115 protein-coding genes (1 of these 115 cut by a window edge) are annotated in these 115343 nt (G+C 35.7%); 92 read left to right on the plus strand and 23 right to left on the minus strand.

Annotation, left to right across the window (positions count from 1 at the left end; all coding sequences use genetic code 11):
* The 3 genes from putP to Q9B79_RS00640 all read left to right on the plus strand — a co-directional run.
* Positions 1-152: the final stretch of a sodium/proline symporter PutP gene (gene putP, locus Q9B79_RS00630; protein ID WP_306182215.1), read on the plus strand. The gene continues 1327 nt to the left of window position 1, outside the view; the window shows 152 of its 1479 coding nt (coding positions 1328-1479); the start codon falls outside the window, past its left edge; it ends in the stop codon at positions 150-152.
* A gap of 455 nt (positions 153-607) precedes the next feature.
* A complete protein-coding gene (locus Q9B79_RS00635; RefSeq protein WP_306182217.1) occupies positions 608-1546 on the plus strand; it encodes a ring-cleaving dioxygenase in 939 nt (312 codons plus the stop codon).
* Positions 1547-1570: 24 nt separating this feature from the next.
* Positions 1571-2179: an alpha/beta hydrolase gene (locus tag Q9B79_RS00640; RefSeq protein WP_306182218.1), complete on the plus strand. Its 609-nt coding sequence runs from the start codon at positions 1571-1573 to the stop codon at positions 2177-2179.
* 44 nt (positions 2180-2223) lie between these two features.
* Here Q9B79_RS00640 and Q9B79_RS00645 read toward each other — a convergent pair whose 3' ends face one another.
* Positions 2224-3756, minus strand: a complete 1533-nt coding sequence (locus tag Q9B79_RS00645) for a BA3702 family sensor histidine kinase (RefSeq protein WP_306182219.1) — start codon at positions 3754-3756, stop codon at positions 2224-2226.
* A 236-nt stretch (positions 3757-3992) separates the two neighbouring features.
* Here Q9B79_RS00645 and Q9B79_RS00650 point away from each other — a divergent pair, with 236 nt between their 5' ends.
* Entirely contained in the window at positions 3993-4364 is a 372-nt protein-coding gene (locus tag Q9B79_RS00650) for a VOC family protein (RefSeq protein WP_270707408.1), read from the plus strand.
* A 21-nt stretch (positions 4365-4385) separates the two neighbouring features.
* On the opposite strand, the gene Q9B79_RS00655 is transcribed toward Q9B79_RS00650, so the two are convergent.
* Positions 4386-5225 carry a YitT family protein gene (locus Q9B79_RS00655; RefSeq protein ID WP_270707409.1) on the minus strand — a complete coding sequence of 280 codons (840 nt, stop codon included), beginning with the start codon at positions 5223-5225 and terminating at the stop codon, positions 4386-4388.
* 96 nt (positions 5226-5321) lie between these two features.
* Here Q9B79_RS00655 and Q9B79_RS00660 point away from each other — a divergent pair, with 96 nt between their 5' ends.
* From Q9B79_RS00660 to Q9B79_RS00715, 12 genes are all read left to right on the plus strand, one after another.
* Positions 5322-6143 (plus strand): protein phosphatase 2C domain-containing protein, encoded by an 822-nt coding sequence (locus Q9B79_RS00660; protein WP_306182220.1) that lies wholly within the window; start codon positions 5322-5324, stop codon positions 6141-6143.
* A 13-nt stretch (positions 6144-6156) separates the two neighbouring features.
* On the plus strand, positions 6157-6615 hold the full coding sequence (locus Q9B79_RS00665; RefSeq protein ID WP_306182221.1) for a peptidoglycan recognition protein family protein: 459 nt from the start codon (positions 6157-6159) through the stop codon (positions 6613-6615).
* Between the two features lie 14 nt (positions 6616-6629).
* Positions 6630-6878, plus strand: coding sequence for a DUF2164 domain-containing protein (locus tag Q9B79_RS00670; protein ID WP_000981070.1), 249 nt, complete (start codon positions 6630-6632; stop codon positions 6876-6878).
* Positions 6879-7015: 137 nt separating this feature from the next.
* On the plus strand, positions 7016-7318 hold the full coding sequence (locus Q9B79_RS00675) for an urease subunit gamma (protein WP_001241328.1): 303 nt from the start codon (positions 7016-7018) through the stop codon (positions 7316-7318).
* Positions 7319-7332: 14 nt separating this feature from the next.
* A complete protein-coding gene (locus Q9B79_RS00680) occupies positions 7333-7662 on the plus strand; it encodes an urease subunit beta (RefSeq protein WP_263704444.1) in 330 nt (109 codons plus the stop codon).
* Position 7663: 1 nt separating this feature from the next.
* A complete protein-coding gene (gene ureC, locus Q9B79_RS00685) occupies positions 7664-9376 on the plus strand; it encodes an urease subunit alpha (RefSeq protein ID WP_306182224.1) in 1713 nt (570 codons plus the stop codon).
* Between the two features lie 18 nt (positions 9377-9394).
* On the plus strand, positions 9395-9850 hold the full coding sequence (locus tag Q9B79_RS00690) for an urease accessory protein UreE (RefSeq protein WP_306182225.1): 456 nt from the start codon (positions 9395-9397) through the stop codon (positions 9848-9850).
* Complete coding sequence (locus Q9B79_RS00695) at positions 9828-10526, plus strand: urease accessory protein UreF (protein WP_306182227.1); 699 nt, start codon at positions 9828-9830, stop codon at positions 10524-10526. The genes Q9B79_RS00690 and Q9B79_RS00695 overlap by 23 nt, the downstream gene beginning before the upstream one ends.
* Before the next feature lie 14 nt (positions 10527-10540).
* Entirely contained in the window at positions 10541-11158 is a 618-nt protein-coding gene (gene ureG / locus Q9B79_RS00700; RefSeq protein ID WP_000594925.1) for an urease accessory protein UreG, read from the plus strand.
* The gene (locus Q9B79_RS00705) at positions 11155-11976 is read left to right on the plus strand and encodes an urease accessory protein UreD (RefSeq protein WP_306182229.1); all 822 of its coding nucleotides are present in this window, start codon (positions 11155-11157) and stop codon (positions 11974-11976) included. The genes ureG and Q9B79_RS00705 overlap by 4 nt, the downstream gene beginning before the upstream one ends.
* Before the next feature lie 18 nt (positions 11977-11994).
* Positions 11995-12627: an AmiS/UreI family transporter gene (locus tag Q9B79_RS00710; RefSeq protein WP_306182230.1), complete on the plus strand. Its 633-nt coding sequence runs from the start codon at positions 11995-11997 to the stop codon at positions 12625-12627.
* Complete coding sequence (locus Q9B79_RS00715; RefSeq protein ID WP_306182231.1) at positions 12614-13600, plus strand: HoxN/HupN/NixA family nickel/cobalt transporter; 987 nt, start codon at positions 12614-12616, stop codon at positions 13598-13600. The genes Q9B79_RS00710 and Q9B79_RS00715 overlap by 14 nt, the downstream gene beginning before the upstream one ends.
* An 87-nt stretch (positions 13601-13687) precedes the next feature.
* Here Q9B79_RS00715 and Q9B79_RS00720 read toward each other — a convergent pair whose 3' ends face one another.
* Positions 13688-13891, minus strand: coding sequence for a CsbD family protein (locus Q9B79_RS00720; RefSeq protein ID WP_306182232.1), 204 nt, complete (start codon positions 13889-13891; stop codon positions 13688-13690).
* Between the two features lie 171 nt (positions 13892-14062).
* A complete protein-coding gene (locus Q9B79_RS00725) occupies positions 14063-14875 on the minus strand; it encodes a GNAT family N-acetyltransferase (RefSeq protein WP_306182233.1) in 813 nt (270 codons plus the stop codon).
* 151 nt (positions 14876-15026) lie between these two features.
* On the opposite strand from Q9B79_RS00725, the gene Q9B79_RS00730 reads away from it, so the two are divergent.
* The 6 genes from Q9B79_RS00730 (at position 15027) to Q9B79_RS00755 (ending at position 21010) form a co-directional block, all read left to right on the plus strand.
* Complete coding sequence (locus Q9B79_RS00730; RefSeq protein ID WP_000810212.1) at positions 15027-15230, plus strand: hypothetical protein; 204 nt, start codon at positions 15027-15029, stop codon at positions 15228-15230.
* Between the two features lie 177 nt (positions 15231-15407).
* The gene (locus Q9B79_RS00735; protein ID WP_306182235.1) at positions 15408-15947 is read left to right on the plus strand and encodes an ABC-2 transporter permease; all 540 of its coding nucleotides are present in this window, start codon (positions 15408-15410) and stop codon (positions 15945-15947) included.
* 136 nt (positions 15948-16083) lie between these two features.
* Positions 16084-17697 carry a long-chain fatty acid--CoA ligase gene (locus tag Q9B79_RS00740; protein WP_306182236.1) on the plus strand — a complete coding sequence of 538 codons (1614 nt, stop codon included), beginning with the start codon at positions 16084-16086 and terminating at the stop codon, positions 17695-17697.
* A gap of 123 nt (positions 17698-17820) precedes the next feature.
* Positions 17821-18396: a biotin transporter BioY gene (locus Q9B79_RS00745; RefSeq protein ID WP_306182238.1), complete on the plus strand. Its 576-nt coding sequence runs from the start codon at positions 17821-17823 to the stop codon at positions 18394-18396.
* A gap of 66 nt (positions 18397-18462) precedes the next feature.
* The gene (locus Q9B79_RS00750; protein ID WP_306182239.1) at positions 18463-19926 is read left to right on the plus strand and encodes an acyl-CoA synthetase; all 1464 of its coding nucleotides are present in this window, start codon (positions 18463-18465) and stop codon (positions 19924-19926) included.
* Positions 19919-21010: an acetyl-CoA C-acyltransferase gene (locus Q9B79_RS00755; RefSeq protein WP_306182240.1), complete on the plus strand. Its 1092-nt coding sequence runs from the start codon at positions 19919-19921 to the stop codon at positions 21008-21010. The genes Q9B79_RS00750 and Q9B79_RS00755 overlap by 8 nt, the downstream gene beginning before the upstream one ends.
* Before the next feature lie 7 nt (positions 21011-21017).
* On the opposite strand, the gene Q9B79_RS00760 is transcribed toward Q9B79_RS00755, so the two are convergent.
* Complete coding sequence (locus Q9B79_RS00760) at positions 21018-21599, minus strand: DUF6434 domain-containing protein (RefSeq protein WP_306182241.1); 582 nt, start codon at positions 21597-21599, stop codon at positions 21018-21020.
* A 104-nt stretch (positions 21600-21703) separates the two neighbouring features.
* On the opposite strand from Q9B79_RS00760, the gene Q9B79_RS00765 reads away from it, so the two are divergent.
* Positions 21704-22147 (plus strand): NUDIX hydrolase, encoded by a 444-nt coding sequence (locus Q9B79_RS00765; RefSeq protein WP_306182242.1) that lies wholly within the window; start codon positions 21704-21706, stop codon positions 22145-22147.
* Positions 22148-22190: 43 nt separating this feature from the next.
* Here the strand turns inward: Q9B79_RS00765 and Q9B79_RS00770 are convergent, their stop codons facing one another.
* On the minus strand, positions 22191-23393 hold the full coding sequence (locus Q9B79_RS00770) for an alanyl-tRNA editing protein (protein ID WP_306182243.1): 1203 nt from the start codon (positions 23391-23393) through the stop codon (positions 22191-22193).
* A gap of 137 nt (positions 23394-23530) precedes the next feature.
* Here Q9B79_RS00770 and Q9B79_RS00775 point away from each other — a divergent pair, with 137 nt between their 5' ends.
* Together Q9B79_RS00775 and Q9B79_RS00780 are read left to right on the plus strand one after the other, a co-directional pair.
* Positions 23531-23938, plus strand: a complete 408-nt coding sequence (locus tag Q9B79_RS00775; RefSeq protein ID WP_306182244.1) for a hypothetical protein — start codon at positions 23531-23533, stop codon at positions 23936-23938.
* 68 nt (positions 23939-24006) lie between these two features.
* Complete coding sequence (locus tag Q9B79_RS00780; protein WP_306182245.1) at positions 24007-25245, plus strand: MDR family MFS transporter; 1239 nt, start codon at positions 24007-24009, stop codon at positions 25243-25245.
* 260 nt (positions 25246-25505) lie between these two features.
* Here the strand turns inward: Q9B79_RS00780 and Q9B79_RS00785 are convergent, their stop codons facing one another.
* Complete coding sequence (locus tag Q9B79_RS00785; protein WP_048527563.1) at positions 25506-25892, minus strand: Hsp20/alpha crystallin family protein; 387 nt, start codon at positions 25890-25892, stop codon at positions 25506-25508.
* Positions 25893-26016: 124 nt separating this feature from the next.
* Complete coding sequence (locus tag Q9B79_RS00790) at positions 26017-26139, minus strand: small acid-soluble spore protein P (protein ID WP_000042141.1); 123 nt, start codon at positions 26137-26139, stop codon at positions 26017-26019.
* Between the two features lie 121 nt (positions 26140-26260).
* Here Q9B79_RS00790 and Q9B79_RS00795 point away from each other — a divergent pair, with 121 nt between their 5' ends.
* Together Q9B79_RS00795 and pdaB are read left to right on the plus strand one after the other, a co-directional pair.
* Positions 26261-26524 carry a hypothetical protein gene (locus Q9B79_RS00795; protein WP_001146293.1) on the plus strand — a complete coding sequence of 88 codons (264 nt, stop codon included), beginning with the start codon at positions 26261-26263 and terminating at the stop codon, positions 26522-26524.
* 45 nt (positions 26525-26569) lie between these two features.
* The gene (pdaB, locus tag Q9B79_RS00800) at positions 26570-27295 is read left to right on the plus strand and encodes a polysaccharide deacetylase family sporulation protein PdaB (protein ID WP_306183300.1); all 726 of its coding nucleotides are present in this window, start codon (positions 26570-26572) and stop codon (positions 27293-27295) included.
* A 41-nt stretch (positions 27296-27336) separates the two neighbouring features.
* Here the strand turns inward: pdaB and sspO are convergent, their stop codons facing one another.
* A complete protein-coding gene (sspO, locus tag Q9B79_RS00805) occupies positions 27337-27486 on the minus strand; it encodes an acid-soluble spore protein SspO (protein WP_000518051.1) in 150 nt (49 codons plus the stop codon).
* A 291-nt stretch (positions 27487-27777) separates the two neighbouring features.
* On the opposite strand from sspO, the gene acnA reads away from it, so the two are divergent.
* Entirely contained in the window at positions 27778-30501 is a 2724-nt protein-coding gene (gene acnA, locus Q9B79_RS00810; protein ID WP_306182246.1) for an aconitate hydratase AcnA, read from the plus strand.
* A 268-nt stretch (positions 30502-30769) separates the two neighbouring features.
* On the plus strand, positions 30770-32419 hold the full coding sequence (locus tag Q9B79_RS00815) for an ABC transporter ATP-binding protein (RefSeq protein WP_306182247.1): 1650 nt from the start codon (positions 30770-30772) through the stop codon (positions 32417-32419).
* 23 nt (positions 32420-32442) lie between these two features.
* Here Q9B79_RS00815 and Q9B79_RS00820 read toward each other — a convergent pair whose 3' ends face one another.
* Entirely contained in the window at positions 32443-32700 is a 258-nt protein-coding gene (locus tag Q9B79_RS00820) for a hypothetical protein (RefSeq protein WP_098095294.1), read from the minus strand.
* A 252-nt stretch (positions 32701-32952) separates the two neighbouring features.
* On the opposite strand from Q9B79_RS00820, the gene Q9B79_RS00825 reads away from it, so the two are divergent.
* The 5 genes from Q9B79_RS00825 to tlp all read left to right on the plus strand — a co-directional run bounded on the left by Q9B79_RS00825 (position 32953) and on the right by tlp (position 35351).
* Complete coding sequence (locus Q9B79_RS00825) at positions 32953-33528, plus strand: TlpA family protein disulfide reductase (protein ID WP_306182249.1); 576 nt, start codon at positions 32953-32955, stop codon at positions 33526-33528.
* 115 nt (positions 33529-33643) lie between these two features.
* On the plus strand, positions 33644-34591 hold the full coding sequence (locus Q9B79_RS00830) for a 3'-5' exonuclease (protein ID WP_306182250.1): 948 nt from the start codon (positions 33644-33646) through the stop codon (positions 34589-34591).
* Positions 34592-34732: 141 nt separating this feature from the next.
* A complete protein-coding gene (locus tag Q9B79_RS00835; protein WP_098760071.1) occupies positions 34733-34876 on the plus strand; it encodes an FbpB family small basic protein in 144 nt (47 codons plus the stop codon).
* Positions 34877-34919: 43 nt separating this feature from the next.
* A complete protein-coding gene (sspN, locus tag Q9B79_RS00840) occupies positions 34920-35054 on the plus strand; it encodes an acid-soluble spore protein SspN (protein WP_000527987.1) in 135 nt (44 codons plus the stop codon).
* 99 nt (positions 35055-35153) lie between these two features.
* The gene (gene tlp, locus Q9B79_RS00845; protein WP_001133511.1) at positions 35154-35351 is read left to right on the plus strand and encodes a small acid-soluble spore protein Tlp; all 198 of its coding nucleotides are present in this window, start codon (positions 35154-35156) and stop codon (positions 35349-35351) included.
* A gap of 28 nt (positions 35352-35379) precedes the next feature.
* Here the strand turns inward: tlp and Q9B79_RS00850 are convergent, their stop codons facing one another.
* Complete coding sequence (locus Q9B79_RS00850) at positions 35380-36672, minus strand: glycoside hydrolase family 18 protein (protein ID WP_306182252.1); 1293 nt, start codon at positions 36670-36672, stop codon at positions 35380-35382.
* A gap of 109 nt (positions 36673-36781) precedes the next feature.
* Between Q9B79_RS00850 and Q9B79_RS00855 the strand changes: the two genes are divergently transcribed.
* Positions 36782-37201 (plus strand): acyl-CoA thioesterase, encoded by a 420-nt coding sequence (locus tag Q9B79_RS00855; protein ID WP_306182253.1) that lies wholly within the window; start codon positions 36782-36784, stop codon positions 37199-37201.
* Positions 37202-37227: 26 nt separating this feature from the next.
* Here the strand turns inward: Q9B79_RS00855 and Q9B79_RS00860 are convergent, their stop codons facing one another.
* Both Q9B79_RS00860 and plsY read right to left on the minus strand, forming a co-directional pair.
* Positions 37228-37518, minus strand: coding sequence for a HesB/YadR/YfhF family protein (locus Q9B79_RS00860; RefSeq protein WP_001054449.1), 291 nt, complete (start codon positions 37516-37518; stop codon positions 37228-37230).
* A 108-nt stretch (positions 37519-37626) separates the two neighbouring features.
* Positions 37627-38223, minus strand: coding sequence for a glycerol-3-phosphate 1-O-acyltransferase PlsY (plsY, locus tag Q9B79_RS00865; RefSeq protein ID WP_306182254.1), 597 nt, complete (start codon positions 38221-38223; stop codon positions 37627-37629).
* Between the two features lie 225 nt (positions 38224-38448).
* Here plsY and Q9B79_RS00870 point away from each other — a divergent pair, with 225 nt between their 5' ends.
* The 8 genes from Q9B79_RS00870 to Q9B79_RS00905 all read left to right on the plus strand — a co-directional run bounded on the left by Q9B79_RS00870 (position 38449) and on the right by Q9B79_RS00905 (position 49456).
* Positions 38449-40305 (plus strand): anaerobic ribonucleoside triphosphate reductase, encoded by a 1857-nt coding sequence (locus tag Q9B79_RS00870; RefSeq protein ID WP_306182255.1) that lies wholly within the window; start codon positions 38449-38451, stop codon positions 40303-40305.
* A complete protein-coding gene (nrdG, locus tag Q9B79_RS00875) occupies positions 40302-40754 on the plus strand; it encodes an anaerobic ribonucleoside-triphosphate reductase activating protein (protein WP_306182256.1) in 453 nt (150 codons plus the stop codon). The genes Q9B79_RS00870 and nrdG overlap by 4 nt, the downstream gene beginning before the upstream one ends.
* 18 nt (positions 40755-40772) lie before the next feature.
* Entirely contained in the window at positions 40773-41450 is a 678-nt protein-coding gene (locus tag Q9B79_RS00880; protein WP_001044683.1) for a response regulator transcription factor, read from the plus strand.
* A 201-nt stretch (positions 41451-41651) separates the two neighbouring features.
* Positions 41652-42893, plus strand: coding sequence for a S1C family serine protease (locus Q9B79_RS00885; RefSeq protein ID WP_098671291.1), 1242 nt, complete (start codon positions 41652-41654; stop codon positions 42891-42893).
* A gap of 79 nt (positions 42894-42972) precedes the next feature.
* Complete coding sequence (locus tag Q9B79_RS00890; RefSeq protein ID WP_098671290.1) at positions 42973-43386, plus strand: CoA-binding protein; 414 nt, start codon at positions 42973-42975, stop codon at positions 43384-43386.
* A gap of 376 nt (positions 43387-43762) precedes the next feature.
* On the plus strand, positions 43763-45727 hold the full coding sequence (parE, locus tag Q9B79_RS00895) for a DNA topoisomerase IV subunit B (protein ID WP_048527581.1): 1965 nt from the start codon (positions 43763-43765) through the stop codon (positions 45725-45727).
* A 1-nt stretch (position 45728) separates the two neighbouring features.
* Complete coding sequence (gene parC, locus Q9B79_RS00900; RefSeq protein ID WP_306182257.1) at positions 45729-48152, plus strand: DNA topoisomerase IV subunit A; 2424 nt, start codon at positions 45729-45731, stop codon at positions 48150-48152.
* Between the two features lie 272 nt (positions 48153-48424).
* Positions 48425-49456 carry an oxidoreductase gene (locus Q9B79_RS00905; protein ID WP_306182258.1) on the plus strand — a complete coding sequence of 344 codons (1032 nt, stop codon included), beginning with the start codon at positions 48425-48427 and terminating at the stop codon, positions 49454-49456.
* 56 nt (positions 49457-49512) lie between these two features.
* Here the strand turns inward: Q9B79_RS00905 and Q9B79_RS00910 are convergent, their stop codons facing one another.
* Positions 49513-49956, minus strand: coding sequence for a VOC family protein (locus tag Q9B79_RS00910; RefSeq protein ID WP_306182259.1), 444 nt, complete (start codon positions 49954-49956; stop codon positions 49513-49515).
* A gap of 82 nt (positions 49957-50038) precedes the next feature.
* Between Q9B79_RS00910 and Q9B79_RS00915 the strand changes: the two genes are divergently transcribed.
* Positions 50039-50983: a helix-turn-helix transcriptional regulator gene (locus Q9B79_RS00915; RefSeq protein ID WP_306182260.1), complete on the plus strand. Its 945-nt coding sequence runs from the start codon at positions 50039-50041 to the stop codon at positions 50981-50983.
* A 93-nt stretch (positions 50984-51076) separates the two neighbouring features.
* Here the strand turns inward: Q9B79_RS00915 and Q9B79_RS00920 are convergent, their stop codons facing one another.
* Positions 51077-51697: a TetR/AcrR family transcriptional regulator gene (locus Q9B79_RS00920; RefSeq protein WP_154214287.1), complete on the minus strand. Its 621-nt coding sequence runs from the start codon at positions 51695-51697 to the stop codon at positions 51077-51079.
* A 138-nt stretch (positions 51698-51835) separates the two neighbouring features.
* Here Q9B79_RS00920 and Q9B79_RS00925 point away from each other — a divergent pair, with 138 nt between their 5' ends.
* From Q9B79_RS00925 to Q9B79_RS00970, 10 genes are all read left to right on the plus strand, one after another.
* Positions 51836-52729 carry an ABC transporter ATP-binding protein gene (locus Q9B79_RS00925; protein WP_242296470.1) on the plus strand — a complete coding sequence of 298 codons (894 nt, stop codon included), beginning with the start codon at positions 51836-51838 and terminating at the stop codon, positions 52727-52729.
* Complete coding sequence (locus Q9B79_RS00930) at positions 52722-53528, plus strand: ABC transporter permease subunit (RefSeq protein WP_306182262.1); 807 nt, start codon at positions 52722-52724, stop codon at positions 53526-53528. The genes Q9B79_RS00925 and Q9B79_RS00930 overlap by 8 nt, the downstream gene beginning before the upstream one ends.
* A 226-nt stretch (positions 53529-53754) precedes the next feature.
* Entirely contained in the window at positions 53755-54288 is a 534-nt protein-coding gene (locus Q9B79_RS00935; RefSeq protein WP_306182263.1) for an RNA polymerase sigma factor, read from the plus strand.
* Positions 54289-54300: 12 nt separating this feature from the next.
* Entirely contained in the window at positions 54301-55308 is a 1008-nt protein-coding gene (locus tag Q9B79_RS00940; RefSeq protein WP_306182265.1) for an anti-sigma factor, read from the plus strand.
* Between the two features lie 17 nt (positions 55309-55325).
* Complete coding sequence (locus tag Q9B79_RS00945; protein ID WP_306182267.1) at positions 55326-56363, plus strand: LCP family protein; 1038 nt, start codon at positions 55326-55328, stop codon at positions 56361-56363.
* A 198-nt stretch (positions 56364-56561) separates the two neighbouring features.
* Entirely contained in the window at positions 56562-57824 is a 1263-nt protein-coding gene (locus Q9B79_RS00950) for a dicarboxylate/amino acid:cation symporter (protein ID WP_306182269.1), read from the plus strand.
* 349 nt (positions 57825-58173) lie between these two features.
* Entirely contained in the window at positions 58174-59877 is a 1704-nt protein-coding gene (locus Q9B79_RS00955) for a peptide ABC transporter substrate-binding protein (RefSeq protein WP_306182271.1), read from the plus strand.
* Between the two features lie 306 nt (positions 59878-60183).
* Positions 60184-61890, plus strand: coding sequence for a peptide ABC transporter substrate-binding protein (locus Q9B79_RS00960; RefSeq protein ID WP_306182273.1), 1707 nt, complete (start codon positions 60184-60186; stop codon positions 61888-61890).
* Positions 61891-62195: 305 nt separating this feature from the next.
* Complete coding sequence (locus Q9B79_RS00965; RefSeq protein WP_306182274.1) at positions 62196-63902, plus strand: peptide ABC transporter substrate-binding protein; 1707 nt, start codon at positions 62196-62198, stop codon at positions 63900-63902.
* Between the two features lie 112 nt (positions 63903-64014).
* On the plus strand, positions 64015-64734 hold the full coding sequence (locus Q9B79_RS00970) for a class I SAM-dependent methyltransferase (RefSeq protein ID WP_306182275.1): 720 nt from the start codon (positions 64015-64017) through the stop codon (positions 64732-64734).
* A gap of 40 nt (positions 64735-64774) precedes the next feature.
* Here the strand turns inward: Q9B79_RS00970 and Q9B79_RS00975 are convergent, their stop codons facing one another.
* On the minus strand, positions 64775-65167 hold the full coding sequence (locus Q9B79_RS00975; protein WP_306182276.1) for a hypothetical protein: 393 nt from the start codon (positions 65165-65167) through the stop codon (positions 64775-64777).
* A gap of 133 nt (positions 65168-65300) precedes the next feature.
* On the opposite strand from Q9B79_RS00975, the gene Q9B79_RS00980 reads away from it, so the two are divergent.
* The 5 genes from Q9B79_RS00980 (at position 65301) to Q9B79_RS01000 (ending at position 72037) form a co-directional block, all read left to right on the plus strand.
* The gene (locus Q9B79_RS00980) at positions 65301-65636 is read left to right on the plus strand and encodes a hypothetical protein (RefSeq protein ID WP_306182277.1); all 336 of its coding nucleotides are present in this window, start codon (positions 65301-65303) and stop codon (positions 65634-65636) included.
* Between the two features lie 72 nt (positions 65637-65708).
* Positions 65709-66047: a VOC family protein gene (locus tag Q9B79_RS00985; protein WP_306182278.1), complete on the plus strand. Its 339-nt coding sequence runs from the start codon at positions 65709-65711 to the stop codon at positions 66045-66047.
* A 257-nt stretch (positions 66048-66304) separates the two neighbouring features.
* On the plus strand, positions 66305-68404 hold the full coding sequence (locus Q9B79_RS00990; RefSeq protein ID WP_306182279.1) for a vWA domain-containing protein: 2100 nt from the start codon (positions 66305-66307) through the stop codon (positions 68402-68404).
* A 78-nt stretch (positions 68405-68482) separates the two neighbouring features.
* Positions 68483-71845 carry a tubulin-like doman-containing protein gene (locus Q9B79_RS00995; RefSeq protein ID WP_306182280.1) on the plus strand — a complete coding sequence of 1121 codons (3363 nt, stop codon included), beginning with the start codon at positions 68483-68485 and terminating at the stop codon, positions 71843-71845.
* Positions 71846-71902: 57 nt separating this feature from the next.
* A complete protein-coding gene (locus Q9B79_RS01000) occupies positions 71903-72037 on the plus strand; it encodes a hypothetical protein (RefSeq protein WP_001116177.1) in 135 nt (44 codons plus the stop codon).
* A gap of 80 nt (positions 72038-72117) precedes the next feature.
* Here Q9B79_RS01000 and Q9B79_RS01005 read toward each other — a convergent pair whose 3' ends face one another.
* The 3 genes from Q9B79_RS01005 to Q9B79_RS01015 are packed head-to-tail and all read right to left on the minus strand — an operon-like array spanning position 72118 to position 75887.
* On the minus strand, positions 72118-73254 hold the full coding sequence (locus Q9B79_RS01005; RefSeq protein WP_306182281.1) for a Ger(x)C family spore germination protein: 1137 nt from the start codon (positions 73252-73254) through the stop codon (positions 72118-72120).
* A complete protein-coding gene (locus Q9B79_RS01010) occupies positions 73255-74352 on the minus strand; it encodes an endospore germination permease (RefSeq protein ID WP_306182282.1) in 1098 nt (365 codons plus the stop codon).
* Entirely contained in the window at positions 74349-75887 is a 1539-nt protein-coding gene (locus tag Q9B79_RS01015) for a spore germination protein (RefSeq protein ID WP_306182283.1), read from the minus strand. Before Q9B79_RS01015 ends, Q9B79_RS01010 begins: the two co-directional genes overlap by 4 nt.
* Positions 75888-76336: 449 nt before the next feature.
* Between Q9B79_RS01015 and fdhF the strand changes: the two genes are divergently transcribed.
* The 17 genes from fdhF to Q9B79_RS01100 all read left to right on the plus strand — a co-directional run bounded on the left by fdhF (position 76337) and on the right by Q9B79_RS01100 (position 91796).
* Complete coding sequence (gene fdhF, locus Q9B79_RS01020) at positions 76337-79276, plus strand: formate dehydrogenase subunit alpha (protein WP_306182284.1); 2940 nt, start codon at positions 76337-76339, stop codon at positions 79274-79276.
* Positions 79277-79288: 12 nt separating this feature from the next.
* Positions 79289-79771, plus strand: a complete 483-nt coding sequence (locus tag Q9B79_RS01025) for a helical membrane plugin domain-containing protein (protein ID WP_306182285.1) — start codon at positions 79289-79291, stop codon at positions 79769-79771.
* 116 nt (positions 79772-79887) lie between these two features.
* Positions 79888-80232 (plus strand): Na-translocating system protein MpsC family protein, encoded by a 345-nt coding sequence (locus tag Q9B79_RS01030; protein ID WP_306182286.1) that lies wholly within the window; start codon positions 79888-79890, stop codon positions 80230-80232.
* A 16-nt stretch (positions 80233-80248) separates the two neighbouring features.
* Positions 80249-81046: a formate dehydrogenase accessory sulfurtransferase FdhD gene (gene fdhD, locus Q9B79_RS01035; RefSeq protein ID WP_306182287.1), complete on the plus strand. Its 798-nt coding sequence runs from the start codon at positions 80249-80251 to the stop codon at positions 81044-81046.
* A gap of 20 nt (positions 81047-81066) precedes the next feature.
* The gene (gene moaA, locus Q9B79_RS01040; RefSeq protein ID WP_306182288.1) at positions 81067-82083 is read left to right on the plus strand and encodes a GTP 3',8-cyclase MoaA; all 1017 of its coding nucleotides are present in this window, start codon (positions 81067-81069) and stop codon (positions 82081-82083) included.
* Between the two features lie 202 nt (positions 82084-82285).
* Positions 82286-83065, plus strand: a complete 780-nt coding sequence (locus tag Q9B79_RS01045; RefSeq protein WP_048562610.1) for a formate channel — start codon at positions 82286-82288, stop codon at positions 83063-83065.
* A gap of 24 nt (positions 83066-83089) precedes the next feature.
* Positions 83090-84106 (plus strand): molybdopterin-synthase adenylyltransferase MoeB, encoded by a 1017-nt coding sequence (locus tag Q9B79_RS01050; protein WP_306182289.1) that lies wholly within the window; start codon positions 83090-83092, stop codon positions 84104-84106.
* Positions 84107-84124: 18 nt separating this feature from the next.
* Positions 84125-85432: a molybdopterin molybdotransferase MoeA gene (moeA, locus tag Q9B79_RS01055; protein ID WP_306182290.1), complete on the plus strand. Its 1308-nt coding sequence runs from the start codon at positions 84125-84127 to the stop codon at positions 85430-85432.
* The gene (gene moaE, locus Q9B79_RS01060) at positions 85413-85877 is read left to right on the plus strand and encodes a molybdopterin synthase catalytic subunit MoaE (RefSeq protein WP_306182291.1); all 465 of its coding nucleotides are present in this window, start codon (positions 85413-85415) and stop codon (positions 85875-85877) included. Before moeA ends, moaE begins: the two co-directional genes overlap by 20 nt.
* A gap of 4 nt (positions 85878-85881) precedes the next feature.
* Positions 85882-86118, plus strand: coding sequence for a molybdopterin converting factor subunit 1 (moaD, locus tag Q9B79_RS01065; protein ID WP_306182292.1), 237 nt, complete (start codon positions 85882-85884; stop codon positions 86116-86118).
* A 72-nt stretch (positions 86119-86190) separates the two neighbouring features.
* Complete coding sequence (locus tag Q9B79_RS01070) at positions 86191-87240, plus strand: P-loop NTPase (RefSeq protein ID WP_306182293.1); 1050 nt, start codon at positions 86191-86193, stop codon at positions 87238-87240.
* Positions 87241-87254: 14 nt separating this feature from the next.
* On the plus strand, positions 87255-87479 hold the full coding sequence (locus Q9B79_RS01075; RefSeq protein WP_000752372.1) for a hypothetical protein: 225 nt from the start codon (positions 87255-87257) through the stop codon (positions 87477-87479).
* 42 nt (positions 87480-87521) lie between these two features.
* Positions 87522-87920 carry a hypothetical protein gene (locus Q9B79_RS01080; RefSeq protein WP_000367286.1) on the plus strand — a complete coding sequence of 133 codons (399 nt, stop codon included), beginning with the start codon at positions 87522-87524 and terminating at the stop codon, positions 87918-87920.
* Between the two features lie 137 nt (positions 87921-88057).
* A complete protein-coding gene (locus tag Q9B79_RS01085) occupies positions 88058-88306 on the plus strand; it encodes a DUF1294 domain-containing protein (protein WP_000871349.1) in 249 nt (82 codons plus the stop codon).
* Between the two features lie 92 nt (positions 88307-88398).
* Positions 88399-89340, plus strand: a complete 942-nt coding sequence (gene rarD, locus Q9B79_RS01090; protein ID WP_000528116.1) for an EamA family transporter RarD — start codon at positions 88399-88401, stop codon at positions 89338-89340.
* Positions 89341-89417: 77 nt separating this feature from the next.
* On the plus strand, positions 89418-89843 hold the full coding sequence (locus tag Q9B79_RS01095; protein ID WP_306182294.1) for a divergent PAP2 family protein: 426 nt from the start codon (positions 89418-89420) through the stop codon (positions 89841-89843).
* Between the two features lie 99 nt (positions 89844-89942).
* A complete protein-coding gene (locus Q9B79_RS01100; RefSeq protein WP_306182295.1) occupies positions 89943-91796 on the plus strand; it encodes a terpene cyclase/mutase family protein in 1854 nt (617 codons plus the stop codon).
* Between the two features lie 72 nt (positions 91797-91868).
* On the opposite strand, the gene Q9B79_RS01105 is transcribed toward Q9B79_RS01100, so the two are convergent.
* Positions 91869-92018 (minus strand): YfhD family protein, encoded by a 150-nt coding sequence (locus Q9B79_RS01105; RefSeq protein ID WP_001035807.1) that lies wholly within the window; start codon positions 92016-92018, stop codon positions 91869-91871.
* Positions 92019-92151: 133 nt separating this feature from the next.
* Between Q9B79_RS01105 and fabG the strand changes: the two genes are divergently transcribed.
* Positions 92152-92892 carry a 3-oxoacyl-ACP reductase FabG gene (gene fabG, locus Q9B79_RS01110; protein WP_098669864.1) on the plus strand — a complete coding sequence of 247 codons (741 nt, stop codon included), beginning with the start codon at positions 92152-92154 and terminating at the stop codon, positions 92890-92892.
* A 51-nt stretch (positions 92893-92943) separates the two neighbouring features.
* On the opposite strand, the gene dhaS is transcribed toward fabG, so the two are convergent.
* On the minus strand, positions 92944-94428 hold the full coding sequence (gene dhaS / locus Q9B79_RS01115) for an aldehyde dehydrogenase DhaS (protein WP_306182296.1): 1485 nt from the start codon (positions 94426-94428) through the stop codon (positions 92944-92946).
* A 272-nt stretch (positions 94429-94700) separates the two neighbouring features.
* On the opposite strand from dhaS, the gene Q9B79_RS01120 reads away from it, so the two are divergent.
* The 6 genes from Q9B79_RS01120 to Q9B79_RS01145 all read left to right on the plus strand — a co-directional run bounded on the left by Q9B79_RS01120 (position 94701) and on the right by Q9B79_RS01145 (position 101207).
* Positions 94701-94979 (plus strand): YhdT family protein, encoded by a 279-nt coding sequence (locus Q9B79_RS01120; RefSeq protein ID WP_000800722.1) that lies wholly within the window; start codon positions 94701-94703, stop codon positions 94977-94979.
* 3 nt (positions 94980-94982) lie between these two features.
* Positions 94983-96416 carry a sodium/pantothenate symporter gene (panF, locus tag Q9B79_RS01125; protein WP_306182297.1) on the plus strand — a complete coding sequence of 478 codons (1434 nt, stop codon included), beginning with the start codon at positions 94983-94985 and terminating at the stop codon, positions 96414-96416.
* A gap of 114 nt (positions 96417-96530) precedes the next feature.
* Entirely contained in the window at positions 96531-97472 is a 942-nt protein-coding gene (locus Q9B79_RS01130) for a nucleoside hydrolase (RefSeq protein ID WP_306182298.1), read from the plus strand.
* Positions 97473-97589: 117 nt separating this feature from the next.
* Positions 97590-98699, plus strand: coding sequence for a serine hydrolase (locus tag Q9B79_RS01135; RefSeq protein WP_306182299.1), 1110 nt, complete (start codon positions 97590-97592; stop codon positions 98697-98699).
* Between the two features lie 98 nt (positions 98700-98797).
* Positions 98798-100306, plus strand: a complete 1509-nt coding sequence (gene argH / locus Q9B79_RS01140) for an argininosuccinate lyase (RefSeq protein ID WP_306182300.1) — start codon at positions 98798-98800, stop codon at positions 100304-100306.
* A 67-nt stretch (positions 100307-100373) separates the two neighbouring features.
* Complete coding sequence (locus tag Q9B79_RS01145) at positions 100374-101207, plus strand: GNAT family N-acetyltransferase (RefSeq protein ID WP_306182301.1); 834 nt, start codon at positions 100374-100376, stop codon at positions 101205-101207.
* A 35-nt stretch (positions 101208-101242) separates the two neighbouring features.
* Here the strand turns inward: Q9B79_RS01145 and Q9B79_RS01150 are convergent, their stop codons facing one another.
* The gene (locus Q9B79_RS01150) at positions 101243-101992 is read right to left on the minus strand and encodes a (S)-benzoin forming benzil reductase (RefSeq protein ID WP_306182302.1); all 750 of its coding nucleotides are present in this window, start codon (positions 101990-101992) and stop codon (positions 101243-101245) included.
* 116 nt (positions 101993-102108) lie between these two features.
* On the opposite strand from Q9B79_RS01150, the gene Q9B79_RS01155 reads away from it, so the two are divergent.
* A complete protein-coding gene (locus Q9B79_RS01155; RefSeq protein WP_306182303.1) occupies positions 102109-109581 on the plus strand; it encodes a DUF11 domain-containing protein in 7473 nt (2490 codons plus the stop codon).
* Between the two features lie 46 nt (positions 109582-109627).
* Here Q9B79_RS01155 and Q9B79_RS01160 read toward each other — a convergent pair whose 3' ends face one another.
* Positions 109628-110185 carry a CatB-related O-acetyltransferase gene (locus Q9B79_RS01160; RefSeq protein WP_306182304.1) on the minus strand — a complete coding sequence of 186 codons (558 nt, stop codon included), beginning with the start codon at positions 110183-110185 and terminating at the stop codon, positions 109628-109630.
* Positions 110186-110295: 110 nt separating this feature from the next.
* Between Q9B79_RS01160 and Q9B79_RS01165 the strand changes: the two genes are divergently transcribed.
* From Q9B79_RS01165 to Q9B79_RS01200, 8 genes are all read left to right on the plus strand, one after another.
* On the plus strand, positions 110296-110637 hold the full coding sequence (locus Q9B79_RS01165) for an ASCH domain-containing protein (RefSeq protein WP_306182305.1): 342 nt from the start codon (positions 110296-110298) through the stop codon (positions 110635-110637).
* Positions 110634-111023, plus strand: a complete 390-nt coding sequence (locus Q9B79_RS01170) for an NUDIX hydrolase (protein WP_306182306.1) — start codon at positions 110634-110636, stop codon at positions 111021-111023. The genes Q9B79_RS01165 and Q9B79_RS01170 overlap by 4 nt, the downstream gene beginning before the upstream one ends.
* A 79-nt stretch (positions 111024-111102) precedes the next feature.
* Positions 111103-111723 (plus strand): acetate uptake transporter, encoded by a 621-nt coding sequence (locus Q9B79_RS01175; RefSeq protein WP_306182307.1) that lies wholly within the window; start codon positions 111103-111105, stop codon positions 111721-111723.
* 140 nt (positions 111724-111863) lie between these two features.
* Positions 111864-112307, plus strand: coding sequence for a flavodoxin (locus tag Q9B79_RS01180; RefSeq protein WP_001062755.1), 444 nt, complete (start codon positions 111864-111866; stop codon positions 112305-112307).
* 16 nt (positions 112308-112323) lie between these two features.
* A complete protein-coding gene (locus Q9B79_RS01185) occupies positions 112324-113223 on the plus strand; it encodes a WD40/YVTN/BNR-like repeat-containing protein (protein WP_306182308.1) in 900 nt (299 codons plus the stop codon).
* A gap of 216 nt (positions 113224-113439) precedes the next feature.
* Positions 113440-113640, plus strand: a complete 201-nt coding sequence (gene cspB / locus Q9B79_RS01190) for a cold shock-like protein CspB (RefSeq protein WP_001179150.1) — start codon at positions 113440-113442, stop codon at positions 113638-113640.
* A 190-nt stretch (positions 113641-113830) separates the two neighbouring features.
* A complete protein-coding gene (locus Q9B79_RS01195) occupies positions 113831-114676 on the plus strand; it encodes an exonuclease (protein WP_306182309.1) in 846 nt (281 codons plus the stop codon).
* A gap of 183 nt (positions 114677-114859) precedes the next feature.
* Entirely contained in the window at positions 114860-115207 is a 348-nt protein-coding gene (locus Q9B79_RS01200; protein ID WP_033692438.1) for a hypothetical protein, read from the plus strand.
* The last annotated feature ends 136 nt before the right edge of the window (positions 115208-115343 follow it).

Here is a 115343-nt window from a genome sequence, read left to right on the forward strand (position 1 = left end):
GTTTAAAAGCGACTATGTATGAAATGGTACCTGGATTCTTCTGTAGCTTATTAGCTGTTATTGTTGTAAGTTTAGTAACGAAAGAACCTGTGAAAGCAATTCATCGTGAATTTACTGAGATGGAAGCAGTGCTGGAAGAGGAAACGAAATAATTAGCGAAGAGAGTAAACGCCAGTTTACTCTCTTTTTATCCCTCTTTAATGGGCAGTAAGATCCCCACCTCAAAATTCAGCGAAAGTAAAGAACTTAGGTGGGGATAGGGCTGCCCATTAAAGTCCGATTGGTGAGGACTGATTAAAGTTTCACTTTATTTAAAATGAAAATAAGGAACTTGTTGACAACTAAAAGTAAGTAACTTATAATAAATTTAAGTTCAAGATAATTTGTACTTTGAATAAAGATTTCAAATGGAGTAAATATTTTTTAAGTATTATCTCGAATTTGAGATAATTTTGATAAACTAGATATTTATGTGTGATTTTATAACCAATATCTCGAATTCGAGATAAAATTATCATGACGGATTTTACTTTGCAGTATGGACAAAATGAATAATGAATTTTAATGTATAAAAATTTTTATAAGGAACTAAAAAGGAGTGAACGAAATGGAAAAGAAAACAATGGGGATCCATCATATTACAGCAATCGTAGGACACCCACAAGAAAATGTAGATTTTTATGCTGGTGTATTAGGGTTACGTTTAGTGAAACAAACTGTGAATTTTGATGATCCGGGCACGTACCATCTTTATTTTGGGAATGAAGGAGGAAAACCTGGAACAATTATTACGTTTTTCCCATGGGCTGGTGCTCGTCAAGGCGTTATTGGAGATGGGCAAGTAGGCATTACGTCTTATGTCGTACCAAAAGGTGCAATGGAGTTTTGGGAACATAGATTAGAAAAATTTGATGTTGCATATACAAAAATGACTCGATTTGGAGAGCAGTATTTAGAATTTGATGATCCACATGGTTTGCATATAGAATTAGTAGAAAGAGAAGAGGGCGAATTAAATAATTGGACTTTTGGAGAAGTTACGCCAGAAGTAGCAATTAAAGGATTTGGCGGTGCTGTTCTTTTATCGGCACAACCTCAAAAAACTGCTGAATTGTTAGAGCATGTTATGGGTCTGGAGAAAATTGGAGAAGAAGGTGAATTCGTTCGATTCCGTTCTTCTGCTGATATTGGAAATATTATCGACTTGAGGTTGTCAACAATTGGGCGTGGCCAAATGGGCGTTGGTACAGTCCATCATATTGCTTGGAGAGCGAGTGATGATGATGATCAACTAGACTGGAAAGAGCATGTGTCTCGTTTTGGATATCACGTAACGCCTGTACAAGATCGAAATTATTTTAACGCAATTTATTTTAGAGAACACGGGGAAATCTTATTTGAAATTGCAACAGACCCTCCTGGTTTCGCTCATGACGAATCTTTGGAGACGATGGGCAAGGAATTAAAGTTACCGGAGCAATATGAATCACATAGAAAACAAATTGAACAAACACTTCTACCATTTGAAGTGAGAAATTTAGATTAAAGTGATTGAAAGGGGAAAAGGATTATGATGAAACATGTTTTTCAAAAAGGAAAAGATACGTCAAAACCACTGTTGTTATTACTTCATGGTACAGGAGGTAATGAATTAGATTTATTACCACTTGCAGAAATAGTTGACCCAGAAGCATCTGTATTAAGTGTTAGGGGAAATGTATTAGAAAATGGCATGCCGCGTTTCTTCCGTAGATTGGCAGAAGGCATTTTTGATGAAGAGGATTTAATTTTCCGTACGAAGGAATTAAATGAGTTTTTAGATGAAGCTGCAAAAACATATGAATTTGATAGAAATAACATTGTAGCTATCGGTTATTCAAATGGAGCAAACATTGCTGCAAGCTTATTATTCCAATACGATAATGCATTAAAAGGTGCTGTGCTTCATCACCCAATGGTGCCTAGAAGAGGAACACAATTGCCTAATTTAGTAGGGAAATCCGTGTTTATTGCTGCTGGGACAAATGATCCGATTTGTTCATCAGCAGAATCAGAGGAATTACAGGTACTATTAGAAAATGCAAACGCTAATGTAACAATGCATTGGGAAAATAGAGGGCATCAATTAACAATGAGTGAAGTAGAAAAAGCAAAAGAATGGTATGACAAAGCATTTTAAAAAAGAAGCATCTGCTAACAATTAGCAGATGCTTCTTTTATTATTTACGACTGAATTGCAAGATGAGACGAAGAAAGCGGTAATTGAATGTCAACAATTGTACCTTTATTTAATTCGCTTGCAATGTGTAATTTACCATGATGTTCCTCAATTATTTTGTAACACATCATTAATCCTAGTCCCGTTCCTTTTTCTTTTAAACTGTAAAATGGTTCGCCTAGACGAGAGACACGATCTTCTGGGATACCGCAACCTTCATCGATAATCCGTATTAAAATAAAGGTATCATCTAATGGTTTTGTTTGGATGTAAATATTTCCGCCATTTGGCATCGCTTCTATCGCGTTTTTTAATATATTTATAAAAACTTGTTTTAGTTGGTTACCATCACATTGAATATCATGTTTGTAATCAAAATGATCCATAATAATATGAACACTATGCATAATAGCAGTTGGTAAAATAAATGTAACAACCTCTTCAATTAAAGCTTGTATGTTACAAGTTTGGATAGATAATACTTGTGGTTTAGACATCGCCATGAATTGACTAGTGATAGATTCCATCTGTGAAATCTCACTTAACATAACATCGATATACCATTTTTGCTCCTCATTTATTTCAGGGAGTAGCAATGTTAGAAAACCTTTTAGAGAAGTGAGTGGATTTCGAATTTCATGGGCGATTCCAGCTGTCAGTTGTCCGACTACTGCGAGCTTTTCTGATTTTCGTAATAACTTTTCCGTTTCTTTTAGCTCGGTAACGTCTCTTCCCATTACGATAAGACCTTTTCGCGAGCCGTCAGGATGATAAAGTGGAACTTTCGATATACTTAAGATTAGGTCGGAATCATCTCTATGAATAATGAATTCCTCACCATGAAGAATTTGTCTTTGTTGCCATGCTAGTTCGTCGACTTCTTCACAATGTAAAAAAGCTTCTCGGTAGGCTTCGTTATATTGAATGAGTTCACTATCTTTTTTTCCGTGATAAGGTACATGGTGGAAATTGAAACAAGAAAGTGCATAGTCATTTGCTTCAAGCCAGCGTCCTTCATGATCCTTAAATATAACAAACGCAGGCATGGAGTCCACTAATGTACGTAATCTCTTCTCACTTTCTTTTAGCATATTCTCAATTCTTTCTGATTTTTCAAGAGGTTTCATAATGGCATATACGCCAGTTAGACGACTTTGGACAAAAATAGGAACTAGTTTTGTTACGACGTCTAATAAGAATCCATTTTTATGATAAATAGATAAAATATACTCTTGTTGATTATCCGCTTCCGTATTCTTTATATTTTGTAATACTTGTTCAGAAATATGGGCTTCTAAAATAGAGGTAATATTTTTCTGTTCTAATTCTAAGGAACTGTAACCTAATGTTTTTTCGGCAGAAGGATTTATATGTAAAATAATGCCCTCCAAATTTAATGAAATAATACTATCAGGATTATGCTTGAACAGAGATGCGTACATTTCTGTTAATGAACGATCTTGTATATGGTTTCGCAAACGTCTAGAAATGTTCGGATGACGTTTTCTTTGAGTTGATGAATATTTTTTACGACTCATAATAGTTCCTCCGTACAAATAGCATCTAAAAAGATTTGTCTATTCATAACTATAATATAGATGTAATGTGTATTTCTATAAAAAATAGAAGTTATATAATAAATTTTGTTTTCTTTATTTTTTGCAAAGTGAGTGCCAGGTGGTAATAAGGGGAGCTTATGTTGTTTTATAAACCTTTTGTAAGTTACAAAAGTGGGTTTTCTGTATAACATTAGGGTAGAGGAGGGGGAGAGAAAATGAGAAATTATATTCAAGGTATCGATCATGTACAAGTAGCTGCGCCTGTAGGGTGTGAAGAAGAAGCACGAGCGTTTTATGGTGAAACAATAGGTATGGAGGAAATCCCGAAGCCAGAGGAATTAAAGAAGCGTGGTGGATGTTGGTTTAAGTGTGGAAATCAAGAGATTCATATTGGAGTTGAGCAAAACTTCAATCCAGCTAAAAAGGCGCATCCAGCTTTTTATGTTTTAAAAATAGATGAATTTAGACAAGAGTTAATAAAGAAAGGTATTGAAGTAATAGATGATCATGCACGACCAGATGTAATTAGATTTTATGTGTCAGACCCGTTCGGAAATCGAATTGAATTTATGGAAAATAAAAACTAGGTGGAAATCCACCTAGTTTTTTTAAGCTTTTCTAAATAATCCTAATACTTCAACCGTTTCTGTAATGTTAACGAATGCATGAGGATCAATTTCAGAAATTGTTAATTTCATACTTGCTAATTCTTCACGAGAAACAACTGTCATAAGTACACGTTTCTTTTCGCTAGAATAAGCACCTTCGCCATCAAGTAATGTAATTCCACGTACAACAGTTGAAAGAAGTTGTTTTTTCATTTTTTCTGCTTCATTTGTTACAATCATAAGTGTAACCTTCCGATGTTTCGTATGAATAGCATCAATAACTTTACCAGTTACATAAATCGAAAGTAAGCTTGTAAGAGCGACATCCCAAGTGAAGAAGAATCCTGCAATGATTACAACGACTGCATTTAAAACAATAAGGAATCCGCCAAGTTTAATGTCTCGTTTGCGAGATAACAACATACCGATAATATCAAATCCACCAGTTGATCCATTACAGTTAAAAACAAGACCGATACCAGCTCCGGCAATGACACCACCAAAGATAGATGATAAAAGCGGATCTGTTGCGACGACTTTCACTGGAACATAGTATAATGCAACAGATAATACAATAACAGAGATAATCGTGTTAAAAATTACTTTTTTTCCAAGACCTATGTATCCTAAAATAAGGATAGGTAAGTTTAATACAAAGTTAATAATACCTGTGTTTACAGGAGTTACAATCCCTAAAATAATAGCAATTCCGCCAATTCCACTACTTAAAATTTTATGGGGGATAAGGAAAAGATTAAAGGCAATCGCAATAATAATAGAACCAATAATAACACCAAGAAATCTGACCATCTCTTTCCCGTCCTTCACTAGAAAATTCATATTATTTCAAGATTATATATGATATTGAAAGTTTTGGGTAAAAACAGTTTATTTCGGGAAATTAGATTAATCAAAAGAATTTGAGTATTTTATTATTTGAAAGGGGATACAGTTGTGGAGATAAAAACATATCAACAGAAAAGCCCATTGAAGCAAGAATGTGAGGATTCTTATTTTTGTAATGAAGAAAAAAAGATGTATGGTGTATGTGACGGTGCAACACCGCTTGTCCCGTTTTGTGATGAAAAGGGACATAATGGAGCATACATCGCTTCACATTTATTTGCAAGTTATTTTGCTTCATTACGTGAAAATCATAGTTTACCAGTTACAGTTGCAAAAGCAAATGAAGCATTGCAAAGAAAAATGTTAGAATATGAAGTAGACACGAGAAAAAAAGAGCATTTGTGGTGCACATGTATCGCGGCAGTCCAAATAGTTGGTGAGAAAATTGAATATGCACAATTAGGGGACTGTATGATTGTTGCAATACTTCAAAATGGAACGATACAAGTATTAACGAAAGACACGGTTGAAGGAATTAGTCAACGGGCAAAAAAGAAAAGAGAAGAAGATCGTAAAAAGGGATTATCTGTACCGGAAGAACATGTTTTTCAAGATGTGCGAGAACAGTTAAAATATAATCGTTATCTTGCAAATGTGCAGGATGGGTATTCCGTTGCGAATGGAATGAAAGAAGCGATTCATTATTTGCAGCATGGGGAATTACATATAGATGAAGTGAGTGGGATTTTTATTTGTTCAGACGGATTATTCCACCCAGATTGGCCACTCGAACAAACTGTTGCATATATAAGAAAGAATAGTATAAATGAATATGTAGCAATTATTGAAGATCTAGAAGGGGAAAAGAGAATACGACCAGATGATAAAACAATTATGATGATTGATTTTTAAGGGGGATGTTCAAATGGAAATTAAATGTGTTAATTTAACATTTCAAGATGAATTAGTTCCTTTAGAAAAAGTAAATAAACTGATTATCCACCATACATCCGAAGATGGATGGGATGTGTATAAAACACATGAATTTCATCAAAAAGTAAGAGGGTGGAGCGGTATCGGTTATAATTATTTTATTGAAGAAGATGGAACTGTAGTCGAAGGACGTGGTTTACATATTGGAGCACATGCGAAAGATAATAATAGAGATACAATTGGAATATGTATGACGGGTAATTTTGATAAATATGATCCAACGACCGCACAAATGAATACATTATATTCTTTATGTAAAATGTTTATGAAGCAGTTTGCTATAAAGAAAGAAAATATACTCGGTCATAGGGAGCTAGAAGGCGTTACAAAAAGTTGTCCTGGAAAGCGTTTTTCTATGGTAGAGTTAAGAAACGTACTATCTTACATATAGAGGAGTAATAAATAATGATGAATATAAAAATACCAAATGATAAAAAAGAAGAGCTAGTAGCACAAATTCAGCAATTTTTCGTTGAAGAAGATTTAGATGAAATTGGGCGCTTCCAAGCAGAGCGTTTAATAGAAGAAATGATTAAATTAGTAGGACCATTTGCATACAATCAAGCAATTGGAGATGCTAGAAAGCTTGTAACAGAGAAATTATCTAATATTGAAGAAGATTTATATGTGTTAGAGAAGAATGAAGGGAAGTAAAAAAAGAGCCGATGGGCTCTTTTTTTATTTGATTGATAACAAAAAAACATGGAGAAAACACGGAAAGGACATTGAAAATACATCTTTTATTTTTAGAATATTCTTAGTTTTAAAATACTTCAGAAAGGAAGAGTGTAATGAGATTAACGCCAAGAGAAATTGATAAACTGCTAGTAGTTGTTGCGGCTGATTTAGCTTATCGACGAAAGGAGAGAGGACTTAAGTTAAACTATCCAGAAAGTATCGCTATTATTACGTATGAAATTTTGGAAGGAGCGAGAGATGGTAAAAATGTAGCAGAATTAATGGAGCTTGGAAAAACCATTTTAAGTGCTGAAGATGTTATGGATGGTATTGCAGACATGATATCAGATATTCAAGTTGAGGCAACTTTTCCTGATGGAACAAAATTAGTAACTATTCATCAACCAATTCATTAAAGGAAGTGAATGTTGTGATTCCAGGGCAATATATCCTTGCGAAAGAAGACATAGTATGTAATGGAAATAAAAAAGCAATGAAAGTCAAAGTGATAAATCAGGGAGATAGACCCATTCAAATTGGATCTCATTACCACTTTTATGAAGTGAATGAGGCGTTAAAATTCAATCGCAGTGTAGCAATTGGACAACATTTAGATATTCCAGCAGGTACAGCGGTAAGATTTGAGCCTGGAGATGAAAAAACGATTGAATTAGTTCCATATTCAGGAGAACAAGAAGTATATGGATTTAAAAATAAAGTGGATGGCGATATTCAATCTTACACAAAAAGAGGGAGATAGCATGAGTTTTAAGATGTCACGTAAACAATATGCTGATTTATATGGTCCAACTACAGGAGATTCTATTCGTTTAGCGGATACACAATTATTCGCACATGTTGATCGAAATGCCACTGTATATGGTGATGAAGCTGTCTTTGGTGGAGGAAAATCAATTAGGGATGGTATGGGACAAAATTCACAACTTACAAGAGAACAAGGGGTTGTGGATGTTGTTATTACGAATGCAATTATTATTGATTATACGGGAGTATATAAAGCGGATATTGGTATAAAAGATGGGAAGATTTCAGCAATTGGTAAGAGTGGTAATCCTTCAGTTATGGATAATATTGATATCATCATTGGAACATCAACGGAAGTAATTTCTGGTGAGCGGAAAATCGTTACAGCTGGAGGTATTGATACACATGTGCATTTCATATCCCCACAACAAATTGATACAGCATTGGCTTCAGGTATAACAACTTTAATTGGTGGGGGAACAGGACCGGCAGAGGGGACTAAAGCAACTACAATAACACCTGGATCTTGGAATTTAAGAAAAATGCTAGAAGCAGCAGAAGCTTTTCCTATAAATCTTGGATTTTTAGGAAAAGGAAATAGTTCAAGTTTACCTGCCCTGGAAGAACAAATATTTGCAGGGGCTATCGGATTGAAAATCCATGAAGATTGGGGAGCAACTTCGTCAGCAATTAATCACTCGTTACAGATTGCTGATAAATATGATATTCAAGTCGCTATTCATACGGATACGTTAAACGAATGTGGTTTTGTGGAAGAAACGATAAAAGCTATTGATAATCGTGTTATTCATACGTACCACACTGAAGGAGCTGGAGGTGGGCATGCACCAGATATTATAAAGATTGCTGCGCTGAATAATATTTTACCATCATCAACGAACCCGACCTTGCCATATACAGTGAATACGCTGGATGAACATTTAGATATGCTCATGGTATGTCATCATTTAAAAGCGAATATTCCAGAAGATGTAATGTTTGCAGATTCAAGGATTCGAAAAGAAACAATCGCGGCAGAGGATATTTTGCAAGATTTAGGGGTTTTCAGCATGATTAGCTCTGACTCACAGGCGATGGGAAGGGTTGGAGAGGTTATTATTCGCAATTGGCAAACCGCCGATAAAATGAAAAAGCAGATTGGTAGTTTAGAGGGAGATAAAGAATATAACGATAATAATAGAATTCAACGTTATATAGCTAAGTATACAATTAATCCAGCTATTACACATGGAATTTCAGAATACGTGGGCTCTATTGAAGTAGGAAAGTATGCAGATCTTGTAATATGGGATCCACAATTTTTCGGTGTTAAGCCAGATATGGTTTTAAAAAACGGGATGGTAGTGATGGCATTAATGGGAGACGAGAATGCTTCAATTCCTACCCCACAACCATATTATGAAAAAAAGATGTTTGGTGCATATGGAAAAGCAGTACAGTCAAGTTCAATTACATTTGTATCGAAAGTAGCTTATGAGAATAATATTAAAGAAAAATTAGGTTTAAATAAAGTTGTATTACCTGTTAAAAATACGAGAGAGATTTCGAAGCAAGATATGAAGCTAAATAATGCAACACCAGAAATTGAAGTAGATGCGCAGACATATGAGGTTAAAGTTGATGGACAACTAATCACGTGTGAAGCCGTAGATGTACTACCTATGGCTCAAAGATATTTTTTATTTTGATATAACGGGGGAGATAAAATGATTATTGAAAAAATTAATAACAACGTATGCAATATGAATGATTTCTCAAACACAAAAAAGTATCTTGATAAGATATTAATTTCTAGTGAGCTTTTACTGAAGAGAGTTCAGAAATTATATTCAGAATCTGGTTTTGAAATTGGAGTGTCTTTAGATAATGGAGAAACATTAAAGAACGGTGATATTTTATATGAAGATGAAAATCGAATTGTATATATTGAAGTATTACCAGAAGAGGTAATTGTAATTACTCCAACATCAATAAAAGAAATGGGAATTATTGCTCATAACTTAGGGAATAGACATTTACCAGCACAATTCGATGAAGGGTGCATGATTTTGGCGAACGACTATTTAGTAGAAGATTTACTTAAAAAGGAAGGTGTTCCTTATCAAAAAGAAAATAGAGTATTACCAAAACCATTCAAGCATGCTTCGCACAAACATATTTAACCTACTTAACCTACTCCAAATTAGTGATTCGAACTTCCCAACAGGAAGTTTTAGTCACTCTTTTGGATTAGAAACGTTTATTCAAGAGGGACAAGTTACAAATAAAGCTGGATTTTTCAAATGGGTTAATCGATATGTAAAAGTCCAATTAACATACACAGACGGATTAATTTGCAAATACACTTACGAAGCCATTAAGAATAATGAGGGAGAACAAATTACGTTTTTAGATGATTTAATAACAGCCCAAACATTGCCTTTTGAATGTAGAAAAGCAAATAGAATGATTAGTAAAAGTACTTCTAAATTATTGTGTGAATTGTTCTCATTTGTAAATTTAAATATATATAAAGAAAATATTATGGGTAATAAATTACAAGGTCATCCGAGTATCGTATACGGAATATTAGGGGCGGAATTGAAAATGACAATAGAAGAAACGCTCTTAGTTTTCTTATACTCAAGTGTTGGAAGTATAATTCAAAACGGTGTGAGAGCCATTCCTCTTGGACAAACAGATGGTCAAAAACTATTACAAGAATGCCATGAATTGATCTGCGAATCTATTGATAGAATTCAAATACTTTCATTAGAGGATTTTGGATTGAATGATCCTGAATTCGAAATAAATCAAATGCAACATGAAGATGTAAATGTAAGGGTCTTCATGTCATAGGGAGGAACAATAAAATGATAAAGCCTATTAAAATTGGTATCGGTGGTCCGGTAGGTGCCGGGAAAACCATGTTAGTTGAAAAGTTAACAAAACATCTAAATACAGATTATGAAATTGCAGCAATTACAAACGATATTTATACGAAAGAAGATGCAAAGATTTTATTGAAAACAGGTGTTTTACCAGAAGATAGAATTATTGGTGTAGAGACGGGGGGGTGCCCGCATACAGCAATTCGAGAGGACGCTTCTATGAATTTTGAAGCAATTGAAGAACTCATGATTAGACATAATAATTTAGATATTATTTTTATTGAAAGTGGGGGTGATAATTTAGCTGCCACATTTAGTCCGGAGCTAGTGGATTTTTCAATTTATATTATTGATGTGGCACAGGGAGAAAAGATTCCGCGTAAAGGTGGACAAGGAATGATCAAATCTGATGTATTTGTAATTAATAAAACGGATTTGGCACCTTATGTAGGAGCTGATCTTGGAGTTATGGAGCAGGATACGAAAAATTACCGACATAATAAACCATACTTTTTTACAAATTTGAAGGATGAGGAAGGCTTACAAGAATTAATAAATTGGATGAGACAAAACATTATGTTAGAAGGACTGAAAAAATGAAATCCCCTACAGGTGTCTTAAACATTGATATGATGGAAAAGAGACATAAAACCGTACCTATTAAGGTTTATCATAAAGATGCCTTAAAAGTAACGCAGCCAATATATTTGGATGAGTATGGTAGAGCATATTACTATATTATGAATTCTGGTGGAGGCTATTTAAAAGGAGATTTCTATTCTATAAATATAAATGTTGGTAAAGATGCGAAAACATATATAACAAGCCAATCAGCAACGAAAGTTTACAAGACTCCAAATAGTTATGCTTTGCAAGAATTGAATTTTTATATTGGTGAGAATGCTGTTATGGAGTATTTACCAGACCCGTTAATTATGTACAAGGATGCAGCATATAAGCAAAAAACAAATATATATCTGCAAAATAATTCTACATTGATTTTATGCGATTCAGTTACGCCTGGTTGGTCACCAAATATGGAGAAGTTCACATACCAATATTTTGATTCGTTAACAAAAATATATATGGAAAATAAAATTGTAGTATACGATCATCTATTGCTAAACCCTTTCAAAGAGTCGTTAGATCAAATGGGAATATTAAATCAATATTCCCATTATGGTACTTTCATAGTTATTAATGAAAACATTACAAATGACTTAATTGCAGCATTGAAAACATCACTTTCTAACACTAACAATATAAAAATTGGAGTATCTTCTACACCATGTAAAGGCTTTGTCATACGCATACTTAGTCATAATACTGAGGACATGGAGTCTATATTTTTTCAGTGTCATCGTTTTGTTAGAGAGAATTGTCTACAGGAAGAATTAACATCCTATCGAAAATATTAAGTAGGAGAAGGGGATACTATGACTAATGTGGGATTATTGTTTGTCGGTGCAGTTCTATTTATGAATTCACTAGCAGCTTTTAAACTCATTGATAGCAAAAGTGTAGGATACTTTAATTTATTTGTAGGGGCATTACAAACTTTGACACCATTATATTTATTATTTACAGGAAGTCAATCCGACGAGTGGACTATCCTATCTAATGGAACTATTTTTTTATTTGGTTTTACTTATTTATATGTTGGTCTTACGAATATATTAAAACTTGATTCTTCAGGTGTAGGTTACTATTCTCTTTGGGTTGCTATCATTGCAACGGTTATGGGAATTGTGAATCAATTACATGGGAGTGGTAGCCTACAAAGTACAATAATTTGGTTCTTTTGGGCATTCCTTTGGTTTTTATTTTTTCTACAAGATGGGTTGAAAAAGAAGATTCATATTTATGTAGGTATTGTTTGCTTCGTTGAATCTTGGATTACTGCAACAGTACCAGCTCTGTTAATACTTACAAATCATACTGAAGTGTTAAATGATTTTGTAATTATTTTAGTGACTATTATAACGATTGTAGTTTTTATTATGGCACTTTTCTTTTTCAAGATTATTCAATTTAAAGTAGAAAGGGTTAGTAACTATGTGGAAAAGTGAACTGAAAAAGGCAACTAACTTTTTTATTATTATTATATTTCTTCATGTGCTTGGAATTCTCTTATTATTACCGGCACTGTATAAAGGTAATAGCATAATCGGAATGGCTATTATTGCATATTCTTTAGGATTGCGTCATGCGTTTGATAGTGATCATATAGTCGCAATTGATAATACTGTTCGGAAATTAATTGAAAAAGGTAAAAACTCACAGGGGGTGGGGTTTTACTTCTCATTAGGACACTCTACGGTAGTATTTGTGATGATTGTATTAATTGCTTTAATTGGAAAAACGGCAAAACATGGAATGGAGAGCTTTTCAACTATAGGCGGTATTATCGGTACAATCGTTTCTAGTACATTCCTTATCATTATCGGTCTTACCAATCTGTTGTACCTTATTAAAGTGTTGCGAAGCCAAGAGGACAAACAGCCAGAAAATTTAGGGTTTATATACCGTTTCACACAGCGTTTATTTACGTTTATTGATAGTCAGAAGCAATTGTATATGATTGGTTTTTTATTTGGACTTGGTTTTGATACAGCGAGTGAAATTGGATTAATTGCTCTTTCTACAGTAACTGCAACAAGCCAATCTATTCCACTTGTAAGTATATTTGCTTTTCCCATTTTGTTTGCTGCAGGAATGTCATTGATGGATACATTAGATAGTACATTCATGAATACGAATTATAAGTGGGCACTGGAAAATAGTCGAATAAGAAATTCATATAATGTATTAATTACCTCAATATCTGTTATAACAGCTTTTTTAATAGGGGGGTATCAACTATTATCTATGCTTATTGAAAGCTATAATTTACAGGGACCGTTTTGGAATCTCATACAGGTAGTTAATTTTGATTATTTGGGTATCTGTCTTGTTATATTCTTTATTATTTCTCTTATTGTTTTTGCTGTGTGGAATAGAAATGTTTTTAAGGAACCACTTACAAAGAGTATAGAGAAATAGAAATATATCGTATATTATTTGGTAGTTTATGTATATAAAGTAAAATAAAAAACACGTTAGATGCAAATGCATCTAACGTGTTTTTTATTATTTATGTTCCTTATATTCATGTACTCTTTCTTTCACATTACCAACTGTATCTTTAGCGGTGCCTTTCACCTTATCCCATTTTCCTTCAGCTTGTAATTTCTTATTGTCAGTTACTTTCCCAACAACTTCTTTTACTTCGCCTTTTACTTTATCGATAGCACCTTCTACTTTTTCTTTTAAACCATGATCATGTTTAGTCATACATTTCTCCTCCTTGTAGTTTGATTAGAAATCTCTTTTCATATTGCAAGTTGAATGATGTATCTAGTAATAGCGTAACAAATTTAGTTTGAATATTCAAATGATTAATGGTATAGAAAAAGAATTGTCATAGAATGTATAAGATTGTAATGCAAGGAGAAGGAATGTTAATTATATGTCTTTTGCAGTCCATATGGATTTTGTATAAGCAATTTTCATATGGGCACGTTCCATATTATTTTGACTGCCGCTACCGAATCTTGCTTGTCCAACTATTAAATTACAATTGGATTCAATAGCTGTCTCAATTCGTTTTTGAATTAATGCAGTATGACAGCCTTTACGCTGAAATTCTGGCAAAGTAGCAGAAGCAGCTAATGAAGCAATCCCATTATTTATGTACAGGACACCAATGCCTGCAGGAGTATTTTGAACTTCGGCTATGAAAAAATGCCATCCTGGTTTATCGTAAAGAATTTCGTTATTTTGGCGCACGCCATCTTTTGTAAAGGATGGCATGTTAAATCCGCGTACATATATGTCTGCAAAAATATGAAATTCATTTTCTTTTAGTTGGCGTACTGAAATGTTAGAAGGAAGAAGGGATGGATCTTTTCTCGGTATACTATATAAAGCGGTATGGAAGCCCGATTGGTAAAAACCTTTTTGAGATAAGTATTGAAATAATTCAGCTGTACCTTGAGCGGGTGTAATTTCAAAACGACAAGGGATTTGTAGCGATTGATAATAAGAGATGATTTCATCTATCTCATCTGTATTTGTAAATGTAATACCTTTTACGGTATTAAAAGCAGGACCAGCAATTATTTTTGATGAAAAGGCAGTGGCGTTCCCGAATTTTTTCAGTTGTATTTGCATTGGATTTTTAGCTAACGCTTGTAATGCTTTTAGTCTAGAAGAGAGCATATGTATTTCTGCGTTTTCAACTTCTTGAGCTGTATGGACTTTCATAATTGTACCCATAGGTTCCTCCGTCAATAAATATATTTTATAGTACATATACGATGTTTGTTCTAAGATTCCTGTTGAAATGTAACAGAATAAGAGGTTTTTTGGAAGGGAAATGGAAGTGAACTGTCGAAGGGAGTAGAAACAGATTAAAGGTGGTGCTTTCATGAAACAGAAAGACGTGCAGACATGCTCTAATTGTGGTTCTCAAAATATAGGAGAAGGTGAGTTTGTCGGTTATGCACAAATACGGAAAAAGGAGACGATGTTCACATCTTCACCAGTAGATGCTTATATTTGTACAGATTGCGGAAATGTCCTTTTATTAAAAGTACGACATTATGAAAAGTTTAAGCAGAAGCCGTTATGATTATTGAAAAGTGGTTTTATTAGAGAAGTTAATAGGAGTAATATTTTACATATATATGAATACGCCTTATATAAAGAGATGACAACATATACTGTGTGGGATGCTTATTAATCGTTGCGCAACATACAAAAATGTATAGAAGAAATTGTGAATTAATATGAGAAAGAAAATTAGCCCTTGTGCCGTTTAATCGCTACGTTCATTATCTTATTTGCTGCGATTCCTGCACTTGAAGTTATTAAATATGAGAGTAAGTCAGGGTATGAAAAATATGTACTTACTTTACCGCTTACTAGAACTAACATTGTACAAAGTCACTATCTTTTCTATTTTTTAGTTGTAATTATTGGTACTTTACTATCGTACGGCATATTTTATATACATGGTTTCGTTTCAGATACATCAATTGATGATGGTATATTTAAGAGTGTTTCTTTAGGGACGTTCATCATTCTTAATGCCGGAGCAATAGCCTATCCACTCCTCTATGTTTTTGGAGCAGAAAAATCTGATGCTATTACAATTGGAGGCGCATGCGGAGGACTTGTTATTTGTTTTGGATTACAAAGTGTTATTGGCTATCTAATAGAACAATTTCCAATATCAAATTTAAATTCATCTGTATACGTTTCAATTCTATATACAATATTTGGTGTTATCATATATATCTTTTCTTTTGTTATTTCGGTATTTATATATCATAAGAAGGAATTTTAGTATATTTTCTCTTAGTATTTTCTGAATTATTTCCAAAGGAATAATTCGGAAAATACAGAAAAATGTCGTAATCATTTGTAGAAGTCTGTTATAATAAACAAAAAATGAAAACGCTTTAAAGGGGGATATAACCAATATGATGATGAATGTACCGTTAACAATTAGTTCTATGATGGAAAGAGCAGAAAAACTGTTTTCAAAGAAAGAAATTGTTTCACGGACACATGATACAATTACGACGTTAACGTATAAGCAGTTAGGTGAAAGGACGAGAAGGCTTTCCAGTGCGTTAAAAAAATTAGGAATTAAAGAAGGCGAGCGTATAGGAACGTTAGCGTGGAATCATCATCGACATGTGGAAGCATATTTTGCTATTCCTGGCATTGCTTCCGTTTTACACACAATTAATATTCGTTTATCTCCTCAACATATTTCATACATTATTCAACATGCAGAAGATCGAATTCTACTTATTGATGAAGATCTCGTACCACTCGTTGAAAATATTCAATCACAATTATCAACAGTACAAGCCTACATTATTATGACTGATAAAGATGTACTTCCAAATACTACGCTAGAACCCGTATATCATTATGAAAAGCTATTAGAAGAAGGCGATCCAAATTTCCAATTTGTAAAAGATATTGATGAAAATACACCTGCTGGTATGTGTTATACGTCAGCGACTACAGGAAATCCAAAAGGTGTTGTATATACGCATCGTAGTACTGTACTGCATTGCATGGCACTCGGTTTAGCGGATACAGCTGCTTTATCGGAAAGTGATGCGGCAATGGCAATTGTACCGATGTTCCATGTGAATGCTTGGGGACTTCCTTTCGCTGCTACTTGGTTTGGATCAAAACAAGTTCTTCCAGGACCGATGTTTACGCCAAAAATTTTATTAGAAATGATCCAATCTGAAAAAGTGACGTTAGCTGCCGGTGTGCCGACAATTTGGCTTGGTGTATTACAAGAGTTAGAAAATAATAGTTACGATTTATCTAGTATGACGAGAATACTATGCGGTGGTGCAGCTGCACCGAAAAGTGTTATTAAAGCATTTGAACAGAAACACAATGTTCCGTTCATCCATGCATATGGTATGACGGAAACAAGCCCACTTGTAACACTTGCACGTTTAAAAAGTTATGAAACAGAAATATCATATGAAGAGCAATTAGAAATTAGATCAAAACAAGGGTATCTTGTCCCTGGTGTAGAGATGAAAGTAGTTGGTACAAATGGTGAAGTGAAGTGGGATGGTACGGAAATGGGGGAACTATGTTTACGAGCGCCGTGGATCGCTGAAAGCTATTATAACGATGAACGTACTGTTGAAGGGTTTCGCGATGGATGGTTATATACTGGTGATGTTGTCACAGTGGACGAGGAAGGCTGCGTGAAAATTGTTGACCGTACGAAAGATGTCATTAAAAGCGGAGGCGAGTGGATTTCTTCAGTTGACCTTGAAAATGCTTTAATGGCACATGATGCTATATTTGAAGCAGCTGTCGTTGCCGTTCCTCATCCGCAATGGCAAGAGCGACCAGTTGCATGCGTCGTTCAAAAGAAAAATAGTACAGTAACAAAAGAAGAAATATATGAATTTTTAAAACCACAGTTTGCGAAGTGGTGGTTACCAGACGATATTGTATTTATGGAAGAAATACCGAAAACATCTGTTGGGAAGTTTTTAAAACAAGCACTTCGGAAAGAACTTGAGCATTTGCATAAAGAGAAATAATGGAATTTATATTTGTAAACTTATAATTAAAACAAGTTGACAAATACTAGATAGAAAGATAATATAACTCCTATGATATGTTATCTAAAAGTCATTTTAAGTTTACAAATAGGAGAAGCAAATATGAATACAAAAAACTTAGTTTTCGTCGCTTTATTTAGTTCTATTATGGGAGTGTTAGGATTAATACCTCCGATTGCTCTTGCTATTACACCAGTTCCAATTACATTACAATCACTCGGTGTTATGCTTGCTGGTGGATTGTTAGGGTCACGTCTCGGTGCGTTAAGTCAGCTTATTTTCTTACTTGTTGTAGGAGTCGGAGCACCATTGCTTGCTGGTGGGCGCGGTGGTCCAGGTGTATTTGTTGGACCAAGTGCAGGATATTTACTTGGTTATATCGTTGGAGCGTTTGTCATTGGTTATTTAATTGAGCGCTTACGTGAAGTTTCTATAATAAAGGTATTATGTATTAATATAATTGGTGGTATTGTTGTAGTTTATGTATTTGGCATTACTGTACAAGCGTTCTTGATGGGTGTTTCCGTATGGGAAACGTTGAAAGTGAGTGCTGTGTTTTTACCAGGTGATTGCATAAAAGCGATTATAGCAGCGACTCTCGTAACGAAATTACATCGTTCATTGAAACATATAATTACGCCTGCTCTAAAGAGCGGGAAATATACAAATGCGGGATAAGAAAGAAAAGAAACACGTTCATTGCGTGTTTCTTTTTATTATTTTGTAGAGAAAGGGACAAATCATATGGGAATTACAAAAGAATATAAAAAACATGCCTTTTTACAACCGAATAAAATAGCGATAAAGGAAAATAATCGAGTTTTAACATATAAAGAGTGGTTTGAGTCAGTGTGTAAAGTAGCAAATTGGTTGAATGGAAAAGGATCGAAGAATAAAACGATAGCAATTGTATTAGAAAATCATATAGAGTTTTTACAACTATTTGCTGGTGCTGCTATGGCCGGATGGGTTTGTGTGCCATTAGATATAAAGTGGAAACAGGATGAGCTCAAAGAAAGAATTGCAATCAGTAATCCGGATGTGATTGTGACAGAGCGATATAAGGTAAATGATCTACCTGGTGAAGAAGGAAGAGTAATAGAAATTGATGAGTGGAAAAGAATGATAGAGCACTATCTTCCTACATATCAGCCTGTAGAAAATGTACAACATGCCCCGTTTTATATGGGATTTACATCAGGATCGACTGGGAAGGCGAAAGCATTTTTACGTGCACAACAATCGTGGGTTCATAGTTTCGATTGCAATATACATGACTTTCATATGAAAAAAGAAGATTCTATTTTAATAGCTGGGATGCTCGTTCATTCTCTTTTTTTATACGGTGTAATAAGTGCATTACATATAGGACAAACGGTGCATATTATGAGAAAGTTTATTTCAGATCAAGTGCTGGATAGGTTAGAAATAGAACATATTTCGGTCATGTATGTAGTTCCGACAATGCTTGAATCTTTATATAAAGAAAATAGAGCAATAGGGAATGGAATAAAAATTATTTCGTCAGGAGCGAAATGGGAAGCTGAAGCGAAAGAGAAAATAAAAAGTATATTTCCTTATGCGCAAAAATATGAATTTTACGGTGCATCGGAACTAAGTTTTGTAACAGCACTAGTTGATGAAGAGAGCGATAAAAGGCCCAATTCTGTAGGGAAGCCTTGTCATAATGTGCAAGTTCGAATATGTAATGAAGCAGGAGAAGAAGTACAGAAAGGTGAGATAGGAACTGTTTATGTGAAAAGTGATCAGTTTTTTATGGGATACATATTAAATGGGATTTTAGTTCCAGAGATGAGTACGGATGGCTGGATGACGGTACGGGATGTAGGGTATGAAGATGAAGAAGGGTTTATTTATATTGTTGGTAGAGAGAAGAATATGATTTTATTTGGAGGAATTAATATTTTCCCAGAAGAAGTAGAAAGTGTGTTACATGAACATCCAGCTGTAGATGAAATAGTTGTAGTTGGTGTGAAAGATAGTTATTGGGGTGAAAAACCTGTCGCCATTGTAAAAGGAAGTGCTACGAAACAACAATTAAAAAGTTTTTGCTTACAACGATTATCCTCATTTAAAATACCGAAAGAATGGCATTTTGTAGATGAAATACCGTATACAGACAGCGGGAAAATCGCTCGTATTGCAGCAAAAAATATGATTGAAAACAGGGAGAAGATATATGAATAGAGCGGTTATTGTAGAAGCGAAAAGGACACCTATTGGTAAGAAAAATGGGATGTTGAAAGATTATGAAGTTCAGCAATTAGTAACGCCGCTTCTTACATTTTTAAGTAAAGGAATTGAGAGAGAAATAGACGATGTCATATTAGGGAATGTTGTTGGACCAGGAGGGAATGTTGCGAGATTATCTGCTTTAGAGGCAGGACTTGGCTATCATATTCCTGGTGTAACGATTGATCGGCAATGTGGTGCGGGTTTGGAAGCGATTCGCACCGCATGTCATTTCATTCAAGGCGGGGCGGGTAATTGTTATATTGCAGGAGGAGTAGAGAGTACAAGTACATCACCATTTCAAAATAGAGCGCGATTTTCACCAGAAACAATTGGAGATCCTAATATGGGAGTAGCGGCTGAATATGTTGCAAAGCGCTATAATATAACACGAGAAATGCAAGACGAATACGCTTGTCTTAGTTATAAAAGGACATTGCAAGCATTAGAAAATGGTTATTTACAAAATGAAATACTTTCGTTTAATGGCTCTTTTGACGAAGCTATAAAACGAGAAATGAATTATGAAAGAATGATTAAAAGAACAAAGCCTGCATTTTTACAAAACGGTACAGTAACGGCAGGTAATTCGTGCGGTGTAAATGATGGAGCATGTGCCGTTCTTGTAATAGAAGAGGGGCAAGCCCGAAAATTAGGATACAAGCCTGTACTTCGTTTCGTTCGTAGTGCTGTAGTCGGAGTGAATCCAAATCTTCCGGGGACTGGTCCGATATTTGCAGTGAACAAATTATTAAATGAAATGAATATGAAAGTAGAGAACATCGATTATTTTGAAATAAATGAAGCATTTGCTTCAAAGGTTGTTGCTTGTGCAAAGGAGTTACAAATTCCGTATGAAAAATTAAATATAAATGGTGGGGCAATTGCGCTCGGGCATCCGTACGGTGCATCTGGGGCTATGCTTGTAACACGTTTGTTTTATCAGGCACAAAGAGGGCATATGAAATATGGAATTGCGACGTTAGGAATTGGTGGTGGAATAGGGCTTGCTTTATTATTTGAGAAAGTAGAAGACTAGAAAGGAACTAGTTTTCTACTTTTTGAGGAACGTAAGCATTGCTACCAGGTTTTGCTTTTATTTCATTCCAAGCAGCGATAGCATCAGCTTTTGATTTCCCTTTGTTATTTGGATCTTCGAAAAAGTCGCGAGTAAAACGATTGTATTCAAACTGCGCGCTGATAGTTGTTTTGTATGTAGGATCTTTTTTTCGTTCGTTTTCTTCATACCAAAACGTTATCGCGTCTTCATATGTTTTTCCAACATTCTCTTTAAAAAACTTTTGAAGAGCTACTGTAAAGCGGAAGTTTGTTCCGATTTTTTCTTTGAAAAAAGCACGAACATCTTCGCTACAGCGGTGATTGTTAGTAATAATCGTTTGAAGAGAAAGGTCTTTATAAGAGAGGGAAGTTTTACTCGCTTTTGGACCAGAACTGTTTTTCAATATTTTTCCAGTAGTTAAATAATGTGAGATACGCTCGGTTATTTCGGTTTTAGAGCCACTGGCTGGTAAACCATGCTCACGACAAAATGTTTGCAGTTCTGCTTTTAACCAATAATAATTTTGGAAATCTGCAAGTAATATAGATTTTGTTAAAGGTGGACGCATGAATGTAACAACTTCTTTCTTCCATAATTTTCTTTAATTATAAAACGTACGTTCTTTTTATGGAAGGATTAATTTGTAAATATGATGGGAAGAGGAGATTGCATATGGAAAATGTAATGCAAGTTCGTGTTACAGGAATTTTAATTGAAGATGAAAAGGTATTGCTAGTAAAGCAAAAAGTGGCTAATCGAAATTGGTCTTTACCTGGAGGAAGAGCAGAGAATGGCGAAACGTTAGAAGCAGCAATGATTCGAGAAATGAGAGAAGAGACAGGGTTAGAAGTTAACATTCAGAAGCTACTCTATGTTTGTGATAAACCAGATGCTCGCCCGTCTTTATTACATATAACGTTTTTGCTTAAAAGGATTGAAGGTGAAATTATGCTACCTTCTAACGAGTTTGATCATAATCCGATTCACGATGTGCAAATGGTACCAATTAAAGATTTAAGTCATTATGGTTTTTCGGAAACTTTTATCAATCTTATAAGTGAAGGTTTTGTAAATGCAGGGAGTTATCAAGGTTTGAAACAAAATATAGGTCTATAAATATAGTGGAAGGATAGCTGTTCGCTATCCTTCATAACATGTTTTACACTGCTGACTGTAAAGAAGAAACAAGTTGATTTAAAAACTCATCCCCAGTCATAATCGCTTTCCCGCCGCCACGAGCACTTTTTTTATTTCCGCCACCTTTTCCTTCAATTGCAGGAAGTGCATCTTTTAAAAGAGCATTCATATCGAGAGTGACTGATTTTCCGCAAGCGAGGATGCATTGTAGTTTGTCCTCATTTTGAATAACGAAATATGTAATGGCATGTTCTTGTTGTTCTGTAATAATAGCAGAAAGTTTTGCGATTTCTTGCATAGAACGATTTGTAAATACTTGAGAAATAAGTATGCTAGCATGTATTTCGGCAGACTGTTGCAGTAGTTCATTTGCCTCTACATATAATAGTTTTTCATTCATTGTTTGTATTGCTTTTTCGTTTTCTTTTTGAGAAGTAAGCAGTTGTGCTACTTTTGATGGAATATCACTCTCGCTACTATTTAATTGTTTAGAAACATCTTTCATAATTTGTTGTTGTTGCTCCATTAATTTAAGTGTGCGCCAGCCAGCGATAAACGTTAATCGTATGCCGCCTTTATTACGCTCCCATCCTAGTACTTGAATAGGACCTACTTCACCTGTACGTTTCGGGTGTGTTCCGCCACAGCCGTTGTAGTCATAATTTTCGATCATAACAACGCGTATATTTTCTGTCATATTCAGTTCTTTACGAAGAGGTAATGTTTTCGCTTCTTCTAAGTTCATCCACTCTATACGGATTGGATGATTTTCAAAAACTATATTGTTTGCAATTTGTACTGCTTTTTCAACTGTTTCGGCATGCAGATTTTCTGTTTCTAAATCTATTGTTACCGTTTCTTTTCCAAGGTGGAATCCAATCGTAGGCATGTTAAAATGGTCCCAAAAAGCAGCGGATAAAATGTGCTGAGCTGCATGTTGCTGCATATGATCAAAACGGCGCTCCCAATTGATTTTACCTTCTACTTTTTCTGTATGTAATTGTTCGGTAATGAAGTGGCGGATTTCGTCATTGACTTCTTCAACATCGAGTACAGCAATGCCATTTAAAGTTCCAGTATCATGGGGCTGCCCGCCACCTGTCGGATAAAATGCGGTTTCATTTAAAACAACGTATAAGTTACCGTTTGTATCATAATCTTGCTTTATGACTTTCGTAGTAAAGTCTTTTTTATAAGCGTCAGTGTAATATAATTTTTGCTCCAATTTTCTTTCTCCTTTCGTGTTTACTAGTTTTATTGTAAAGCAATCGAAATTAGTTTCCTAATATTTCAGAAGAAAGAAGTTTTTTTTAGAATTTTCTTGCTATAATAAGAAAAAGAAAATGCGGGGGTGGAATGAATATGTTATATGAAAACGGCGTAGATAAACTGCTTAGTTTAAGCAAAAATATTTCTGAATTGTATCGAGAATTAAATGAAATGACCCGGATTTTAACGGACTGTAATCGAGAAAGTGTGAAGTTTGATCGGTTATATGTAAAAGAGGTACTGTGGAAGAAAGAAGATGTAATAGAGAAATATGACCAGTTGCTTGTACAACTTTGTATAAATGAATGCTTTGATCTAAAAAGTGTCATTACAGGGGAATATAAGTATACATATGAAGAAGTAGAAAACATCGTTTTACAATTTAATGAGAGGTATAATGTCACAATTTTAATTAAAGATGTTTGTAAAGAACTACAGTTTACATATGGCATAGATATGGATATAACGAGAACAGCGCGGGTATCAACAGCGCAAGTATAAAAAGGGAAAAGAAAGCAGATCCTTTGCTTTCTTTTTTCATGTAAGAACAGGGAGAGTAGGTTTTTTAGATGAAGGGGAAGTTACAAAATATTCATCCGTTAGGAATGACAATTATAATAGGGACTTTATTTGCGAGGTTTGCCACGTCAATGAGTATTCCTTTTTTAGCAATTTATTTAACGACTGTGAAAGGCGTATCAGCTGGAATGACGGGTGCTATTATCGGAACGAGTGCACTTGTTGGAGTGTTTTCTAGTTTTATCGGAGGGAATTTATCGGATCGATTCGGGCGAAATATAATTATAATATGGTCCATGATCGTTTGGGTCTTTGTATTCATAGGTTTTTCACTTGCAGATCATGTTTTAAGTTTCTTTTTATTAAATGCTTTGAATGGATTATGTAGGTCCTTTTTTGAACCGACGTCAAGAGCATTATTGTCAGATTTAACAAAACCAGAGTATCGTTTACTCGTATATAATTTGCGTTACGGTGCAATCAATGTTGGAGTGGCGATTGGCCCACTTGTCGGGTTACAGATTGGAAGCGCGAAATCTACAATTCCTTTTTTAGTAGCAGCTGGAGTATACATTCTATATACAGCTATATTAGCGTTCCAATTTAAGAAGTATCCGATTGAAAAAAAGAAAGTAACTACAGAAAAGCCTGTCACGATGTTAAATGCAATTCGCATTTTGCAAAAGGATGTCGTTTTTTTAGTTGCGTTGGTTGGTATTATTTTGAGTAATTGTGGTTTTTCTCATTTAACGACGACAGTATCTCAATATTTTGCAAATGCACATATATTTCAGGATGGAGTGAAATTATTTTCATATATGCTAGCTTTAAATGCGATTGTTGTAGTCGTAATTCAATACCCTGTTATTCAAATTTGTAAAAAGTATACACCGTTAGTATCCATTATGGTTGGAACTTTATTTGTGAGCGGAGGATTGTTTGGATTTGGAATAGTAGAATCTATGCTAGGTGCTGCTATGTGCACAATTATTTTTACAATTGGAGAAGTTCTCATGTTTTCAATGACGGACGTATTTATAGATGATATAGCTGTTTCGCATTTAAAAGGCACATATTTTGGAGCGATGGGATTTTCAGGAATTGGAGCAGTAATTGGTCCATGGTTTGGGGGAGTACTTCTCGATTACTACGGGTACCAAAATGGATTTATTGTCTTTTTAGCGCTAGCTATATTTTCAACTGTAGCATTTCCTGTGCTTTTAGTTACAAAAGGTTTATTGAAAAAAAGGGATGATAGAAATTGTAATTTAGAACTACATGCGAAATAAAGTGAAACTTTAATCAGTGGGGGTTTTGTTCATCACCCACTGATTATCATCCCTCACCAATCGGACGTTAACGGACAGTCCGACTCCCACTTAACTTCTTTGCTCCAACTGAATTTTGAGGTGGGAGTTTTACTGTCCGTTAACGCGGGGTAAAATAAGCCCCAGCAGACGGCTGGGGCTTATTTTTGTATTTATGAAAAGACCTAGCGTTCTAACTCAAGCCCCCACTGAAACGCTTCATCTCAGTGGGGAAGTTGACTTTAATTCTCAATTTGAAAAAGAACTTTTTCTTCATGTTTATTAGCAACTTCATTTTTGGAGATATGAATGGCTAAATATCCATTCTCTAAGCAGGCTAGCATCTTCTTATAAATAATAGTAGCAGGTAAAGGAATGATCCGCTGTAAAGAACTATTATTATGAAGTATGCAAATATTTAGGCCTGTCTTCATCTTTTCAATGACTACATTTTGTTCGGATACATTTGGTACATCTGTTTCCAAAATGTATTCCTGTTCAGTTTCGCAAAGGTCAATATGAATTTGATTTGGGAAACTAAAGTTACTACAAGAATCAGAACAAAATTGATCCATCCATTCTTCGAAACCATCAACATGAAAAAGACAATCCTTCTTTTTCTTGCCCATGTAAGACACCCTCCGTAAAATCTCAATTCATACTATGTTATGCATGAATGAAGTAGGGGTGAAGAATAAATGGAAAAATATAAACAGTGTATGTGGTAAAGGCAGCTAGTGTGAACCTTTTGTTTTACATATCATGATGTGCATGATGTTTTTGGCGTGAATGGTTACGGTTTTTTACTTTATGAGATCCGCTTAATGGTTCAGGTTGTCCCTTTTTTTCTTTTGCTTCACGATTGTTTTTGCTCATTGTATGTGACACCTCCTCTTTCTCTTTAGAATGAGAGAAGTTTGCAAATTTATACGAGAATGTTTTTAGAAAAAAAGGTAAAGATAATTGGGACTAACTATTATGGAAAGGGGATTATATAATGCCATATCATAAAGATAAACAGCAAGCTTTTCAAGCAGCGCAGCAAGGCGTTACACAAGCAGAACATGCATATAACAACATTGTGAAAAATGATCCAAACTACGGTCATGATTTAAAAGAGTTACGCCAAGAGGTTCAGGAGGCGTATGAACAGATTCAAAATGCGTTAGAAGTAGCTTCGGAAACACAACGCCCGCAACTTGAGCAATATGAAAATAATCTCCAAAATATTATGCAACATGTAGATCAATTAGAAAAGTAAATGAGGTTGTTGTGTATGCGACAATCTCTTACTTTAATGAACATTATGCAAAAACACAAAATTTTTCTATTCGTTTTTTCTTTATTATGCGCAGTACATATATTTCAAGTTGAAAAAGTGGAAGCGAAAATGTTGCTCAGAAAAGAGCTAGAACCAACTGGCTATGTAACGTGGGAAGTACCTAATAATGAAAAGATTATTGCCATTACATTTGATGATGGCCCAGATCCAACTTATACACCGCAAGTTTTACATTTGTTACGTCAATATAAAGCAGAAGCGACATTTTTTATGATTGGATTTCGAGTTCAGCGTAATCCATATTTAGTGAAACAAGTGTTAAAAGAGGGGCATGAAATTGGAAATCATACGATGAATCATTTATATGCGAATAGTTCATCAGATGAAAAATTAAAAAAAGATATTTTAGATGGAAAGAAATTTTTCGAAAAATGGGTGAAAGAGCCTTTGCTATTCCGTCCTCCTGGCGGTTATATTAACGATGCTGTATTTAAAACAGCGAAAGAAGCAGGTTATCAAACTGTTCTATGGTCGTGGCATCAAGACCCACGTGATTGGGCAAATCCAGGGGTAGAATCTATCGTAAATCATGTAGTGAAACATGCTAAAAGTGGCGATATCGTATTGTTACATGATGGAGGAAATGATCGTAGTCAAACAGTAGCAGCACTAGCAAAAATTTTACCTGAACTGAAAAAGCAGGGCTATCGATTTGTAACGGTTTCGGAATTGTTACGTTATAAACATTAGAAAAAATCCCAAAAGGTGAATATTCCTTTTGGGATTTTTCATTACTGGTTCTTCTTACGTTTCTTATTATTTTGTCGTTCTGCAGCAGTTAAGTTTTCATTTGCAAACTCTTCGTTATAACCAGCACCTTGTCCTTGGGCAGATGCCGCATTCATTCCTGAAATAGTATGATTTGCTTTTCTTTTACCCATTTTATTTCACCTCTATAACTTTTTTTGTAAGTTGCATGATGAGCAGTTCATAGTATGTATGAACTGTAAAGAAAGCGCTAATAGAGCACTTTACTTTATGGTAATAGTATTCATAAGGAACATGAACACTATTCAAATTTAGAAACATAAAGAAAACTTATGATAATCTATAAGTTTCTTATTATTTACTTATTTAGAAAGTTGTAATAAGATATTATCGTAAGGTATTGAAAAGTTTGTCTACATTTTATATTCAGACAACTCAGTCACGTTTAACAGGGGGGAAACATAATGGTCAAACATAATCCATTTCAATCACGCGCAACTTTTGAAGTAGATGGAAAAACGTATCATTATTATGATTTGAAAGCGCTTGAAAATGCAGGGGTTGGCAACGTATCTCAATTACCATATTCCGTGAAAGTTTTACTTGAATCAGTACTTCGTCAAGTAGACGGACGTGTAATCACAGAAGAGCATGTTACAAATTTAGCGAAATGGGGAACGAAAGATGTGCAAGATATCGATGTTCCATTTAAACCATCTCGTGTAATTTTACAAGATTTCACTGGTGTTCCAGCTGTTGTTGATTTGGCTTCGCTTCGTAAAGCAATGGCAGACATGGGTGGGGATCCTGATAAAATTAATCCGGAAATTACTGTAGACCTTGTAATTGATCACTCTGTACAGGTTGATAGAGCGGGTACGGCAGACGCGCTTGCATTCAACATGGACTTAGAGTTTAAACGTAATGAAGAACGTTATAAATTTTTAAGCTGGGCACAAAAATCATTTGATAACTATCGTGCAGTTCCACCAGCTACAGGTATTGTACACCAAGTAAACCTTGAATATTTAGCACCAGTTGTTCATGCTGTGAAAAATGCTGAAGGTGAATTAGTTGCATACCCAGATTCATTAGTTGGAACAGACTCACATACAACAATGATTAATGGTATCGGTGTTCTTGGATGGGGCGTTGGCGGTATTGAAGCAGAAGCAGGAATGCTTGGACAGCCTTCATACTTCCCAGTACCTGAAGTAATCGGTGTGAAATTAACTGGTACACTTCCAAGTGGTACTACAGCAACTGACGTTGCATTAAAAGTAACGCAAGTATTACGTCAAAAGGGTGTAGTTGGTAAATTCGTTGAGTTCTTCGGTAATGGACTAAAGAGCATGCCTTTAGCTGACCGTGCAACAATTTCAAACATGGCACCAGAATACGGCGCAACTTGTGGATTCTTCCCAATCGATGATATTTCATTAGAATACTTACGTTTAACAGGTAGAGATGAAGAGCAAATTCGCGTTGTTGAAGAATACTGTAAAGCAAACGGTTTATTCTATACAGCAGACAGCAAAGATCCAATTTACACTGATCTTGTTGAAATTGATTTAAATACAATTGAATCTAACCTTTCTGGACCGAAACGCCCACAAGATTTAATTCCACTTTCAGATATGAAAGATGCGTTCCACAAAGCTGTTGTAGCACCAGTTGGAACACAAGGACTTGGATTTAATGAGCAAGAGTTCGATAAAGAAGTGAAGGTTACATTAGAAGATAAAGAAGTAACGATGAAAACAGGTGCAATTGCAATTGCTGCAATTACAAGCTGTACAAATACATCAAACCCATACGTATTAATTGGGGCAGGTTTAGTTGCGAAGAAAGCAATTGAAAAAGGACTTAAAGTACCTGAATACGTAAAAACATCATTAGCACCAGGATCTAAAGTTGTTACTGAGTACTTAGATAAATCAGGTTTAACAACATATTTAGATCAATTAGGTTTCCAAACAGTTGGTTACGGCTGTACGACTTGTATCGGTAACTCTGGCCCATTAGCGCCAGAATTAGAAGAAGCAATCGCAGCAAACGACTTACTAGTAACATCTGTTTTATCTGGTAACCGTAACTTTGAAGGTCGTATTCATCCGCTTGTAAAGGCAAACTACTTAGCATCACCACCACTTGTTGTGGCATATGCACTTGCAGGTACTGTTGATATTGACCTGAAAAATGATGAAATCGGTAAAGATGCAAATGGCAATGCCGTTTACTTCAACGATATTTGGCCATCAGCTAAAGAAATTGAAGATGTAGTTCAAAGCGTTGTTACATCTGAACTGTTCAAGAAAGAATATGCACAAGTATTTAATAGCAATGAGCGTTGGAATGAAATTCAAACTTCAAATGAAGCTTTATATACTTGGGATAATGATTCAACATACATTCAAAACCCACCATTCTTTGAAGGATTATCTAAAGAACCAGGTGAAGTTGAAACGTTATCGGGCTTACGTGTAGTTGGTAAATTTGGTGACTCTGTAACAACAGACCACATTTCACCAGCAGGTTCAATCGGTAAGCACACACCAGCTGGACGCTACTTATTAGAAAACGGCGTACAACCAGTTGACTTCAACTCTTACGGTTCTCGTCGTGGTAACCATGAAGTTATGATGCGTGGTACATTCGCGAACATCCGTATTAAAAACCAAATCGCACCAGGAACAGAAGGCGGATATACAACATATTGGCCAACTGGTGAAGTAACGTCTATCTATGATGCTGCTATGAAATATAAAGAAGATGGCACAGGCCTTCTAGTTGTTGCTGGTAAAGATTACGGTATGGGAAGTTCTCGTGACTGGGCTGCGAAAGGTACAAACTTATTAGGTATTAAAGCAGTAATTGCAGAAAGTTTCGAGCGTATTCACCGTAGTAACTTAGTGTTAATGGGTGTGTTACCACTTCAATTTAAAGATGGCGAAAGTGCTGAAACGTTAGGTCTTGTTGGTAACGAGTCATTTGAAATTCAAATTGACAAAACAGTTAGACCACGCGATCTTGTAAAAGTAGTTGCAACTGATGCAGATGGCAACGAAAAGCAATTTGAAGTAGTAGCTCGTTTCGATAGTGAAGTTGAAATTGACTACTACCGTCACGGTGGTATCTTACAAATGGTTCTTCGTGAGAAAATTGAAGAATCTAAGGTGTCGAACTAAATAATTGAAATGAACGAGAAGGAAGCTAACAACTGTTAGCTTCCTTATTTTATCCGACTTTAATGGGCAGTAAGACCCCCACCTCAAAATGCAGCGAAAGCAAAGAAGTTAGGTGGGGGATCAACTGCCCATAAAAGTCCGATTGGTTCAACTAATAATCAGTGGGGGATGAAGAAAACCCCCACTGATTAAAGTTTCACTTTATGGAAAGGGATGAAACCATTTGGTTTCATCCCTTTCTTTTTACTATAAAAATGGAGGGAACATCATGAAAGAATATAAAAGAATATTGTTACCGTTACAGAAAGAAAAATTATTAGTAATAGCAGCTATATGCAGCGGGATCTTTGCAGCTATTTTAAATTTATCACGTCCACTATTCATGGGGCTAATTGTAGATAACCTTATTCAACGAGAGCTAAAGGGAGCGTATCTTTACATTGCTTTGTTTGCAGGTAGTCGCTTGTTGATGTGGATAAACAATCTTTCATTTGATTATGTGAGCTCCAAAGCAAGTCAACGAATATTGCGAAAGAAGCGTATAGATGTGTTGCATCATTTTTTCTCATTATCGTTTGAAGAGAGTGAGAAGATTAAGCAAGGAGAGTTAGAGACGCTAGTTGTGTCTGATATTCCGAATTGGGGCAGATTATATGGTTCTATATTAATAGAATATATACATGCCATTGCACAATTTATAGGTGCGTTTATAGCGCTACAACATATAGATATAAAGTTCATATTGTGGGTAACGCCGTTTTTATTTTTAAGTGTAGTTGTTCCAATGATTATGGGAAAAAAGGTAAGGAATATTGCAAGTATTGCTCAAAACAATCAATCAAGTGTTGTAGAGAGGGTGTCACAGTTTGTAAAAGGAGCGCAAGATTTACGTAGTTTGCAAAAAGAAAAATGGGCCATTCGCTTATTTAAAGGAGTTACAGCACAATCTTATAAAACAGAAGTAAAGAAGACGATGATGCAACATTGCATTGGAGTAGTTGGAACAGTGATTGAAACCGGAGCATATATCGTTGTTCTCATTATAGGTGCACAAAAAATAATGAGGGGAGAAATAGAAGTTGGTTCACTCGTTGCAGTGTTAGCCACAATTGAAATGCTCTTTTTTCCAGTTCGTTACGTTGGCGATTTATTAATGATGACACAAGTTGCAGTCGCTTCGGCAAATAGAGTTTTTTCTTTTTTAGATAAACGAGGGGCAGAAAGTAAGGTAGAAAGAGCGATGGGAATGGTGATAACAAATGTTTCATTTCAGGAAAGTGATGGAGAGAAATGCAGAATTCATAATATTGATTTGCAAATTAATCCAGGTGAACTCGTTATGATTGTAGGAGAAAGTGGTGCAGGGAAAACAACGCTTTTAAAATTAATGACAGGTTTGTATAAACCATCTAACGGTAGCGTTGTTTATTATGGTAATGAGGCTCGTATGACTACAGTGTGGCAAGAACCCCGTTTCTTTCGGACGACAGTAATAGAGAATATGTATTTCGGGGAAGAGTATTTAGAAAACCAGTTAGAAAAAAATATTGAACTCGTTAATGTGGAGCCGATTATTAGAGATTTACCTGAAGGGATTCAAACTGTATTACATAAAAGTGGTGAAGAGTTTTCAGGAGGAGAAAGGAAACGTCTTGCAATATTGCGAGCAATGGGTTCAAATCCGAATCTTATTATTTTAGATGAACCGACTGCAGGATTAGATCCGAGTAATCAAGAAACTGTTTGGGATATGATAGAAGGATTAGGAAGCAAGGTCACGAGAATTGTGGCAACGCATGATGTGGAGAAAGCAATACTAGCAGATCGTGTTCTCATAATGAAAGAAGGTAGTATTGTTGCATGTGGAAGTCCTGAAAAATTAATATATAGTCATTCATTTTTTAAGAAATGTGAATAAGGATAAGAGCACTGCTCTTATCCTTATTCAGCATCATTAATTTGATACTCGATAGATTCTGAATGATTCAGATCAACGTTAAAGGTAGCAGTCGTAAGGAAAGTGGCAATTCCAAGAATTAAGAAAAGGACGAATGAGACTAGAGAGACGTAGAGACAAATACGCCCTACTTTCTTTTTTTCAAGATCTTTACTAAAGAGTGAAATGATCCATGTAATAATACCGACTGGGTATAAAAGAAAACTAAGAATATATAATGTTGTTTTTTCGAATGAATTCATAAACAATCCCCCCTTTTGTTGTAGGTTTATAACTACGAGAGTAAAAAGATGAATGGGTCCATAAGAAGATAAGCAACACTTCATTTGTTCTTCTAATTATATGATAAAAAGGGAAATATTCCATCTTAATTACGAATATTTAGATTATTTAGACTGTGAATATTTCCAAGCTTGTCCGTATAAGCTAAAATAAGGTATATAGTATTTGAGTGATTAAGTTACAAGAAGATAAACACGTTAGGGTGATATAAAATGTGGCGGAAGCTTACGATTATTGTAGTGTTACTTTGTTTAGCGGGATATGCAGCTTATGAACAGTTTGGTAAAAATGATCAGGCTGTACAAGGAAAGCAAGAAAAAAGTGAAGCTGCTATGAAAGAGATGATTGCAAGTAATGGTATTGAAATAGGGAAGAGTGCGCCAGACTTTACATTAACGAAGTTAGATGGAACGAATGTAAAGTTATCAGATTTAAAAGGAAAGAAAGTGATTGTAAACTTTTGGGCAACGTGGTGTGGGCCTTGCCAGCAAGAAATGCCGGATATGGAAGCTTTCTATAAAGAACATAAAGAGAACGTAGAAATTTTAGCAATAAATTATACGCCTTCAGAAAAAGGTGGGGGAGTAGAAAAGGTAAGCAATTTTGCTAAGGAGAAAGGAATTACTTTTCCTATTTTATTGGACAAGAACATTGATGTGACAACAGCGTATAAAGTCATTACGATCCCAACTTCGTATTTTATAGATACGAAAGGTGTCATTCAAGATAAGTTTATTGGACCGATGACGCAAAAAGAAATGGAGAAACGGATTGCTAAATTAAAATAACGGTAAAAAGGTAGAGGTGGAAAGTTACCATTTCTGCCTTTTCTTTTTCACGTAGTGATAGCAGCATGTTATGATAAAAGAAATATAAACGTTTAGAGGTAAAGGAGTGTTTGGCGTGGGGAATATATCCTTACCGTTAGATTATGTTGTAATTGATTTTGAAACAACAGGATTTAACCCTTATAATGATAAAATTATTCAAGTCGCAGCAGTGAAATATCGTAATCATGAACTAGTAGATCAATTTGTTTCCTATGTGAATCCGGAGCGTTCAATCCCGGACCGAATAACGAGTTTAACAGGTATTACAAATTATCGTGTTTCGGATGCACCGACGATTGAAGAAGTGTTACCATTATTTTTAGCATTTTTACATACAAATGTAATTGTCGCTCATAATGCATCTTTTGATATGCGCTTTTTGAAAAGTAATGTGAATATGCTCGGATTACCAGAACCTCAAAATAAAGTGATTGATACTGTGTTTTTAGCGAAGAAATATATGAAGCACGCGCCTAATCATAAACTTGAAACGTTAAAGAGAATGCTCGGAATTCGTTTAAGTTCTCATAATGCATTTGATGATTGTATTACGTGTGCAGCTGTTTATCAAAAATGTGCCTCTATTGAAGAAGAAACAAACAGAAAATCGGATACGGAAGTACTTGATGAAACAGCAGTATATGAAGCAGTAAAAGAGATACTTGTACGAAATAAACGTGATATCGAATGGGTTCGTTGTATGAATGTAGGAAGCTATTTAGATATAAAAGCTTTTTATCCAGTTATGAGGCTAAAAGTAAAAGGGCGAAAGAAATACATATTAACAGAGATATTAGAAGATGATGTGAAAGAAATATGTACGAGTTTAAAATGTGAACCGGCGTTAAAAAGTGAAGTTGGTAATACGAGAATTATGCTTACTAGCTTAGAGGACGTCCTGAAATTAGAAAGTTATATTTTAGAACAGTATGATTTTGTACTGCAAGCGCTGCATGATTATAAACAAAGTGAAATGAATGCAGATGAAAAGTTAAAAGAGTATTTGGATATTATGGTATAAAAAACTCCGTGTACGTTTTATTGTACACGGAGTTTTTTTATGAGTACTAAAACATGAAATTTTCTTGCAAATCTGATTAAAGAGTTTTTCATTTGCTCATACTATGTATAGTAAGAATGCGAAGGAGAGAGGGTGAACAGCATGAGAAGAAGTCGCCGTAAATCATTTGAAGAGCTTGTGAAAGAAAATAAACAACAATTATTAAGCGATCGCGATGCAATCGATCGTATTGAAGAGCGTATTGAAAAACGTTATGAAATGAAACTTTTTAAGCAAGCTGAATAATTCTTAACACTAGTACGATACTAGTGTTAAGGAGGCGATAGTAATGGGTAATCCGAAAAAGAATTCAAAAGATTTTGCACCGAATCATATTGGAACACAATCAAAAAAGGCTGGTGGCAATAAAGGAAAGCAAATGCAAGACCAAACGGGCAAACAACCGATTGTTGATAACGGTTAAAGAAAAGGAGAATATTACATTCTCCTTTTTTATGTATAAATTTGAGGGAAGATAGGTAATTTAAGATGGTGTGTATATACAATATTAGGAGGGAAGTACATGCCAAATCCAGATAATCGAAGTGACAACGCTGAAAAGTTACAAGAAATGGTACAAAATACAGTTGATAACTTTAATGAAGCAAAAGAAACAGCGGAACTTTCTAATGAAAAAGATCGTGCTGCTATTGAAGCAAAAAATCAAAGACGTTTAGAAAGTATTGACTCATTAAAAAGTGAAATCAAAGATGAGTCTTAACAGAATGTACAAAAAGGGCTGACTTTTGTCAGCCCTTTTTCGTAATTGTAAAGTTTTCAACGAGTAAACGCCAATTTTGTGGAAATGGCAAGCCAATCTTCCAATAACTAATACCGCCAATGCCTTGTTCCTTCATTAAATTGAATTTACTTTGAATAGATCTCGCATCTTCAAACCAAACTTCGTGTTGTACACCGTTTTCGTCAAAGTAATTGAAATGTGGAGCTTGAGCTGTGAAATCATAACGGATAGGAACATTGTATTTACGAGCAAGTGCAACAGCTGCAACAGAGCTAACTGCTTTTGCAGGTGGGTTTCCTGGTTTGAACGGAAGTTTCCAATCGAATCCATATAAATTTTGCCCCATCATAATTTTTTGGGGAGGCATTTGAGATTTTGCGTATTGAAGTACTTCTTTTACAGGACCAATAGGAGAGATTGCCATCGGTGGTCCGCCTTGCCATCCCCAGTCATATGTCATAATGACGACGAAATCAACAATTTGTCCTTGTGCTTTATAATCGTGAGCTTCGAAAAATTTTCCCTTTTGATTAGAACTTGTTTTCGGTACAAGCGTTGTACTTAATGTGTATCCGTTAGGTAAGCGTGTTTTTACATTTCGTAAAAAACGATTATACGCTTCGCGATCTTCGGGTGCAACACTCTCGAAATCAAAATGAATATCTCGCATACCGTACTTCTCAGCAGTTTGCAAAATGTTTGTAATAAATTTGTTTTGGATTGTTGCGTCCCGTAAAATAACTGATGTCAGATCGGCACTGAAATTTCCATTTTCAATATTTGTAATAACGAGCATAGGGATGGTGTTACCCTGTGTTGCAATATTAGCGATTTTAGCTGTTTCAGTTGGTTCTTTTAATGTACCATCTCTTTTTGCCTCAAAACTGAAATAAGCTAAATATGTTAAAAATGGATTAATGGCACGTGTAGCATTAACTAAACTTTCTTTAATGGGTATAGTGGAAGGTTGTAAATAAGCGATGGATTCTACTGCTCGTTTCGTCCCTTTCGGTATATATAATTGCTGCCCAACGTGGAGAATGGATTTTAAAGATAAGTTATTCACTTTAGCTAAGCTAGCAAGAGGAACGTTATATGTTTGAGAGATTCGATATAAGCTATCGCCAGGCTGAACATAATAATTATTCCCTTTCGTATTCACGATCAGCGCCTGACCAACGACGAGTGTTTCAGCTGGATTTAGTCCATTGTCCTTTACTATTTCGTCAGGTGTTGATCCGTATTTTGATGCCAAGCTATATACGCTATCACCGCTACGAACCGTTACAATTTGAATCATATGCTTGCTCCTTTCGGTAAAAGATTCACTGTTTTTATTTTATTTTTGATTCTGCTGTATTATGATTAAATGTATGCAAGGTAGCAGAAGTGAAAGAAGGCGAGTACATATGTTTGTAGCAGAATATGAAGTTGAAATCCGTTATGCGGAAACAGATCAAATGGGTGTTGTTTACCATTCAAACTATTTAGTGTGGCTTGAATTAGGCCGTACGAAACTTATACAAGATTTAGGGTTTTCCTATGTTGAAATGGAGAAAGAGGGCATTATTTCTCCTGTATTAGACTTGCAAATTTCATACCGTAAAGCGATGCGTTATGGTGAAAAAGCAATTGTGAAAACGTGGGTGGACACTGTGAGCCCACTTCGCGTTGTATATGGATATGAAATTTATAATGGTGAAGGTGATCTTTGTATTACTGCAAGTACGACAAATATTTGCGCGAAAAAAGAAGGGTTTAGGCCTGTATCGTTTAAAAAGTTCTATCCTGAATGGTATGCGAAATATGAGGAAATTAAGAAAAAATAAAAAAGCGTGGCATCTGCCACGCTTTTTTATTTTTCATAATTAAATTGCGGGAAATCATCACCGTCGTTAAATGTAACAGATAAATTATGTCCATCGAAGAACCACTCATCATCGCCTTCAATAAAGAAGTTAATACCTTCTTCTTGAGTTTGAACAGCAGGATGTGCAGGATCATCTTTACGAATACCTAAAGAAAGTCCTTTTTGTACAGTACTGCAACCGCCATATTGTACGAAAAGGCGCAGTGTTTCACCCGATTGTAAGTTTAATTCGTTTTTATACCATTGTGCTGCTTCTTTTGTTACGGAAAGATTCATGTATAGTTCCTCCAAATTATGTTGCTTTTTCTTTAGTATAAAAAATAACGCAAAAAGACGCTATTAATATGCTTCACGTTTTCTTTTTGCGTTATGTGGGTTACGATCTTATTTTTGCTTTTTTGAAAAGTTTGCTTTCGGTTCAGTTTTATTTATAATTCGTCCAATATTTGCACGGTGTTTATAAATAACCATACCTGCTAATAAACACATCGCAATAATGAAGATTTTATCCCCGCTAACAATTGATGCGATAACGGCAACGACAGCTGTTACCATAGAAGAAAGTGATACGTATCTTGTTGTAAATAAAAGGCTGAAAAAGACAACAGCTAAAATTGCAAAAACAACTGGTGAGTAGCATAATAGCACGCCAGCAGAAGTTGCAACTGCTTTACCACCACGGAATTTTGCGAAAATCGGATACACATGTCCAAGAACAGCTGCTAATCCGAACCATAGTGGATGAATGTCTAACCCGAAAATAATCGGTAGACTTGTTGCTAATGTACCTTTTAAAATGTCAGCAATTGTAACGATAAAACCTGCTTTTTTCCCTAGTGTGCGGAATGTATTTGTTCCGCCTAGATTACCGCTTCCGTGCTCACGAATGTCAATTCCATAACCAATCTTTCCAACGACTAGTGCAAATGGAATCGAACCAAGTAAGTAGGCAACGATAAATAAAAGATATGTAGTAACCATAAGTTCAGTCTCCTTTATTCAAATGTGTTGATAAAGGGTAAAAAGAGTTTTTCCCGTATATTGTACCATACATTTGTAAAGAGCACATTTCTTTTTTGTAAATGCAAAATTCATTATTTCGTGAAAAAAATTTCACAGGAATGTTACATTTCTCACAGAAACAATCAGACTATATGTAGTAATATTTTAATCAAAAGACAACAACATATTGGTGGAGGGTTATAAATGTTACAAAAAAATACACGTGGAGAAGAATTAATGAGAGTGTTTGAGACAATTGTCCACGGCAATGAACAAGATTTAATGCAAGAAAATGCAAATGTAGATGGCCGCTCTCCGATGGGAGTAATGGGAACGTTCGCATCTGAGAGCGCGAAATATTACGCTGTTGAAAATTTATTGTCAGATCAAGTGAAAAAAGCGATAAATCAAAATATATTATATCCACATGACTTAGACTTTTATGCGACGGGAACGACGACTTGTTCGCAAATTCCGTTAGCGCAAATGCTTGCTAACGGTTTTCATACCGGACATGGACATATGAGACAACCGCAAGACATTAAAAGTGCATTGGCCCTTTCATCTATTATTTTTCAAGCAAATCAAAATATGCAGCACGGTGGTCAATCGTTTGCACTCTTTGATATGGATTTAGCCCCGTATGTGAGAAAAACAGTAGAGAGACATAAAAAGCGATTGCAGTCATATCCGCTTACGGCAGAACAAATAGAAGAATTTGCGTGGAAAGAAACAGAAAATGATACGTATCAGGCTTGTGAAGCTTTCATTCATAATTCAAATAGTATGCATAGTAGAGGCGGAGGACAAGTACCGTTTATTTCTATTAATTATGGGACAGACACAACAAAAGAGGGACGGTTATTAGTTAGACAGCTTTTAAAAGCGACGCAAGCTGGTCTTGGTAAAGGGGAAACACCAATTTTTCCTATTCAAATTTTTAAAATGAAAAAAGGTGTGAACTTTGAAGAAAGTGATCCGAACTATGATTTATTTGAATTAGCGTTAGAGACAACGGCGGAACGATTATTCCCTAATTTTTCATTTTTAGATGCCCCATTTAATGCAGTACATTATGATGGACGACCGGAAAGTGAAGTATGTTACATGGGGTGTCGTACCCGTGTTATGTCTAACGTACATGGAGAAGAAACAGCGATTGGAAGAGGTAATTTATCATTTACGTCTATTAACTTAGTGAAATTAGCGCTCATTAGTGGTTCAAAAGAAGCGTTTTTTGAAGCGTTAAATTATTACTTAGATTTAGGAATTCAGCAATTATTAGAGAGATTTGAGTATCAATGTACGAAGCGGGCAAGAGATTTTCGATTTTTATATTCACAAGGTGTGTGGCGCGGTGGAGAAAAGTTACAGCCTGAAGATTCTGTAGCATCCATTTTAAAGCAAGGGACGTTAAGTCTTGGTTTTATCGGTCTTGCGGAGTGTTTAGTAGCTTTAACAGGAAAGCATCACGGAGAAGATGAAGAATCATGGAAACTCGGGTATGAAATCATTTCCTTTATGAGAGATAGAATGGATAAAGCGACAGACGAACATAAACTGAATTTCTCAGTCATTGCAACTCCTGCAGAAGGGTTATCAGGGAAGTTTGTGAAAAGGGATAGGGAAGAATTTGGCGTGATTAGCGGTATAACGAACCATAATTATTATACGAATTCATTCCATATCCCAGTTTACTATAACATGCAAGCGATAAATAAAATTCGTTTAGAAGGACCTTTCCATGCCTTATGTAACGGGGGACATATTACGTATATTGAACTAGACGGAGCAGCTATGCATAACAAACAAGCGTTAAAACAAATTGTACAAGCGATGGCAGATCATGGCGTTGGGTACGGTTCAATTAATCATCCAGTTGACCGTTGTAAGTGCTGTAGTTACCACGGAGTTATTGGAAATGAATGTCCAAGCTGCGGAAATGAAGATGAGGCCAATATAGAAAGAATTCGCCGTATAACAGGTTATCTTGTAGGAGATATGTCAAAGTGGAATAGTGCAAAACGTAGTGAAGAGATGGATCGGGTGAAACATAAATGAAAGTGATGAATATCATTCATGATAGTGTAGTAGACGGAGAAGGGGTGCGGACAGTCGTGTTTTTTGCGGGCTGTCCGCATCGTTGTTTCGGTTGCCATAATCCGAAATCGTGGAATATTTGTAATGGAACTGAAATGGCAGTAGAAGAAATTGTGAAAGAGATTGCAAGTAATCCATTAACTGATGTAACATTTTCAGGTGGAGATCCATTTTTTCAAGCTACTGAAGTGAAAAAAGTAGCAAAAGCAGTGAAAGATTTGAAAAAAAATCTATGGATGTATACAGGTTATACGTTAGAAGAGATACAGAGTTCTCAAAATAATGATATGATAGAGTTGTTACATTATGGGGATGTTTTAGTCGATGGAAGATTTGAAATCGAGAAAAAAGATTTAACACTTCCATTTCGCGGAAGCTCCAATCAACGTATTATTCGATTGAAAGAGTAAAAAGGCGGGATAGATGATATGAATAAAACAGTATTACTTGTTGAAGATGAAAGAAGATTACGTGAAATTGTTAGTGATTATTTTCGCAATGAAGGCTTTGAAGTAATCGAAGCAGAAGACGGAAAAAAAGCGTTAGAATTATTTGCAGAGCATGAAATTGATTTAATTATGTTAGATATTATGTTACCAGAAATAGATGGATGGTCTGTTTGTAGACGAATTAGAAAAGAATCAGCAGTACCTATCATTATGTTAACGGCACGTTCAGATGAAGATGATACATTACTAGGTTTCGAATTAGGTGCAGATGAGTATGTAACGAAACCTTTCAGCCCGAAAGTGTTAGTAGCTCGCGCGAAGACGTTATTAAAACGTGCGGATGGCGTGGTAGGAGTAGCCGAAGAAAATGCTATGTCTCTAGCTGGAATAGAAGTGAATCGTCTATCTAGAACCGTTTTAGTAGATGGAGAAGAAATTATATTGACACATAAAGAATTTGAACTTCTTGTTTATTTAATGGAGAACAAAGGAATTGTGTTGTCACGTCAACATTTATTAGATCAGTTGTGGGGATATGACTATTACGGTGATGACCGAACGGTTGATACTCATATTAAAAAACTACGAAATAAGCTAGGAGATAAAGCGAAGCATATTGGTACTGTTATTCGAGTTGGTTATAAGTTTGAAGAATAATTGTAACGGATTGTGTACTTTAGCCTAGGGAAATGTCGATTTTATATCCTCTTTGGCAGGTAGAATGTACAAAAAATACATTTCTTGTCTACAATGTTAGATAAGAGTATTTTTTTAATTGGATTTCACGATGAGTTCACAAGAAGGACACAAAACGTGACTATACTGAAAATACGAATTCACCAGAGAGGGGAAGTAAACATGGGATATTACGACGGACCAAATTTAAATGAAGAGCATAGTGAAACGAGAGAAGTGAGAAAATCAGGCAGTAAAAAAGGTTATTTTTTCACAGGTTTAGTCGGAGCTGTAGTTGGGGCTGTCACAATTAGTTTTGCGGCACCATATATGCCATGGGCTCAAAATAATGGAGCGGCTGTATCATCATTCAGTTCGGATTCAAAAGTTGAAGGTACTGTAGTTCCTGTTGTCAATAAAGCAAAAAATGAAACGGATTTACCTGGTATGATTGAAGGTGCGAAAGATGTTGTTGTAGGTGTTATTAATATGCAACAAAGTATTGATCCATTTGCAATGCAACCGACAGGCCAAGAACAGCAAGCTGGTTCAGGATCAGGTGTTATTTATAAAAAAGCAGGAAATAAAGCGTATATTGTAACAAACAACCATGTAGTAGATGGAGCAAATAAACTTGCTGTAAAATTAAGTGATGGTAAAAAAGTAGATGCAAAACTTGTAGGGAAAGATCCTTGGTTAGATTTAGCTGTTGTAGAAATTGATGGATCTAACGTAAATAAAGTTGCCACTTTAGGTGATTCAAGTAAAATCCGTGCGGGTGAAAAAGCAATTGCAATCGGTAATCCACTAGGGTTTGATGGAAGTGTAACGGAAGGTATTATTAGTAGTAAAGAACGTGAAATTCCAGTAGATATCGATGGCGATAAACGCGCGGATTGGAATGCTCAAGTTATTCAAACAGATGCAGCAATTAACCCAGGTAATAGTGGGGGTGCATTATTTAACCAAAATGGTGAAATAATTGGGATTAATTCAAGTAAAATTGCACAACAAGAAGTTGAAGGAATTGGATTTGCTATTCCAATTAATATCGCAAAGCCAGTTATTGAATCACTTGAAAAAGACGGCGTAGTGAAACGTCCAGCTCTTGGAGTAGGTGTCGTTTCATTAGAAGATGTGCAAGCTTATGCAGTAAATCAATTAAAAGTGCCAAAAGAAGTAACAAATGGCGTTGTATTAGGTAAAATTTACCCAATATCACCGGCAGAAAAAGCTGGTTTAGAGCAATATGATATTGTAGTAGCATTAGATAATCAAAAAGTAGAAAACTCACTTCAATTCCGTAAATATTTATATGAAAAGAAAAAAGTAGGTGAGAAAGTAGAAGTTACATTCTATCGTAACGGTCAAAAAATGACGAAAACAGCTACTTTAGCAGATAACTCAGCTACAAAGAATCAATAATCGGAATAAAAGAAAGTCTCTTTCATGTTGAAAGAGACTTTCTTTATCGGCTATACTAAAGGAATAGGAGGGATTAATTATGATGATTGAAAACCCAACTCGTACGGAAATTGGTGAAGTATTAAAGAAAAGCAAAACGATTGCAGTTGTTGGATTATCGGATAAGCCAGAACGTACATCGTATATGGTGTCAAAAGCAATGCAAGATGCTGGGTATCGTATTATTCCAGTAAACCCAACAGTAGATGAAGTGCTTGGAGAAAAAGCAGTTGCTTCACTAAAGGATATTAAAGAACATGTTGACATTGTAAATGTATTTCGTCGCTCAGAGTTTTTAATGGATGTTGCAAAAGAGTTTGTTGAGATTGATGCAGATGTTTTTTGGGCACAATTAGGAGTACAAGATGAAGATACATATAAACTTTTAAAAGAAAAAGACTATACTGTTATTATGGATCGTTGTATAAAAGTAGAACATGCAATGACAAAATAGCATGGATTGTAAAGGTAGAAAGATTGCTTCAGCCCTCGTTATAGATAAGTAGGGCCGATGAACGAGGTGTTCATCATGAGATTTTTTAAAGGCTGTTTTTGGGGATTGTTACTTGTAATCCCGTTTTGGATCTTGATCATTTGGATCATAATAAAGGTTTGGAATGTGTAATCTTGGAATACATATCCATTTCTCGTTGACAAACGATTATTTTTCTGAAATAGTAGCCTAGAGGAATCCTTGTGAAAAAACAAGGATTTTTCTATTGAAAATGGTATATAAAAGAGATAAGATAACTTGCCAAAACTATAGTCGAGGCGTTATTCTATAATAGAAACATATGTTCTGATTTTGGATTAGGAAAGGGGCAAGGAGTTTGGCAAAGCATCAGTTCCAATATAATGAAGATGCGATTCAAGTGTTAGAAGGACTTGAAGCCGTTCGAAAACGCCCGGGTATGTATATCGGGAGCACGGACAGCCGTGGATTGCATCATTTAGTATACGAAATAGTAGATAACTCCGTTGACGAAGCGTTAGCGGGATTTGGCGACGAAATTTCTGTCGTAATACATAAAGATAATAGTATTAGCGTTATAGATAAAGGGCGAGGAATGCCTACGGGAATGCATAAACTTGGGAAACCTACACCTGAAGTTATTTTAACTGTACTTCATGCCGGTGGTAAATTTGGTCAAGGTGGTTACAAAACGAGTGGTGGTTTACACGGTGTTGGGGCATCAGTTGTAAATGCTTTATCAGAATGGTTAGTCGTAACGATTAAGCGTGACGGAAATATTTATGAACAACGTTTTGAAAATGGTGGTGTTCCTGTAACGACGCTTGAGAAAATCGGAAAGACGAAAGAATCTGGTACGACAATGCATTTCAAACCAGATACAACGATTTTCAGCACAACAAATTATAACTATGAAACATTATGTGAAAGATTACGTGAATCTGCATTCTTGTTAAAAGGGATGAAAATCTCAATAAAAGATGAGAGAAATGATTTAGAAGATGTCTTTCATTATGAAACAGGAATTGAAGCTTTCGTTTCATACTTAAACGAAGAAAAAGATTCAATCCATCCGGTTGTATATTTCACTGGTGAACAAAATGGAATTGAAGCAGAGCTAGCATTCCAATTTAACGATGGCTACTCAGAAAATATTTTGTCGTTCGTAAATAATGTACGTACAAAAGATGGTGGAACACATGAAGCTGGATTTAAAACAGCAATGACTCGTGTGTTTAATGAGTATGCTCGTAAAGTTTCACTATTAAAAGAAAAAGATAAAAACTTAGAAGGTACAGATATTCGTGAAGGTGTAGCAGCTATCGTTTCTGTACGTGTACCAGAAGAAGTACTTCAGTTTGAAGGACAAACGAAGGGGAAACTAGGTACAAGTGAAGCGCGCTCTTCAATTGATGCCATTGTATCAGAGCATTTAGCTTACTTTTTAGAAGAAAATCCGGACGTAGCTACACTTCTTGTGAGAAAAGCAATTAAAGCAGCGCAAGCGCGTGAAGCTGCTCGTAAAGCGAGAGAGGAAGCACGTACTGGTAAAAAGAAAAAGAAGTCAGAAGGTACATTAAGTGGTAAGTTAACACCTGCACAGTCACGTAACCCGCAGAAAAATGAACTATATCTAGTAGAGGGTGACTCTGCCGGTGGTTCTGCGAAACAAGGTCGAGACCGACGTTTCCAAGCGGTATTACCGTTACGTGGTAAAGTAATTAATACAGAAAAAGCAAAGCTTGCTGATATATTTAAAAATGAAGAGATTAATACAATCATTTATGCTATCGGTGGCGGCGTAGGAAATGAATTTGATGTGGAAGATATTAATTACGATAAAATTGTAATTATGACCGATGCCGATACAGACGGAGCACATATCCAAGTATTGTTATTAACGTTCTTCTACAGATATATGAAACCACTTATCGAAGCTGGTAAAGTGTTTATCGCACTTCCTCCTTTATACAAAGTAAGTAAAGGAAAAGGTAAGAGTGAAGTAATTGAATATGCTTGGTCAGATGAAGAATTAGATGGTGTAACGAAGAAGGTCGGAAAAGGCTATATGTTACAGCGTTATAAAGGGCTTGGTGAAATGAATGCAGATCAATTATGGGAAACAACGATGAATCCTGAAACGCGTACGTTAATTCGCGTGAAAATTGATGATGCAGCAAGAGCAGAGCGCCGCGTAACAACATTAATGGGCGATAAAGTAGAACCGCGCCGTAAATGGATTGAGCGTAATGTACAGTTTGGTATGCAAGAAGAAGGAAATATTTTAGAAAATGAAATGATTATGGAGACGGAGGTGGAATAACATGCAAGCAGAGAAGTTTCATGACCTCCCGCTTGAAGACGTGTTAGGTGACCGCTTTGCACGTTATAGTAAATATATTATTCAAGATCGCGCGCTTCCAGATGCGCGTGACGGCTTAAAACCAGTACAAAGACGTATTTTATATTCCATGTACGTAGAAGGAAACGTACATGATAAAGCGTTCCGTAAGTCAGCTAAAACAGTCGGTAACGTTATTGGTAACTATCATCCGCACGGTGATTCCTCTGTATATGAAGCGATGGTACGTTTAAGTCAAACTTGGAAAGTGCGTAATGTTTTAGTTGAGATGCACGGTAATAACGGTAGCGTTGATGGTGATCCAGCTGCGGCAATGCGTTACACAGAAGCCCGTTTATCACCGATTGCATCTGAGTTATTACGTGATCTTGATAAAGAAACAGTGGAATTTGTATCAAACTTCGATGATACGAGTGAAGAGCCTGTTGTATTACCAGCAATGTTCCCGAACTTATTAGTGAACGGATCTACAGGGATTTCAGCTGGTTATGCGACGGAAATTCCGCCTCATCATCTAGGTGAAGTAATCGATGCAACGATGATGCGTATTGATAAACCAAATAGTACGGTAGATGATTTATTAACAGTTATTAAAGGACCTGATTTCCCAACTGGTGGTATTATTCAAGGGATTGATGGTATTAAAAAGGCGTATGAAACAGGTAAAGGTAAAATTATTATTCGCGGAAAAGCAGAAGTTGAAACAATTCGTGGTGGAAAACAACAAATCATAATTACTGAAATTCCTTACGAAGTGAATAAAGCGAACCTTGTTAAGAAAATGGATGAACTACGTATAGATAAAAAATTAGACGGTATTGCTGAAGTACGTGATGAGACTGACCGTACAGGGCTTCGTATTGTCGTAGAATTAAAAAAAGAAGCAAATTCTGAAGGTATTTTAAATTATTTATATAAAAATACAGATTTACAAATTCCATATAACTTCAATATGGTTGCGATAAATAATCGTCGTCCTACACTTATGACATTACCAAAAATTTTGGATGCATATATTGGGCATCAAAAAGAAGTTGTAACAAGGCGTTCTCAGTATGAGTTGAGAAAAGCAGAAAATCGTCAACATATCGTTGAAGGTTTAATGAAAGCATTATCAATTTTAGATCAAGTAATCGAAACAATTAGAGCTTCTAAAGATAAGCGTAATGCGAAAGATAATTTGAGTGCAAAATTTGGCTTTACAGAAGCACAATCAGAAGCGATCGTTTCGTTGCAATTATATCGTTTAACAAATACAGATATTACGGCATTAGAAAAAGAAGCAGATGAATTGAATGAAAAAATTGTGGAGTTACAGGCAATTTTACAGAGTGAAAAAAGATTACTTCAAGTAATTAAAACAGATTTAAAGAGAGTTAAGAAAACATATAGTGATGATCGACGTGCGATTATTGAAGACCAAATCGAAGAAATTAAAATAGATGTGGAAGTAATGATCCCGCAAGAAGATGTCATCGTTACTGTAACGAAAGAAGGATATGTGAAACGTACTGGATGGCGCTCGCATAATGCCTCAAATGGCAAAGACTTCGGTATGAAAGAGGGTGACATCTTACTTGAACGATTTGATACGAATACAACAGAGACAGTCCTCTTATTTACGAATAAAGGAAACTATATATATCTGCCAGTATACGAAATGCCAGATATTCGTTGGAAAGATTTAGGTCAGCACGTTGCTAATATCGTTTCACTCGACCGGGATGAAACAATTATTTGGGCAACTGTCGTACCGAATTTTGAGGAAGAAAAGCGATTTATTGTATTTGTAACAAAGAATGGTATGATTAAGAAGACAGAATTAAATCTATATAAAGTACAGCGCTATTCGAGGGCGTTTGTTGCTGTAAACTTGAAAAAAGATGATGAAGTTGTTGATATATTTGCGACAGATGGAACGAGTGATATCGTTCTTGCAACGCATGGTGCGTATGCACTTATTTTCCATGAAGATGAAGTAAGTCCAGTCGGTGTAAGAGCCGCTGGTGTGAAAGCAATTAATTTAAAAGAAGATGATTATGTCGCTTCTGGTAAACCGTTAAATGGTGACAAAGATCAACTTATTCTCGTAACGCAGCGCGGTGCTGTGAAGCGTCTAAAAGCATCAGAAATTGAGAAATCAACGAGGGCGAAGCGAGGACTTGTTATTTTCAAAGAGTTAAAACGTAATCCATACCGTATTGTCGGTATTGAAATCGTTCGAGATGATGAACTAGTTTATATGAAGACAGAGAAACATATCGTAGAAGAAATTGATCCAAAAGCGTATCGAAATAAAGACCGGTATAGTAACGGAAGTTTAGTACTAGATGTTAACGATACTGGTGAAGTTATTGAAACGTGGACGAAAAAACGACCGGAATAAAAAAAGCATCTTGCTGTGAATAATGGCAAGATGCTTTTTTCTAGGCAAATTATTATGTACATAGTAATAATCTTGTTATAATAACTGAATGAAATCGTTCTCATGAAGTGAAACTTTAATCAGTGGGGATTTTTTTATTCCTGCTAATTATTAGTTGAACCAATCTGACTTTAACGAGTAGTTGATTCCTTACTTAATTTCTTTGCTTACGCTGAATTTTGAGGTAGGAATCTTACTGCCCGTTAAAGCGGGGGGACAGATGGAGGGGCAACATGAAAAAAATAGGTGTAGGAATTGTAGGGTTTGGATTTTCTAGTACAACATTTCATATCCCATTATTACAAACGATAGAGGAATACGATATTCGTGCCGTATTATCTTCAAAAGAAGAGGTAGTAAAAGAAGCATTACCAAATGCTAACGTTGTTAGTACAATTGATGAATTGGTGAAGCGAGCTGATATTGACTTAGTGGTCATTACTTCACCGAATACAACTCATTTTCCATATGTAAAAGAAGCGATATTAAACGGTAAGCATGTTGTTGTAGAAAAACCATTTGTTGTTTCAATTGAAGAAGGAAAAGAGCTTATTTCATTAGCAGAGCAACATAATGTAGTATTAAGTGTATATCATAATCGTCGTTTTGATAATGATTTCTTAACGATAAAGAAATTGTTAGAAGAAAATAGAATAGGGAATGTATATGCATATGAAGCGCATTTTGATCGTTTCCGTCCACATGTACGCGACCGCTGGAGAGAAAAGAACTTACCAGGATCAGGAATATTATATGATTTAGGCTCGCATTTAATTGATCAAGCATTATCAGTATTTGGGAAACCAGAAGCGATAAGTGCAGATGTAATCAAACAACGACCAGGTGCAGAAATTGATGATTACTTCCATGTTATACTTCACTACGGTGTGAAACGTGTCACTTTACATAGTAGCAGTTACGTAAAGCAAGCGGGTCCACACTTTACACTGCATGGAGATAACGGTTCTATCGTGAAATACGGTATGGATTCACAGGAAGAACAATTAAAAAATGGAATGAAGCCAGGCGATAACGGTTATGGAGTAGACGTTGAAGAGAATTTTGCTACTCTAGAAACAGAAGAAGAGTTAGTACGTATTCCAACAGAAGCCGGCTGTTATGACATGTATTATAAAGGTGTAAGAGATAGTATTGTAAATGGTGAGAAACCACCTGTGACAGCAGAAGAAGGATTAGAAGTTATTAGGCTTATTCAATTAGCAATTGAAAGTAGTGAGACGGGTAGAGTTATCACTGTAAAGTAAAAAAGACACGAATTTCGTGTCTTTTTTACTAGGGATATGTGACTATGGCTAATTATTTAGCTTAATCGTTTGTCATACATTAACTGGATTTGTATGCCGTAAGGGTCTTCAATAATACCATATGCTTCACTAAATATATTTTTTTCTAGCGGAGAGATTATTTTCACATGCTTATCGGAAATTAAATTATTATAAAACCTTTGTATCTCTTCTAAATTAGCGCTTTGAATGCAAAGTGACATGTTATTTCCAACGTTATAACGTTCATTAGGATTCATTGTATCTTCTGCTATCATTAGCTTTGTATTCCCAATTTGTAAAACAGAGTGAGCGATATGTTCTTTATTTTCACTTGTAATTTTAAAAGAACGATCTCTTTTCGCCAGTTCTTCATACGTAACAACCATTAATTTTTTGGCTTCTAAATTACGTGTATAAAAGCTAATTGCCTCCTTTGCTTGCCCGTTCATTGAGAGAAAAATAGCTATTTCTAATGTCATAAATTCACAACTCCTTTATTAGTTAATAATTATAATATAGACTAAAAAGGTTTCAATACATGACACCTTTCGGGAGGGGAATATGAAAAAAACGGAACGAATAAATGATATGCTTATTTTCTTAAATAATAAAAGATATTTTAATTTAAAAGATTTAATGGTTAGATATGATATTTCTAAAAGTACAGCTTTACGAGATATTCAATCATTGGAAGAAATAGGTGTACCAATATATTCTGAACTAGGTAGAAATGGAAGTTATAAAATTATAGAAAATAGTGTGTTATCTCCAATTTATTTTAGTGTGGATGAAATGTATGCGTTATACTTTTCAATTCTTACACTAAATGGATACAAGACAAAACCATTTAATATAGAAAGTATTGCGCTTGAAAATAAATTTAAACATGTACTACCTGATAATGTGAGTAAAAACATTTCGATTATGGAACGAACGCTTTCCTTTGAAGTAACAAATCATAGTAATTTTAGTCCATTCTTAAAAGAAATTTTACAGGGGATTTTTGCTGAGCGAGTTTATCATTTAACATATTTAAAAAAAGATGAGGAGAAAGTATTGGTCGCCCAATTTATTCGAATCGAATCTAAATTTGGCCAGTGGTATGCTAAAATCTTTAATTTTGAGACAAATGATGTTCAAATAATTAGATGTGATAAAATTCTTTCTATTGAGGAAACAAGCAATACGAATTCAAAAAATCTTGAAGAACTATTAAGTTATCTTACAAACTTTCACAGAAAACCTGATGCAATTGATTTTAGTGTCATTGTTAATCAAAAAGGAAAAGATATTTTTGATAAAGAGAATTATCCTTCCATGAGGATACAAAAAGAAAGTGAAAATTATAGTATAACAGGCTATTTTAACAAGCAAGAAGTTGAGTTTATTTCAAGTTATTTTCTAAATTTCGGTGAAACGATTATTTCAATTCAGCCTGTGATGCTAAAAGAGTTAATCTATAATAAGGTATTATCTTTAAAGCAGCATTTAACTTCTTTAAGATAAAGTTAGTTTTAGTTGTTTTTAACATGAAAAAGCCCTTGAGATTTAAAATATCCAAAGGGCTTTTTTTGTGATGTTATTTTTTCTTTAGAAACATTATTTTTCTGGGACGGATAGTCCATAAAAGAACATCGTAACGATATCTTGTATATGTTTTTCGCGATCTCCTTCAAGAAGCTTGGCTCCGAAATCATCGCCTAATTTAGTAAACATTTGAATGTATAGCAACATCATTTCTTTAGTAAGATGAGGATTGATTTCATTTTTTTGCTGTGCTTGTTCTAATATTTCTAAATACCAAGGCAGGATTTTTTCGTTTTGATAACTATAAATAAACTCTCGGAGCTCTTCATCTCTTTGCATCATTTGCAGTAACATATCGGGCTGAAATAACCCACCAGTATTCATTTTTCTTACAATCATTTTTTGCATCATATCATGAAAAGGTAATTTTTCCTCTGCAAGATCTTTATAATATTGAAATTCAGATATGATAAATTCTTGTATAAGCTCTCTAAATAACGCATCTTTACTTCCAAAATGATTATAAATTGTAACTTGAGAAACGTTTGCTTTTTTTGCAATATGTTCTATTTTTACTTCATTAAATCCACGTTCTGAAAATAATAAGAAGGCTGCCTCTTTTATGGCACGTTTTTTCTTTTCTTTCACTTTTTCAAAGCCGTTCAATGCAATCACCTCAATTAAAATATACAAGAAAAAATAATGGAAAACAATATTTTTGAAATATGTACATGTAAATATTTCAAAAAGTTGTTGCGAATATGAAAGATGAGGAGTACAATAATTTTGAAATATCACACATTAAATATTTCAAAAAAACGAGGTGGAATTATGATTTCAGTTCAAAATGTCACAAAACAGTTTTCAAATGGAAAAGGTTTGTTTCATATTACATTTGATGTAAAAGAAGGAGAAGTATTCGGTTACTTAGGACCAAATGGTGCCGGGAAATCCACAACGATTCGTAATTTAATGGGATTTATAAAACCGACGGATGGTAAAGCGACAATTTTTGGATTAGATTGCTGGGATGAAGCAGCGAAAATTCAAAGAGAAGTTGGCTATTTACCAGGGGAAATTTCTTTTATTGAAGGAATGAACGGATTAGAGTTTTTAAAGTTAATGCAAGGAATGCGCGGGTTAAAGGATACGAAAAGAAGAGATGAATTAATAGAACGTCTGCAATTTGATGTGAAAACACCGATTCGAAAAATGTCTAAAGGAATGAAGCAAAAAGTAGGAATTGTTGCTGCTTTTATGCATGATCCAGAAGTGTTAATTTTAGATGAACCGACTTCAGGACTCGATCCACTTATGCAGCAAGTATTTATAGATTTAATATTGGAGGAAAAGCAAAGAGGGAAAACAATTCTTATGTCATCGCACATTTTTACTGAGATTGAGAGAACTTGTGACAGGGTGGCTATAATTAAAGATGGACGCCTTGTAACAGTTGAAAATATTCATGATTTACAAAGCATGAGACGACAGGTAATAGATGTAACCGTATCGTCGCAAGAAGAAATTGAATCTCTTACACAATGTAATTTACAATTTGAAGCGGTGAAAGGTAGAGAAGCATCGATTATCGTACAAGGAAACTATCAAACTGTTTTACAAATACTTTCAAACTATAATGTAACGGCACTTCAAACGAGAGCAATGGATTTAGAACATTTATTTATGCATTATTACGATAAGAAAGAAGGGGTAAAGCATGAATAAGCAATTGTTTTTAGCTAGTTTGAAAGAAACACAAAAAAGTATTTTGAGTTATGCTACGGGTGCAGCTCTTTATTTATGGTTGTTAATTTGGATATTCCCTTCCATGGTATCAGCGAAAGGGTTAAATGAATTAATAAGTGCTATGCCTGATAGCGTGAAAAAAATTGTTGGTATGGAAAGTCCGATTCAAAATGTAATAGATTTTTTAGCTGGCGAATATTATAGTCTATTGTTTATTATCATATTAACGATTTTTTGCGTAACAGTTGCAACGCATTTAATTGCTCGTCATGTTGATAAAGGAGCAATGGCATACTTGCTAGCAACACCTGTATCTAGAGTGCAAATTGCTATTACACAAGCGTCTATTCTCATATTGGGACTACTGATCATTGTAGTTGTTACGTATGTAGCTGGTTTATTAGGTGCAGAATGGTTTTTAAGTGATAATAACTTAAATAAAGAATTATTCCTAAAGATAAATATAGTCGGAGGGCTCATATTTTTAGTCGTTAGTGCTTATTCATTTTTCTTTTCTTGTATATGTAACGATGAAAGAAAGGCACTTAGTTATTCAGCAAGTTTAACAATTTTATTTTTCGTAGCGGATATGGTAGGTAAATTAAGTGATAAGTTAGAGTGGATGAAAAATATATCATTATTTACACTATTTCGTCCGAAAGAAATTGCTGAGGGAACGTATAATATATGGCCAGTGAGTATAGGTTTAACTGTCGGAGCACTTTGTATTTTCATAGTAGCAATTGCAGTGTTTAAGAAGAGGGATTTACCGTTGTAAAGTAGAAAGTCCACTGATAGAGTGGGCTTTTTTGATGAGAAAATAATTGTTTTAAAGTTGTCGATCCAAATGGATATGTCCTCAGAGTTACGTATAAAAAAAGGTGAACATTAAGAATGTTTACTTTTTTATGAAAATATTCAAAAAAATGAACCTTTTTCTAGGCTCATCCGTCTAATACATGTAAAGTTAAATTTGAAGTGAGGATGAAACAGGAGGAGCAATTGTGAAAGTAATCCCTTTATATAAAATGATTGTAAAAGAAGAAACTGATGTTTCTTTAGCGAAAAAAGGTGATCATGAAGCGTTTATGGCGCTTATACATACAGAAAAAGTGAAGATGTATCGCATTGCAAAGGCTATGTTACGCGATGAGACAAATATAGAGGATGCGATACAGGCAACAATTTTAAAAGCCTATGAAAATATAAAAAAATTAAAGAAAGAAGAGTTTTTTCAAACTTGGTTAATTCGAATTTTGATAAATGAGTGTAACAACATTATTAGATCATACAAAAAGATAATGGTAATAGAAGAAAATGATTACAATATGAGTGCTTATGATCAGTATGAAGATATAGATTTGTGTAATGCGATTCAATCATTACATGAAGAGTTAAGAGCTGTTACGGTACTTTATTATTATGAAGATATGGATCAAGAGAGTATAGCGAAGCTTTTAGAAGTGCCAAAAGGAACAGTGAAATCGAGATTGGCACGTGCGAGGGAACAACTGCAAAAACGATTAAAGATGGAATAGGGGGTGTATAGGATGGATAATGAAAAATTATTTGATGAGAAATTAAAAAAGAGAATAAACGAAGAGAATGTTATAGTACCGCCAGAGTTAAATGAAAAAATTAATCGTACACTACATAATCTTCCGGTAAAAAAGAAAGGTTACAGAGGTTACAGAGTTTATATGCTGGCTATAAGTACTGCTGTTCTAGCACTTTCCATTGTGTCTATGTCGGAGTTTTCTGATCAAATTTTTGCTCAAAATGGTGGGGTATTTGAATATGTAAAGAAAAAGGCTTTTTCTGATTATGAAAATGAAGAAGAAATAAAATCGAACGTAAATTATCCAGATAAAGAAAAGATCCATGAAAAGATGCTGGATTCCATTGATCATTTTAAAAATATTTCAGGACAATTTGAGGAATATTCTAGTTCGTCAAGAATTGCTACAACATACAAATATGTGATTGATACGGAGCAACAAAGTGGTATCTCTTCGAAAGAAGATAAGCTAACGAAAAAACGAACAATTATATATAACGAGGGCAAGAAAAAAGAATTTGATGATGAGAAGTATACATATAAAGAGACGAAATGGAGCCCGAAAGAAAGAAACTATGAACTATTAAAATTAAATCCTACGGAAAGATTATTGAGAAAATCAGGCGAGAAAAAAAGATATGATGATGAATATATAGGATTCGCGAAGTATAGTATTCAATCAGAATTTGCTGATTTATTAATCCGATATAAAGATTGGAACTATAAAGAAATGAAGTACCTTGGACTGGATTGCTACAAAATAGAAGGGACAATAAATATAGAAATGCCTGTAAGTACATCTGAAGATTTAAGAGGGAAATTTGAAATGGTTGTAGAGAAAAATACAGGGATTATGCTAAAGTTCCTTAGTTTCCACGAAGGCATGATCCAATATTCGATTACGACTGAATGGATCCAAATAAATAAAGGATTGAAAGAGAATGTATTTCAAAAGGATAGCGCTAAGTATGAAAAATTGAAAAACATATTAGATGAATAGAAAACGGAGGGAAATATATGGAGAATACCTCTTCTTCAAGAGAAAAGAAAAATAAAAGAAAATATAAGAAGACAATGATAATAAGTGTATTGTTAGTAGTATTACTATTCGGCGGAGTGGGATATGGTGCTTATGTGTATATGAAAACTTCTAATCTCGTACAAAAATCTAGTTTAAATTTAGCACGCGGTGAAAAATCAAATTTACGTGAGAAAGCTGTAAAGCCGATTACAAATAATGTTTCACTTTTAATTATGGGTATTGATGAAAATCAAGAACGACAAAAGGAGTATAATGGTGCATTTCATACAGATGCGCTACTGTTAGCTACTTTTAATAAAGATGATAAGACAGTGAAATTAACGAGTATACCACGTGATACATACACATATGTTCCAGTTGAAAAGAAAAAAGATAAAATAACGCATGCATATGGAAGTGGTTTCGTTAAAAATGGTAAAGATGGAGGGCCGCAAGCTTCAATGGAAGCGGTAGAAAAATTGTTACAAGTGCCTGTTGATTATTTTGTGAAGTTTAATTTTAATGCATTTACTAAAATTGTTGATGGATTAGATGGGATTGAAGTAGATGTCCCAGTTGAATTTACGGAGCAAAATAGTAAAGATGAACCTGACGCGATTCATTTGAAAAAAGGACTACAAAAATTAACAGGGGAAGAAGCGCTTGCGCTGGCAAGAACGCGTCATATTGATAGTGATGCAATGAGAGGTCAGCGCCAACAACTTGTTATTGAAGCGATGTTAAGCAAATTAAAAAGTGTAGGCTCGATTACGAAGCTAGAAAAAATAGTTGAGGCGGTTGACGGCGATTTTAAAACAAATTTAGTAATGGATGATATTTTATCATTTTATAAATACGGTTTAAACGGTTCAGTTGAAAAAATACAATTAGCTGGTGATGATTTATATTTACCTAACGGTCCAAATGGGAAGCGTGTATATTATTATAATCCTAATAAAAAAGATCTACAGAGTTTGAGTAATACTCTTAGAATACATCTAGGATTAAGTGAAAAGCAGATTGAGGAGAATTGAAGCAGGCGTAATGTCTGCTTTTTATTGCGTTTAATAGTATAACGTTTAAATTTTAATGTTATATACTATTTATAAAAAGTATAAAATAGTGTAACATAATGGTGTGGTTTAAGTTAAATAACAAGGGGGCTATCACATAGCATACATTTCATTAATTAAAATAGTTTGGGAGAAATGAAAAACAGGGGAGTATTAAAAATGAGAATTGTAAAAAATTTAACATTCCAAGTTATTTTGGCAATTATTTGTGGTATTGCAGTAGGGGCAATTTGGCCTAGTGTTGGACAAGAGATGAAGCCAATTGGTGAAACGTTTATCAATATGATTAAAATGGTTATTGCACCAATAATCTTTTTAACGATTGTGCTTGGTATTGCAAGTATGGGAAGTATGAAAAGGGTAGGTCGTGTTGGTGGTAAGGCACTATTATATTTTGAAATTGTTACAACAGTGGCTTTAATTATTGGTATCATCATAGCGAATGTTGTACGTCCCGGAGATGGATTAGATCCCTCAAAACTAAAGGGTGGAGATGTTTCGCAATATGTACAAAGCGGGCAAGAAATGAAGTGGATGGATTTCTTTTTACATATTGTACCGTCTAACATGTTTGAAGCATTTGCAAAAGGTGATATTTTACAAGTTCTGTTTTTCTCCATTTTATTCGGTGCAGGGTTAACGATGCTCGGGAAAAATGGACAACCTGTTATCGACTTTTTTGAAAGATTATCAAAAGTATTTTTTAATATTTTATCTATTGTTATGAAGTTAGCGCCGGTTGGAGCATTTGGCGGGATGGCGTTTACAATAGGGAAGTATGGCTTAAGCACGCTCATACCACTGGGTAAATTAATGATTTGTGTATATGCAACAATGGCGTTATTTGTTTTTATTGTTTTAAATTTTATTTGTAAACTGTACAAATTTAGTTTGTGGAAATATTTAGCTCACATTAAAGAAGAATTACTCATTGTTCTCGGGACATCATCATCAGAATCAGTATTGCCGCGAATGATGACAAAGATGGAAGACTTCGGATGTTCGAAGCCAGTAGTAGGTTTAGTCATTCCAACAGGATACTCTTTTAATTTAGATGGAACGACAATTTATTTATCGATGGCTACTATATTTTTAGCTCAAGTCTTTCACGTCGATCTTTCACTAGGTCAACAATTAACTATAATAGCTATTTTGTTAGTTACATCTAAAGGAGCAGCGGCAGTAACAGGCGGGGGATTTATTGTATTAGCCTCTACTTTGTCAGCAATGAATGTTATTCCATTAGAAGGGTTAGCACTATTACTTGGGGTAGATCGTTTCATGTCAGAGGCACGTGCTATTGTTAATTCAATTGGTAATGGTATTGCGACTGTAGTTGTTGCAAAAAGTGAAAATGAATTTGATGAAGAGAAGTATACGAGAGTAATAGAGGAAATGAAAAAAGAGAAAATGGTCGGATAAAAAAGTCAGCAAAGCTGACTTTTTTATTTTTGTAGAAAAGAGGTTTGTTACGATATACATTATTTATTAACAATAATTTACAGGTGTTTTATAGTGGAGGGATATAAAGACTATTAAATCAATACATAGAATTCAATGAGATATAGTGTTTCGAAAGATTATGGAATTTTTATGAATATTACTGTAAAAAAATAATTTTTTAAAAATTTTCAATAATAACACTTTACAAAACTCGAAAAATTAGTAGAATAATAGTTAATAAGAATCTTCTGATAAATATATAAAGAAAAACGGAATTATCAGAAAATTTCTTAAATGAGAGCGTTTAGAATTAGGGAGGGTACAGAAAGTGAAAAAGAAAAAAATGAAAAAACTAACAGCAGTTGTAGCACCAGTTTTAGCAATGAGTATGGCATTGACAGCATGTTCTACATCAGGTGGAGATAAGAAGACAAGCACAAATTCTAGCTCTGGCGGAGATAGCAAATCAGAAGAAAAATTAGCAGCGAAACAAGTGTTCAATAAAACAGAAAATCAGGAAATTCCAACAATGGATACGTCGAAGAGTACAGATACTTTGGGCTCTCAAATTTTAGGGAACACAATGGAAGGCTTATACCGTTTAGATAAAGAGAATAAACCAATCCCAGCTGCGGCAGAATCAAGCACGAAGAGTGAGGATGGTAAAAAATATACATTTAAATTACGTAAAGATGCAAAATGGTCAAATGGTGATCCTGTAACAGCGAAAGATTTCGTATTTGCATGGCAACGTTTATTAGATCCAAAAACAGCTGCTGAGTATGCATTCATTGCATTCCCAATAAAAAATGCAGAAGCGGTTAATAAAGGTGAAAAACCTGTAACAGAACTAGGAGTTAAAGCAGTAGATGACCTTACTTTAGAAGTTGAATTAGAACAAGCAGTACCATACTTCTTAAACCTAGTAGCATTCCCATCATACTATCCATTAAATGAGAAATTCGTAAAAGAAAAAGGGGATAAATACGGTTTAGAATCTGATACAACTGTATATAACGGACCGTTCGTTCTTACTGATTGGAAGCATGAGCAAGGTTGGAAACTGAAGAAGAATGATCAATATTGGGATAAAAAGACTGTAAAATTAGATGAAATTAACTATAGTGTTGTAAAAGAGCCAGCAACTAATGTGAATTTATATGATAGTGGTCAAATTGATTTCTCCTTATTAACAGGTGAATTTGTTGACAAATATAGAAATAATAAAGAGGAATACGGGGTGTATAACGAACCAAGTACGTTCTTTATACGTTTAAACCAGAAACGTGGTGGACAAGATACACCATTAAAGAGCAAGAAATTACGTGAAGCAATTGCGCTATCAATTGATAAAAAGAATTTAACAAATGTTATTTTAAATGATGGGTCAAAACCTGCAGATTATTTAGTGCCGAAAGGCTTAGCAGCTGGACCTGATGGGAAAGACTTCCAAGAAACGTTTAAAAACGGTGTTAAACCAGATGCGAAAAAAGCAGCTGCTGCATGGGAAGAAGCGAAAAAAGAACTTGGAAAAGATCAAGTTACAATTGAGTTTTTAAACTATGATACTGGTAATGCGAAAAAAGTTGGGGAATATGTAAAAGATCAAATTGAGAAAAATTTAAAAGGTGTAACAGTTAATATTAAACTTCAGCCGTTCAAGCAAAAACTGAAATTAGAAACAGAGCAAGATTATGATATTTCATATGGTGGATGGAGCCCAGATTATGCGGATCCGATGACATATTTAGATATGTTTGAAAGTAAGCACTCTCATAACCAAATGAGTTTCTCTGATCAGAAATATGATGAAATAATTAAAAAAGCTGGTGGGGAATTAATGAGTGATGCGAAGAAACGCTGGGAGGAACTAGGAAAAGCAGAGAAACTACTTCTTCAAGAAGATGTAGCTCTTGTACCTTTATATCAAAGTGCTAGATCTTATGTTATGAAACCGTATGTAAAAGGTGTTGTTAAACATAATATTAGCCCAGAATACAGCTATAAGTGGGCATATGTTACTGAAAAATAATAGAGTTGAAAAAGTACTTCAAAGCAGTCTACATGCCTTGAAGTACTTTTTTTATTGTACAATTGAACGTGAAAATGAAAGAGTAGAGAAGAAATGAAATGTAGTAGATGGAGGATACGTGTAGTATGGTCATAGAAAATAGAATGTTACTATTTTCAAGTAAAATAAATTTTCTAAATATTTTAAAAATAACTTTACAAAAATAGAAAAGTTAGTAGAATATTAATTAATGAGAATTTTCTGATAACTAGTTATTAGAAAATCTCTCAAAATTAGTTTCGTACATAAATTGGGGAGGGTACAAAAATGAAGAAAAAGATGAAAAAGTTCACGGCGGTTGTAGCGCCAGTTTTAGCGATGAGTATGGCGTTGACAGCGTGTTCTGGATCAAGTGGGGAGAAGAAAACAACTACGACGTCTAATGGTGGTGGGAAAGAGAACAAATCCGAAATTAAATACGCAGCAAAACAAGTATTAAATCGTACAGAGAATCAAGAAATTCCGACAATGGATACGTCTAAATCTACTGATACGTTAGGGTCACAAATTTTAGGGAACACGATGGAAGGATTATATCGTCTTGATAAAGATAATAAGCCGATCCCAGCTGCTGCAGAATCTAGTACGAAAAGCGAGGATGGCAAAAAATATACATTTAAATTACGTAAAGATGCAAAATGGTCGAATGGTGATCCTGTAACAGCGAAAGATTTCGTATTCGCATGGCAGCGCTTACTTGATAAAAACACAGCGTCAGAATACGCATTTATTGCTTACTATATTAAAAACGCAGAAGCAATTAATAAGGGTGAAAAACCTCTAACAGATTTGGGGGCAAAAGCAGTAGATGATTATACACTAGAAGTAGAATTAGAAAAGCCAGTACCATATTTCTTGAATTTACTAGCATTCCCGTCATACTATCCGTTAAATGAAAAATTCGTAAAAGAAAAAGGAGATAAGTACGGTTTAGAAGCTGATACAACGGTGTATAACGGACCGTTCGTGATGTCTTCATGGAAACATGAACAAGGATGGCAGCTAAAGAAAAATGATAAGTATTGGGATAAGAAGACTGTGAAATTAGAAGAAATTAACTATAGTGTAGTAAAAGAAGTTGCGACGAAAGTAAACTTATATGATACAGGATCAATTGATTTCACACTACTATCAGGAGAGTTTGTAGATAAATATAAATCGAACAAAGATGAGTACGGTGAGTATTCAGAAGCAAGTACATTCTTCTTACGTTTAAATCAAAAGCGTAACGGACAAGATACGCCGTTAAAGAGCAAAAAACTTCGTGAAGCAATCGCATTATCAGTTGATAAAAAAGGTTTAGCAAATGTTATTTTAAATAACGGTTCAAAAGCAACAGATCAATTAGTACCAAAAGGACTTGCGACAGGACCAGACGGTAAAGATTACCAAGATACATTTAAAAATGGCCTGAAATATGATCCGAAAAAAGGTGCAGCAGCTTGGGAAGCAGCGAAAAAAGAACTTGGAAAAGATCAAGTTACAATTGAATTACTAAGCTATGATGATGGAACTGCTAAAAAGATTGCTGATTATGTTAAAGACCAAATTGAGAAAAATTTAAAAGGTGTAACAATTAATACAAAAATTCAGCCGTTTAAACAAAAATTAAAATTAGAGACTGCACAAGATTATGAAATTTCTTATGCAGGTTGGAGTCCAGACTATGCGGATCCAATGACATTTATTGATATGTTTGAATCGAAGAGCCCATATAATCAAATGAGTTATTCAAATGCAAAATACGACGAAATGGTACAAAAAGCAGGTAATGAATTAATGGGTGATGCGAAGAAGCGTTGGGAAACGTTAGGGAAAGCAGAAAAATTATTCCTTGAAGAAGATGCAGGATTAGTTCCTTTATATCAAACAGGAAGAGCATATGTAATGAAACCGAATGTAAAAGGAATTGTGAAACATAACATCAGTCCTGAATATAGCTTTAAGTGGGCGTATGTAACGGAAGAGAAATAAGAAAAAAGGGCGTTTGAAAAATATATTATTTATTTTTTAAAACGCTCTTTTACTATTCAATTAAATTTAAATAGATAGAGAAGAATAAGAAAAGTGGTACTTACATATAGTAGATGGGGGAGAATTCGTATAGTAGTAATAGATTGTTATTGAATTAAACAAATTAATTATTATGAATATTTTTAAAAATGCTTTACAAATCAAGAAAAATTAGTAGAATAATAATTAGTAATAATTTTCTGATAATTTAAATTAGAAATCTCTCAAAGTTAGTTTCGTACATATAAATTGGGGAGGGTACAAGAATGAAGAAAAAGATGAAAAAGTTTACGGCGGTTGTAGCACCAGTTTTAGCGATGAGTATGGCGTTAACAGCTTGTTCTGGATCTTCTGGTGGGGAGAAGAAAACGACAACGACATCTAATAATGGTGGAGAAGAGAAGAAATCTGATATTAAATATGCGGCAAAGCAAGTGCTAAATCGTACAGAAACGAATGAAATTCCGACGATGGATACTTCAAAAAATACAGATACACTTGGCTCACAAATTTTAGGGAATACAATGGAAGGTTTATATCGCCTTGATAAAGATAATAAGCCAATCCCAGCTGTAGCGGAATCTAGCACAAAAAGCGAGGATGGCAAAAAATATACATTTAAATTACGGAAAGATGCAAAATGGTCAAACGGTGATCCTGTAACAGCGAAAGATTTCGTATTTGCATGGCAACGTCTAGTAGATCCAAAAACAGCTGCTGAGTATGCATTTATTGCTTACTATCTTAAAAATGCAGAAGCGATTAATCAAGGAAAAGGAGAGGTTTCTACATTAGGTGTAAAAGCGGTAGATGATTATACGCTTGAAGTAGAACTAGAAAGACCTGTACCATATTTCTTGAACTTAATGGCATTTGCGTCATACTATCCATTAAATGAAAAGTTCGTAAAAGAAAAAGGAAATAAATTCGGTTTAGAGTCTGATACAACACTGTATAATGGTCCATTTGTGCTTACAGACTGGAAACATGAGCAAGGCTGGAAATTAAAGAAAAATGATCAGTATTGGGATAAAAAGACTGTAAAACTAGAGGAAATCAACTATAGTGTAGTAAAAGAACCAGCTACTAGAGTAAATTTATATGATACAGGTGCAATTGATTTCGCGCTATTATCAGGTGAATTCGTGGATAAGTATAGAAACAATAAAGAAGAGTTTGGGGCCTATTCGGAAACAAGTACGTTTTACTTACGTCTAAATCAAAAACGTGGTGGGCAAGATACACCTCTAAAGAGTAAAAAATTACGTGAAGCAATTGCATTATCAATTGATAAGAAGGCTTTAACGAATGTCATTTTAAATGATGGTTCAAAACCAGTGGATTACTTAGTACCAAAAGGTTTAGCAAGTGGACCAGACGGTAAAGATTTCGCAGAAACGTTTAAGAATGGTTTAAAGCAAGACTCCAAAAAGGCAGCAGCAGCATGGGAAGAAGCGAAAAAAGAACTTGGAAAAGATCAAGTAACAATTGAACTGTTAAATTATGATACTGGTAATGCGAAAAAAGTTGGGGAGTATGTAAAAGATCAAGTTGAAAAGAATTTGAAAGGCGTGACAGTAAATATTAAACTGCAACCATTTAAGCAAAAACTAAAATTAGAATCAGACCAAGATTATGATTTTTCATATGGTGGCTGGAATCCAGATTATGCGGATCCAATGACGTACCTTGATATGTTTGAAACGACAAATTCTCAAAACCAGATGAGCTATTCAAATTCAAAATATGATGACATTATTACTAAAAGTAAGACAGAATGGATGGCTGATGCAAAAAAACGTTGGACAGAGCTAGGGAAGGCAGAGAAATTATTACTTGAGGAAGATGTAGCGCTCGTACCTTTATATCAAAGTGCTAAATCATATGTTATGAAACCGAATGTAAAGGGAATTGTAAAACATAATATTAGTCCGGAATATAGTTTTAAATGGGCGTATGTAGAAGAGAAATAAAAAAACATAAGAGCATTTTCAAGTGCGGTATAGCACTTGGAAATGCTTTTTTACGTGCACGATTTATTGATGGGTGAATATATGTATTATAGAAAATTTAAAGGAGAATTCTATGAAACGAAATACTTATATCGATTTCCTAGCTTATTACGGAATAGGGAGTGCTCATCCTGGTGGTTTTACGTTAACAAAACAATTGTTAGCACAATTGCCTTTTAGATATGGAGCAAATGTCCTTGAACTCGGCTGCGGTACGGGGAAAACAGCGGCGTATATGACAAAAGAATGTGGTTATAAAGTAACGGCGATTGAAAAGAATGAGATTATGATTCAAAAGGCGAAAGATAGATGGTCGTTTGAAGGATTAAACATTCAATTAATTGAAGGGAATGTAGAGCAATTACCTTGTTTGCATGAATCATTTGAGTTCGTACTCGGAGAATCTATACTCGCTTTTACAGAAAAAGAAAAGGTTATTTCGGAGTGCTATCGTGTATTACAGAGGGATGGTAAGCTTGTTGTCATTGAAATGATTATTGATAGGCACATTGGTAAGGGTGAAGAAGAAAAAATCGCTCAATTATACGGGATGCAAGAACTATTAACTGAGAGCGAGTGGGTACAATTATTTCAGAAAGCAAATTTTAAGCGGGTTACTATTGCTGGCGGTGGTACAATTGCAGAAACAATCTCTGCTTATATAGAAGAGCCAGAATGGAATGTATCACAATTTATTCCGAATGAGTTATATGAGGCATGGATGCAGCATGAAAATGTACGGCTTATGTACCAACATATTTTGGGCCACCGTATTTTTATATGTGAAAAATAACGGAAAAGAGTTGGCTAAAGGTAGTCAACTCTTTACTATGTTAAATGAAAAATAATGCAGCTAATGTAATTCCGAAGATGAAACCAAATCCGAGTTCAACACCCCATCCACAACCGCCGCCTCCCCAGCCGCCATCGCAACTACTGCAACCACGACCGCCACATCCACAGCCACTGAATCCACCACCACAACCAAATCCGCAACTATCACATCTGCTAAGGCCGCCGCAAAGATCACAACCACCGTTTGCATATGCGTCATAGTATCCGAATCCAGTATCAAAAGATGAGCGCTGTTGCACTGGCTCAATCCATACAGAGCTGTTTGTCACATCAATTATTTTACCTAAATGAATGCGACCATCAACATCTTCAATTCGAACGACTTTACCGAAATAACGTCGGCACGTATCGTAACATTTTTGTCTATGCATATTCATTTCTCCTTCCGCATTACAGTAATACGATATGTAAGGGGGACAAGTGCGGCTTGTACGAATGCCTATCTATCATAATTGTTATAGGAAAGGGGAAATATAGGAAGATGATATATAAGGAGGAAAGAGCATGAAATCGACAGATCAGTTTCAGACATATGAAGTACCGTGGGAAGAATTTATTGAAGCATTACGAGAGGAAATGAAGAGGCAAGTAGGAGCAGATATTATCGATACAGTAGTTTGTAATTTAGAAGATGGTTTTGAAGTGTATACATATGTGCAGGGGGATTTGGATTTTGAATATAAGGAAGCCCTTGAAAGGAAATACGGGAGCGATGCAAAAACTCCTAATGTATTAACGATTATGTTATTAGCTAGCATTTATAGTACAAGTGAAGAGAATATACGCTTACATGCGGATCATAAAGATGATCCAATTGTTGAAGTGTATGTGAAGCAATAAAACACGCTGTGAAGGCGTGTTTTTTATTTGTATGATAAAATATGTTAGAAAATTGAGAAAGAAGGTGGCGGTTTGAAAATTAAACATCTTAATTTAACAGTTTCAGATGTAGCAGCTACTAGAGAGTTTTTAGAAAAATATTTTGGTTTAACTTGTAGCGGGGCAAGGGGAAATGGCTTTGCGGTTATGCGTGATAATGATGGGTTTACATTAACGTTAATGAAAGGAAAAGACGTACATTATCCAAAAACATTTCATGTAGGATTTCCACAAGAAAATAATGAACAAGTAGATAAGATAAATGAAAGATTGAAGGAAGATGGATTTTTGGTTGAGGATCCTAAACGTGCACATGCGTATACATTTTACGTGGAAGCACCTGGTGGATTTACAATAGAAGTGATGTGTTAATTCAAAATCAAACTTTTTGTTATTTGTTTTCAATATGAAAAGTAGGAAAAGTCTGTTTGAAGTGTAGAGCTTAAACAGGCTTTTTTTACTTATAGTATCGGATAGAAAATGCTAGAAGGGATCATATTCAGTATGTATAACTGTTTACATAATAAAGTTATGCTGAGTTAGTTGTCCTAAAATACAAGTCATATATCTTGTATCCTCTCATAAATTTAAACATAGGAATTTGTCTACAAAGGTGGCGAAGCCTCATCATGAAAATTCGAATTTGTGCCACATTCATGTTGTTTCTATTTATATGGTTACATCCTTTTTGGACTTTTGCAAAAGGAGAGGAGGCAAAGGAAAGGGTCGTTTCACTTGTATATGATGATTCGGGCAGCATGAGAAATAACGATCGCTGGAAATATGCCAATTACGCTTTGCAAAGTTTAGTTGCGCTATTAGATGAAAAAGATAAATTTTCTTATGTTCCAATGAGCAAGCCGAATGATTCATTAAACATTTCGTTAACAAAGGATAAGAGACAAACAGAAATTGAGGGAATTGGAGCATGGAAAACGTATTTAAATACTCCGTTTAGCGCAGTAGAAACGGCGATGCAATCTATAAAAAAGGAAGCAGATATAGATGGGAAACGTGAATTTTGGCTTATTGTCTTAACTGACGGGGCATTTAATGATTTAGAGAAAGATAAGGTTGGCGGAAAAGAACAAATTTTGCAGAAGTTAGCACAGTTTAAGAAGGATATGGATGCAAAAAAGATATCGTTACATCCAATTTTAATTACGATGGAAGAGGATTTAGGACAGCAAGAAAAGGTACAACTAAATACGTTTAAAGAAATATGGAAGAAAGAGATAAATGGAGTTACGATGCCGTCTAGTGGAGAGGATGGTATTGTAAAAAGCGTCAATCAAGTGGCAGCATTAGTTGCAAATCGTGATCCGTTCTCTTCAGTTGAATCGATTGTAAAAACGAAAGTAGTAGGGAAGAAAGTAGAGATTACAACACCATTTCCGTTAAAGCGTATGACGCTTGTACGACAATCGCCTTCTTTGTCTAATTACCAAGTCACACAAATCTCTAAACCGTTACAATTACAATCTTCTTATTCCATACATGCACCAGGAGAAGCGAAATTATTCGGAAATATAGTTCATATCAGTACGGAAAATCAGGAAGTTATTAAACCAGGAACGTATACGATAGAGGTGGATCGAGATATTGAGAAAGAAGGATTACAGGTACTAGTTGAACCGGCACTTAACTATACCGTTTCTACTTATGACAAAGAGGATAGTAGTCAAAAAAATGTGGAAGAAATGTACGAAGGTGTTACTGCTGTTATTGAAGCGAAGCCTACGGAATTACCAATTCAATCTTCATATTTTCAGGCAGAAGTAGAAATAGACGGAGAACAGTACCCGATGAAGTGGGACGATAAAAAACATGTATTTTACTACGAAATGAAGGTTGATAAAGGACTAGTGCGTGGGAAAGTTCATATGAACATAAAGGGTTTTTATAGACAGACGAAAGAATTTAAAATCGAAGTAACGGAAAAACCAAAATTATCACTACAAACGATTACGAAAGATTATGAAGAAAAAGTAACAAATTTAGAGAATAGTAAACCGTTTATTATACAACCACAGTTAGATGGTAAGCCGATGACAGAAGAGGCTGTAAAGAAACTATTAAAATCTACTGGTGTCACATCTAAACAATCAATCAACTATGAAATAAAACAACATGGTAATCAAATTTATATTTATCCGCGCCCTCATTACTCCGACACATTCAATTTCACAGATACCGGCACCGTAGAAGCTACCATCGTAGTACAAGATTCAAAATTACAAGAAGTAAAGAAAAAAATATCACTTCATATTCAAAATGCACCGTTTTATGAAAAATATGCGCTTATTTTTAAGTTTGTTATTCCTATCACTTTATTACTGTTAATAGTAGGGATAATCGTTTTAGGATGGATTGTCCGTCCAAGATTTCATCGGAAAGCATTATTATATTACGAATGGGATCAAGAAGTAGCGAAAGATTGGTTATATCAATCTGAGCCAGAATTACTTAAAAATAAATGGTGGAAACATTATTTTGGCATTCCGTTTAGAGCGGAAAGGAAGACAGTACAATCTGTTACGTTTATAGCAAAGAAAGGATCGAAATCGATATTTGTAGCGAAAGAGTCACAAGTAGTAGGAATGATTATTGATGGGATGTTTATAACAGAGGATGAGGTTGGAATGGAACATAAGACGCTGTATCCAAATGAACTTTTAGTAATTGATAGAGGATACGGTAAAGAAATTTATCGGTACGAGTGTGAATAGTAGATAGGGTGAAGAGGGAGGATTTTTGCTTTCTCTCCCTCCTTTTTTCAAACAAGCAAGAATAGGAAGGTGGTTCACATGACGTTACAAGTTCCAACAATATTAATTGGTTTAGGTGGAATCGGTAGTACTGTGACACATCAAATATATGAAAGGCTGCCTGAGGAACGTCGAAAAAAGGTAGCAATGCATGTATTTGATACAGATGTGAATACATTGAGTAAATTTGATCATATTCGAAAGTTTAAGACGCAAACGAGTTCGAGTAAAACGCCAAGAGAGTATATTGCGGGAGATCCAACGATTCCAGAGTGGTTTCCAATGGACCCGACTATACTTGATAAACCACTGACAGAAGGGGCAGGACAGTTACGTGTTATTTCCCGTTTAGCGTTACGTGCTGCGATGAAAGAAGATAAATTGACGTCCTTTTGGCAAGAAATTGAGAAAATTTTTCCGGTTACAAGCGATCAAACGGAATATGGAGTGCGTGTCATTATCGTAACATCACTAGCGGGCGGAACAGGTTCAGGGATGTTTCTACAAATTGCACTATATTTACGTGAAATGCTTCGGAAAAAACTGCAACATCACAACATTTTAATACGTGGTGCGTTTCTAATGCCGGACGTGTTAGTGAAGACTAGAACCGTTAGTGCGAAAGAGTTTGAAACGGTGCAAGCAAACGGCTATGCCTCGTTAAAAGAATTGCATGCCATTACACTCGGCTCTACTGGAGAATTATCAAAGCGCGGTGGCGTGACGATTGAATTAGAATATCGTCCTGATCAAGTAGATGAAGATGGAAGAACGAATCATACGATTAAACAACATCATTTACCATACAATTATTGTTTTTTATACGATTACGAAAACCTACACGGACACCATCTGCACAATTTATCAGATTATATGGAGCAAATGGCAAATACAATTTATTTACAGTTATTTAGTCCGATGTCTGCAAACCATTTTGCACAGGAAGATAATCAAATTCAGCAATTAGCAGAATCGAGCGGGAAAGGGCGGTATTGCGGGGCAGGAACGGCAAAAATTATTTATCCGTATGAGCACGTGTTAAAATATTGTGCTTTAAAATGGGCTGTGCAAGGTTTAGATGAATCGTGGCTTCATTTAGATCAACTGTTTCAAGAGAAGAAACAAAGATACGATCAAGATGTAAAACGTGGTATGCAGCGTGAAAAGCCAGAGCGCGGGAAAAGTTATTTAGAAGACTTAGAACATCTTGCTACTCGCCCAGAGCAGGCTCATATTTTCTATAGACAAATGTACAATGAGACGCGTGAAGGAGCAGAAGGCGGTAAGGTTGGCGTTGCGAAATCTAAACTGTTTTTAGAGGCTGTAGAAAGCTATGTACAGCGTACGGTGCAAAAAGATGAGGAATTAAATCGTCTACAGCATGAGTGTAAAATTTCAGCTGCGAAATTGAAAATGATGGAACAAATGAAAGGTGAAGTAGCAAGGGTGGATCATGCGGTTCGTTTATATGCGTATGCGATTCCGAGCCGTGTACATGAACATGTAACGACACTTTTATATGACATGATTGAATCAGACCGTTTTTCACCAAGTGGCTCTGAGGGACAGTCCTATCAATTAAATACATGGTTTTTAAAGAAAACAGATCCTGTTCATCCAGTATCAGCTCGTTTTATGTTGTATGAAATTCGAAAGCAGTTAGTCGAGAAAATGAATCGACTACATGAAAATAATGAACAAAAACGCAATTTAATTCAAAACTACGATAAGAAATTTAATGTGAGTAATATTGATGGAACGGTAACAGCTGTGCGCCGAGTAGAAATCGCGCAGCAACAAGGCTGGTTTGGAAAAATGATTAATAATCAGCAGCGTTTGTTTAAAAAAGAATTTGAAGATATTGTAACGCAGTACGTACACAAATTAAACGAGTATCGTAAAGAAATGCTATTAGAACTCGTTTATCAATCGCTATATCAAGCGGTTAATAAAATGATTCAATATTGGGAAAGATTTTTTGATAATTTACACGAAACACGTGAAAATTTATTGTTTGAAATTCAAAAACGAAGCAAGGAATTTGAAGGGAAAACAAACCCAACGAATGTATACGTATTAGCGGAAGAGAAGTTGCAAGAAAAGATATGGCAAGATATGCAGCAACATTTAAATTTAGGGGTATTACCGAAAGATATATCTGCAGAAATTTATATGAGTTTATACGGGGAATATTGCCGGGATGCGAAAACGGAGGAGATTCAATCCAAAAAGGTAGAAGACTTTTATCGTGAGCACATACTAAGTTATTGCTACGATGAATTACAAATACGCTATCGCGATAAATTAGAGTTGAATATCGTTGAAGCACTAAGAAAAGAAGCGGATTATAAGAAGCGTGATCGTGATGAATATGTCCGTGAAAAAATTGAAGACTTGTTCCATTTAGCAAGTCCATTCGTGCCGAAAGTTTCACATCATAGGGAATTACAATATTGGGGTATACATCCATCTTTAAAGAAAGAACTGCAAGAGGAATTAATTCAAGAAATGTTTAAAGAAAAGGATACAGTACATGAAGCTTTCTCGCCATTTGAAGTCATTTGCTATCGTGCACATTACGGTTTATCGTTGCAAGACTTTCCTAAGCTTTCGTCTGGACATATTGCAAATGGATTTATGAATGATAAAGGTGATTATTTTCAGTCGTACTATCGCCGTGTAAACAAGTTGAATAGTAAAAAATCTAGTTTAACGCCGCATTTAGATAAGTATTGGCACTTACCAGCATTTATGCCAGACTTAAATGCAACGCAAACGAAGTTAGATTATGATAAATGTAATCGTGCTCTACTATACGCGTATATGTATCGATGGATTAGTTTAGTTGCTGTTGATGGCCAGTTTGTATATCAATATAACGGCGTTGGACGTAGCTTTTTAATTCAATCAATGGGGAAAAATATTTCAAGTGAAAGTTATAAATTACACAGAGCGTTGCTTCATAATCCGTTTATTTATGAAAACATCTTGTCCAGATTTGAAGAAGAACAAGAAAAGGCGATGATACAAGGTGGACATTTATATACACATCCGTTTGTATTAGGCGCTCAAGATATTAGATGGCTTCGTAAAGAGCATGTCCATAATATATTAGATATGATTTTAATGTATGACCGTGAAGCGAAATATGACCCAACATTAGAAGAAACTTCTGATGAATTACTAAGGCTATTCCTTGATGAAATTGAGTTATATTTCCAAAATTATTACGGTACAGGTGCCGATATGGTTGCAAAGAAAGAGAAAGAGATGTTTATTAAACAATTGTGGGATCGTTCGTACGCGAAAGGATATGTAGATCCAAATAGTGCTCCTTATAAAAAGTGGCAAAATTTATTAAGCGTTCATGATGAAGAGGAAACGTCAAAAACGAATGTATAATGAATGAATAGGGAATCCTTAAAAGTGGCAATACAACTTTAGAAAAGAGGGATTCCGATGCCATTTTTAGGAAGTGTGTATCAAATATTTGGATTGTATCCAGAAATTTATTATGGAATGATTTCAGCTGAACTTGCAGAGCAGCAAAGATTGGAAGAAGTGGAAAACGAAGAACAAGAGACAGAAGTGTAACTGTATAAGAAGCTTCAAAATAAAAATGATAACACGCTATTTACTCTTTAAACGTATAAGAGTCAGTAGCGTGTTTTTTACTATTTAATAATCCCGTTTTCTAAAATTTTAATAGTAGGAGTTATTTTCACATTAGCTTTTGAAAAGGCGCTCGGCCAATCATCTTCAACTGTTTTCCATCTCTTATATTGAAACGCTCTTGCATAATCACCAAATCCGAATGGATCAAGTTGTTGTTTTTGAATTTTATGGATTAAATCGTTCAGGTCTTTGTTTAGTTGTTTTGTAATAAGAGAAGTTAATTTCTTTCTATCTTTGTCTATATCCATGTTGAATGTAAGTTCAGATACAGCAATTTTTAAATCCATTTTAACATTAAATTTGAAGTGGTTATTGCTATAGTGTGTATGGATATCACGATTTATGCTCAGAACATTGATTGTTACGAAATCGCCGCCATCGGTATCTTTTAAATCACTATTACTTTCAACTGAAGTAGAAGGGATTTTCAATGTAAGCGAAACTGGTATATTTGCTTTCTTTTGTAACATAAGAAGAAGAGCACTTTCATATCGATTTAAAGACATTTTATAAATTCCGCGAGAAGTTAATAGTGCAGAGCCAGTAACAATCACATCTTTTTTTCCTTTTTTTATTTCTGAGATAGCAGGTGTTATACCTTTATTAAACGTTTGCCTATGAAATTCATGGAATGTCGTAAACGCGGTTCGATTGTATAGTTTGTTCGTATTAATTAAATCTGTTAAATACTCGGGAAGGGCAGGCTTATCTTTAAAGTTATTATATATAACGGAAGAAATTGGACCATCAACTGCAACCATACGCATATTTCCTGTGTTTTTAGGGTCGCGATACCAAACATCAAGGTAAGGCATAGCTCCTTCTTGTTTTAAAAACTTCGTGCTAAATAAAATGAGTTGTAACTTTTCTGTAGATACTAAACCGCTACTTGAGCTATTAAACGTTGCTTTTGCTTCTCGAGGTGTATGTACTATTGCTTCATGAGTTTCGAACTTTTTTTCTACATCTTCATTAAAAATAGGGTTTACGTGGTACACCATTAATTTTCCTTTTGCTTTTGCATCAAAACCATAAATTAATGAAATAGATTGTTTTTCTAAGTCGAGTCGATCTCCACAGCCTGTTAAAAATGTTATGAGAAAGCAAAATATAATGAAAGGAATAAAGCGTCTCATTTAAATTTTTCTCCTTTTCCAATGCTGATAAAGTGTCATGTATAACAGAAATATGACCGGGAATAGAAAAACGATAAAATAACTTGCAGTTCCCCAAAATTCTCGCAACGCACTTATTTGATAAGAGGAAGGGATATAAAAGAATAGAATGAAAGTACACCCGAATACTAAAAACCAAATAGGTAATGAACTCCCTTTTTTGTTAAGTAATTGATTGATTCCATCTGAAGCAGTAAAAATATAAGGAATGCAAGAATCAAAAATGATAAAGAGATAAAATGACAAAAAGATAATTTCAAATCGTTCCAGAAAAGAAAAGTGAAATGGTGTAACGAGAGAAAGGGTAGGCCATAAAAACTTAGTTATACCATCTGGGCTAAAATAAAGGAAAGAAACGAACGTCACTTGCAGGTAAACGAATAAAGTAATCATATTTGCAATAACGATCCCTTTTTTTGCAGATGATTTATTACTGAGATAAGGATAAAGGACGAATGCAAACTCAAATCCGAGAAAGGCAATAATAGTTGTTTTTACTGTGTTGAAAACTGGTGTCCATCCCTCTTTAAGGAGAGGAAGAAGATAGACCCAATGCCCATCTTTAAGTGGGATAAATAATAGTAATGGCATCCAGAGTGTAAATAAGACAGTAAAAACAGCATAGCGGCTAATAATAAGAACACCTTTACATGCGAGCATAACCATTGGAATAGATAGTAACATCATAATTAAAAACATCGGGGATCTAGGTAAAATCCATATGTGAATAACGTATAAGAGGGAAAAAATTAAGGAAACAGTTGCAAGAACAGCATATAAAATCCAAAAAATCATTCCTACTCTTCCTAACCATTTCCCAAGATAACGAGTTAGCACATCGAGTAAATGATAACCGGGATGTTTTTCCATGATTTTTACAATACATAGACTGACTAAAGTAGTGATAGCGCATCCTATAATAATAGATATCCAGCCATCTGTATTCGCCCCTTGTGCTACTTCACGTGGCAGTGTAAGTACACCGAATCCTACTTGAACACCACTAATCGTTAAAATGTATTGAAATAAACTAATCTCCCTCTTTGCACGCTTTGTCACTCATCTTCCTCCTTTTCTTCTATATCCGGTTGTCGATTTTCTTGTTTTAAGTTAAGGGATAGTGGTCGTTTCTTCATCAGTTTCCATGGTAAACGTACAAGAATGTCTTTTAAATCCGACGCAAATGACGGAGAAAAAGGACTACCGTAAGGAACACCAAGTGATTCCATAGAAAGAATATGGATGATGATGACTGCCATCCCAACCATAATTCCAATGACTCCAAATAAAGAAGCGATTATCATCATTGGAAAGCGAAGAATCCGAACTCCTGCTGACATTTCTAGGTTGGGGATAATAAAAGAAGCGACTGCGGTAATAGATACGACAATAACCATAACATTACTTACGATTCCTGCTTGAACTGCAGCTTGTCCAATGACAATCCCTCCTACGACGCCAATTGTTTGTCCGACGGGACCGGGAAGTCGAACTGCAGCTTCGCGTAGCATTTCAAGTACTAATTCCATCAAAAGTGCTTCTAATATAGGCGGGAAAGGAATTTTTGCTCGAGATTCTCCAATTGTTAACAATAATTTAAGTGGAATCACTTCATAATGGAAGGAAATCATAGCAATATAAAGAGCTGGAGCAAATATTGCAATAAATAATCCGGTGAAACGAAGTAATCGTATGAAAGATGGAATGATTGGTCTAAAGCTGTAATCATCTATTGTTTGAAAAAAAGATGAAAAGGTCATAGGTCCAATTAATACGCCTGGTGAGCGATCCACAACAATAGCGATTCGCCCGTTCAAAATGTGATGGGCCGTTGTGTCAGGGCGTTCGGTGATAGATAATTGCGGAAAGAGAGTATAGGAATTATCTTCAACAAACCCTTCTAATTCTCCAGTAGTAAGAATGGCATCTACTTTGATTGATTTGATGCGGCATGCCATTTCTTGTACGACATCTTCGTTTGCAATGTCTGCTAAATAAAGCAAAAAAACTTTTGAAGTAGCTCGTTCACCAACAGTGAATTCCTTCACCTTCAATTCGCGATTTGGGATATATCTACGAATAAGTGCAAGACTGTCACTCGCGACCTCATTAAATCCTTCGTGAGAGCTTTTTATGGAAGTTTCTGTTGTAGGCTCTTCAATACTTCGTTTTGGCGCCGCTTGTGTATCAAGTTCTAACGCTGTAAGCTGTCCGTTTATAAATAAAATGCTTTTACCATGTAAAAGGGACTGTTCAATGTCTGACCATTGCTGAACTTTTTTTACATTTCCGATTGTAACGGAAGATTCCCAAAAATTATCTTCATTCCACTCTTTAAATAGGAGTGGGCGAAGAATATCGATGTTAATAACGGTTTTGTCTACAAGTCCTTCCATATATATAAGGGCAGCTTCCTTTCCGTTTTTTAACGGAAAGGTTCGTGTAATTAATTCTGGAATACCACTAAACAGCTTGGACAAGTGCTTTAGATTGAGGGAAAGAGAAGAAGAGATAGATTTATTTAATAGGTGATCAGCTTGCTCTTGTGCAGAAAAAGATTTTTCACCACGTATCCATTTATTAAAAGACCCCATTTGTTCGCTTACTCCTTGCTATGTATTATCCCACTTTAATGGGCAGTAAGACCCCCATCTCAAAATACAGCGAAAGCAAAGAATTTAGGTGGGGGATCAACTGCCCATAAAAGTCCGATTGGTGAGGGCTGATAATCAGTGGGGGATGAAGAAAACCCCCACTGATTAAAGTTTCACTTTATATGGGTTATTATGGATGGTTCTATGCGGACATATGCGTAGTTTAAATTTTATATTGTATATTTTTAACTTTAACGCTATAATTATAGTGTTAAAGATGGAATCGTGATATGACCTGTTATGAATCTATCGTTTTATTTATGAATAAATGGATTGGTATTTTAGCAAGATGTGCTAATAAACTACTCCACCATGATAATAACGTGCCGAAATGTGGTGCGTATATTTTCGTGGTGGAGTTTTTTTATTCTCAAAAAGGGGGAAAGACCATGAATAACAACATGGTTCATATTACAATTGACGGAAAAAAGTATACAGCAGAGCCCGGTTCAACGATATTGGGTGTGATTAATGAGAACGGGATTGAACATCCGCAAATTTGTTACGTGCCAGAAGTAGATCCTATTCAAACATGTGACACTTGTATTGTAGAAGTTGACGGAAAGTTAATGCGCTCTTGTTCGGCAGTAGTGACAGAAGGTATGAATATTGAACGTAATTCTGTCCGTGCAAAAGAAGCACAAACAGAGGCGATGGATCGGTTATTAGAAAATCATTTACTATACTGTACAGTATGTGACAACAACAATGGGAACTGTAAATTGCATAATACAGCAGAATTAATGGAAATCGAACATCAAAAATATCCTTATGAACCGAAAGTAGATGTAAGTGAAGTGGATATGACGCATCCGTTTTATCGCTATGACCCTAATCAATGTATTGCATGTGGTCAATGCGTCGAGGTGTGTCAAAACTTACAAGTAAATGAAACGTTATCAATAGACTGGGAAGCAGAACGCCCACGAGTTATTTGGGATGAAGGAGTAAATATTAATGATTCTTCCTGCGTGAGCTGTGGTCAATGTGTAACGATTTGCCCTTGTAACGCTTTAATGGAAAAAACGATGCTCGGTGAAGCTGGATTTATGACAGGGTTAAAACCAGATATTCTTGAACCGATGGTAGATTTAATTAAAGAGGTTGAGCCTGGATATAGCGGTATTTTTGCGGTATCAGAAGTGGAAGCGGCCATGCGTGACACTCGTACGAAGAAAACGAAAACAGTATGTACATTTTGTGGTGTAGGTTGTTCATTTGAAGTGTGGACGAAAGGGCGTAAAATTCTTAAAGTACAACCTTCTTCTGATGCGCCGGTTAATGCAATTTCTACTTGTGTAAAAGGGAAATTCGGTTGGGACTTCGTAAATTCTAAAGAACGAATTACGAAACCTTTAATTCGTAAAAATGGAACGTTTGTTGAATCTACATGGGAAGAAGCATTGAATGTAGTTGCAAGTAAATTAGGAGCGATTAAAGAAGAGTACGGTAAAGATGCTATCGGTTTTATTTCTTCATCTAAAATTACGAATGAAGATAATTATGTGATTCAAAAATTAGCTCGACAAGTATTTGAAACGAATAATATTGATAACTGCTCACGTTATTGTCAATCACCAGCGACAGACGGATTATTCCGTACAATTGGTATGGGCGGAGATGCTGGAACGATTAAAGATATTGCACAATCTGGTCTTGTTATTATTGTAGGTTGTAATCCGACAGAAGGTCATCCTGTTTTAGCTACACGTATTAAACGTGCACATAAATTACACGGACAAAAATTAATTGTGGCTGATCTTCGTAAAACAGAAATGGCAGAGCGTTCAGATGTCTTTATTAGTCCAAAACAAGGAACAGATCAAGTATGGTTAATGGCTGTTACGAAATATATGATTGATCAAGGCTGGCACGATCAACGATTTATTGATGAGAATGTAAATTTCTTTGAAGATTTCAAAGAGAGCCTTACAGCATATACACTTGAATATGCAGAAGAAATGACTGGTATTTCAAAAGAAACACTGATTCAAATGGCTGAAATGATTCGTGATGCAGATGGTACATGTATCCTTTGGGGAATGGGGGTAACGCAAAATACAGGTGGATCTGATACTTCCGCTGCGATTTCAAACTTACTACTTGCAACAGGTAATTATCGCCGTCCAGGTGCTGGTGCATATCCGCTTCGAGGTCATAATAACGTACAAGGTGCTTGTGATATGGGTACTTTACCAGGATGGCTTCCTGGATATCAGCATGTTACGAACGATATGGAACGTGCGAAATTTGAAATGGCTTACGGAGTGAAAATTAATAGTGAACCAGGTCTTAATAACATTGAAATGCTTCACGCAATTGACGAAGGGAAGATGAAAGCTATGTATCTTGTTGGAGAGGATATGGCTCTTGTAGACTCTAATGCGAACCATGTACATGAAGTGTTATCAAGCCTTGATTTCTTCGTTGTGCAAGATATTTTCCTTTCTAAAACTGCTCAATATGCAGATGTTGTATTACCAGCAGCGCCGTCTCTTGAGAAAGAAGGTACGTTCACAAATACAGAGCGTCGTGTTCAAAGATTGTATCAAGTTCTTCCTACGCTTGGAGATGCGAAGCCAGACTGGTGGATCGTGCAGGAAGTTGCGAATAAATTAGGTGCAAACTGGAATTATAGTCATCCAAGTGAAATTTTTGCTGAAATGGCACGTTTATCACCACTATTCTCGCAAGCAAACTATGAAGTACTTGAAGGATGGAATAGTTTCCATTGGGGAAGTTTTGATGGTACGAATACACCACTACTTTTCCAAGATGGATTTAACTTCCCAGATAAAAAAGCTCGTTTTGCGATTGCTGACTGGGTACGTCCAGCTAAATTCCCGGCCGAGTTCGATCTTCACATTAATAACGGTCGAATGCTTGAGCATTTCCATGAAGGGAATATGACAAATAAATCAACAGGTATTCAAACGAAAGTGCCTGGCGTTTTCGTTGAAGTTTCTCCAGTACTTGCAAAAGAACGTGGAGTAAAAACTGGTTCATTAGTCCGTCTCGTCTCTCCGTTTGGAGCGTTAAAATTACGTGCACTTGTAACAGATCGTGTAAAAGCGAATGAGTTATATTTACCGATGAACTCTACAGATAATGAAACAGCAATTAATTTCTTAACAGGTCCTGCCGTTGATACGCGTACGAACACACCTGCTTATAAACAGACGAAAGTGCGTATGGAAGTGCTGGAAGTTGAGGGTGAAAATCCGATGCCAAAAGCGAATCCGCGTAATAAAAAACGTCATCCTCAATCTGGCATTGAGGTACATCGTAAGTGGGCACGTCCAGGGTATGTGCATTTAACGGATAAGTAGGAGGAGAAAAATATGGCTGCACCTATAAAAATGATTCAAAAACAAGAATTAACTGAGGAAGAAATAAAACAGAAAAAATTAGATGATTTAAAAGAGCTTCTAGCTAATAATGAAGACGCTCTAAATCAAATGTTTAACATAGTAGGGGAATTGAATGATATTGGCGTGTTAGAAGCAGCTAATTCTATGCTAAAGGCGAAAGAGCCAATCGCAAAAATTGTTCTTGGCCAAGTGACTCGTGAGCCTGTTACAAATTTAATTAATAATATGATGGGGGCTGCAGGTGCTTTAACAGAACTTGATCCGGAACTTACGAAAAAGCTTATAGGTAGCTTATTAGTAGGGTTAGAAGAAGGTAATGAACATCTAGAGAGTAATAAAAAAGTAGGGGTATTCGATCTTATGAAAGTATTGAAAGATCCAGACATTAACCGTGCTATCGGATTTGGGCTTCATTTCTTAAAAGGTATGGGTAAAGGGTTAAAAGACGAGTAACCTTCACGAAGTGAATCCTTTCGCCCAAATGTTTGTACGAAATAGTTTGGGCGGAAGGCTCATTTTGGTAAAATATATAATAAAGTAAAATGAGGTTTTTTGGGAGGTATAATTGTATGTCAAAAAAAGTACATGAATTTAATGATATGATTCGAAAACTTCGAAAGGAACTTTTCGGAAAAGGGCCAGAACGAATTCATACTGTTTTTGCTGAAAATATGGCGATTGCGACTCTTTACGGAAACTTAACACCTACTGAGAAATTCATTTCAAGTACGATGGACGGTTCGGAAATGGTTCATATGGCTAGAACGAAAATGATTCAAGAAGTATATGCTGCAAATTCTCGTGAACATTTGGAGGAACTTGTTGGAGCGAAATTAGTGAATTTGTTTTCAGATATGAAAGTAGAAGAAGATATTGCAGTTTCGGTATTTGTTTTTGATAAAAATATAACGTGAGAGAAGGATACTGATCGTGAAGCCGATACAGGTAGAAAGAGAAATCTTTCGTTATGAACAAGGGGCGTTTAAGCGTATAGAGGACAGCATTGTAACAGAGTTTCCAGTCACGATTAAAATGAACGGACAGGAGTTTGTTACAATGGTTAGTACTCCAGAATATATAGAAGATATGGTAATAGGCTTCTTAGCATCTGAAGGAATCATTCGAAAATATGAAGATATTGATGACATATGGGTACAAGAGAAAGAAGGGTTTGTACATGTCACGACGACAAAAGTGAATCCGTATTACGAACAAATGCAGAATAAACGTTATATTACTTCATGCTGTGGCATGAGTAGACAAGGGTTTGTTTTTGCAAATGATGCATTAAGTGCGAAAAAAATGAATGGTGTACATGTACAGGTTGCTGCCAAAGACTGTTTTCGATTAATGAAAGAAATGCAGCAATCTGCAGAGACATTTCATCATACAGGTGGTGTTCATAATGCATCTTTGTGTGATGTGAATGGCGTTATTTTAAGCCGAATGGATATCGGTAGACATAATGCGTTAGATAAAATTTACGGTTATTGCTTAAAAAATAATATTTCTATAAGCGATAAGATCATTGTTTTTAGTGGTCGTATTTCTTCGGAAATATTATTGAAAGTTGCAAAGATTGGTTGTGAAATTATACTTTCAAAATCAGCTCCAACTGAGTTGGCTTTGCAGCTAGCAGAAGAATTAGGTATTACTACGATAGGATTTATTCGGAATGAATCCTTAAATGTATATACGCATCCAGAGCGTATTTTAAATATAAAATAAGTAAAAGCGAGGCAATAAATATGAAATCTGTCACATTAGACAAACTACAACGTCCTTTAAAGGATTTACGTATTTCTGTTACTGATCGCTGTAATTTTCGCTGCCGTTATTGTATGCCGGAAGAAATATTTGGTCCTGATTATTCGTTTTTGTCTAATGATAAAATTTTATCTTTTGATGAGATTGAAAGGATAACACGTATTTTTGTTTCTTTAGGTGTAAGAAAGTTACGAATTACGGGCGGAGAACCGTTACTGCGAAGAGGTCTTCCGCAGCTTATTGAGCGCCTGAATAAAATTGATGGTGTGGAGGATATCGGCTTAACAACCAATGGATCGTTACTGAAAAAGTTTGCTCCTGATTTATATAAGGCGGGTTTACCACGTGTGACAGTTAGTTTAGATTCCTTAGAAGAAGAGCGTTTTTTCTATTTAAACGGCAATAGAAGCAAGGTACAAAGGGTACTAGAAGGAATACAGGCTGCAGCTGAAGTTGGTATGAAAATTAAAATAAACATGGTCGTTCAAAAGGGGGAAAATGAACAGGACATCTTACAGATGGCGCGATACTTTAAGGGAAATAAACATATTCTTCGATTTATTGAGTATATGGACGTTGGAAATTATAACGGTTGGGAGTTAAAAGAGGTCGTATCTAAACAAGAAATAGTAGATGCCATTCATCAAGTTATGCCATTAGAACGGATAGAAGCGAATTATGCAGGTGAGGTTGCAACTCGCTATCGTTATATTGGAAGTGAAGAGGAAATAGGTATTATTTCATCGGTAACCGATTCTTTCTGTTCCTCATGTACGAGAGGTCGTATTTCTGCAGAAGGAAAATTATATACTTGTTTGTTCGCTTCTAAAGGAAATGATTTGAGAGAACTGCTTCGATCTGGATACACTGATGAGGAAATAACAGATATTGTACGTGATATATGGAACAACCGAGAAGATCGTTATTCAGATGAACGTTTAAGTAATACAAGTAAGGAAAGAGCACCTAAAATTGAAATGTCACATATTGGTGGCTGATATATATATAAGTGACGCTATGATGAAGTATATACAAAATGGAAAATGTGCAACGTTTGTAGATTTTCTATTTTATAGTAAAAGTGATGATTGATATCTTTGTAAAAGATGTGCAGAGAAATTAAGCAGCATTCAAAAACCTTTATTTTGAGGAGGCTTTTTGAAGCTGCTTTTTTATTTGGAGAAAATGGAGGAATTAGTAATGGCATTTCATAAACCGGAACAAATTGCTGAGCTTGTAATTGAGGCCGGTGTTCAAAAAGTAAGTCAGACCTTGCCAGCAATGCTTATTCTCGGTTTTTTAGGAGGAGCGTTTATTTCGCTTGGTTTTTTGCTTAACATTCGCGTTTTAGGTAATTTACCTGAACGCTGGGGGAGTTTAGTGAATGTTTTAGGAGGAGCGGTTTTTCCTGTTGGACTCATGCTTGTCGTATTAGCAGGAGGAGAGTTAATTACTGGAAATATGATGTCCCTGTCTATGGCGCTATATGCAAAGAAAATTACATTGGTAAGTGTATTAAATAATTGGGTTTGGATTACTTTCATGAATTTTGTAGGAGCTATTTTCGTAGCGTATTGTTTCGGTCATCTCGGCGGATTAACAGAGGGAGATTATTTAAATAAAACGGTAGCGATAGCAGAAGGGAAATTACATGAATCGTTTGGGAGAACTTTAATTTTAGCGATTGGATGTAATTGGCTCGTTTGTCTGGCGCTTTGGCTGGCTTATGGAACGAGTGATTTTGTCGGGAAAATAATCGGAATCTGGATTCCAATTATGGCATTTGTAGTGATTGGATTTCAACAAGTAGTAGCAAATATGTTTGTCATCTCAGCAGTTATTTTTGCAGGTCATTTGACATGGATGGATCTTGCTAAAAATTTTGTTCCTGTCTTTATCGGAAATGTAATTGGCGGAGCTGGTTTTGTTGGATTTGCGTACTTTGCTTGTTATCAAAAACAACATTCTAATATGAAATAGAGTTCGTGAGAGGAAGGGTATGGAATGGCTGAGCGGTATTCACGACAACATTTGTTTAAACCAATTGGGAGTAGAGGGCAAGAAAAAATTCGAAATAAACATGTGTTAATTGTAGGAGTAGGCGCATTAGGAAGTGCAAGTGCCGAAAGTTTCGTACGTGCAGGTATTGGCAAGTTGACGATCATAGATCGTGATTACGTTGAATGGAGTAATTTACAAAGGCAACAATTGTACTCTGAACAAGATGCAAGAGAGAAATTGCCAAAAGCAATCGCTGCTAAAAATCGGCTAGAAAAACTTAATTCGGAAGTACAAATACATGCTTTCGTAATGGATGCGTGTGTAGAAAACTTGGAAGGGCTATTAGAAAATGTCGATGTAATCATTGATGCAACAGATAATTTCGATATCCGATTTATAATAAATGACTTATCACAAAAGCATAATATCCCGTGGGTATATGGTTCTTGCGTTGGCTCGTACGGTATGAGTTGTACAATTATTCCGCAAGAGACACCGTGTTTACATTGTGTGCTGAAGAACGTTCCAGTTACAGGTGTGACGTGTGATACAGCTGGAATTATTAGCCCGACTGTACAAATCGTCGCAGCATATCAAGTGGCGGAAGCACTCAAAATTTTAGTGGAAGATTTTGCAGCAATTAGAAAAACATTTTTCATGTTTGATATATGGAGTAATCAAAACCATTTTATAAAACTAGGGAAAATCAAGACAGACAATTGCTCTTCATGCGGTTTGAATCGCATTTATCCTTATTTATTATACGAAAATCAAACGAAGGTAGCTGCTTTATGCGGAAGAAATACAGTTCAAATTAGACCAGTAGACAATAGAAAATACAATTTTGATGATATAGAAAAAGTATTAAAAAAAGTGGGGGAAGTAGATCGGAATCCGTATTTACTATCTTGCCAATTAGATGAGTACCGCATCGTTGTTTTTCGGGATGGTCGTGTTTTTATTCATGGCACAAATGATATTTCGAAAGCGAAACAACTATATTATCGCGTATTCGGCTAATAGAAAGGGTTGTCAACAATGGAAAGAAGAGTACCAATCACAGTTGAAGAGGCTGTTCGTAAAGTGATGGGATTTGCTCATAACGGCTTAAAGGAGCTACTACCTATTGAATTAGCTTATGGACGTATATTAGCAAAGGATTTAGTAGCTGACCATGATGTGCCGTCATTTAATCGTTCGCCGTATGACGGATTTGCTATTAGAGCAAAAGATACGGATTTAGCAAGTTATGAAACTCCAATTGTATTTGAAGTAGTGGGTGAAATCGGTGCAGGATCGCTATTCGATGAGAAAGTAGGTCCATTTCAAGCAGTTCGAATTATGACAGGAGCGCAAATTCCGAATGGGTGTGATGCGGTTGTTATGTTAGAGCTAACTCGTCAATATGAGGAGGATGGCAACAAATATATGGAAGTGAAGCGATCATTCAAAACGGGCGACAATATTTCTTTTCAAGGTGAAGATGCTCGTAAAGGCACGGTTCTTGCAAAGAAAGGGTCATACATTCATCCAGGTATTTCAGCTCTTCTTGCTACGTTTGGGTATAGCGAGGTACCGGTGGCTAGAAAGCCTGTAATTGGACTATTAGCGACTGGAAGTGAATTACTGGACGTAAACGATTCATTACAGCCAGGGAAAATCCGAAACAGTAATACGTATATGATATTGTCTCAAATTCGAAGAGCGGGCGGAAGAGTAAAATATTTTGGGAAGTTTAGCGATGATTTTCATACATGTTTCAAAGCTGTAAAAGAAGCGCTTGGCCAAGTAGATATGCTCATTACAACAGGCGGTGTATCAGTAGGGGATTACGATTATTTACCAGCTATATATGAAGAGTTAGGTGCATCTGTTCTTTTCAATAAAGTTGCAATGAGGCCAGGAAGTGTTACGACTGTAGCACAATTAAATGGCAAGTTATTATTTGGTTTATCAGGAAATCCATCTGCTTGTTACGTAGGGTTTGAATTATTTGTAAGACCTTGTATTCGGACGTATATGTTTAGTGAAAAAGCACATGTAAAGAGAGAAAAAGCGTTATTAGGAGAAGACTTTCTAAAGCCAAATCCATTTACAAGATTTGTACGAGCGAAACTGACATATAACGAAGGTCAGTTAATTGCTTGTCCTTCAGGATTTGATAAATCTAGCTCGGTCTCTTCATTAGCAGAATCGAATGTTTTTATCGTATTACCAGGTGGGACAAGAGGATATAAAAAAGATATGTTTGTGGATGTTCTTTTATTGGAAGATAACGAAGGTAGTGAATGGCCTTGGACATTTCGCAAAGTGAGAGGTGGTTCCAATGGGACAAGTGCTATTTGAGATTGTTGATATACCGATTGTAGTTGAAGAAGTAACGAATAAAGTTGCAAGAAGAGAGGCAGGTGCGATTACAACTTTTATTGGTACAGTGAGAGAATTAACAAAAGGAAAACGAACGCTACATTTAGAGTATGAAGCATATAAACCGATGGCAATAAAACAACTTACAAGAATTGGTGAAGAAATAAATGAAAAGTGGCCGGACGCAAAAGTAGCAATTACGCACCGAGTAGGCCGGCTAGAAATAATGGATATTGCGGTAGTCATTGCAGTTTCATCACCGCATCGCAAAGTAGCTTATGAAGCGAATGAATACGCAATTGAACGTATAAAGCGAATCGTCCCAATATGGAAAAAAGAATTTTGGGAAGATGGGACGATGTGGATTGGCGATCAACTTGAAAATACACCCTATCCAGCAGGAAAACCGAAGAAGGAAGAATGAGAAAATGATTACAATTTTACTGTTTGCAAATTTGCGTGAGGAAGTCGGATTGGATGAATTAGTCATTTTAGAAAAACAAGAAATGACAGTAGTGCAATTAAAAGAATGGTTGAAAGAAAGCTATCATTTGCAGTCGTTAGATACTGTAATGGTAGCAGTCAATGAAGAGTTTGTAACGAATGAAGAGATGATAAAAGCTGGAGATATAGTCGCATTCATTCCGCCTGTTAGCGGAGGGTAATAAGCTTTTTCACGAGATGACGAGCCAAGAAGATGCTGTATATAAATTCGAATACGAGAAGGGACGAGTTCAATGATTACTCAAGAACAAATAATGAACGCGTTAAAACATGTAGAGGATCCGGAGCTACACAAAAGTATTGTAGAGTTAAACATGGTTAGAAATATACAAATGAATGGAACAGAGGTTAAACTTGAAGTAGTGCTAACGATTCAAGGTTGTCCGTTAAAAGCAAAAATTCAACAAGATGTGGAAGAGTCTCTGCATGCAATAGGTGCATCTAAAGTAGATTTGACGTTTGGTTCTATGACACAAGAAGAACGAGCTGCGCTAACAGAAAAGTTAAAGAAAAATAGTAGAACAGAAACTGGTATGCCGAGCATGCTTCGTCCTGATTCAGGAGTACGATTTATTACTGTAACGAGCGGAAAAGGTGGAGTCGGAAAATCAACTGTAACAATTAATCTTGCAACAGCTTTAGCTCGTATGGGCAAAAAAGTGGGGATATTAGATGCAGATATATATGGTTTTAGCATTCCAGCTATGATGGAAACGAATCAAAAACCAACGATGATTGATCAAACAGCAATTCCAGTTATTAGTTACGGTGTTAAAATCATGTCGATGGGATTTTTTACAGAAGGAAATAATCCGGTTATGTGGCGCGGACCGATGTTAAATAAATGGATTCAAAATTTCCTTGCGAATACGCACTGGGGAGAATTAGATTATTTACTTCTTGATTTACCACCTGGTACAGGAGATGTTGCTATTGATGTTGCAGCAATGATTCCGCAGGCGAAAGAAATTATTGTTACAACACCACATAATGTAGCTTCATTCGTAGCATCTAGGGTAGGCGTAATGGCAAAATATACGAAACACGAGATTTTAGGTATTGTGGAAAACATGGCTTATTATGAAGAACAAGATGGATCGAAAAATTATCTGTTTGGAAAAGGCGGCGGCGAAATGTTAGCAGAACAATTGCAAACAGAAGTAATCGCACAAGTACCTTTTGCAAAACGTGAAGAAAATAGCGGTTCATCTGTATATGATGAAGATTCTCTTGTTGGAGAAGTGTTTACATCGTTAGCAGAAGATATTATTTATAAAGGATAGAGGAGGAATTTTTTATGGCGTGTAATATCGATCATTCTATTGAAGATGTAATGAATAAACTTGAAAGTCAAAAGATTTTTTTATCTGAAGATATTTTTAAAGGGTTAAAAAAATTTTTGCAAGGTAATCACTCACAAGAAATGTTAAATGATGTATTTCACCTTTTAAAAAAGTATGACTTAGTAAGTGAAGAAGAAAGAGAGGCGAGAAATACTCAATTATTGCTGATTATAAAATAAATACACTTTGGCTTTTGTTTTGCAATAGGAGGGGTAAATGTAATGGATATGAAAAAGATGATTGAAATGATAGAAGCAACAAAAGTGACTAAAGAAGAATTATCGATTTCTACTTTACATCAAGAGCTTGTGAAGTTATATAGTGAAAAAAATGTTGCTCATTATACGGAGCTATTAAAGTATATTTTATCATTATCCGTGCAGCTAAACCTACATCTTGTATTGAAATATTTTGGCGTGCGACCGATTATTGCTGTAGACGAGCGTATGCAATTTCAAGAGATATTTAAATGTTTAGCTAAGAAAGATGATAATGAGGAATGGTTTCTAAATTTCGTTTCTTTATATGTGGGGCTAATCGTAGTTCTTCATTTTGATGAAAAAGAGATTGAGAGAAGTTTTTTCGATGCTATGGTAGTAGGTGAAGGGAATGAAATATAAGATCTTGCCCATAACATCTTTCTGTTTAATTGGCTATGTAAATATGAAGGTAACTAATCAATAAAAAGCGTTCTTCAGTTGTTTCTATCGTTTTTTCATGTTACCATTAAGCGGATTTTTCATAGGGAGAGAAAGCGATGAAATGGATTTATTTTCTTATTATTAACGTTATAGCTTTTAGCCTTATGGGGCTTGATAAACGAAAAGCGAAGAAGAAACAGTGGAGAACGCCAGAAAGTACGTTGTTTTTATCAGCAGCAGCTGGGGGAGCAGTTGGAGCTTGGATTGGTATGTATATGTTTCATCATAAAACTCATAAAAAGAAATTTGTTTTCGGCATACCGTTACTTGTTGTAATAACGGTATGTTTATTATTCGTTGTATGAGAAATGTCGAAAGAAATGCAGATTGATTATTGGTAAAGTGAGCATGTGGGAACGTATAATGGAGAAAAAATGAGAAGAGGAGAAAAAGGAAGATGGGGAATCAATCAGCAGAGCAAAAAAAAGGGATTATATATGCGGCTGGTGCGTATACGATGTGGGGAATACTACCAATCTATTGGAAATGGGTTGAGGAAGTCCCAGCAGATGAAATATTAGCACACCGCATCGTTTGGGCGTTCGTGTTTATGTTAATCGTATTAGGTGTTACGAAGAGATTTCGTCAGTTTATTGGAGAGTTCATGAATCTTTTTAAACGACCTAAATTATTAATGTCATTAACAATAGCTTCAGTCTTGATTAGCGGAAACTGGTTTGTCTACATATGGGCCGTTAATCATAATCATGTCATTGAAGCAAGTCTTGGCTATTATATTAATCCGCTTATTAGTATTTTACTTGGTACAGTCGTTTTAAAGGAAAAGTTAAACTTTTGGCAATACGTTGCAGTTGGTTTAGCTGGAGTAGGAGTTATCATTTTAACAGTACGTTTCGGGGCTATTCCATGGGTTTCTTTATCACTTGCCCTTTCATTTGGATTATATGGATTAACAAAAAAATTGTTAAACTATGATGCGACAATTGGACTTACGATGGAAACGATGTTAGTGACACCGTTTGCGATTATTTATCTAGTAATGACAGGAGTACATGGTTTCGGCTCATTTGGCTCTATCTCAATGTTATCGACATTACTATTAATAGGAGCGGGCATTGTTACAGCATTGCCACTTTTTTATTTTGCAAAAGGAGCCCAACTTATTCCACTTTATATGGTAGGTTTTTTACAATATATTGCGCCAACAATTAGTTTAATTTTAGGTGTATTCGTATTTGGTGAACATTTCACATCTACCCATATGATTGCATTTTTCTGTATATGGGTTGCATTAGTTGTATTCTCGGTAGCGAAAACAAAGTTCTTAGTGCAGAAACAACCGAAATTTATAAAAAATAAATCAGCAAAAGTATCGTAATGCGTAGTATTTTCTACGCATTTTTCTTTATACTGATACTATAGGATTTCCATTATAGCTAGTAGGGAGCTGAGAACGTGGAAACAATTTTACATAACGATCCGCTTATGGCCGCTGTAATTTCATGGTTTTTAGCACAATTAACGAAAGTAGTCTTTAAATTATTCAAAACGGGTGAATTTGATTTTGCAAAGTTTTTCGCTTCAGGTGGGATGCCAAGTTCTCATGCTTCAACTGTTACAGCACTGGCGACAGGTGTTGGCGTTGTGGAAGGTGTGGAAAGTACTTTATTTGCAGTTGCTGCTATTTTTGCCATTATAGTTATGTATGACGCTTCAGGAGTAAGGCTGGCAGTAAGTAAACAGGCGAAAATATTGAATGAGTTTTTTCACGGTAGACAAACAGAATATAAGAAGTTAAATGAGCTTGTCGGGCATACGCCGTATGAAGTAGTAGTTGGTGCTTTATTAGGGATTATTGTCGGAGTAGGATATTGTTTATGAGCAGAGCATCTTATATGTTCTGCTTTTCTTTGTATTCATACATATTCAGCTACCTTCTTGAATATCGTTATACGGATTTCGAAAGGGTGGGTGAGTAACTTGTTATTATATGAAAAAGCGCATGAAGAAATAGCGAGAAGAGCAACTGCACTTCAAACGATGCAACGGCAAGATGGTACGTGGCGATTTTGTTTTGAAGGAGCTCCATTAACAGATTGCCATATGATTTTTTTATTAAAATTATTAGGTAGAGATAAAGAGATAGAACCGTTTGTAAAAAGGTTAGCATCACTTCAAACAAATGAAGGAACGTGGAAATTGTATGAAGATGAAGTAGGAGGTAATTTATCAGCTACCATTCAATCTTATGCGGCCTTACTTGCTTCGCAAAAATATACAAAAGAAGATGCGAATATGAAGCGAGCGGAAAATTTTATTAAGGAACGCGGAGGTGTGGCGCGTGCTCATTTTATGACAAAGTTTTTATTAGCAATTCATGGAGAATATGAATATCCTTCACTCTTTCATTTACCAACACCAATCATGTTTCTACAGAATGATTCCCCCCTCAGTATATTTGAATTGAGTAGCTCAGCACGTATCCATTTAATTCCGATGATGGTGTGTTTAAATAAAAGATTTCGAGTAGGGAAAAAGTTATTGCCAAATGTAAATCACATTGCAGGCGGGGGCGGAGAATGGTTTCGGGAGGATCGGTCTCCGTTGTTTCAAACGTTATTAAGTGATGTAAAACAAATTATCTCGTATCCACTCTCGTTACATCATAAAGGATATGAGGAAGTCGAACGTTTCATGAAAGAGCGTATTGATGAAAATGGAACGTTATATAGTTACGCAACTGCCTCGTTTTATATGATTTATGCTTTACTTGCGTTAGGGCATTCTCTTCAATCATCACTGATTCAAAAGGCTATAGCTGGGATAACATCTTATATATGGAAGATGGAAAGAGGGAGTCACTTGCAAAACTCTCCTTCAACCGTATGGGATACAGCTTTACTCAGCTATGCGTTACAAGAGGCCCACGTTCCGAAAGATAATAAAATGCTTCAAAATGCAACAGCATATTTATTAAAAAAACAACATACAAAAAAAGCTGATTGGAGCATGCATGCCCCGGCGCTTACTCCAGGTGGTTGGGGTTTTTCAGATGTAAATACGACAGTTCCAGATGTTGATGATACAACCGCTGTACTAAGAGTGTTGGCAAGAAGTAGAGAGGATGAAAAGGTAAATAATGCTTGGCAGAAAGGGATTGATTGGGTTAAAGGATTACAAAATAATGATGGGGGCTGGGGAGCGTTTGAAAAAGGTGTGACGAGCAAGTTATTAGCAAATTTACCAATCGAAAATGCAAGTGATATGATTACAGATCCTTCCACACCAGATATTACAGGAAGAGTGTTAGAGCTTTTCGGGACATATACGCAAAATGAATTACCTGAGAAACAAAAACAAAGTGCGATAAATTGGTTAATGAATGTACAAGAGAAAAATGGATCCTGGTATGGGAAATGGGGGATTTGTTATATATATGGTACGTGGGCTGTTATGACTGGTTTACGGTCACTCGGAATTCCATCTAACAATCCATCATTGAAACGAGCAGCTTTATGGCTTGAACATATACAGCATGAAGATGGTGGATGGGGAGAATCATGCCAAAGTAGTGTGGAGAAAAGATTTGTTACTTTACCATTTAGTACACCATCTCAAACAGCATGGGCGTTAGATGCTCTCATTTCTTACTATGATATAGAGACGCCAGTTATTCGAAAAGGCATTTCATATTTGCTTGCGAATCCTTATGTGAATGAAAAATATCCTACTGGAACAGGTTTACCAGGTGGGTTTTATATTCGTTATCATAGCTATGCCCAAATTTATCCGCTACTTACTTTGGCACATTATACAAAAAAATATGAAAAATAAACCGAGAGATGTTTCTCGGTTTATTTTGTTGGGTAGTAGGTCCCTGTTGAAAAGAATAAGGTTGTGCTTTCCTTATTTTTCTGTTGACTGGCGTTTTTGACGTGCATCAGCGGCATTTGCACGTGCGTTTGCTTCTAAGTCATCGTGATCAGCGAGTTCACGAGAGAACTCAACATCAATGCCATCAGTAGCTTTGTTTTGTTTGAAATTTTTTTTGTTCATTCGACACAATCTCCTTACACTTTATGCGGCGTTGCAAAGTTAGTTTGACACAAATAGACTTTTTTATACAAAGAGGAATTGGAAAGTAAAAAGCCGAAATATACAGTATAAGTAATAGAAATGGGGGATAGGGATGGAGTTTTTAAATGGGAAAACAGCTGTTGTAACAGGAGCTGCACAGGGAATTGGAAAAGAGATTGCAAAGGTTTATGCAAAACTAGGAGCGAAAGTATTAATTAGTGATGTAAATGAAGAGAAGCTACAAAAAACGACACGTGAGTTATCGGATGAAGGATATGAAGTGAGCTTATATCGATGTGATGTGAGTAATCAAAATGAAGCGAAGTCGTTAATTGAATATGCGGTTCAAAAATTCGGAACATTACATATTTTAGTGAATAACGCTGGGATTACAAGGGATGCAATGCTGCATAAAATGGAGAAGTCTGCTTGGGAACAAGTAATGCAAGTAAACTTAACGGGTGTTTTTTATTGTATGCAACCAGCGCTGCTTTACATGAGACAACAAGGGTATGGACGCATTATTAATATATCTTCAATTAGTAGAGAAGGAAACATAGGTCAAGCAAACTATGCAGCTACGAAGGCAGGCGTTGTGGGTTTAACGAAAACGGCAGCGAAAGAAGTTGGAAGTTTCGGTATTACGTGTAATGCGATTTGTCCAGGATTTATGGATACGGATATGACAAAAACGATACCAGATAAAGTGAAAGAAAAGATGGTCGGCGCAATTCCAGTTGGTAGAATTGGAACGCCAGAAGATATTGCGAATGCAGCTGCCTTTTTAGCATCAGAATACGCATCCTATATTACAGGAGAAGTATTGAATGTGAGCGGGGGACTGCAAGTTTAAAGGCATACATAATGAAAAGAACCTGACCTATCAGGTCAGGTTCTTTTTCTGTTAGTTTAAGTTGAGCCAAACGCTCTTCACTTCTGTATAGTTATTTAATGCGTAAGATCCCATTTCACGGCCAAGACCGGATTGTTTAAATCCTCCAAATGGAGATGCTGCATCAAAGACGTTATAACAGTTTACCCATACAGTACCAGCACGTACTTTACTTGCAACATAGTGAGCTGTTTTAACATTTTCTGTCCACACACCAGCCGCTAAGCCGAATTGTGATTTATTTGCACGTTCAATTACTTCATCAATATCGTTAAAAGGTATTGCAGAAATAACTGGACCGAAAATTTCTTCTTTTGCGATCGTCATTTCATCATTAACGTCAGCGAATACAGTAGGGGAAACGAAGTAGCCTTGATCGAATGGGTTACTTCCTCCGCAAAGTACTTCAGCACCTTCTTCAATGCCTTTTTCAATGTAGCCCATTACACGTTTTTGTTGTTCTTCAGAAACGAGAGGACCAATTGTAGTTTCTGGACTTAAGCCAGCACCTTGATTTAATTTTTTAGAGTAAAGGACAAGGTCAGCCATGACATTATCATACATTTTCTTCGGAACAAATAAGCGTGATCCAGCAGAGCATACTTGTCCTTGGTTAAACATAACACCAGAAAGGGCACCAGGAATCGCACGAGATAAATCGGCGTCTGGCAAGATGATATTTGGTGATTTTCCACCTAACTCAAGTGTAACGCGTTTTAATGATTCAGACGCTTGTCGCATAATTTGTTTACCGACAGGAGTAGAACCAGTAAATGCAATTTTATCAACGAGTGGATGATTAACGAGAGCTTGTCCAGCTGATTCACCGAATCCAGGTACGATATTAATAACACCTTTCGGGAATCCAGCTTCTTCAATTAATTCAGCTAAGTATAGAGCAGATAATGGAGTTTGTTCTGCAGGTTTTAAAATGATTGTACATCCTGTAGCAAGCGCTGCTCCCATTTTCCACATTGCCATAAGAAGCGGGAAGTTCCAAGGGATAATTTGACCAACGACACCAACAGCTTCATGGCGTGTATAGTTAAAATAATCACCAGAAACAGGAATTGTTTGACCAACGATTTTCGTAGCCCAGCCGGCATAATAGCGCATATGTTCAATTGCGAGTGGTATGTCTGCTGCCATTGTTTCACGGATTGGCTTTCCGTTATCTAACGTCTCAAGCTGTGCAAGCTCTTCTTTATGTTCTTCCATTAAATCAGCTAACTTGTACATAAGACGGCTTCGCTCAGCGGTGCTCATGCGAGACCAAGGACCTTCGTCAAAAGCCATGCGAGCTGCAACTACAGCTTTATGAATATCTTCGCGACCGGCTTCAGACACGACGGCAAGTGTTTCGCCAGTTGCTGGGTTAGGTGTTTTAAATGTTTTACCGGAAGCGCTTTCAATGAAAGATCCATTCACATATAACTTTTTTGTACCTTGAAGAAACTTTTCTACTTTTTCATGAAGATTTACAGCTAGTTGACTCATTGTATAACCCCCTTGAAAATATAATGTAAACGCAGTACGAGACGGCGTTTATTCCGAAGTCAAGGATGTGGGAACTAGATGGAAAGCCTCTAATTTAAATCATAATTAACAAATACTGAAAATTCAAATTTCATTTGTGTTACAATTGTAAAAAATATGTAATGTAAGAGAATCTTCTATATAATTATAAAAAATCCTGCTTGTTTTTGCTTTCTAGTAGGAAAAACTAGAAGAACAATGGTACAATAATACCTCGTGAGAGGAGGGAGAAAATGAAGAATTATCATGATGATCCACGCTTTCGAATTGCCCATAGAGAAGCGTTAATTGGTCTTGGACTTGCTATTATTAATTTTATAATATGGTACGGATTTGCTTATGGGCTTGGTAGTAAAAATCCAAGTGAATATACATATGTATTTGGTTTTCCAGCATGGTTTTTTTATAGCTGTATCGTTGGATTTATCGTTATGGTTATTTTACTTAGTTTAGTTGTTCGTTTTGTATTTCAAGATATTTCACTCGATGAGGAAGAAAAAAGTGAGGAATAATAGATGAATTGGTATGTAATCATTCCAATGATAATTTCGTTTATCGTTGTATTTTTAATTGGTGTATATGCTTCACGACGCGTGCAAGCAACTGCTCATAATAAATTTTTGCAAGAATATTTTCTTGGTGGGCGTGAGCTTGGCGGTTTATTATTAGCTATGACAATGATCGCTACGTATGGTAGTGCAAGCAGCTTTATTGGTGGTCCTGGTATTGCATACAATATGGGTCTTGGATGGGTACTACTATCTGCGATTCAAGTTGTAACAGGGTACATCGTTTTAACGGTTATCGGTAAAAAGTTTGCAATTATCGCTAGGAAGATGGAAGCCATTACTCTTATCGATTATTTAAAGGGAAGATATAATAATAAAGCAGTTGTTATACTTTCTGCATTATGTATTATTATTTTCTTATTTTCAGCAACAGTAGCTCAGTGGGTCGGCGGTGGTCGATTAATTGAGTCGTTAACGGGTCTTTCTTATACAACAGCACTATTTTTATTTACTTTTTCTGTACTTGTGTACGTATTAATTGGTGGATTCCGTGCCGTTGCTTTATCAGATACGTTATTGGGTATTATTATGTTAGTTGGAACGACAATCATTTTAATTGCTACTGTCATTGCCGGTGGTGGAATTGAAAAGATTATGCAGGAACTTGTTCAAATCAATCCGAATTTAATTACACCATTCGGAGCGGATGGTAGTTTAACGAAGTCATATGTGACATCATTTTGGATTTTAATTGGAATTGGCGTTGTCGGTTTACCACAAATTAGTGTGCGTGCCATGTCTTATAAAAATTCAAAAGCGATGCACCAAGCGCTAATAATTGGGACGATTGTTGTAGGTACAATTATGATTGGTATGCATTTAACGGGTGTGTTCGCAAGAGTCGTACTTCCAGGTATAACGGTACCAGATAAAGTAATGCCGCTACTCGCGATGGAAGTATTGCCACCTTGGTTAGCTGGAGTTTTCTTAGCTGCACCAATGGCAGCAATTATGTCTACAGTAAACTCGTTATTGTTACTTGTAAGTTCATCAATTATTAAAGACATCTACGTAAATTACATAAATAAAGATGCGGCAGACAGTACGATTAGAAAAGGAAGTTTATGGATTACTGCTATTGTAGGATTGCTTGTTTATGCAGCAGCAATTAAACCACCTGATTTTTTAATATGGTTAAATTTATTTTCTTTCGGTGGATTAGAAGCAGCATTCATTTGGCCGATTGTACTAGGGTTATATTGGAGGAAAGGAAATGCAACAGGAGCGCTTGCTTCCATTTTAGTTGGGGTAGGCTCATATATGTGTATTCACCTTTTCTATCCAAATCCGTTCGGTATACATACAGTTGTCTTTCCGATTTGCTTAGCGTTTATCGCTTATATTATTGGAAGTATGAGTGCTATGAAAAAAACAGTATAGGTTATATGAAGAACGTAGTCCTTATAGGACTGCGTTTTTTCGTATGAATTTGTTCTTTTTTATTCTGTATATCAATGATTATTCATAAATTAATAACAATTGAGGGGGATGGAGTTGAGGTCGATGAAAAAAGTATTATTTTTAGGAGACCCGGGAATTGATGACTCTTTAGCAATTATGTATGGATTGTTGCATCCTGATATTGATATTGTCGGCGTAGTAACGGGATATGGAAATGTAACACAAGAAAAGGCGACGAGTAATGCAGCATATTTATTACAGTTAGCAGGAAGGGAAGATATACCGGTTATTAATGGTGCGAAGATTCCTTTATCTGGAGATATTACAACATACTATCCGGAAATTCACGGGGCAGAAGGTTTAGGACCAATTCGTCCCCCGAAAAATCTTTCTCCGAATATAAAACCTTTTTGTGCTTTTTTTGATATTCTTGAAAAGTATAAAGGAGAATTAATTATAGTTGATGCAGGTAGGTCAACGACGCTAGCGACAGCATTTATTTTAGAAAAGCCGATGATGAAGTATGTGAAAGAATATTATATAATGGGCGGCGCGTTCTTAATGCCTGGTAATGTTACACCGGTAGCAGAAGCAAATTTTCATGGTGATCCTATTGCGTCACAATTAGTGATGCAGAATGCTAAGAATGTGACATTGGTGCCACTGAACGTTACATCTGAAGCTATTATTACACCGGAGATGGTAAAATATATTACGAAACACTCTAAAACGAGTTTTAATAAGTTAATCGAGCCGATATTTACGTATTATTATAAAGCTTATAAAAAGTTAAATCCGAAAATAACAGGTAGTCCAGTACATGACGTAGTTACAATGATGGTTGCGGCAAATCCCTCCCTGTTAGATTATGTATATCGCCGTGTCGATGTAGATACAGTTGGAATTGCAAAGGGTGAAAGTATTGCTGATTTCCGTCCTCAACCTGACTCGAAAGCTTTAAAGAATTGGGTGCGAATCGGTTGGTCATTACATTATAAAAAATTTCTCGAAGACTTCGTGAAAATTATGACGTAGACATAATGGGAGAATACAAGTTAAAATAATGGAGATGATTATTTTAGTAATCGTCTCCATTATTTTGTTTGTAAGAGATAGATAGAGAAAAGTTACACAATAGGAGAGGAATTTTACTTGAAAAAAACTATAGTATGCGCAGTAATTGTGGGTATTTTCGTTTTGCTAATATCGGGTAACTTTTTAGTGAAAAAAGTATGGAGTTCAAATAATGATGATGCGCAGTATATCGCAACCTTTATTGAGGAACATAAAGATGAAAAAAATAGTGCGCTCCTAGTAAAGAGAAATGACAAAATTGTTTATTCTGTAAATCCAAATGTTGTATTACCAGTTGCTAGTACGATGAAACTAATTGTGGCCCTTGAATATACGAAACAAGTTACAGAAGGGAAAATTGATTCGTCTAGTTTCGTTTCCATTAATGATGTGAATCGGTATTATGTGCCGAATACAGATGGTGGTGCGCAAGATAGATGGCAAAAGTATTTGGAGAAAACAGGAAAGATAACTGAAGGAGCGGTTTCTTTAGAAGAAGTGGCAAAAGGAATGGTTAAGTTTAGTTCGAATGCAAATGCTGAATATTTAATGGAAATGTTAGGATTAGATAACATTAATCGAAATTTACAAAGTTTATCGCTTCCTGCACATCAACCACTATTTCCGATTGTTTCATCTTTATACATTCCAGGATATTTGCATAAAGAATTACATGTTCCGAAATATAAAATAGAGAAAAAGTTAAAAGAAATGTCTCAAGAGCAATATCGTGAATATGCGATGATTATTCATGAACGCTTAAAAAAGAAGGGACCATTATTACAGAAGGAAATTCCTCTTTATTTAGAGGAACGTTACGATAAAATTTGGTCAGATCGATTACCAGCAGCTTCTGCAAACGATTATATGGTACTGCTTCAAAAAGCAAATCATAAAGGTGGCCTAACAGAAGCGGAAGAAAAAGTGTGGGCGAACATCGTTGAAACAGATATGAGTGCTAAAAAATATCGTAAGACATTTAGACATGCAGGGCAAAAAAATGGTTATACGCCATGGACAGTTACAAAAGCAGTTTATGCAATGGATAAACGCGGGAACTGTACAGAAATAGTGTTTTTAGCAAATAATTTAAGTGAAGACGACAGTGCAGAAATACGTAAACATTTAGCAAACTTACATTTCCAAGTGTTGCAAAGTGATAAGTATAATGCGACTTTTATTAAATAAACTCGGTGCAGAGAGCACCGAGTTTTTTATATACAAGCACTTTTTTTCTATCTCTGGGTATGATGGGTAGTAATACTTAGGTGAGAGGGGAAAAGGTGATGAAACAAAGTAAAGAAGAGTTTATAAAGAGTGAAGGCGCTGATTTCCCTGGGAAAACATATGTGGATTGTGTATTACAACATGTATTTCATTTTCAACGAAATTACTTATTAAAAGATATGTTTCAAGTTCATAAAGCGCATATTACAATGCTGACGGAAGAAAATTTAATGAAAAAGGAAGAAGCTAAAGTTATATTACACGCACTCAAAAAGATAGAGGGAATTCCGAAAGATCAATTGCTATATACAAAGCAGCATGAAGATCTCTTTTTTTTAGTTGAACATTTAATTTCTCAAGAAGCGAAATGCGATTATATAAGCAATATGCATATTGGTAGAAGTAGAAATGATATGGGTGTAACGATGTATCGCATGAGTTTAAGGCGATATGTACTACGATTAATGGAGCATCATTTGTTACTGCAAGAAAGTATGTTACAACTTGCCGATGTGCATAAGGAAACGATTATGCCAGCTTATACACATACACAACCAGCACAGCCAACAACATTCGGTCATTATACGTTAGCGATTTATGATACGATGCAAAGAGATTTAGAAAGGATGAAAAAAACGTACAAACTTTTAAATCAATCTCCAATGGGGGCTGCAGCTCTTTCCACAACTAGTTTTCCAATTAAACGGGAGCGAGTTGCCTATTTACTTGGATTTACAAATGTAATTGAGAATTCATATGATGCTGTTGCTGGCGCGGATTATTTATTAGAAGTTAGCTCGTTACTTATGGTAATGATGACGAATACGAGTAGATGGATTCATGACTTCTTACTATTAGCGACGAAAGAATATGATGGTATTACTGTTGCAAAGCCGTATGTACAAATTAGTAGCATTATGCCGCAAAAGCGAAATCCAGTTTCTATTGAGCATGCCCGTGCGATGACGAGTAGTGCTTTAGGAGAAGCATTTACAGTATTTCAAATGATTCATAATACACCATTTGGTGATATTGTCGATACAGAAGATGATTTGCAGCCGTATTTATATAAAGGAATTGAAAAGACTATTCGTGTTTTTTCTATTATGAATGCAGTTATTCGAACGATGAAAGTAGAGGAAGAAACGTTGAAAAATCGTTCCTATAAACATGCAATTACGATAACTGATTTCGCAGATGCTTTAACAAAAAACTATGAAATTCCATTTCGGCATGCTCATCATGCAGCAAGTACTATTGCAAATATGTTATTGGAGCAGAAAAAGGAGCTTCATGAATTAAATTTGAAAGATGTGAATATGTACTTACAAGAAAAATTTAATATAACTTTATTAGGAAAAGAGTGGAAAGAAATTATATCGCCAGAAGCTTTTATACAAAAAAGAAATGTATACGGTGGGCCGAGTAAAAAAGAAATGGAGCGCATGATTAACAATCGAAAAGAGTCATTTCGACAAGAAGAAGAGGTATTTGAAAAGGAAAAACAGAGAATTTTACAAGCTGAAAATAATTTGAATACGTTAGCTTCAAATATTATTGAATCGTAAAAGAGGAATTTAGTGAATTAATCGCCAATACCTTAATAAAACTATAAATAGAGGGAAGAGATTGTCGATGATTCAATTGCATGTATATGAAGAGATTGTTAATTTTAAAGAAGAGGTTACACCATTTCTAGAAAAGAATGAACAGGAAAATAATCTTATATTAGGCGTATTACAAATGGTCCAGCAACCGATATTTATGGGGATAGCGAAACAAGGAGAAGAAATTGCGGTTGTATTTCTTCAAACAGAAGAGAAGAAACAAATCATTGTTGCAACTTCTGAAATTTCGGGAGTAGCTATCAAGGAGCTTGCAAAAGAGTTAACGAAAATATATCCGGATATTCCTGGATTAATTGGTGATAAGAAAGTTGTACAGCACTTAGCAGAAGAAATCGCGGTGTTAGAAAATAAGAAAACGAATGTTGTAATGGAGCAAGGGGTATATGAGTTGAAAGAAGTGAAGAAGAAACCAGGCAAGGATGGATTTTTTCGAGAAGTAAGTAGTGATGAACTAACATTAATAGAAGAGTGGATATATCAATTTTGCAAAGATGTGAATCTTCCTACTACAAAAGAAGAAGCAGAACAAACCGCACGTACATTAATTACTAATCATCGTTTATTTGGTCTAGAAGTAGGCGGGAAACTTGTTTCTGTAGCTGCAAAAACACGTCCAACTAAAAATAATATAACAGTTAATTTCGTGTATACGCCGACGGAAGCAAGGAAAAAGGGATATGCATCTAATTGTGTAGCGGCACTTAGTCAACGTATGTTAGATGAAGGTTACAAGACAACTACGTTATATACTGATCTAGCGAATCCGACATCGAATAAAATTTATCAAGAAATTGGTTATGAGCAAATTGCGGAGTCTGTGCTTATATTTTTAGAGAAGTAGAACAAAAAGGCGCGCTAAAATAGCACGCCTTTTTGTTATTCATCAATTCTAATAACCTCACCTTGAGGGAAGTCTTCGGTTTCTAATAAATTACGAATAGCTTTCGCAACATATTCGGGTGATAATAGCTTTCCTTCTTCTTTTAATGCGATGAATCGATCTAAATTTGTGAAGTCTTCTTTATTTGTTTCGCGAATTTGTGCTTGCATATTTGTATCAACAACGCCAGGTGCAAAAGCGACGATTTTTATTGGATATTCTTTTTCAACTTCTTCGGTTGCTACGCACTGTGTAAACATATTTACGCCAGCTTTTGTTGTACAATAAGCGCCCCATCCGAAGTAAGGATTTTTTCCTGCACCAGATGAAATGTTTATAACACGTTTATCTATTTTCCATTCTTTCGTATGTTTCATGAAAGTAGATGTAAGAATCATAGGTGCAAGTAAATTAATGTGAACGTTCGTAATGAATTGTTCACTTTCTGCTTTTTCAATTGGCTTCATAGGAGCAACTGTACCCGCATTATTAATTAAATGAATAGAGGATACAGTGTCTTCTTGAATAGATGAAATGATTTTGTTAAAGTTCGTTTCTAAATTATGTACATCTTGAAGATCTAAGGAGTGGAAAACATAATTGCTATTATATTGTTCTGCGAGTTTCGTAAGCTCTTTATTTTCTCTTCTAGAAATAGAGACAACAGTTGTATTTTTTTCTAACAATTGCGTGGCGATAGCCTCACCTAAACCTTGTGAAGTTCCTGTTATGATAACGTAGCGCATAGTTTTATAAACCCCTCTCATATGTGCGGAATTTTGTTGGACAACGTACATTATATAGTTTGTCTACATTTTATAGTATAGAGCACTTTTTACTATAATTGAAATGAGATGATTGTGTGTCTTTTATAAATCGTTTTACGACAACAGTACCTGGTGCCGTCACGTTTACAGGTAATACGCTGGGACTTAGCCCTACATCACCTGCACCAGGTAATATTTTTGGTACACTTGCTGTGTTTACGACAGTAAATACAGCGTTGCAAGTACCAGGATTCCCGGCAGGGACAACAGATGAATGGCAATTGAATTCTTCAAGTGCAATTTTAAATCTTCCGGCGGGGAGTAGTGTACTATATGCAGAGTTAGTTTGGGCTGGTACTTTTCGGACTGACACGGAAGATGTTTTACCGTTTTTAAATGATGACATTACATTTACAACGCCAGCAGGGACGTTTTCTGTTACGCCAGATCCTGCTACCGCGCAGCAAGGTTCAGTAGGAAACCAGTTTTATTATGCTCGCTCTGCCAATGTGACGAACCTTGTTAGTGCAGGTGGGGCAGGCACATATACAACAGGTGCTGTGCCAGCTGCAAGAACTTCAGCCGACCCAACAATTAGCCGTTCAGCTGGCTGGACGCTTGAGGTTGTGTATCAAAATGCAAGTTTACCACTTCGAAATTTGTCAGTGTATGCAGGTCAAGAAATTATCGATGCTTCATCACCACCGGTTGATGCTACTATTTCAGGATTTGCTACTCCAGCTACAGGAGCTGTTACAGGAAGAGTGCTCGTAACTGTTCAAGAGGGAGATTCTAACATTTCTGGAGATCAACTTCGATTTGGACCAAACCCAAATGCTACAGTTGCATTATTCGGACCGAGAAATCCGGCAAATAATTTTTTTCAATCTCAAATTTGTAATGACTTTGGGGAATTAGATACAACCGGAACGTTTGGAGATTTGAATCAGCCATTAGGGATAGCTTTGGCTGTTCGAAGACAAGGATGGGATATTACAAACGTAGATGCTTCATCATCATTAGTAAATAATCAAACGTCAGCAACCGTTCGGTTCGTTACAAATGGTGATGGTTATGCAGCGGCTGGTTTTGGTGTTCAAATTGATGCGACGGGACCAATTATAAATCCTGTTAAATCGGTCAATAGAACAGTTGCAGGAGTTGGAGATATTCTTACCTACACAATTACAGTTCCTAATACAGGTACGGGAAGTGCAGAAAATGTTATATTACAAGACAGTATTCCGAATGGAACGACGTTTGTTGCAGGTAGTGTAACGGTAGGGGGAGTAACACAGCCGAATGCAAACCCTGCTAATGGAATTAATTTAGGAACAATCCCAAATAACACGCAAAGAGTTGTTACATTTCAAGTACGAATAACATCGTTTCCGAACCCAAACCCTATTCCAAATCGTGCAATGGTGTCATATCAATTCCGTCCTTTTGTTGGTAGTTCTCCTATTACAAGTACATCTTCTTCAAATACAGTACAAACGACAGTGAATCAAGCAACTATAAGTATGCAAAAATCTGTAGATTTACAGACTGCGACACTTAATGATGTATTAACGTACACAGTTAATGTCACAAATAATGGGAATGTTGCTGCAAACAATGTGATTTTTGTTGATAGTATTCCTGCAGGAACAACATTTGTCGCAAACAGCGTTACGGTAAATGGTGTAGCACGACCAGGAGCAAATCCAGCAAGTAGTATTAATCTAGGAAGTATTAATGCTTCGCAAACGACTGTAGTACGCTTTCAAGTTCGAGTGACATCTAATCCTCTTGTCAACCCAATTCCGAACCGTGCGAGTGCAACATTTACCTTTACCCCAGTGCCTGGTCAACAACCAGTTTCAGGGCAAGCGACAAGTAATACTGTCGTTACTACTATTAATATAGCTGATATAAGAACGAGAAAAACAGTGGATAAAGCTTTTGCGACAGTGAATGACGTTCTTACGTACACTATTACAATTGAGAATATCGGAAATGTACTTGCGACAAATGTTATTTTTCAAGATCCGATTCCAGTTGGAACGACTTTTATCGCAAATAGTGTGACTGTGGACGGGGTTTCACAACCTGGGGCAAATCCAGCGACTGGGTTTACAGTAGCTAATATATCTCCTGGCGGAAGTAGGACTGTTACATTTCAAGTGCGAGTTACATCTACACCATCGGGAGGTACGATTGCGAATCGGGGGAGTGTATCTGCTAATTTTGTTGTTAATCCGAATCAGCCGCCAGTTACAATTAATAGAATGACGAATACAGTGGTAACACAAATTAATACAGGCGGTTTAAATGTAATAAAAGAAGTGAACACAACGCAAGCAGCAGTAGGAGATACTTTAACATATACGATTGCTGTTCAAAATACAGGAAACGTTCCGTTAACAAATGTGTTTTTCCAAGACGCTATTTCTTCCGCTGTCTCGTTTGTTGCAAATTCTGTAACAATTAATGGAGTATCGCAAAGTGGATTGAATCCGAATACAGGATTTTCTCTTCCTAATATTCCTGCGGCTCAAACAGTCGTAGTTACATTTGATGTATTAATTGTACAGGATCCAGAAAATGAAGATATTTTAAATCAGGCGAATGTAACAGCAAGTTTTCAAGTGAATCCGAGTGAACCCCCCGTAACGATCAATGTTCCGAGTAATGTTGTGAATACAACAGTACAAACAGGGAACTTTGAAGTTGTGAAATCAGTGAATACGGATGTTGCAACGGTAGGGGATGTTTTAGTATATACAATTGAAATTATAAACGCTGGTAGTGTACCAGCTACAAATGTATTTTTCCAAGATTCAATTCCACAAGGGACATTATTTATCGAAAATAGTGTAGTTGTTAATGGTGTTTTACAAGAAGGCGCAGATCCAGAACTTGGATTCCCATTAAATAATTTGCCTACTGGCGCCAGTACAATTGTTACGTTTGAAGTATTAATTGATGAAATTCCCCAAGGAAATAATGTTGTAAATAATGCGAATGTAACTGGAGATTTTCTTGTAAATCCAACAGAGCCACCAATTACTGTGACGGTTCCAAGTAATACTGTTATGACAGTTGTGAATTCCTCAGGACTAAATGTAACGAAGAGTGTAAGCGCTACTGAAGCAGGTGTAGGAGATACACTAACATATACAGTTGCTATACAAAATAGTGGAACGGTAGTAGCGACAAATGTATCATTCCTTGATCCGATTCCATCTGGAACAACGTTTGTAGCAAATAGTGTAATAATAAATGGAACGCCTCAACCAGGTTTAAACCCAACAACTGGATTCCCACTTGCTAATATTCCAGTAGGAGGTATGGTGACGGTTACTTTTCAAGTGACAATCACGAGCGTACCACCAAATAGGGTGCTTCCGAATAATGCAAATGTTACTGCCGATTTTCAAGTAAGCCCGTTGCAGCCACCAATTACAATTGTAACAATTAGTAATACCGTTGTGACACGAGTGAATGTAGGATCAATTAATGTAATAAAAAGTGTAAATACACCACAAGCAGGTGTAGGAGATACGTTAACGTATACGATTCTTATTCAAAATACAGGAACTGTTCCCGCAACAAATATTATTTTTCAAGATCCAATCCCATCTGGAGCTACATTTTTAGCGAATAGTGTAACGATTAATGGAGTCGTTCAGCAAGGTGCGAATCCTATAGCAGGTTTTCCTGTTACCAATATTCCAGTTGGGCAAACTGCTACAATTACGTTTCAAGTTACAGTGACGAGTGTTCCGAGTGGTGGGAATATAAGAAATCAATCGAATGTTACTGCCAGTTTCCTTATAAATCCAACTGGTCCTCCTATAACGACTACTACAAATAGTAATTTTGTAGTGACACAAGTAAATACAGCTCGATTAAATATACAAAAATCTTCATCTGTACAACAAGCAACACTTGGAGAAACTTACACGTATTCTGTTGTTATTCGAAACAACGGAACAGTGACAGCAACGAATGTCTCTTTTATTGATCCGATTGCGCCAGAAACAACATTTGTAGCAAATAGTGTAACGATAAATGGAACGCCTCAACCTGGATTTGATCCAAATGTAGGTTTCCCGCTTCCTAATATTGCAGCGGGCACATCATTGACAGTAACGTTCCAAGTGATAGTTGTTGCACCATCAACGCTTGGGGCAGTTCTAAACACAGCGTCTGCTACAGCTACCTTCTTATTGAACCCTTTACAACCACCTGTAACAACAACGAACTCAAGTAATACAACGGTAGTTACAATACCGTTACCTCCTCCTGGCGAAGTGACAGCAACAAAAACAGTAAATGTTGCAACTGGGGCTGTTGGGGATGTATTAACGTATACAGTGCTAATAACGAATGTAGGAATTATCCCTGTTACAGATGTACTCTTCCAAGATGTCATTCCAGAAGGGACGACGTTTGTTGACAACAGTGTAACGATAGGTGGAATACAACAACCTGGTTTGAATCCAGAAATAGGTTTTACAGTTAGCCCATTATTAAATGCTGGTGGAAGTATTACGGTAACATTCCAAGTGACGATTACAGAGGTTCCAGATAATGAAGTCATCTTAAATGACGCAGATGTTACATTTACTTCACAACCAAACCCACAGGAACCACCGATTACGGAAACGATATTAACGAATTTAGTCGTTACGACAATTAATATTGCTTCAATTTTCCCAGTGAAAATAGTAGATAAAGAGGCAGCGACGGTTGGGGAAATATTAACCTACGATGTACTAATTTTTAACTTTGGAACAGTGCCGGCAACGAATGTTCAATTTCTTGATTCTAGTACGAGTGGTGTAGCATTTGTTCCAGGAAGTGTGAGTATAAACGGAGTGCCAGAACCAGGATTAGATCCGTTCATAGGCTTTACAGTTCCAGATATACCTATAGGTGATTTTGTACTTGTCACCTACCAAGAGATGGTAACGAGCATACCTCAAGGTGGAACAGTTGTTAACTTTGTGGATGTTACGGCGACATTTGCTGTAAGTGAAACGGAGCCGCCTATTACTGAGACAACGACAAGTAACACGACATTAACAGAAATAAATGAATCTGGTTTGAATGTTTTAAAATCAGTAAGTCAGCCGGTTGTTGCAGTAGGTGATACAATCACATATACAACAGTAGTTCAAAATACAGGTACAGTGGTAGCGACGAATGTTCAATATAGTGATGTATTACCATCCTCTATAACATTCGTACCGAATAGTGTAACGATAAACGGTGTGTTACAGCCTGGATTAGACCCTAATACTGGCTTCTCACTTCCGGATATAACTCCAGGTGAAAGTGTAGAAGTCACATTCCAAGTAACAGTTGTTAGCGTTCCGTCAAACGGAACAATTGCCAATACGGCAAATGCTACTGGAAGCTTTATTTTAGTACCAGGAGAGCCACCAGTTATAGTAAATCAGCCAAGTAATACAACACTCACAACTGTAAATAGAGGACGCTTTAATGTTATTAAACAAGTAAATAGAGCCGCTACTCTAGTGGGAGATATATTAACGTATACAGTACAAATAACGAATACAGGAACAGTAACAGCAAATAATGTTCAGTTTATTGATACCATTTCAGCAGGAGCGTCATTTGTACCAAATAGTGTAACGATAAATGGAGCCCTGCAACCAAACTTAAATCCAATTACTGGATTTGGAGTTGGAGATATACCAGCTGGTGAAACGGTTATAGTGACGTTTCAAGCGACAGTCACAAACATCCCGTCATCAGGAACAATTACGAACGTTGCAAATATAACAGGAAGCTTTGTATTAGTACCAGGAGAGCCACCGGTTGTAGTAACAGAGCCGAGTAATACGACAGTAACAAGGATAAATAGAGGAAGATTCAACGTTATAAAATCTGTAAATAAAGAAGCAACACGTTTAGGAGATACGTTAACGTATAGTGTGCAAGTTACAAATACGGGAACGGTAATAGCGACGAACGTTCAGTTTAGCGATGTTCCGTCACCTGGTTTAGAATTCGTTCCTGGAAGTGTACGAATAAATAGAATTTCGCAAGTAGGTTTAGATCCATTTGTAGGCTTTTCATTACCAGATCTTGCAGTAGGGGATAGCGTATTAATTACATTTGAAGTAAATGTAATCGCGGTTCCGCCTTCTAGTAGCATTATGAATACAGCAAGAGTAACGGGTGATTTCGAATTAATTCCAGGAGAACCTCCGTTTACAATTACGAATTCAAGTAATACGACAGTCACACCAGTAAATAGAGGCAGTTTAGATATGCAAAAAGAAGTAGATCATTCAATTGTTGGAGTAGGAGAAACGGTAACGTATACGGTTCGTATATTAAATACTGGTACTGCTGATGCAATGAATGTTCAATTTATAGATGTGCTATCTCCAGAAGCCGATTTCGTTCCAAATAGTGTAACGATAAATGGAGTTCCGCAGCCGGGGTTAAATCCGCAGGTCGGATTTACGATACCAGATATTCCAGTCGGTGAGACGGCACTTGTAACATATGAAGCAACGATTACAAGTTTTCCAGATGGTGGTACAGTAGTGAACGTTGCTGGGGCGTTAGCAGAATATATTTTAGTACCAGGGGAGCCGCCAGTTACAGTGATGGATACGAGCAATACAGTTATAGTAACGGTAAATACTGCAATCTTATTTGTTGCAAAAGGAGCAAACTTTGAAGTAGCGATGGTAGGAGATGTTGTCACTTACGGAATTGCTGTTATAAATGACAGTACAGTTCCTGTGACGAATATTGTTTTAACAGATATCATTGATCCGAATACGTTATTTATAAATGGCACAGTAACAGTAAATGATGTATCTCTTCCATTTGCCAATCCGAATACTGGTATCCCGTTAGGCGATTTTCAGCCAAATGATGCAGCTATTATTAATTTCCAAGTTGTAATAACAGGAGGACAAATAAATAATTTAGTTACAAATACTGCTATAGCAAATGGGCTTGCAATTGTAAACCCGAATGAGCCGCCAGTAGTAGTTGAAGGTGATAGCAATACAGTTGTTATCCCGTTTATTCCTCAAAATGTCTCAACGACAGTCGTAAAAACGGCAGATTTACAGGCAGCAACGATTGGAGATGTCATTACGTTTACGACAGTTATTACAAATACGGGTGATACAGTGATGCAAAATATCCGTTTTCAAGATATGTTAGATAGTAGTGTACGATTTGTCCTTGGAAGTGTAACGGTTGATAATACGCCAGTGCCAAATGTAAATCCATTATCAGGATTTCTTATAGGAAGTTTAAATCCAGGTGAAGCGCGAACCGTTTCGTTCCAAGTAGTAGTTCAGAGCGCACCAAGTGGTTCAGGAAATTATATTAATCAAGCGAGTATTCGTTTCGAACATCAAGTAGGTACAGTATTGCCACCTGTTACACAAATAGTAGAAAGTAATATGGTCGTCATTCCGTTCGTTCCAACAATTGAACAAATTTGTGAAACAAACTTTAATTGCTTAGATAAAATTCCATTTCAATGTTCTCCGTGTCATCAGTTGCACGGACATAAAAAATAAATACAAAAAGAGCATCTTGAAGAACCGGATGCTCTTTTTGTATTAGTCATTTAGATTCATTTTCGGAAGAGGTAAAAAAATCGTTGATTTTGTCGGAGAGTAGTAATGGAATAGCTCCTTTTATAACAGAAATGTCCCAATCCCACCATGCAAGATTCTCTAGTTTGTCAATTGTTTCTTGCGGGAAACGATATCGAATAAATTTTGCAGGATTACCGGCTACAATTGCATATGGCGGTACATCCTTTGTAACAACACTCTTTGCGCCAATAATGGCACCGTTACCAATTGTAACACCAGATAAAATGCAGGATTGATAACCAATCCATACATCATTGCCGACTACGATATCACCTTTTGAAGAGGGATGACCAGTAATATGGGCTCCTTCGCTGAAAAGAGCGTTAAATGGATAAGTCGTTATCCAGTCCGCGCGATGTTCTCCGCCAAGTATGAAAACAACGTCTTCTCCTAATGAACAAAACTTACCTATTTTTAATTTCGTTTCATCATTCCAAGAAAAAATAGTTGGACCTACTTTACTATAAGTATAATCACCGATATCATACTTACTATATTCAGATTTTTGATTTAAATATAACATGATTCTTCAACCTTCTTTCTCAATCAAGAAATAAGCGTGGAATATTATATGCAAGGTGTAGTAAGGTGACCAGTGTTAATAGGTAAAATGAATAAGTGGGAGTGGAATGTATGAGATATGAAATGGGATTATATAATAAACCCTTTCAGTCAATTCAATTAGGAAAAAAAGTGTATGAAGTGCGCTTATACGATAAAAAACGTCAACTCATAAAACAAGGCGATCATATTGTATTTACGAACCTTACGACAGAGGAAACGATCACTGTAAAAGTAACGGAAATAAAACGATACGAAAACTTTCAAGAAATGTACGAACAAATTGATAAAAAATTATTGGATTGTGAAAATGATAGTTTAGAGGAAATGTTAGAAAGTACATACAAAATATATACGAAAGAACAAGAAGAAAAGTGGGGAACAGTTGCGATTCGTATTGAGGTAATAAAATGATAAGAAATCGCGGCGCGGCTATCATTGTACAGGAAGGGAAAATCGCACTTATAAAACGTATCAGAGAAGGGGAAACATATTATGTTTTTCCAGGAGGAGGAATTGAAGAAGGAGAAACACCCGAAGAAGCAGCGAAGCGAGAGGCTTATGTGCATATAGAAGTGGAGCATTTAATTACAAAGGTTGAGTATAAGGGTACGGAGTATTATTTTAATGCCGATATTATAGGTGGAGTTTTCGGAAGTGGTAAAGCTGCAGAATTCGAATTGAAAGATAGAGGGATATATCTTCCGTTATGGTTGCCGATACACGAGTTGAAAAAAGTGAATATAAAACCGTATGAAGTGGTCGGAAGTATATTCAATCACTATAAAATTAAGGTCTGACAACATACAAAAAAAACCATTGACATAGCCTTCTGATTTAAGTATTGTATTCGAGTATGTTTATAATCAGGAGGTTTATATGAGCAATCAAACAACTACACATCATGTGAAAATGACAACAGCAGATCCATCTGGAATTGGTCTATTTGGATTAGCGATGGTAACACTTGTAGCATCATCTCAAAAGTTAGGTTTAACAGATGGCGTTTCTCTTGTATTACCGTGGGCAATCTTTTTAGGAGGATTTGCACAAATCTTTGCGTGTATTCACGATGCAAAGCATAACAATACGTTCGGTACAACAGCATTCGGTGCGTATGGCCTATTTTGGTTAGGTGTTGGAATGACTTGGTTAATTCAACTTGGAGTATTTGGCGAAAAATTAGCACAAGCTGCAGATTCAAAACAGCTTGGGGTAGCCTTTATCGGATATTTGATTTTCACAATCTTTATGACAATTGGTGCAATGGAAACACATAAAGTATTATTTATGATTTTCGTTCTTATTGATTTCTTATTTATTGGTCTTTCATTAAGTACTTTAGGTGTTATGCCGCATGCAATGCATAATTTAGCAGCATATTCTGAACTTCTTATTTCATTATTATCTTTCTATGGTTCAGCAGCAGCAGTGTTAAATACACACTGTGGAAAAGTTGTTTTACCAGTCGGAAAGCCGTTCGGTATTTTTAAAAAGTAATAAAAAGCACAGATGATTGTATAGTCATCTGTGCTTTTTTTGTGGGATAAAAAGAAATAATAAAAAATATAATTGAAATTGATTCTCATTATTAATATAATGAGAATGAGAATCATTTATTGTAAGAGGGGGATGCCGAAGTGGCGAAAATTTTAATAGCTTATGCAAGTATGTCAGGAAATACAGAGAGTATTGCTGATTTAATTAAAGTTAGTTTAGATGCTTTTGATCATGAAGTAGTATTGCAAGAAATGGAAGGTATGGATGCTGAAGAATTATTGGCTTATGATGGAATCATTTTAGGGTCTTATACGTGGGGCGATGGTGAACTACCATTTGAAGCGGAAGATTTCCATGATGACTTAGAAAATATAGATTTATCAGGGAAAAAAGTAGCGGTATTCGGATCAGGAGATACGGCGTATGAACTGTTTTGTGAAGCGGTAACGATATTTGAAGAGAAACTTGTAGAACGCGGTGCAGAGCTTGTACAAGAAGGACTGAAAATTGAACTAGCTCCAGAAGATGAAGAGGATGTTGAAAAATGCAGTAATTTTGCAATTGCATTTGCTGAGAAGTTCTAAGAATGGGAGTGTCAACGTGGAGACAATGTTAAGTGCGACCGCTATTGCAAAGTTAAGAGATGGGAAGCTTATTTTAGCTACTACATATAATGGTTTATTTATTGAACAAGACGGAGAATGGAAACAAATTTTAAATGGTTTTCAAAAACGAATTAGGGATTTACATAGCGAAGGTAATATAGTATATGGTGTAGGTGACGAAGGAATTTTTATTCGTAGTATGAATGGTGGAGAGAACTGGACGGTTCAGCGTTTTCCAACAAAAGCAACGAGTTGGAATGTGTGTAATAATGAAAAAGGAACTGTCATTGCTCATGGAGATAAAACGTTGTATCATTCTAATGATTTTGGTTCGACATGGGAAACCATTCATCCATTTCTTGAGTATGGTAGCGGAGCACCATCTATTCGATCGTTATTTTTATACAAACATTACTTATTTATCGGTACGAAAATACATGCTAAATATGGTGGTGTTTGGCTTTTTAATTTGGAGACACGTAAATTAAAGAGGATTAAAATCGTAATGAATCAGATGATCTCAGCGTTGACTTTACACAATTCTTATTTAGTAGCAGCAAGTGGATCGTGCAAGGGAATTAGCGGGAATATTTCTTTTTGTAAAATAGATGAAAGTATTGCGTGTGAAAAAACATATTGGCATACATGTCAAAGCGAGAAAAGAGCAAGTAGCTATTTAGACTTAAGTGTAGATCAGCATGTGCTATATACAACGTCAACGCAAAATAAGGCGGGGATTAGTAATGTCTGCCGTGTACTTCTAGAAGAAGGAATTGTTACAGTATGTGACTCAGTTAAAGGACATGGCTGGCGCATCGTGAACGAAAAAGAAGGCTATGTTGTAGCTGGATCAGGTGAATCAAAAGCGATGCAGTGGAAGAAAAAAATCATATAGCAAAAAAAACTTTGCTTTTATTATATTGATATGATATATTATATTTAAACCATTTTACTTTTAATAATATAGAGATTTAAATGAGCTGTAACTTCCGAGGAGGATAGCAATGTTAAATCTCCTCAGAGTTGCAGTTTTTTTAATGTCTGACTTATTTTTGTAAAGTGGTTGAAAATGAATATGTACATATAGGTACATTGTAGGAGGATTTTTTACATGCAAAACGGTAAAGTAAAATGGTTTAACTCAGAAAAAGGTTTCGGATTCATCGAAGTTGAAGGCGGAGAAGACGTATTCGTACATTTCTCAGCTATCCAAGGCGAAGGCTTCAAAACTTTAGAAGAAGGTCAAGAAGTTACTTTCGAAGTAGAACAAGGTAACCGTGGACCTCAAGCTACTAACGTTAACAAGAAGTAATTGTGGAAAAAAGAAGGGCTTGCCCTTCTTTTTTTTTGCATTTTTTATTGAGTAACCTCCTGTGTACATAGCATAATGAGATCGAATTTTCGTTTTTTTGTTGAAGTATTACATGCATAAAGTGTATGAATAAATAGATACTGAAAATAAAGTATGTGTGTGAAAAGGAATGTAGAAAGAGGTAAAAAAATTGGAAAATGCTACACATTTTATTGTGTTTGATATAGAGAGAAATTTCAGGCCGTATAAATCAGACGACCCGTCAGAGATAGTTGATATCGGGGCTGTAAAAATAGAAGCGAGTACAATGAAGGTAATTGGAGAATTTTCGGAGTTAGTAAAACCAGGCGCACGACTTACTCGCCATACGACAAAATTAACAGGAATTACAAAGAAAGATTTAATGGGTATAGAGAAATTTCCGCAAATTATAGAGAAATTTATTCAGTTTATCGGAGAAGAGTCTATATTTGTTTCATGGGGAAGAGAAGATTATCGCTTTCTATCTCATGATTGTACGTTACACGGTGTAGAATGCCCAACTATGGAAAAAGAGAGCAAATTTGATTTGCAGAAATTTGTTTTCCAAGCGTATGAAGAATTATTTGAGCATACACCAAGTTTACAATTTGCAGTAGAACAGCTCGGTTTAACATGGGAAGGAAAGCAACACAGAGCTTTGGCAGACGCTGAGAATACAGCAAACATATTTTTGAAAGTATATAGCGAGAGAGATATTCATAAACGGTACAAAAGACATGGTGAACTTGAACTAGTAGAGAACGGAAAACTAACAGAAAAAGCGAAAAAAAAGATGCGAAAATGGGTATTTAAAGAAATGAGAAAAAATACTGAGCGTCCTTTCGTTTGGAGTACGTTTGAAAGTAGTGACACGTGGGAAAGTATTACGGAAAGATATTATATAAGTGAGCCTACAGTAGAACTTCTGAAAAAGCATTTTCGTACGGCGGTTAGAAAAGCGGAAAGGCAGATTAAGTATTTGGCTGAGATGGAGAAGAATGCAGAGGTTAAATGACATTCTTCTTTATTTCTAGCTACATAAATGTAACGTCATTGTTTTTATAGGTGAATAAAATATTTATATTAAATAGCAATTGATTTGTTGTGATTGGGTCATTATAATTACTTTGAAAATTAAGGTGTATTAATGATTAAAATCAAAGAGTAAGATAAGAGTTTTATATAGGGAGGTGTGATAGTGATAGACTTAGATATTAAAGACGTCAACGTACAGATGGAATTAAACGGAGTCTTTTGGAATGAGGATGGAATGGCTGAAATGACGGTGACTACAAAAGAAGAGCATTCTCTTCTTCTTCGTCTAGTAGTTGACTTAGAAAGTAAAACGATTAGGGCGACGAGTACCGAAATAGTGAATGGGTTTTGCCCTCTGTGCAAACAGAAAAGGGATGAATGTAGTGAACTTAATGATGTACAAAACAAAATGGATATTTTAGAAGAAGCTTACGATTGGGTGAGAGAGCATCCAGAATATCGTTTTCAATTATCTTTTTACGAGTACAATAAGTTTGAGGTAGTAAAGTGAAATTTTCATTTTACCAATATACATAGTGACTACTCTAATGGAAATACACTTGTACAACAAAAAACGAATCTACTGGATCCTGTGACAAATGTCCTTTTGGATTAAAAATAAGCATATTTTGTTATAAAGCAGAAAA

Origin of the sequence: Bacillus sp. MHSD_36 (assembly GCF_030757775.1) — a bacterium.
GTDB lineage: Bacteria > Bacillota > Bacilli > Bacillales > Bacillaceae_G > Bacillus_A.

Bases quoted from the DNA above. Each gene is read 5' to 3' on its own strand.
- argH (WP_306182300.1), top strand. From the start codon at position 98,798: ATGAAACAAAGTAAAGAAGAGTTTATAAAGAGTGAAGGCGCTGATTTC.
- Q9B79_RS00815 (WP_306182247.1), top strand. From the start codon at position 30,770: ATGAAAGAATATAAAAGAATATTGTTACCGTTACAGAAAGAAAAATTA.
- Q9B79_RS00910 (WP_306182259.1), bottom strand. From the start codon at position 49,956: ATGACATTAGAAATAGCTATTTTTCTCTCAATGAACGGGCAAGCAAAG.
- Q9B79_RS00790 (WP_000042141.1), bottom strand. From the start codon at position 26,139: ATGAGCAAAAACAATCGTGAAGCAAAAGAAAAAAAGGGACAACCTGAA.
- Q9B79_RS00970 (WP_306182275.1), top strand. From the start codon at position 64,015: ATGAAACGAAATACTTATATCGATTTCCTAGCTTATTACGGAATAGGG.
- Q9B79_RS00750 (WP_306182239.1), top strand. From the start codon at position 18,463: ATGGGAATTACAAAAGAATATAAAAAACATGCCTTTTTACAACCGAAT.
- Q9B79_RS00740 (WP_306182236.1), top strand. From the start codon at position 16,084: ATGATGATGAATGTACCGTTAACAATTAGTTCTATGATGGAAAGAGCA.
- moeA (WP_306182290.1), top strand. From the start codon at position 84,125: ATGGAAAGAAGAGTACCAATCACAGTTGAAGAGGCTGTTCGTAAAGTG.
- Q9B79_RS00635 (WP_306182217.1), top strand. From the start codon at position 608: ATGGAAAAGAAAACAATGGGGATCCATCATATTACAGCAATCGTAGGA.
- Q9B79_RS00645 (WP_306182219.1), bottom strand. From the start codon at position 3,756: ATGAGTCGTAAAAAATATTCATCAACTCAAAGAAAACGTCATCCGAAC.
- Q9B79_RS00965 (WP_306182274.1), top strand. From the start codon at position 62,196: ATGAAGAAAAAGATGAAAAAGTTTACGGCGGTTGTAGCACCAGTTTTA.
- Q9B79_RS01145 (WP_306182301.1), top strand. From the start codon at position 100,374: ATGATTCAATTGCATGTATATGAAGAGATTGTTAATTTTAAAGAAGAG.
- Q9B79_RS00980 (WP_306182277.1), top strand. From the start codon at position 65,301: ATGAAATCGACAGATCAGTTTCAGACATATGAAGTACCGTGGGAAGAA.
- Q9B79_RS01150 (WP_306182302.1), bottom strand. From the start codon at position 101,992: ATGCGCTACGTTATCATAACAGGAACTTCACAAGGTTTAGGTGAGGCT.
- Q9B79_RS00780 (WP_306182245.1), top strand. From the start codon at position 24,007: ATGAAGGGGAAGTTACAAAATATTCATCCGTTAGGAATGACAATTATA.
- fdhF (WP_306182284.1), top strand. From the start codon at position 76,337: ATGAATAACAACATGGTTCATATTACAATTGACGGAAAAAAGTATACA.
- tlp (WP_001133511.1), top strand. From the start codon at position 35,154: ATGCCAAATCCAGATAATCGAAGTGACAACGCTGAAAAGTTACAAGAA.
- Q9B79_RS00705 (WP_306182229.1), top strand. From the start codon at position 11,155: ATGAAATCCCCTACAGGTGTCTTAAACATTGATATGATGGAAAAGAGA.
- moaD (WP_306182292.1), top strand. From the start codon at position 85,882: ATGATTACAATTTTACTGTTTGCAAATTTGCGTGAGGAAGTCGGATTG.
- Q9B79_RS00785 (WP_048527563.1), bottom strand. From the start codon at position 25,892: ATGGGCAAGAAAAAGAAGGATTGTCTTTTTCATGTTGATGGTTTCGAA.
- moaE (WP_306182291.1), top strand. From the start codon at position 85,413: ATGGGACAAGTGCTATTTGAGATTGTTGATATACCGATTGTAGTTGAA.
- Q9B79_RS01080 (WP_000367286.1), top strand. From the start codon at position 87,522: ATGGATATGAAAAAGATGATTGAAATGATAGAAGCAACAAAAGTGACT.
- Q9B79_RS01085 (WP_000871349.1), top strand. From the start codon at position 88,058: ATGAAATGGATTTATTTTCTTATTATTAACGTTATAGCTTTTAGCCTT.
- Q9B79_RS01160 (WP_306182304.1), bottom strand. From the start codon at position 110,185: ATGTTATATTTAAATCAAAAATCTGAATATAGTAAGTATGATATCGGT.
- Q9B79_RS00925 (WP_242296470.1), top strand. From the start codon at position 51,836: ATGATTTCAGTTCAAAATGTCACAAAACAGTTTTCAAATGGAAAAGGT.
- Q9B79_RS01005 (WP_306182281.1), bottom strand. From the start codon at position 73,254: ATGAGACGCTTTATTCCTTTCATTATATTTTGCTTTCTCATAACATTT.
- Q9B79_RS00975 (WP_306182276.1), bottom strand. From the start codon at position 65,167: ATGCATAGACAAAAATGTTACGATACGTGCCGACGTTATTTCGGTAAA.
- Q9B79_RS01120 (WP_000800722.1), top strand. From the start codon at position 94,701: ATGAAGAATTATCATGATGATCCACGCTTTCGAATTGCCCATAGAGAA.
- Q9B79_RS00995 (WP_306182280.1), top strand. From the start codon at position 68,483: ATGACGTTACAAGTTCCAACAATATTAATTGGTTTAGGTGGAATCGGT.
- Q9B79_RS00725 (WP_306182233.1), bottom strand. From the start codon at position 14,875: ATGGGTACAATTATGAAAGTCCATACAGCTCAAGAAGTTGAAAACGCA.
- moaA (WP_306182288.1), top strand. From the start codon at position 81,067: ATGAAATCTGTCACATTAGACAAACTACAACGTCCTTTAAAGGATTTA.
- Q9B79_RS00675 (WP_001241328.1), top strand. From the start codon at position 7,016: ATGAGATTAACGCCAAGAGAAATTGATAAACTGCTAGTAGTTGTTGCG.
- Q9B79_RS01170 (WP_306182306.1), top strand. From the start codon at position 110,634: ATGATAAGAAATCGCGGCGCGGCTATCATTGTACAGGAAGGGAAAATC.
- Q9B79_RS00885 (WP_098671291.1), top strand. From the start codon at position 41,652: ATGGGATATTACGACGGACCAAATTTAAATGAAGAGCATAGTGAAACG.
- plsY (WP_306182254.1), bottom strand. From the start codon at position 38,223: ATGGTTACTACATATCTTTTATTTATCGTTGCCTACTTACTTGGTTCG.
- Q9B79_RS00870 (WP_306182255.1), top strand. From the start codon at position 38,449: ATGTTACAAAAAAATACACGTGGAGAAGAATTAATGAGAGTGTTTGAG.
- Q9B79_RS00880 (WP_001044683.1), top strand. From the start codon at position 40,773: ATGAATAAAACAGTATTACTTGTTGAAGATGAAAGAAGATTACGTGAA.
- Q9B79_RS00990 (WP_306182279.1), top strand. From the start codon at position 66,305: ATGAAAATTCGAATTTGTGCCACATTCATGTTGTTTCTATTTATATGG.
- Q9B79_RS00860 (WP_001054449.1), bottom strand. From the start codon at position 37,518: ATGAATCTTTCCGTAACAAAAGAAGCAGCACAATGGTATAAAAACGAA.
- Q9B79_RS00930 (WP_306182262.1), top strand. From the start codon at position 52,722: ATGAATAAGCAATTGTTTTTAGCTAGTTTGAAAGAAACACAAAAAAGT.
- parC (WP_306182257.1), top strand. From the start codon at position 45,729: ATGCAAGCAGAGAAGTTTCATGACCTCCCGCTTGAAGACGTGTTAGGT.
- Q9B79_RS00755 (WP_306182240.1), top strand. From the start codon at position 19,919: ATGAATAGAGCGGTTATTGTAGAAGCGAAAAGGACACCTATTGGTAAG.
- Q9B79_RS01105 (WP_001035807.1), bottom strand. From the start codon at position 92,018: ATGAACAAAAAAAATTTCAAACAAAACAAAGCTACTGATGGCATTGAT.
- Q9B79_RS00760 (WP_306182241.1), bottom strand. From the start codon at position 21,599: ATGCGTCCACCTTTAACAAAATCTATATTACTTGCAGATTTCCAAAAT.
- Q9B79_RS00905 (WP_306182258.1), top strand. From the start codon at position 48,425: ATGAAAAAAATAGGTGTAGGAATTGTAGGGTTTGGATTTTCTAGTACA.
- acnA (WP_306182246.1), top strand. From the start codon at position 27,778: ATGGTCAAACATAATCCATTTCAATCACGCGCAACTTTTGAAGTAGAT.
- Q9B79_RS00715 (WP_306182231.1), top strand. From the start codon at position 12,614: ATGTGGAAAAGTGAACTGAAAAAGGCAACTAACTTTTTTATTATTATT.
- Q9B79_RS00950 (WP_306182269.1), top strand. From the start codon at position 56,562: ATGAGAATTGTAAAAAATTTAACATTCCAAGTTATTTTGGCAATTATT.
- Q9B79_RS01050 (WP_306182289.1), top strand. From the start codon at position 83,090: ATGGCTGAGCGGTATTCACGACAACATTTGTTTAAACCAATTGGGAGT.
- Q9B79_RS01015 (WP_306182283.1), bottom strand. From the start codon at position 75,887: ATGGGGTCTTTTAATAAATGGATACGTGGTGAAAAATCTTTTTCTGCA.
- nrdG (WP_306182256.1), top strand. From the start codon at position 40,302: ATGAAAGTGATGAATATCATTCATGATAGTGTAGTAGACGGAGAAGGG.
- Q9B79_RS00855 (WP_306182253.1), top strand. From the start codon at position 36,782: ATGTTTGTAGCAGAATATGAAGTTGAAATCCGTTATGCGGAAACAGAT.
- rarD (WP_000528116.1), top strand. From the start codon at position 88,399: ATGGGGAATCAATCAGCAGAGCAAAAAAAAGGGATTATATATGCGGCT.
- panF (WP_306182297.1), top strand. From the start codon at position 94,983: ATGAATTGGTATGTAATCATTCCAATGATAATTTCGTTTATCGTTGTA.
- Q9B79_RS01070 (WP_306182293.1), top strand. From the start codon at position 86,191: ATGATTACTCAAGAACAAATAATGAACGCGTTAAAACATGTAGAGGAT.
- pdaB (WP_306183300.1), top strand. From the start codon at position 26,570: ATGCAAAAACACAAAATTTTTCTATTCGTTTTTTCTTTATTATGCGCA.
- Q9B79_RS00835 (WP_098760071.1), top strand. From the start codon at position 34,733: ATGAGAAGAAGTCGCCGTAAATCATTTGAAGAGCTTGTGAAAGAAAAT.
- Q9B79_RS00775 (WP_306182244.1), top strand. From the start codon at position 23,531: ATGTTATATGAAAACGGCGTAGATAAACTGCTTAGTTTAAGCAAAAAT.
- Q9B79_RS00890 (WP_098671290.1), top strand. From the start codon at position 42,973: ATGATGATTGAAAACCCAACTCGTACGGAAATTGGTGAAGTATTAAAG.
- Q9B79_RS00670 (WP_000981070.1), top strand. From the start codon at position 6,630: ATGATGAATATAAAAATACCAAATGATAAAAAAGAAGAGCTAGTAGCA.
- Q9B79_RS00690 (WP_306182225.1), top strand. From the start codon at position 9,395: ATGATTATTGAAAAAATTAATAACAACGTATGCAATATGAATGATTTC.
- Q9B79_RS01000 (WP_001116177.1), top strand. From the start codon at position 71,903: ATGCCATTTTTAGGAAGTGTGTATCAAATATTTGGATTGTATCCAGAA.
- Q9B79_RS00915 (WP_306182260.1), top strand. From the start codon at position 50,039: ATGAAAAAAACGGAACGAATAAATGATATGCTTATTTTCTTAAATAAT.
- Q9B79_RS00820 (WP_098095294.1), bottom strand. From the start codon at position 32,700: ATGAATTCATTCGAAAAAACAACATTATATATTCTTAGTTTTCTTTTA.
- Q9B79_RS00765 (WP_306182242.1), top strand. From the start codon at position 21,704: ATGGAAAATGTAATGCAAGTTCGTGTTACAGGAATTTTAATTGAAGAT.
- Q9B79_RS00960 (WP_306182273.1), top strand. From the start codon at position 60,184: ATGAAGAAAAAGATGAAAAAGTTCACGGCGGTTGTAGCGCCAGTTTTA.
- Q9B79_RS00940 (WP_306182265.1), top strand. From the start codon at position 54,301: ATGGATAATGAAAAATTATTTGATGAGAAATTAAAAAAGAGAATAAAC.
- ureG (WP_000594925.1), top strand. From the start codon at position 10,541: ATGATAAAGCCTATTAAAATTGGTATCGGTGGTCCGGTAGGTGCCGGG.
- sspO (WP_000518051.1), bottom strand. From the start codon at position 27,486: ATGGGTAAAAGAAAAGCAAATCATACTATTTCAGGAATGAATGCGGCA.
- ureC (WP_306182224.1), top strand. From the start codon at position 7,664: ATGAGTTTTAAGATGTCACGTAAACAATATGCTGATTTATATGGTCCA.
- Q9B79_RS00730 (WP_000810212.1), top strand. From the start codon at position 15,027: ATGAAACAGAAAGACGTGCAGACATGCTCTAATTGTGGTTCTCAAAAT.
- Q9B79_RS00640 (WP_306182218.1), top strand. From the start codon at position 1,571: ATGATGAAACATGTTTTTCAAAAAGGAAAAGATACGTCAAAACCACTG.
- cspB (WP_001179150.1), top strand. From the start codon at position 113,440: ATGCAAAACGGTAAAGTAAAATGGTTTAACTCAGAAAAAGGTTTCGGA.
- Q9B79_RS00655 (WP_270707409.1), bottom strand. From the start codon at position 5,225: ATGAATTTTCTAGTGAAGGACGGGAAAGAGATGGTCAGATTTCTTGGT.
- Q9B79_RS00710 (WP_306182230.1), top strand. From the start codon at position 11,995: ATGACTAATGTGGGATTATTGTTTGTCGGTGCAGTTCTATTTATGAAT.
- Q9B79_RS00825 (WP_306182249.1), top strand. From the start codon at position 32,953: ATGTGGCGGAAGCTTACGATTATTGTAGTGTTACTTTGTTTAGCGGGA.
- Q9B79_RS00945 (WP_306182267.1), top strand. From the start codon at position 55,326: ATGGAGAATACCTCTTCTTCAAGAGAAAAGAAAAATAAAAGAAAATAT.
- Q9B79_RS01175 (WP_306182307.1), top strand. From the start codon at position 111,103: ATGAGCAATCAAACAACTACACATCATGTGAAAATGACAACAGCAGAT.
- fabG (WP_098669864.1), top strand. From the start codon at position 92,152: ATGGAGTTTTTAAATGGGAAAACAGCTGTTGTAACAGGAGCTGCACAG.
- Q9B79_RS01025 (WP_306182285.1), top strand. From the start codon at position 79,289: ATGGCTGCACCTATAAAAATGATTCAAAAACAAGAATTAACTGAGGAA.
- sspN (WP_000527987.1), top strand. From the start codon at position 34,920: ATGGGTAATCCGAAAAAGAATTCAAAAGATTTTGCACCGAATCATATT.
- Q9B79_RS00720 (WP_306182232.1), bottom strand. From the start codon at position 13,891: ATGACTAAACATGATCATGGTTTAAAAGAAAAAGTAGAAGGTGCTATC.
- Q9B79_RS01045 (WP_048562610.1), top strand. From the start codon at position 82,286: ATGGCATTTCATAAACCGGAACAAATTGCTGAGCTTGTAATTGAGGCC.
- Q9B79_RS00665 (WP_306182221.1), top strand. From the start codon at position 6,157: ATGGAAATTAAATGTGTTAATTTAACATTTCAAGATGAATTAGTTCCT.
- Q9B79_RS00695 (WP_306182227.1), top strand. From the start codon at position 9,828: ATGCTTCGCACAAACATATTTAACCTACTTAACCTACTCCAAATTAGT.
- Q9B79_RS00745 (WP_306182238.1), top strand. From the start codon at position 17,821: ATGAATACAAAAAACTTAGTTTTCGTCGCTTTATTTAGTTCTATTATG.
- dhaS (WP_306182296.1), bottom strand. From the start codon at position 94,428: ATGAGTCAACTAGCTGTAAATCTTCATGAAAAAGTAGAAAAGTTTCTT.
- Q9B79_RS01075 (WP_000752372.1), top strand. From the start codon at position 87,255: ATGGCGTGTAATATCGATCATTCTATTGAAGATGTAATGAATAAACTT.
- Q9B79_RS00650 (WP_270707408.1), top strand. From the start codon at position 3,993: ATGAGAAATTATATTCAAGGTATCGATCATGTACAAGTAGCTGCGCCT.
- Q9B79_RS01030 (WP_306182286.1), top strand. From the start codon at position 79,888: ATGTCAAAAAAAGTACATGAATTTAATGATATGATTCGAAAACTTCGA.
- Q9B79_RS00795 (WP_001146293.1), top strand. From the start codon at position 26,261: ATGCCATATCATAAAGATAAACAGCAAGCTTTTCAAGCAGCGCAGCAA.
- Q9B79_RS01165 (WP_306182305.1), top strand. From the start codon at position 110,296: ATGAGATATGAAATGGGATTATATAATAAACCCTTTCAGTCAATTCAA.
- Q9B79_RS00850 (WP_306182252.1), bottom strand. From the start codon at position 36,672: ATGATTCAAATTGTAACGGTTCGTAGCGGTGATAGCGTATATAGCTTG.